Raw genomic sequence first — 111179 nt, 5'->3', positions numbered from 1 at the left:
GCGATTTCCCAGTCCTTTCACTCCTTCGAAATGACGGGTTGCCCAAATGAATCTAAAGGTCATTCCGAACGAGCCATGCGAGGAGGAATCGCATCCTGTACTTAAAATCCTAGGTTCAAACTCGGCTTTATGTCATTTCCCAATCGTTTTACTTTTTCAAAATGACCCTGCTACCATCAATACCCAAACCGTATGGTCATATATGGCCCATAGGCGATAAGTATCACCAGCATGGTAAGCAATACGGAAACAATTGTAGCAAATAATAAAAGTACCAGACTTTTATACGTTCTGGATAAGTGTCCGGCTGGACTGTTTTGGATAATTTCTTTGATTACACCCATGATTCCCAATCTTTAAATTTAACAGCATCATCATAGTCTTTCGGATGTAGGTATTCAATTAAAATGGGGTTATTACTAAGTAAACAATTAGGTCCTGAAAAACCCTACTGCGTTTAGTGAAAAAAAATGGCATAAAAAAAGTGCCCTTTAAGGACACTTTTTCAATCGTTCTATTTTATTGGGATTTATTCGCAACCACCGGTAAATCCTTTGGCACTGAATTTGGTCTGTACCGCACCTTGTCGACTGCCATCCACAACCCGAATGGCTAAATTGTTATCGCCACTTCCGTCCCTTTTAGGGCTACAATACTCAAAAAGATAGAAGCTATTGGCCCGTTCCGAAATTTTTAAGGAAATATCATTGAACGTATTTTCCAATTCTTCCGCATTCCCTGCGAACACGCTATAGGTCTTTCCGATATCGGACAACACCTGGGTATCGATTTCCGCCCCTAGGCCAATCGTAAAAAACGATATATTCCCGTTTGCCTCGGTAACCTTCTTCAATGCTTCTTCTTCTTTATATCGCGATGCCTGATCGGTACCATCGGTAAATACAACAACAGAGGCTGCACCGATAACGTCATCCTTAATGTTGTCCTTTAAAAGATCTTCTGCAATCTTGGTGGACTTGATAACAGCACCATAAAGGTCTGTGGATGGATCATTACTGATATCATCGGTAATTGAATCAATAGCTGCAACCAACTCTTCCTTAGAACTGGTCAAATCGTTCAAAAGGTGTAATTCATCTTCTCCATCAAACCAATAAATCGCCATTTTATAAGATTCCTCAGTAGTCGCCGGCATCACATTGTTCACAAAAGTGACCGATGCTGTTTTCAATTCGTCAAGACTACTGCTCAACACACTATTACTTAAATCCAAAACCAAAAGCGTATTCGAATTGAATATCTGTGAATTGGGTGAAATACGGGCAAAGGATTCTGATGCCGAAATGGTATTGAAACATTCATCATTACGCCCTTGTTCGTAAATCGTAAATTGATTTGCCGTTAATTGGGAAATAGGGTTACCATCAGTATCGGATACCTTGAACAAGATAGAAACCTTACCCGGCAAGGTGGTGTACTGTTCCTGTATGGATAACACTAAATCACTTTCGCCTAAATTGAGACATTCATCAACAGGTTCCCCTTTGCCAAGTCCATCCCCGAAATTAAGGTCCAGATTCACATCATCATCCGAATTACCACAGGAAAAGGCTAAAAAAAGGAGCGTAAAAACACTAAAATATCTTAAATAATATTTCATTTTCATTATTTTGAGGTTCAACACACAGAACGTATAATCGAATTTAAAAGTATACCTTGTTTTAAAAAATATTGTTAAATCTTGTTAAAGAAAAATTCGGTGGTTTTTATATGGTCTATTTTAGAAGTCATAAAGGCCTGATACAAAATTAATTTCAGTAAGAATACAGGATGACCCATGAATTCAAGAACATTGTAAAAGCCTATATTTCGGCTAGAAAAAAACAGGAGAAAACCGTTTTGGCAACAGTCGTTGCCCTAGATGGCTCATCCTATAGAAGACCGGGTGTTCGCATGCTGATCCTTGAAGGTGGCAATGCCATAGGGGCAGTAAGCGGCGGATGTGTTGAAAAAGAGGTCATACGACAGGCACAAAGTGTTTTTAAGGATGGTATCCCGAAAATGATGACTTACGACGGCCGGTACCGTTTGGGATGCGAGGGCTTGCTTTATATTTTGATCGAACCTTTTCAACCCCAAGATGACTTTATCGAGGCTTTTGAAAATAATCTTAAAACGAGGAATCCGTTTCACATCAAAACATACTTTACCCACCAAGAAGGTTGCCACAAGGCCTATGGGTCCATTATCAGTATCAACCAAGGGGATTATGCCCTGTGTAAGAATTACGAACCTCGTGGGGACTTACAGTTTTTTACCCAAGAAATGAAACCGTGTTTCAAATTATTGATCATTGGGGCAGAACACGATGCGGTTCAACTAAGTACTTACGCCTCCCTTACGGGTTGGGAGGTCACCATTGTAACGGTACCTTCATCGCATAAAACGCTTAACGATTTTCCTGGGGCCCAGGAAATGATCGCTGTAGATGCGGAAAATCTAGATCTGGCTCTGATAGATGATCAGACCGCTGTGATGATAATGACACACAATTATGTAAAAGACCTGAAATACCTATTGAGAATCGTAGGAACACATCCTTCCTATATTGGCATTTTAGGTCCTGCCAAACGAAGGGAAAAACTTTTCGGGGAATTGATCGAACGCCATCCCGAGATCGCTGATTCCTTTTTTGATAGCATCTATGGACCTTCGGGTTTAAATATCGGGGCAGAAACGGCCCAAGAAATCAGTATTGCCATTTTATCGGAAATATTGGCCGTTGTACGTAACCAAAACCCGATAATGCTTAAACAAAAATCCAACCCCATACATTGCTAACGGGTAAATCAAAAAATATAGCCTTGATTATCCTGGCCGCTGGCGAATCTTCCCGTATGCAACAGCCAAAACAACTGCTGCCATGGGGAAAAACAACCCTCCTGGGCCATGCCATAAATGTTGCCCGAAGAAGTGATGCAAAACATGTTTACACCGTATTGGGCGCCAATGCACTCGCCATTCAGCAAAAGATCGATCTCTCAAATACCCATTGTATATTCAACCCTGACTGGAAAAAAGGAATAGGCGCATCCATAGCAAGTGCCGCACAATTCCTTTTGGAATCAGAAACAGATTATGATGCGCTTTTATTTACGCTCTGTGACCAACCATTGATCAATGCCGAATACCTTAATGGCATGATCAAGGCTTATCGGAATGGGGATAAAAACATCATTGCAACGGCATATGAACATGGGAATGGGGTACCCGTTCTTTTTCATAAAAAATTTATTGGCGAACTACTAACCTTGGACGGTGATTCGGGAGCTAAGGATATCATAGCCAAAAACAGTGAGGAAGTACGCACTATTGCTCCCCATGGAAAGCAGATAGACCTCGACACCTATGGGGAGTACCAACATTTAAAAAACCAAACAAACCTATGAAATTAAAAAGCCTGTATGTTGTATTGATGGTCATGGTAATACCCATCTCCAATATGACTGCCCAAGAAATGGATTTTGAGAACTATAATCCCAAATCAACCTTGGTGGTTCCCGTAAATGATGTAAAAAAGGCCAAATTTCCTTTTATAGATGTCCATAGCCACCAAAGGGACATGTCCCCAGAAGCCCTGTCCGCATTGGTCAAGGATATGGATGCCCTGAATGAGGGTGTTATGGTCAATTTAAGCGGAGGTTCCGGAGAACGCCTACATACCATGATAAAAAACATAGCGGCTAATTACCCGAATCGCTTCGCTGTTTTTGCCAATGTCGATTTTGAGGGTGTAGGGACCGCTGGGTGGTCAGAAAAGGCAGCCAAACAATTGGAAACCGATATCAAGAATGGGGCAAAAGGACTTAAAATATTCAAGAGTCTGGGATTGCGCTATACCGATAGTGACGGAAAACGTTTGGCTATAGATGACCCAAGGTTAGATCCCATTTGGGCCAAGTGCGGAGAACTGGGTGTACCTGTATTGATCCATGCTGCCGACCCCAAATCATTCTGGGACCCGATGGATAAGGATAATGAACGTTGGTTGGAGCTAAAGACCCATCCCCGAAGAAAAAGATCGGATACCGATCCCGCTCCTTGGGAACAAATAATCGAAGAACAGCATCATGTATTCAAAAAACATCCAAATACCAAGTTTATCAATGCCCATATGGGGTGGTATGCGAATGACCTTAAAAAATTAGGGGAATTATTGGATGCCATACCCAATATGTACGTTGGAATAGCCGCAGTCATTGCTGAATTGGGAAGGCAACCTAAAAATGCCCATGCATTTTTCATAAAATACCAAGATCGAATCCTATTTGGAAAGGATAGTTGGAAGCCAGAGGAGTTCCCCACCTATTTCAGGGTTTTGGAAACTGGTGACGAATATTTCCCGTACTATAAGAAATACCATGCATTTTGGGCCATGTACGGACTACAACTTCCTGATGAAGTATTAAGAAAAGTATATTACAAAAATGCATTGAAACTTATCCCTGGACTGGATCCAGGATTATTCGAAAAATAAAAAGCGTATTTCTAGAAGTGCTTTTTAGTCCCCACTTGGGAATCATTATCATATTCTTGGAAAATGCCACAGGAATATACTTTTTTAACCAAAGGGGCTTCTTGCTTTATTTTCTTTTTGGATAAAGCTTCAATCTGTGGAGACAAATAGTTCATGGTATAATGATTTGTGTTTAATACTATAACAAAGAACGAAGAAAAAGTGAAATTAATATAGGTGTTGACACATTCATAATATTTTTTTAACAATTGATATGATTTTTTTGCCATGTAAGGTGGAAGACCAGCAAGACCTATACCAGGATATCGTTAATCAACTCTGGAAATCCTTTGATTCATTCAGGGGGAGGCAAATTCAGTACCTGGATGTACCGTATTGCCTTGAATACCGCTTTGACCCATATAAAAAAAAACAAACACAAAGGACATTCCGTAGCCATTGACAGGGTGGTTTTGCGCCAAACGGAATTATATGATACCGTTTTTGAGGAACGTGTTAAAATACTTTATGGATACATACATCAATTGAATGTGCTTGAAAAAGGGCTGATGTTGTTATTGTTGGAAGGTAAAAGCTACACAGAAATTTCGGATATAACGGGATTGACACCTTCCAATGTGGGTACACGCATCTCCCGGATCAAAACAAAATTGAAATCAAAGATCATTAAAAAATAAGTCATGGAAATGGAAGAATTACAGGCTACCTGGACGCAAATGAGTGAGGAACTCGATAAGCAAAAACGATTAACCGATAAAATAATATTGGAAATGACACAACAGAAATATAAAAACAAATTCCACGGGATAACCTTTTACGAAACAATAGGTGCGATCATTTGTTTTGCCATCGCACTATATTTGATATTCAATTTCCATAGGTTGGACACTTGGTATTTAATGCTTTGTGGCAGTATCACTCTCGTTTTTATCCTTATACTTCCAATCCTTACATTAAGGTTTCTTAAAAAAATAAAGGATGTGGATATTTCCGAAAGCAATTACAAAGAGACGCTCTTTCAATATACAAAAGCCAAGAACAGGCTATTATTCATTCAACAATTTGCATTTTATGCCAGTTTTGCCGTGATGTTCACAACCTTACCGGTAGCATCGAAATTATTGTCGAACAAGGATTTTTTTCTTATGGAAAAAGGTTTAGGGTTATATGCTTTTATTGGGGTGGTACTCGTTTTTCTGTTTTTCTTTGCCCGATGGGGCTATGGTTGTTATAAGGGGGTCACGAGTTCTGCCGAGGATATTCTAAGGGAACTGGAGTAGGGGGGTAATCAATCCTTCCTTTACCCAATTAAATAAACCTGAGCTGTTTTTGGATATAGTCCAAAATCAACATCCAATTCATTTTTAAGACTAGGGCTGCCGTAGGCACATTGTCATCCTCGATGGCTGAAATGATTCCATCATGCTGATTGTCAGATTTGGCATAAATGGAATCATCGGACATAAATGCCCTTTCATAAAAGATGATCCGTGTTTTAAGGTCGGTCAAAATCTGATGCGCAAGAGCGTTCTTATAGTGCTGGGTGAGTATGTTATGGAATTCGAGCTTTGCGTGTATACGGGACAAGGTATCCTTGGCATTTTTAAATTTGATCTGGGTTTGTTTTAGGGCTTCGATCGATGAGGCTTCGAAAACGGAATTCTCCAGGGCCAAAACTTCTAGATCGGCCACCAATTCATACAGGTCCTTGGCTTCCGAATAATTCAATTCGGCAATTATAAACCCTCTGTTGGGGATGGCTTTGATCAACATCGATTGTTGCAATTGGGTCAGCGCCTCCCGGATCGGGGTCACACTAACATCCAGTTTACGTGCCAAAGCAGCCAAATTTATGGTCTTTCCTGGTTCCAATTTGCCATAGGTCATTTCATCTAGAAGATGCTCCCGAACTTGATCGCGTAAGATTATTTTGGATTTCATGCCGCTAAGATACTATATCGTATACGATTTAACGTTATTCTTTAGGGCTTGGTATACTACCATATAAAAAAAATATAAACCCTTAACCTCAGATATTGACAATTTTGAGCCAATATTAGTACAATATATACAATTGAATCTCTAGGGAAATACCTATCTTGTTTTTGATTATGGGAAAACAAATCACACTATTTTTTGTGCTCTTTACAAGCTTTCTTAGCATGGCACAAAAAAAGAATGAGTCTTTTCGGTTACATATCAAAAAGACAACCTCACCCATTGTAATTGATGGTGTGGCCGATGATGCCGCTTGGAAAGACACAGAAAAAGCCGATGATTTTTTCATGGTCCTGCCCATGGATAATCGTAAGGCCACCGAGATGTCCGAAATACGGATGGCCTATGACGATAAGCATATTTATCTTATCGCTACTTTTTTCAACACAACCAAGGGTCAGAATATCGTTGAATCCCTACGTCGTGATTTCAATTTCGGTAAAAACGATAATTTCTTGCTGTTTCTAGATCCTTTCAATAACCAAACCACAGGGTTCTCCTTTGGTTCCAATGCTGCAGGCGCGCAATGGGACGGTACCATGTTCGGGGGCAGTAGCATAGACCTCAATTGGGACAGTAAATGGATATCCAAAGTCGTAAGCGACGAAGATAAATGGGTTTTTGAAATGGCGGTGCCCTTCAAATCGATACGCTATAAAGACGGGGTAAAGGAATGGGGTATCAATTTTAGCCGTTTAGACCTTAAAGCCAGTGAAAAATCGAGCTGGACACCCATTCCAAGGCAGTTCCCTACCGCATCATTGGCGTATACCGGGGTATTGGTCTGGGATCAACCACCACCTTCACAAGGCTCAAATATTTCCGTTATACCTTACGTGTTAAGTAGTGTAAGCAATGATCTTGAGGGGGAAAGCTCTTTTGATAAAAAAGTAGGTGGCGATGTAAAGATAGGCCTAACCTCTTCCTTAAACCTTGACTTGACCGTCAATCCTGATTTTTCACAGGTGGAAGTTGACCGACAAGTCACCAATTTAGATCGTTTTGAACTGTTTTTTCCAGAAAAACGACAGTTTTTCCTTGAAAACGGTGACCTTTTTGCCAATTTTGGGTATTCGAGCATTCGTCCCTTCTTTTCAAGACGTATCGGTTTGGGCGTACCTATACGGGCAGGGGCCAGGGTCAGTGGCAACCTGAATGAAAAATGGCGTTTGGGGGTTATGGATATGCAAACGGCCGCGGTGGATGCAACGGGGCTACCCAGTCAAAATTTCGGCGTACTGACCTTACAACGAAAAGTCTTTGGTCGATCCAGTATCGGACTAATGGTGGTAAACAAGGAATCAATCAATTATCCCCAAGAAAATGATTCCATAACTGCCTTATATCCTAAATTCAATCGCAACGTTGGATTGGAATATAATTTGGCATCATCGAACAATATGTGGGATGGCAAGGCATTCCTTCTCAAATCGTTCTCCCCGGACGACGAAGGCAATGGTATTACGCAAGCTGCCCATTTGGAATACAAAAGCAGAAAATGGAACTGGCGGATACAGGAAGAGTCCGTAAGCGAGAATTACAGGGCCGAGGTGGGTTATGTCCCTAGAAACGGTTATATAAAGACCCAATCATTCTTAGGATATCTTTTCTTTCCAAAATCCGGACAAATCCTAAGCCATGGACCAACTTTGAATACCAGTTATTATTTTAATGAGGATTTTGAACGTACCGACAATACCAGTTATTTACTATACTCCTTTGCTTTTCGCAATCGAAGCAGCCTTGATTTTTTTATATCGGATGATTTTGTTGAATTATTATCCCCTTTCGACCCCACCCGTTTGGGTAAACAAGAATTGGCGGTAGGTACCAAACACCGCTGGAACGCCTTTGGTTGGATGTACGCCTCGAAACCCCAAAGCCTATTCACCTATACCTTTGATGGTCGTTTAGGAGGGTATTATGAAGACGGAAACAGAACAAGCCTTACCACAGAACTCGGATATAGGTTTCAACCCTTCGTGAGCCTCAGTGCAAATTTAAATTACAATCGGATAAAAATGCCTGCCCCATGGAACACAAACGAGTTCTGGCTCATTGGATCTGAAGTGGACATAACGTTTACGAACAAATTGTTCTTTTCCAATCTCTTTCAATACAATGAGCAATCCAAAAACTTCAATCTGAACTCACGCTTCCAATGGCGCTATAAACCCGCTTCCGATCTGTTTATCGTGTATACCAACAACCATTTATTAGACCCTTATAACGGCCGGACTTGGTCGCTTACCCTTAAGCTCAATTATTGGTTTAATCCGTAGGGGATACCTTGGATTAAAAACGGTTAGGAACGCCCACAATTTAAATTAAAAAATTATGCTTATCTACTTAATTCGATATACCCAGTGTATTAATTAATTGATTTTCAGCTTGTTACTATATCATATAACGGTTATGAAAGCATTTTTGTATTTTTAAATGAATTTGTCCCATTCACAATAATGAAGTGCATTTTTGGGGGCCAAACATTAAGAATACAATAATTTTCGGAGATAAAAACTAACAAATATCATGTTATTCCCTTTAATGTAATTTTAGATTTGTAAGACATCAATATAAATCGCTACTCCATGAAGATATACGACGATAAACACATTAAGAATGTTGTTCTAGTTGGGGCTCATAACTCTGGTAAAACGACACTGGCCGAGACGATGCTTTTTGAGGCCGGATTGATCAATAGGAGAGGTACCGTAGAAAACTTGAATACGGTCTCTGATTACCACGATATTGAGCATGAGCGGGGAAACTCGGTTTTTGCCACCCCGCTACATACCGAATGGCGGCAGTATAAGATCAATATCATGGATACGCCTGGTTTGGACGATTTTATTGGGGAGATAATTTCCTCGATACGTGTGGCAGATACCATTGTGACGGTCATTAACGGACAATATGGCGTAGAGGTAGGTACCGAGATCATTTGGAATTATATTGATAAATACCAAAAGCCGACAGTTTTCGTAATCAATCAAATAGACCATGTGGGCCTTAAATTTGATGAAAGTTACAACAGCCTTAAAAATTTGGTCGGAAACAACCTGGTCAAAATCCAATATCCCATAAAAGTGGATGGCGCGCAGTGCATCATCGATGTATTGAAAATGAAAATGTACAAGTTCGGACCTAATGGAGGGAAACCGGAAAAGCTGCCCATTCCCAAAGATCAAAAGGAACTGGCGGATGAATTGCACAATGAGTTGGTTGAGAAGGCTGCGGAAAATGATGAGGAGTTAATGGAACTCTATTTTGAGAAAGGAAGCTTGAACGAAGATGAAATGCGACAAGGCATCAAGGCCGGTATGCTAAACCAAGAGGTGTTTCCCGTATTCTGCACTTCGGCCCTTAACGATATGGGTAGCGGTCGTTTAATGGGATTCATAGACAATGTAGCCCCTTCTGCCTCGGATTTAAAACCACAACAAAGTGTTGAAGGCAAAGTTATTGAGCCCAAAAAAGAGGCTCCGACATCACTTTTTGTATTCAAGACCATCCATCAACCCAATTTGGGACAAATTACATTCTTCAAGGTTAAATCGGGAGAAGTAAAACAGAACGATAAATTGGTGAACTCGAGAAATGGGGAAACGGAAATTTTGAACCAACTGTTCATTATGGACGGTAAAAAACGTGAACCCGTACCAAAATTGACCGTAGGGGATATCGGAGCAACCCTAAAATTAAAGTATACGGAAACAAACGACACCCTACACGAGGCGGGCAATCCTATTACGATCAAACCCATCCAATTTCCCGAACCAAGGACTAAAAAATCAATTTCAGCCTCGAATAAAAAAGAAGAGGAAAAATTAAGTGACGCCTTAAAGAAAATACACAGTCAGGATCCAACGGTCGTGGTTTCGTATTCAAAGGAATTGAAGCAAATGATTTTAGGTTGCCAAGGTGAATTGCATTTGGCAACGATCGATTGGACCTTAAAGAATGGTTATGGGATTGAAGCATCATTCGAAAAGCCCAAAATAGCTTATCGTGAAACCATTCAGCGATCTGCGAATGCTAGCTACAGACACAAAAAGCAATCCGGTGGGGCAGGACAATTTGCCCAGGTACATTTAAAAATAGAACCTTGGTATGAGGGCATACCCGAACCTGAAGGATTCAATATTCGGGGTAAGGAAGAAGTTGATCTGCCATGGGGCGGTAAACTCGTCTTTTATAATTGCATCGTGGGCGGGGTAATTGACCTTCGATACTTGCCTTCGATAATGAAGGGCATTTTGGAAGTCATGGAAACCGGTCCGTTGACAGGCTCATATATCCGTGATGTACGGGTCATGGTTTATGATGGTAAAATGCACTCCGTCGATTCCAATGATATTTCCTTTAAAATTGCCGGAGCCCATGCCTTTAAGGAAGCTTTCCTGAATGCCAATCCCAACTTGCTGGAACCCGTCAACGAATTAACGGTCAAGGTCCCTGAAGAAATGGTCGGGAATGTGATGACCGACCTGCAATCGCGACGTTCCATTATACAGGGAATCAATACAATGGATAATTACCAGGTACTAAAATGTATGGTGCCCGCTGCCGAATTATATGGTTACTCTACCAATTTACGGTCTATGACCCAAGGTAGGGCCACTTTTAAATCCGTTTTTTCATCCTTTCAAGCCGTTCCTTCGAATGTGCAAAAAGGATTGGTGAAACAGAATGAACAATAAATTACTAACCAACCTTTATTAGTAGAGGGTGCACTTTTAAAAAGTGCACCCTCTTGTTTTTCCTTAAGGATGGTCTTTATAGCCTATTCCTATTTAAAGTGACGGTAGTTCGCCCATTGCACCCTTTTACTATTCTTGAAATTGGAAAAATAAGAATTTTTCCGGGCCTCTGTAGGGGTTTGTAAAGTGATTGTTGTTCTCATGATGATTGTTTTTTTTAGATCCTGAATAAAGTCCAGGAAGTGATTGATGATTGTTTTGTTATTGTTGGGGCTACCTGTTGTAACTTCTATAGGCTGCCCAACGTACACGTTTACTGTTCTTAAAACTTGAAAAATAAGCGTATGTTCTTGATTCTGTAGGTGATTTACTTAATGTTGCTCTCATGATTTCTGTTTTTTATGATCTGTATGTCAATACCGATCTGATTGTTTTTTGATTATGATGAAGGATTGTATTAGCGATTATATTTTCTATAACCTGCCCATTGAACCCGTTTGCTGTCTTTTAAGGTTGAAAAGAATGAATTTACCCTTGTTTCTGTTGCTGTTCTTCTTAGTGATGCTCTCATGATATTCGTTTTTAATTGTTATTGGTTTTGTTGCTGATTGTTAGATCATAGAATCTATCGGTATGCCAACCGCTACCTAAATCAAAATATATTCTAGGTCTTACTTGATGTGGATATAATGTTTCCATTGTGTTGTTTTTAATTGACTTACACTAAACAGACGAGATGGGTGTAGTTTTGTTACAGTACTATGTATAAAAAGGTACTATTTTATATAATATTTAACAATCGAAGGTATTAGATAGGGGAGAATAAAAAATACTATATATTTGATTTACAGGTTTTTACACTTATTTACAAGTAAGAATATAAAAATAAATAAAATGCAAAAGAAATGACTTGGGTCATTGTTTTAAGGGTACCATTCATCTTCATTTGCATAAAAATAGGTTATGACATTGCTTATTGTCCTAATACTCCTAACTGTATTCATACTGTTCCTATTATTTATGAAAGTGGTTCTTTTCATTGATACGGGTACCCATGAATATTTTATACAAGCCAAAGGATTGGTTAAAGCCAATATAGAACCTGATAGGGAGCAGTTGATTCGGATTCACATTAAGGCCTTGTTTATGGATTTCTATTTCCATCCTTTAGACCGAATAAGTTCCCAGAAAAAGGAAAAAACCTTAAAAAAACAACAGGTTTCAAAAAAGAGGCATCCCAAGATGAATCGTATTCTTAAGGCTTTACGGACCTTTAAAGTCAAGCAACTAGTATTGAATATTGATACAGGGAATTGTATCACAAATGCCAAATTATATCCTGTATTTGCTTTTTTAAACCTTAGCCAGGGACAATTCAATATCAATTTTATAGGACAAAACCAATTCATACTTCATATACAGAATAGACCAATACACGTAATTAGAGCACTTATTAACACTTAAAACTCAATACTATGGAATTACATTTTGAAGAATTATTGGGAAAGATCACAGACTTTATGAAGGCTGAGGCCAATACAGAAACTGTAGTTGGCAAACAATTTGAACTGGGTGAATTTAAATGCGTACCTGTTATAAAGGTAGGCATGGGGTTTGGCTCTGGTGGGGGCGAAGGTACCGAGGCTAAATCAAAAAAAGGCCAGGGCATGGGCGCTGGTGCGGGTGTCGGCATTGAACCTATCGGTTTTCTAGTGACCAAAGGTGATCAAATTTCATTTTTGGAAGCAGGCAAAACACACGGATTGGCTGCAGCATTTGAAAAGGTTCCTGACCTTATTGAAAAAATAACCAGAAATAGGAAAGCCGAAGAAACCGTCGCTTAAATCTTCCTTAAAGGCGAAGGATCTATAATCAAAGGGTGGTTTAACTTAAGGGTAAACCATCCTTTTTTATGGGAACGTTTGTAATTCTCGAAGGACTACTTAAGCAACAAAAGCTTTTACTGCTATTAAATTAATTAGCAAAACCTTATATTTGCATAAGTTTTTGAATTAGGGACCATTTTTCAATGAAATGGTCGTATGTTTTCTCCGAGATTGTTTTTTTTCATAGCACGATTTGTTTAAGCCCTTTTTCTTAAATTTAAAACAAAAATTTATTGTAATAAAATATGGCCAAGTCGCAACAGACATTTAACAAAAGTGAAAAAGAAAAGAAGCGTTTGAAAAAACGTGAGGAAAAGAAAAAGAAAAAAGTAGCTCGAAAAGCTGCAGCTAAAGAAAGTGGCGGCGGCATTCAGTTTGCTTACGTTGATTACAACGGCAATTTAACCGATACCCCTCCAGATCCATCCCAAAAGATAGAAATCGAGGCAGAGGACATTGTCTTGGGAATTCCTAAGAAAGAGGAAAGTGATGAGGAGAAATTCGATCCAGTAAGAACAGGTAAGGTTTCTTTCTATGATTCTTCCAAAGGATTTGGTTTTATCATAGACGCGGTTGACCAAGAAAAGTATTTTACCCATGTCAGTGGTTTGATTGATGAAATCGAGGAAAACGATAAGGTATCCTTCGAGCTTGAAAAAGGACAACGTGGTATGAACGCAGTTAGGGTCAAGAAAATCTAACAACATACCATTTCATAACAAATTTGATTTATAAAGACCGCATAGTTTGCGGTCTTTTTCTTTCTTCCTAAGGGTCTTCCTATAAAAATATGGTTTAGGATTAGAAGCCAAAGTGGGACAATCCTGATGGAAATTTACATTGACGGGGAAATCCGATGGAAAAAAATCGTTATTCCTGCCATGTATATCCATGGTTGTAATGAAGAAGGTACAAAAGTGAATTCCAGTGCCTCTACGGGCACAAAATCTTGGGTGCATAATAAAATAAGGTTCCATGGGAAGTAAAAGAGGGCTATTTGCCCTTTTTATTATGTTTCCTTCGTTCCTGCTGGCGCGTATCCTAAATCTATTATGCTATTTTTGTCCCTTTGTTTGAAAAATTTTAAATGATCAGGAAAATTTTAATAATAATAAAACGAATGTTGATAGGTATTGGTGTTCTATTGGGAGTGGTATTGATAACCACAACGATTTTTATATACAGTAGCCCGGAATTTGGGGGTAAGGCCTCCAAGGAAGAAAAGGAACTTTACTCAAATTCGAATAATTATAAAGAGGGTAAATTCATCAATCGGGGGAACGTTGAGATGTCTATGGACTTTAATAAGTTCGTAAAAAGCCTGGTGGGCTATTTTAAACCTTCCCCAAAAACAAGGCCGAGTGAAGACATAACGGTTGAGAAAATAGATTCCCTCAGTATCGTGAACTATAACGATAGTACTCGACTGGTATGGTTTGGCCATTCGACCTTTTTACTTCAAATGAATGGAAAGAACATCTTGATCGACCCTATGTTCGGGGATGTTCCGGCCCCCAATCCCATATTGGGCAGCAATAGGTTTAGTCGTGAATTGCCGATACAAATTGAAAAATTACCCATCATCGATGCCGTTATACTATCCCATGACCATTATGACCATTTGGATTATGGTTCAATCCTGAAATTAAAGGACAAAGTAGGTCATTTTTATACTCCTTTGGGCGTTGGTGTCCATTTACAGGAATGGGGCGTTTCACCAGAGCGAATTACGGAGTTGGACTGGTGGCAAGAAAGTAATTTTGATGATTTGATCTTTAGATGTACCCCTGCGCAACATTTTTCAGGAAGGGGAATCAATGATCGGGGCAATACCCTCTGGGCTTCTTGGATCATACAATCCACAACCGAGAATATATTCTTCAGTGGCGATAGTGGGTATGGTTCCCATTTTAAGGAAATTGGCAATAAATATGGACCTTTTGATTTTGCCATGATGGAATGTGGTCAATACAACGAAATGTGGAAGGAAATACATATGATGCCGGAAGAAACGGCACAAGCGGCAATCGACATCAAGGCAAACAGAATAATGCCCATTCATTGGGGGGCCTTTAAATTGGCCATGCATTCCTGGACCGATCCTGTTGAGCGAATCCTAAAAAAGGCCAATGAATTGAACGTTTCAGTAATTGTCCCTAGAATAGGGGAGTCCATTAGCCTTGAACAACAGGACTATACCACTACGGATTGGTGGGACAAATTCAATTGACACAAATTTTCACATAACCATTTATTTCAAGACAACATACACCATCAGAATACCTATGGATCTCATGGCTATTTTCTTTGGTGTAAAATCACCAATTTAAGAACAACCTTGGTCACATCCTTTTTATACTTAGTTGAGAATCCGAAGTATATGATTAATATTGACCCTCATATATAATTCATGGAAAAGAACCAAAAACCATTATTGATTATCCTTGCATTTTTCTCCATATATGTTATTTGGGGTTCTACCTACCTTTTAAATAAAATCGCCGTAAATGAATTACCCCCTTTTATGCTTGCGGCCACACGTTTTACTGTTGCTGGGATATTGATATTCATTATCGCCATGATGATGGGAAAAAGTATTGCCATAAGCTGGCGCCAATTGAAGAATACCATTATTGCCGGTTTCTTGTTCCTATCCTTTGGAAATGGGGTAGTGGTTTGGGCCCTTAGGTTTGTTGATAGTGGTTTCGCAGCTTTGGAAGTTTCTGCACAGCCATTGATCGTTCTTGTACTTATGCGTATCCTCCAAGGTAAAAAAATACAGTTGATGTCCATTGTTGGGGTAATCCTTGGTTTGATCGGAATTTATTTACTGGTAAGCCAAAAGCAAATCCTCAGTCAAGAGAATTCCATTTTAGGAATGTCCATGATATTTCTATGTATGTTGAGTTGGGCCTATGGAAGTATTTTTGTCGGAAAGGCAGATCTACCAAGAAACCACTTTGTGAATACGGGTTATCAAATGCTGATGGCGGGTATCATGCTTGCTATTTCGAGTCTACTTTTTAATGAGACATGGAGCTCTCCTTGGGTATGGAGCAGCCCCGTGCAATTATCGGTGTTATTGCTTATCGTTTTTGGTAGTATCGTGGCCTTTACATCGTTCAATTATTTATTAAAGGTCGTTTCACCAGAAAAAGTAGCCACCTCTACGTATGTAAATCCCATAATCGCACTGGTTTTGGGCTGGTATTTTTTGGAAGAGGAGGTGACCCTACAGTCTATTATGGCTGCCGTTGTACTGCTTACAGGGGTTTATTTCATCAACACCAAACGAAAATTTATGGTTTTTACCCGTTTTTTTCGATCTTGATTATTTCCCTTGTTGGAATATCACGGAATTTAAATCTGAGGCATATGGATTTTTGTATAATACGACTTTCCTTTTGATGGTTTTTCAAAATCAGCAACCTCCCTCTGGTTTTCGTTTCTTCTTTTTCTTCACCGCGATGACCTTTTTAGGGGTTACCGGAGCCAATACCTGCGTGTCTTCCGAATTTTCAGGATTACCATTGTTGAAGATCTCCAAATAGTTGGCTATCGGTTTTTCCAAATCATAATTCGTTACTTCAAACCGATTATCCACCAATTGGGTGGCGCTGTTGAGTATTTTTATATTTTCATAACCCAGTTGGTACAAGATCATCCAAGCACTGTTCGCCTCATTGGGTGTTTTGCCGTAAAAGACTATTGTCTTGCCTGCATCCCTTAATCCATCGAACATTGAAATACTTTGTTCTTCCAAAATATCCGCTGTGGGCATATTCAAGGCTTCACCGATATGGCCCTTGGAATACTCGAACCTTTCCCGAATATCTATGAATACCGAATTTGATTGGTCAACGTCCGTATAGTCTACCAAATAATCCTGTGTGTTGACCATGGCTAGGGTCTCACTGTTCGTTTTCTTATAAACGTTGGTCGGTTTTTTGAAAGTCAATACCCCGATGAGGATGACCAGAATAAAAATTACGGTTGATATTGAGATACGTTTGGTTTTTTCCAATTCTTTCATGTCGATATAGTTTTAGCAACCCCCCTCTGGTTTTCTTTTTTTCTTTTTCATAACAGGAACGACAACTTTTTTCGGAGTCCTATTTAGCTGCTGTTCATTGTCCTGCGCCTTTATACCCACACCAAAATACATCGCTGCTGCCTTTCTGAAATCATAGCGTTCAAAGGCTTCCTTTGCCATATTTTCTGTCGGTTCTGGTGGATTGAGGATCGTGTTATACCATCCATTGATACCTCCTTTTAGCACATGCAGGTTTTTATAATCCAATCTGGTCAATATCAACCATGCTTGGTCCGCTTTGAAATCGTCATTGGAAAACAATACAACATCATATTGACCTTGATTCAAATAGGCTTCATAATCAGCATTTAAGATCGCATCGAAAGGTATATTGAGGGCTCCTGCCAAGGTATATTCCGCATATTCTTCTTCGTCCCGCAGATCGATCAACAGGATCGACGGGTCTTTGGCAATGATCTTATGGGCCAAATCATCTGAGGTAACATAACGTTCAGGGTTTACAACTTTTGCTAAAAGATCTTCCGCGGTTACATGTTCGTTTTTTTGATATGCCGGCAATAATACCAGACCTAAAGCTGCAATAAGGAGCAACGAGGCTAATATGATATACCGTTTAGCAAGAATTTTGGCCAGATTCCTATTGATCATAATGCTTTATTTTAGTAAAATACTTTTTTAATACGCTTCCGTACAATATCAGAGACAAAGAAGGCCACCAAGGCAATTATTGTGACCCCGAAGATTATGTAATTTGCTGGAATGTCGAAACTATCCACCAAAGTGATATTCCCTAAGAAAGAACCATTGTACAGTCCTTCCAATACACTATAGGCTTCTGAAAAAATGAATACCCCCAGCATAATGCCAAAAACATAGACCCAAGCATCCAGTTTGCCAATGGCAACGGCACAAAGACTGGTGCCGGGACAAAATCCGCCTGCGACGAAACCTACCCCCATAATGGCCCCACCGATAATCGCAGCCCATAAATAGGTAGGATGCACATATAACATGCCCATATCGATCCATCCTAGATAATCCATATAATACAAGCCGATCACCGAGACAACGGCAGCTGTGAAAAACACTTTCAGTACGGCAAAGTCATAGCCATAAAAAACACCCGCCAATTTTCGGGAGGAAGAGAATCCCGAGGCTTCCAAAATAAAGCCAAAGGCCAAGCCTATCAGTACGGCGATAATGATGTTCCATTCATTTGTTAATATTCCATTTGGTATCAGAGGTCCCATATGCCTTATATTTTACTATTAATCTATATCCAATTTTTTCTAAAAAAGTATGCGAAAAGGTACGCCGTCCCGAAGATGGCCAGCATCGTGATAAACCCACCGGTCGACAATACGGCCATACCACTCAAGGCCGCCCCACTGGTACAGCCTCTGGCAATCTGTGCCCCAAGTCCAAAGAGGATCCCACCGAACAAGGCAAAGACCAAACGTCTTCGTGAAGTGATCTTTGGGGAATGTTGTACCCTAAAACCTATACGACCCGATAAGGACCCCGAAATAAAGGCTCCGGCAAGAACGCCAAGGCTTTCAAATACCAACCAGGTATTCATGGGTGATTCATCATCCTTAACGAATTTACTGTAATAGGCATTATTGATGGTGTGCTCATGGGAAACCTTGTCGACCAACGTAACAACACTACTTTTCATAGCACCGCTAGCCCCAAGGCCACGCCCCGTCATATAAAAAGTAAAGATGATCAAAAGTCCCAATAGGAAACCTCCAAAATAAGGATTCCAATATACGTGTCTGTTATTTTCACTTGATTTATCCATTGCATGCAATTATTAATATTAATATAGATAGCGTGTTAATTGTCCCGCTTCCACCATAACAAATCGGAATACCAGACCTCCAATAAGGATGAGAATGGCGGGGACCACAACGGGAACCTTATAGCCTTTCAACTCCAAAATTTCCAAAAGTCCGGGCAACAGCAAACCGAGAATGACCACAAAAACAAAGAACATTACGGTAAATTCGCCATTGGTCAAGAGTTGCATCGCTTCCAATTGTACTTCGGAACCTGCCCAGTACCCCATGATCATATGTACGATAAGGGCCAATTCAATAACAATAAGGGCTATATCGATCTTACTGAAAAGGCTTCTTTCACTTTTCGATTTTGAAAAAAGAATAATGGTGGCTGCCGCCGTAGAAAGTCCTGATACCAAGAACAGGGGTCCTAAAATGGCATTGTTCCATAGTGGACGTGCATTAAAGGCCGATAGCAGTATCCCGGTATATATCCCTAGGACTACGGAAAGGGGGATCAATACATAAGCCATGTTCATTCGATTTTTGACCACAAAGGCTTGGAATTTTTTCAAAAACCCGAATTTCAAATCCATTTTAGGGAAAACCTCCTTCCAATAACTAAAAACCCAAAGCATGGATAAAGGGGTAATAATAAGCAATACCCAAGCACCCCAGGACATGGGGGATTCAATCCTAACGGTTGTATACAATTGCCAAAAATATATTTTATGGGTAAGGTCATAAAACAAGGCCAATAACCCAAGTACCAAGGCTATAGGTGCTATCATAACGGCATACTTTACCGTAGCCGGGGTTTCTTCTTCTTTTTTAATAACGGTAAATACCGCTGCAAAAAATAAGAGTCCGGCTGCCAAGCCCCCTAAAAACAGATAAACTGAAATCGGCCAGTGCCATATTTGCAAGGATGGGTCGATGTTCGGTAGGTTTCTACCACTTGTGAATAGTTCTTCTTCCATTGTTAAGGTTTATATTAAATAATAAACATGGGGTTTTGTTCCCGCCTCTGGCGCCAAGGTTTTATGCTTTCTGGCTTTGAGTAATTGCGACACTTCACTGTTAGGGTTATCCAAATCGCCAAAATACATGCATTTGGTAGGACAAACCGAAACACAGGCTGGGAGTTGGCCTTTCTCGAGCCTATGATGGCAAAAAGTACACTTATCCACATAGCCTTCCGGATGTTGGTATCTCGCATCATAAGGACAAGATTCTATACATGCTCCACAACCGATACATTCATCGGGGGTCACCAAGACGATTCCTCCTTCAATAATATGACTTGCACCCGTAGGGCAGCAGCGTACACAGGGTGCATTCTCACAATGATTGCACCGCTCGGATCGCAATTCCAATTCAAGATTGGGATAGGCTCCTTCAACCCGTTCAGTAATCCAGTCCCTGCAATACCCAATAGGAACATTGTTCTCGGTTTGACACGCAACTACGCAGTCACTGCAACCTACACACTTTTTGGTGTCGATGACCATGGCATATCTCATACTTCTACGGTTTTAGATGGATTTTCAGTAAGTATCTTAACAAAGTTTCCGCGCATTCCTGTTCCTCCCATAATGGGATCAATGGCCACTTGACTGATCAGTTGTGTATCACTGGCGCCCTTGCCATGTGCACGGCCCAATTTTTTGTTGTTATGCCCAAACCCATGGACCATATATACGGAATCCCATCGGATCCTCTCGGTAACACGTACCCGAATGGGGAATGAGGATTGGACCCCATCCTGATTCTCTAGCCAAACGTACTGTCCTTTTTTCAAACCAAGTATTCGAGCCACCTTTGGATTGACCCACAGGTCGTTCTCACTCTTTAAATCGTTGAGATTGGGATTGTTTACCGTTCTACTAAAGGTATGCATGGGTGATCTACCATAATTCAATCGATAGTATCCCGGTGCAGGCTCTGGGTGTTTCGTATACGTGGGCATAGGGTCAAATCCCTCTCTTTCCAAAGCTCCTGAGTAAAACTCTATTTTACCACTATCGGTATAGAATTCATAATCCTGTCCTTCTTCCAAATACATAGGGCCAGACTTTCTAGGGAATTTTTTCACCCCTATTTTTTCCATTTCCTCCAAGGAGGTTCCCATTTGTTTCAATTGCCAGGCAATGACTTCCTTAAAATCATCATATTTAAAATAGTCGTGCAGTCCAAGTTTTTCCCCCAATTGTTTGGCAATCCACCAGGCCGGTTTCGAATCAAACCTTGGGGCTACGGCCGGCATGCGTAAGGCTATCGATGGTTCCCTATTCGTAGCGGATCGAATGCCATCATAACGTTCCAAATAGGTACATTCGGGCAAAACAACATCGGCATACCCAGTGATTTCCATGGGCATGGTATCTACAACCACCATAAAATCCAAGGCATTAATGGCTTCTTCCAATAACTTTTTGTTCGGAATGGAATTGTTCAAATTGGTGCCGGCCACGAACCATGCCTTTATAGGATATTCATTATCCTCTGAAGGTAAAGAGGCCTTAATAAGTTCATTGGTAATGCCCATTTCTGCAAAAGGATATTTTTCACCAATTTCTTGCCAACCCCATTTTGGGGTAGGATAGGGGGGATGGGGGAACTTCGGAATACTTATTTTCTCCTTGAAATAGAATCCACCCCTGCGGCCCCAGGAACCTAATAGTCCATTCAAGATGGCCATAGCCCTTGCCCTTTGGGTATCGTCCCCATACCAAGTCACATGTCGTCCCGGATGTATTATGGTTGCAGGGGCGGCAGCGGCCATTATCCGTGCCGTTTTTCTGATTTCCTCAGGTTTTATTGTGGTAACACCATAGGCCCATTCCGGAGTGTACTCCTGTACATGCTCTTTTAACTCCTCAAATCCTAGGGTATACCTATCCACATATTCCTTATCATATAAATTCTCGTTTATAATGACATTCATCCAGGCGAGCAATAGGGCAATATCGGTCGAAGGCTTGATGGCCAACCAATGTTGCGACTTACTTGCTGCCGTTGAAAGTCGGGGATCCACCGTGATAATGGTAGCACCACGATCAATGGCATCCGACATTTCCTGTACTTGGGTATTATGCATGTTCTCACCAATATGTGATCCTATCAAGACCAGACATTTGGTGTCCCGGATATCGGTTGGTTCCGGTGAACCCACCCATGACCCGAAAGTTAGGCTAAAGCCTGCTTCCCTTGGTCCGCGACACTGTGCATATGCCGGCTCCGCTATACTTTCAGAACCGAAAGCCTTGAATAAATGTTCAAAATGGGAGCCTGGTGAGCCATGTTTCAGTAATCCTAAACTCTCAGCACCGTATTCTTTCTTTATCCCCTTCATTTTTGTTGCGATCAAGGTCAATGCCTCATCCCAATCCGTTTCCACAAAAGTTTCCTCCCCATCGATAACCTTTCGTACCAAGGGTTTCTTTAAACGATCGTTGTCGGTATACATACCAACACCACCAGTTCCACGGGGACATAGCCTACCATTGCAATGGGGGTCAATATCGTTACCTATGATTTTATGAATGGTACCCTTACTGTCAGTATGTACCCATCCGGCACATTTCCAAAAGCACACCTCACAATAGGTTGCAGTCTGTCTTAATTTTACAAGGGAATCCTCCAATGCAAATCCCTCTAAATAAGAATTTACACCCATGGATTCCAATGATGTAGCGGCAACAGCTACACCCCCAAAACCTAATGCGGAAATCTTAATGAATTTTCTTCTTGACGTACCCATAAACTTTTCAATCAAATTCTAAAGTGCAATATTGCATGCGTATGAATGTAAATTTACACACCATCATGACCTCAAATAATGATAATTGTCATGTTTTCAACAAGTTAAGTGTAACAAATGTTACATAAGAAACCTCTTTAGAACTGATTTAAATTGTAATTTTGATAAAGAAAACCAAAGGTTTATGAAGAAGAATGCATTAGGGAATATAAAAAAAGTTGCCATTGCATTATTGATCTTGATGGTGTTGGGTACCCTAATATTCATAAAATATTGGGACTTTGGTAAAATAGGGAGTACTGCATCCCCAGAGTATGTTGATATTTCACCTACTTCGGAAAGTTGTATTCAATGCCACTCGACTACGAGTGGTTTTTCTGATTATCACAATCCTGATTTCATAGGTTGCATGAGTTGCCATCTGGGTAATGGGAAGGAATCGGACAAGAACAAATCACATGAGGGAATGGTGCTTATCCCGGGTAATCTCAGTAACGCCTCCGAAACCTGTGGAAAATGCCACCCGAATGAATTGTCGAAAATAAAGGTCTCCCTAATGACGACGAACAGTGGTATTGTGGCCGTGGATAAATATATTTTTGGCGAAGCTGAAACCCCTAATGACCATTACCATATAAAGGATATACAACATACTGCCTCTGAAAAACACCTGCGGGACCTCTGTGCCAATTGTCATTTGGGGGCTGACAAAACGGAGTTTGGAAAAATCACCCAATTGAGTCGCGGTGGTGGGTGTATCGCGTGTCATTTGAACTATACCAAGCAGGCCCATAACGAATTGACACAATATCTCGATTCCAATAAAAAAACGATTCCCAAAACCCATCCCTCTGCCGACATATTCGTTAATGACCTTCATTGCTTTGGATGCCATAGTCGATCCAGTCGTATATCAACCAATTATGAAGGTTGGCAAGAAACCTTATTGGATGAAGAGCAAGTTCAAAATAAACCGAATTATCGGGTTATGGAAGATTTGAGGGTGTATGCCAAAAAGGAGGCCGATGTACACCATACCAACAATATGCTATGTGTTGATTGTCATTCCAGCCATGAAGTAATGGGTAATGGCATATCCTATGCCCATGAAGAGCAAGCGGTTACCTTGAAGTGTTCCGATTGTCACTATAAGGAAAAACCACAAACGATCCCCTATGACTCCCTTGATCAAGAATCCTTACTGGTTTTTATGCACAGAAAATACACCCATACCGATAAACCCATACTGGTAGCCGAAAATGACGGTCACCCCTTGGTAAATTTGTATATGGAGGGTGACCAAGCCTATTTGGTCGGCAAAAAAGATGGTAAGCTACATAAGATAAAGCCGCAATCTGAAAGCTGTTCGCGGGATAGTGCCCACAAGAATGTCAGTTGCGCCACATGTCATTCGTCCTGGACCAACAAATGTATTGGTTGTCATAATGTATTTGATAAAAAAGACCCTAACGGATTTGACTTACTCGATAAAACCAATGTTACCGGACAATGGGTAGAGCATGTCGCGGAATTTTTGACTTCATACCCCACATTGGGGGTTCGGGAATCCGAAGACGGTAAAAAGTACGAGCCCGCCATCCCTGGAATGATCATGACCCTTGACAAGGGTAGTTTCGAATCGGGTCGGGCAGGGGAGGATATTTCCTTTCATCGCCTATACGCCCCAAATTCGCCCCATACAACCACAAAGTCCGTCAGGAACTGTACATCGTGCCATTCAAATCCCACAGCCTTGGGCTATGGCAATGGGAAATTGATATATAACACATCGACAGGAACGGGTCAATGGGATTTTACGCCGGAATATGCCATGAATCCCAATGATAATTTACCCGAAGATGCTTGGATTGGTTTTATGAATTCACAGAATCAAGATAAGGTCAATACCACCCGGACCGATTTTAGACCCTTGTCCATCAAGGAGCAAAAACGAATGCTATTGGTCGGGGCATGTTTACAATGCCACTCCGATAATTCCAAGGTAATGCGGCAAAGTCTGGGGAATTTCCAGTATCTCCTCGATAATTTGGATGCGCGTTGCATACTACCAAGCAATCCTTAATAATGTAAAAAACACTTCGGGGTCCTCTTTTCGCTTAAATATATGATTGCAATATTCATCATCTAACGGTGGTCTTCAAAGTATTCATACTGATAACCGTATGGTTATGCCCTATTTTTTAGATTAGACTAAAAATATTTTATATTTTTGCTAAAAATTATTGCCATGTTATCCCAGGCCGAAGAAAATTATTTGAAGGAAATCTATGCGTTGGGTGAAGAAACCCAGAAATTGGTAAGTACCAATTCGATCGCAAAAAAAATGAAGACCAAGGCATCTTCCGCTACCGATATGCTTCAGAAACTTGCCAATAAAGGATTGGTGGACTACACAAAATACAAAGGGGCCAGACTCTCTAAAAAAGGGGAAACCAGGGCGATGGTGATTGTCCGAAAACATCGTTTATGGGAGACCTTCTTGGTGGACAAGCTTGGCTTTAGTTGGGATGAGGTACATGACATCGCAGAACAATTGGAACATATTCAATCGAAAACATTGACCAATAGACTCGATGCTTTCCTGGAATACCCTTCCCATGATCCCCATGGGCATCCCATACCCAATACAAATGGAAAAATCGTTGCCTCGGAAAGCATTATACTCGCGGAGTTGAAGGTAGACGAAGAAGGGATTGTAGTTGGGGTAAAGGATGCCTCGGATAGTTTTTTGAAATATTTGAACAAGATCAATATTACCATTGGGGATACCATTAAAATAGTGGAAATAGAACCCTTTGATAATTCTGTGACCATCGATAACAATACACAACAAATCACAATCTCCGGAAATGTGGCTAAAAACCTCTATATAAAAAGCGAATGAACACATACGATCCACTTTTGGCACTTTTGGTATTCTTGGGTATTTGCCTATTGGGCTTTCTGTTTTTTAGGCCTAATAACGGCTGGTTCTGGTTGATCAACAAAGGATCCCAGTCCACCGATAAAATAATTGTCGAGGATATCCTTAAACGATTATACCACAACGAAAATGCGGGCAAATACCTGAATATCAATGATATTGTACGCACACTGAAGCAAAATGACAAAATGGTCATTGATAGTATCGATAATATGGCCACCTTGGGATTGGTACGCATTTCAGGCGATATTGTAAAATTGACGAAATCGGGCAGCGATTATGCCCTTCGGATTATAAGGGCACATAGATTGTGGGAAAGGTACTTGGCCGACAAAACCGGTTTTAACAAGACCGAATGGCATCAACGGGCCGAAAGAAAAGAGCATGAGTTATCTATGGATGAAACCAACCTCTTGGCCCATAAACTGGGTAATCCACAATTTGACCCGCATGGGGATCCCATACCTACCATAACCGGTAAAATGGCTGAATTAAAAGGGGTTCCCGTATCCGAATTAAAGACGCATACTATTGGAAGGATAATCCATATTAAAGACAAACCCGATATCATTTACAAACAGATAATGGCCGAAAACATCCATATAGGATCTATTATACGAGTCGTTGAAAAATCCCCGGAACGGATTGTTTTCCATTCCGAAGGGGAAGCTTTTAAGTTGGCACCGATTATGGCGGGTAATATTACGGTTTCCATTTTGGAAAAAAATATTTCCTATGAGGAAGATATATTAAGACTCAATATCCTTAAGGAAAATGAAAAAGCAAAAATCATCGGTATTTCAAAGGAGATAAGGGGAGAAAGTAGAAGACGGTTATTGGATCTCGGATTTGTAAAGGGAGCCAGTGTTAGTATTGATCTTTTAAACCCATTGGGTGAACCCAAAGCTTATTTGATAAAAGGAACCAGTATTGCCTTGAGAAACGATCAGGCATCTAAAATTTTAATTAAAAAATAGGTCATGGAAGTTAAACCTAAAAGTGCATGTGATACCTGTGCGCATTTCAATGCGGCCGGATTAAAAAAATTAGGGGTGGACACCTCCTCTTTTGACCACGTTATTGCGTTGGCCGGAAATCCGAATACAGGTAAAAGTACCGTTTTCAATGCCCTTACCGGTTTGCGCCAACATACAGGCAACTGGCCCGGTAAAACGGTAACCAGGGCAGAAGGTGGTTTTGAATACAATAATGAAAAATACAAACTGGTGGATTTGCCGGGCACCTATTCCTTATTATCGACTTCCGAAGATGAGGAAGTAGCCCGAAACTTCATTCTTTTTGGGAAACCCACCGTTACCGTAATCGTCGTGGATGCCAGTAGATTGGAAAGAAACCTGAACTTGGTTTTACAGATACTGGAAATTACCGATCGGGCGGTACTATGCCTAAACCTTATGGATGAGGCCAAACGTAACGATATAGAGATAAACACCCGTACCTTAGCGCGCGACCTCGGTATTCCTGTGGTTCCCGCAAGTGCACGATACAATGAGGGTATCCCTGAATTGATACAGACCATCAGCGAGGTTGCCAATGGCTCTATCGTTTGCAAACCCCATCGTATTAAGAATATCCCCAAGAATATTGAAAAAGCTGTTGAGGATTTAAGTGTGGAGATCCTTAAGGAATATCCCGATATGCCCAACAGTCGATGGATTGCTTTTCGACTTTTGGAAGGTGACCAACACATCATTAATTTACTCCGAACCGGGGAATTTGAAGAATATATCTCATGAAGCAAAAGAATATAGACAATATCATTGCCCTCTCCAATGACCTTCGTTGGCAAATCGGTGACGAATTCCATGATAACCTTGCTGAGGGTATATACGCCGATGCGGCCGAAATCGTAAAGGTTTCCGTTCACAAGCCAAATGGTGACAATAGATTGCGGTTAGATGCCAAAATCGATAAGATCATCACCAGTAAAACATGGGGGTTCCCCTTAATGTTCCTTATTTTGGCGGTCGTACTTTGGTTGACCATTGTTGGTGCCAATTACCCTTCCTCAATGTTGGCGGAATTGCTTTTAAATACCATTCATCCGGCATTGAAGGGATATGCATCGGCCCTAGGTTTACCTTGGTGGCTCGATGGCTTTTTAATTGATGGTGTTTATATGGCCGTGGCTTGGGTCATTGCTGTGATGTTACCCCCAATGGCCATATTTTTCCCATTGTTTACGCTTCTGGAGGATTTTGGTTACCTCCCACGGGTCGCTTTCAATTTAGACCATTTATTCAAATTATCGGGAGCCCATGGCAAACAGGCCCTTACCATGAGTATGGGTTTTGGTTGTAATGCCGCTGGTGTCGTCGCAACGCGGATTATCGATAGTCCAAGGGAACGTTTAATTGCCATTATCACGAACAATTTTTCGCTCTGTAACGGGCGTTGGCCTACCCAAATCTTGATCGCCACCATATTTATAGGTGCTACCGTACCAGCTTCCTTTGCTGGTATTGCTTCCTTGGGGGCCGTTATTGGTGTCGCTATACTGGGTATTTGTTTTATGTTCCTGACCTCATGGGCGTTATCAAAAACCGTGTTAAAGGGGGAGGTCTCTACATTCAACCTTGAATTGCCCCCATATCGCCCACCAAGGTTCTGGAAAACGATTTACACCTCGATCATTGATAGAACGCTTATCGTTCTTTGGCGTGCCATCGTTTTTGCTGCACCCGCAGGTGCCGTAATTTGGCTGATTTCCAATATCCATATCGGGGATTTAAGTATTGCAGCTTGGATGATTGATTCCTTTGACGGATTTGGATTCCTTTTTGGTTTGAATGGGGTGATTCTAGTGGCTTATATTGTCGCGATTCCTGCCAATGAAATCGTAATACCCACCATCTTGATGCTTACGGTCTTGGTTACCGGAATCTCCGGTGGGGCAGGGGCTGGCGTGATGTTCGAATTGGACTCGGCCAATGCGACCGGTGAAATCCTTAGGGCTGGGGGTTGGACGTTGTTGACAGCCGTCAACCTCATGTTGTTCAGCTTGTTGCACAATCCTTGCAGTACAACGATCTATACCATTTATAAGGAAACCAAAAGTGTTCGATGGACGGTTGTCGCTTCTATTTTACCTGTAATCATGGGGTTTGTGGTAACATTTCTTGTAGCCCAAGTATGGAGGTTGTTCGCGTAGTATTTTCCTGAAATAAAGAATAAAATGGTCTTTGTCATTAAAAACCTTAGCTTCCAAGTAATGGAACTATATGTGGATTGAATGTTAAATAAAAGAAATCAAAGTGTGGATCAATGATGAATTGGTCAATCATGGCTATAAGGCAACGGCCAGTAAGGGTAAAATAGCCTTACTGGCAGAAGGCTGAGAAGTGGAATTCCGTACCGTAGATTGGGCCCCGATTACAACATTAAGCAAATAAGTCCTTATGGTATTATGCCAAGATACTCTCATGACCCGAGTCCTTTACGAAAAGGCAGGAACTTCCTGTTTTTGCACTTATTTCCTTGACAAATTCAAATTGCAGATTGCCTTCCATCCCAAAGATATTAAGGTCTGCTGCCGGCGATTTCTCCACTATTTCCTTAAAATTACCGACATAAACCTCGGTCAAGGTCTCTGGTAATCGGGCAAGGTTTATCAGCGTCAATAAAAATTGTTGGGCATTTTCCTTTTCCCCTTCATCATCGATCACTATGATCAATCTAATACTGGCATCCCAATTCTTTTTCAATTTATACGCCACTAAAATAGACAGGTCCAAGTTTCCAATATCCCAACCCAAATCCCAATTATCCTTCCTGTCCCTTACCCAAACATTGATCATATTCCGTTGACCCAATTGGGCCATAGGATGCGACAGATATAGCAATACCCCAATCTCCAGCCGTATACACTCCTTGATCACAGGGCGTAATTCCGTTTCGTAATCGTCGTGCTCCTGCAGATTAAGAAATACGATATTGGGTTTGAAAAATGCGCCTTGCAACGCTTGGTTACCGTAATTTACACCCTGTGCAAAATCATCGCTATGAATAACCGTCCATGAAGAAAACACCCCTTTCTTCCGAAATGACTCCGATAGATTGGCCAACTCATCCCTAAACCCGGTTTTTTCCGAAAAGGGTTCAATACCAAGAAGTTTAATGGAACCTTTCGGCTTGGCAATATTCCTTAAAAATTGAAAATTGCCCTTTGCACCATGGATATCGCGAATGGGAACCATAAGATTCGGTTTCCACGCCCGTTGCTGCATACTTTTCATGCCCCAAGTATGCTTTGCCGCCCATTCCGCAAAAGAAACGAACAACCCTGACCGGACATCCTCAAAAGGGGTTTCCAAATTCTGTCGGGCCAAAAACCAATACACCACAAACACGATACTTATGGAAACGAGGCTGATTGTTGGATTAATTATGAACATGGCCAAGACAGAGGATGAAAGCCCCAACCAGGGTATCCATTTATAGACTTTGAATATCGGTCTATAACTGATGAGACCAAGGCGCTGTTCTATGATTACAACAATATTGATCATGGCATACGTAATCAGAAAGAATAAGGTTACCAATGGGGCTATAGCATTAAGGTCCCGTAAAAGCATGGTCGCAAAAATGATGACCCCCGTAACGACCATTGCATTTCTTGGTTGGCCATTAGTGCTTTTACCCGAAAGGAATTCGCCATAAGGCAATACCCGGTGTTCACCCATTGCAAAAAGTATTCGTGAAGAACCTACCAGGGACGCCAATGCCGAGGAAAAAGTGGCACCAAGAATACCCGCTACTATCAATGGCCCCACAAAGGATTTCTCCACTATGATGTTATAATTTGAGATCAATTCTTGTTCTGTAGCCGTACGGGCCAACCAATAGGCTAACAGCATATATATCAGAAAACTGACCCCAATGGCCCAAAGGGTGCCTTGCGGAATACTCTTCTTGGGGTTTGCCAGTTCCCCAGACATATTCGCTCCTGCCATTATACCTGTGGCAGCAGGAAAGAACACGGCAAAAACCAGCCAAAAATCACTACCTGTGAAGCCGTTTTCGATTGACCCCTTGAAGGTCCCCCAACGTATGGCATCCTCAACTGGAATATGCATGGAACCATAATACGCGGCCAATACTATGGAAAATAAGGACAGAATTATAATGACCATGATAAAAAACTGAGTTTTTATAGCAAGGTCGGCACTTATATAGGCAATAGTCAATAGCACCCCAAAAACAAGAATATCCACTAAAAAAGGTTCATGTCCCGGGAAGATTGTCAACCACCCCTCCCTAAAACCAAAAATGTACATGGTAACCGCCAACCCTTGGGATATATATCTGGGTATACCAAGGCTACCACCCACCTCGAGACCTAGCGATTGGGAGATAATCGCATAGGCGCCCCCAGCACCAATGCGAATGTTTGTTGTAATTGCAGACATGGATAAGGCCGTGCAAAGGGTAATAAGGAATGAAACGATAATAATCAGCCAAGCCCCCAGTAATCCGGCATTACCAACCACCCAACCCAAACGAAGGTACATGATAACCCCCAGGATAGTAAGAAGGGTAGGAGTAAAAACCCCGCCGAAGGTATTGAACTTTTTAGTATTTTTTTCTTGTTGACCCAATGCTGTTCGTAAACTTGTTTTTAAAAACGGTTATCCTTTATCAAAATTCGTAGGTTTCTTAAATATAGGTTAAAAATCCCTACTTCCATGAAATATTTATGCCCCGTCTGGGTTGCGTTGATTGCAGTTATATCCGCTTCTTCCAAACAATACAAAAAGCTAAGATCCATACCAAGGCCCATCCTATTGACACCCATACAAACCCATATTTACACTTCGGGAAATCGGGGTTGGCAATAATTTTACCGCCTAACGTTTAAACCACTTCATCGAGATTAAACATACCTTGATAAATAATCAAGACCTTTCGGGTATTAAATAGGGCTCTTCGTCCTTACATCCACTTAGGATTGGATAAACCAAGTTAATTTAATCATCCAAATTAAGAATGATAGATCCATTCAACTAAAACCAATACTATGTCGACAACAACGGATTTAAAGTTTCAAGTAAAAAGTAGTGGACAATATCTGAATATATTATACGGGGGCAATGCCAACGGTACCAGCGCCTGTCAAGGCAACACCCCTACGACGGATAATTTTATATGGCAAATACTTGATGCCCCGAATAACCCAGGATGGCACTTGATCCAGGTAAAGAGTAGCGGACAATATTTGAATATTTTTAATGGTGGAAACGCCAATGGCACAAGGGCCTGTCAGGGCAATACGCCTACGACCGATAATTTCCTATGGAAGTTCATAAATGCTCCCAACAATCCCGGGTGGTGCCTTTTACAGGTAAAAAGCAGCGGACAATATTTGAATATTTTAAATGGAGGCAACGCCAATGGTACACTAGCGTGTCAGGGCAATACGCCTACCACCGATAACTTTCTGTGGAAATTGGATTTTATAGGGGCTTCACCGAATATACACACCGTTACCGTTAGTGCAACTATTGCCAATCCAATTCCACCAAGTTTATCCGATGATGAAGGGCACCAAGCCAATACGGGACCGGGTGACGCGGCCATGACTACCGAAGTAGGCGCAGGGGATACGGTAAAATGGGTAAAAGGTGGGAATATCTCAAGTTTGGATAATGTGTTTGAGACCGCAGGAACCGATTTATTCATTGTTGACCCTTCACAGGAAAACAATGGGACCTGGGTAGGAATTGTGGGGACAATGCCTCCAGGTTCAGAAGAAGAATATAATATAACCTATAAGGTGGGCGGAAAAACGTATACCCAAGATCCAAGAATTAGAGTAAAACCTCAAGCATAATAATGTCTTTAAAAAGAAAAGCCTATTATTTTTTGATAGGCGTTTTTTGTTTTAATTATCAAGTTACAACTTCCCAAGACCAGCGAATTGCTGATAGCTTAACGGTAATCTATCAGTTAGATACATTGGCGGTTGAAGCAAAATTAGAGTTGCTATATAGTCTGTCTTTTAATGAAATAAATGACTTTGAATTATCTTTAAAATATTCCGAGGAATTGATATACTTATCACAGCTAAATGGTAATTATGAATACCTCTCTTATGGGTATTTTCAAAAGGGAAATGCAAAACAGTTTGTCGGAGACTTAGAGGATGCATTGGCTGCATATTTCGAGAGTGCAGAAGTAGCAAAAAGAGAAAATTTAATTCCCGTTGAAGGTAGTGCCTATGGTGCGATAGCCGATGTATATGCAGTTTCCGATAATTATAAAAATGCAATGCTGTATTACAATAAAGCAATTGCTACACTACGAAAAACTAAAGACACTCTCGCTTTGGCTTCGTATATATTAAACGCGGGAGATGCATTGCTTACCAATAAAAAATACGATTCAGCACTTGTATACTTCAACGAATCCGGGGCACTTTTTGAAGAAGTAGATTATGTGGCTGGAAAGGCCTATAACCTAGGAAACATAGGCATGGTGTATGCGAATACCGGAAAAAATGACCTTGCCGAAAAAAACATCAATGAAGCTATTGGTATTTTAGAAGAATCTGGTGATTATTACCCCATCAGCGTTTTTCTTATATCAATGTCCGATATCTATTTGGAAAAAGAGGAGCACCAAACTGCAATCGATTATGCGCAAAAAAGTCTCACGATTGCCGAACAGTATGGTTTAAAAGAACAGATTGGTGATGCTAATCTAAAACTTTCAGAATTGTATGAAGAAATAGGTGAGCTAGTAATTTCTTATAGGTATTATAAAAATCATATCGCCTATCGGGATAGTGTAAATAATATCGCAACGGTGCAGCAATTGGCCGATCAGCGTACCAACTTTGAGGTTTCGCAAAAACAAATAGAAGTAGACCTTCTCGATCAGCGCCGAAAGAACCAACGCAACATAGCGATTGCCACAGCCCTTGCCTTGTTTTTGATCGGAATCTTGGCCATCGGATTATTTCGCCGTAATAAATTCATACGTAAAACGAAAAGGATCATTGAAGAAGAACGGGACCGTTCCGATAATTTGTTGCTCAATATTTTACCAGAGGAAACCGCAGACGAATTAAAGGCCAATGGCACCGTAAAAGCCAAAAAATACGAAGCTGTGACAGTTTTGTTCACCGATTTTAAGGGTTTTACCAGTTATTCAGAAAAACTATCGCCAGAGGCCTTGGTAGAAACCGTAGGTTTTTATTTTTCAAAGTTCGATGCCATTATGGACAAATATGGCTTGGAAAAAATCAAAACGATTGGCGATGCCTATATGTGCGCTGGGGGCTTGCATGACAAGACCAAAGATCATGCCCATAGAATGGTCAGGGCGGCTTTCGAAATCATTGAATTTGTCGAAGCAACAAAAAAAGATGATGCTGCCAGCGAATTGACCTTTGACATTCGTATCGGGATCAACACAGGACCCGTGGTGGCCGGGGTAGTGGGTACCAAGAAATTCGCCTATGACATCTGGGGCGATACCGTGAATGTAGCCTCCCGTATGGAATCGATGTCAGAACCCGGGAAGATCAATATCTCCCATAGTACCTATGAATTGATAAAATCCGATTTCGAATGCGAGTATCGTGGGGAAATAGAAGCGAAGAATAAGGGTAAGGTAAAGATGTACTTTGTAAATGGCGGGAAAGAAAATACCTCTGAACCTAAAATGAAAATAGTCAAAGATCAATATGGGAAATAGGGGTGACCTGTCCTACGGTGGCATCATCCAAAAGCATCTTCCCAATGCGTACCCGTACCAATCGCAGCGTTGGATAGCCCACGGCAGCCGTCATTTTTCGAACCTGCCGGAATTTACCTTCGGTCAACGTGATGCTGATCCAAGAATTGGGGCGATGGGTGCCTATACGAAGTTTTTTATCCGGTTCAGGCAGGGTAGGCGCCTCAAGCAATTTTATGACCTTGCAGGGTTTTGTGGTGTATCGTTTACCCCATAGGCCTATCTCGACGCCCTTACCCATTGCTTTTAGGGCTTCAATGGTGATTTCCCCATCCAACTGCGCATAATATTCCTTTTCGATTCCAGAACGGTTGATCGTATCGCTCAGTTTTCCATCAGTGGTCATCAGCAACAATCCCTCAGACTTCTCATCAAGCCTTCCAACAGGCATTGTTCCTTCAGGAAAATCATACAGTTCACTTAAAAATCGCTTCTTCCGCATCTGCCGCTCCTCATTGGAGGATAATTGACTGAGCATCCCGAAGGGTTTATAAAGCTTCAAATGTTGGTGTTGTTTTAAGGGCATGTAATTACAAAAATAACAAAGGTTGTTATATCATGACTTTATAAGTTAAATCTTAGGTAATTTATTTGGAAAACTGAGGTTTCATATTGTAATTTCAACCTTTATTTCCTCAGTGGTCAAGTCGCAAGTACCAGCAAGGAAAGTAATCTCCTTAAAACCAATTTATTGACGCAAAAGTGACAGCGAAAAACGCTAATTTCCCATTATATACTAAGATTTGCTTCCGAACAGAACAAAAACAGATACACTTGAATACATGAAACTAACATTCAAAACAATTCACCTAAAAAAAAGATTTCCCCTCCGAATAAGCCGGGGATTGGTTACGGGATCGGATAACCTTTTTGTGGGAGTGACCAAGAACGGTGTTACCGGTTGGGGCGAGATGGCACCTTCATCGACCCTAGGGAATGAATCGGCGGAAGAAGGCCAGCGGTTACTTGAGCAGTTTTCCAATACCGGAATTGAAAAGCTCTCCATAACCGAAATTTATAATAAAGGTAGGGAATTCGATCTGCCTTTATGTGTTTTGGCTGCTTTGGATATTGCGTTATGGGACCAACTGGCCAAAACGGCACAACTCCCATTGTACCAACTATTCGGTATTCCCTTGCCCAAAGTCGCCACTTCGGTGACCATAGGTATTAATCCGCCAGAAGTGGTCAAAGAACGAATGCCTTTGCTCCTGGAAGGTACCGGGGTTAAATTTCTAAAAGTAAAACTGGGATCCAAGGAAGGTATCGAAGCCGATAAGGCCATGTTTGCCCAGGTTATCGAAAGTACCAAGAAATATAACGTTGGTCTACGGGTCGATGCCAATGGGGGTTGGGATGTGGATCAAGCCATCCATATGATGAAATGGTTGGCCGATTTAGGGACCGATTATGTGGAACAACCTTTGATTCACGGGAGGGAAGAGGACCTTCCTTTTATTTTCAAAAACAGACCACTTCCTATTTTTGTGGATGAGTCCTGCTATTTTTCAACCGACATTCCCCAATGGGCCAATTCGGTCGATGGGGTAAATTTAAAGCTGATGAAATGCGGTGGTCTAACAGAAGCCCTGAGAATTATAGCTACCGCCAAGGCCTTTAAGCTAAAAACCATGATCGGTTGCATGGGGGAATCCTCACTATCGATATCGGCTGGGGCTGCATTGACCGGACTTTTGGATCATGTGGATTTGGATTCCCACCTTAATTTGGATCCCGATCCTTTTTCGGGAGCCCAATTGATAAATGGGGTGATTACACCAACGGAACGCTTTGGACATGGAGCTATTTTAAAAGAAGAAGTTTAGAATATGATAGGAAAAGAAAAGAAATTGGCCATTTATATGGAAGGTAATCTGGATTCCATTTATGCCAAAATGGGGTATGGGGTTATGCGTTATTCGGAAAACCCGATTGTCTGTGTCATCGATTCTGATTATTCGGGCAAAACAGTGAATGAGGTCATAGACCAACCCTTCGCAATCCCCATAGTTGCCTCGGTGGAGAAAGCTATTGAAATGGGGGCTGAAGTCATGGTTTTAGGATTGGCCCCAACAGGAGGGAAGCTACCCGTTACTTGGGTGCAGGATGTTGAAAAGGCCTTGACAATGGGAATGTCATTGGTTAATGGTTTGCACGACCTTCTTGCAGAGCGTTTTGCGCATCTCTTACATGCCGATAAGCCCGAACAGGTGATTTGGGATGTACGCAAGCCGGTCACCGATTACGCCATCGCCAGGGCCAGGGCAAGTGCTTTGACCAATAAACGGGTACTTATGATAGGTACCGATATGGCCGTTGGAAAAATGACCGCGGGTTTGGAAGTTTATAAATGGATAAAGGAACAAGGCATATCCACTGATTTTATCGCTACAGGGCAAATAGGAATAACCGTTACTGGAAAAGGAATCCCTTTGGATGCCATAAAAGTTGATCAAGCCTGCGGTGCTGTTGAACATCTAGTCCTAGGGGCCAAGGATAAGGATATTGTTTTTATTGAAGGCCAAGGTTCATTACTGCACCCCGGAAGTACGGCAACCCTGCCCTTAATGCGCGGTTGTTGCCCTACACATCTTATTTTATGCCATAGAGGGGAAATGACAACCTTACGGGATGTTACCGACATAACGATCCCCCCATTGAATGAAGTTATCAAATTGAATGAAGCCGTAGCCAATGCCTGTGGATCCTTTCCAAAGGCAAAAACGGTCGGAATTGCAGTAAACACAAGTAAACTCAGTGAAAGTGAAGCGCTTCAGCTTATTGAAGAGATAGAGAAAGAAACCGGTTTACCGGTAACCGATGTTGTCCGTTTCGGAGCAGAAAAGATAGGACGTACACTAATTTAATCTGAATTAAAAAAAAGGAAGCACAAAAGTTGAATCTATATCATAAAGGTGTTAAGCGTACAAAATCAAGAAGCCAAACCCTTTTGGATTATATATAGGTGCCCCAAACCAAGACTTATATGTAACTTCGATATTCGTTCCGATAAATAGCTATGAACATAAGAATCAAAAGAAGGTGGATTATCATAAGGAATTACATGATCAGCTGGACTTTGGCCTTTATTTTCCTGGCTATAATTCGAGGTATGGGCACGATTGAATTAGGTTCCATTAATTTCAAATTGAGGGAAGCATTGATTATTGCCTTCACTTTTGGCCCATTTTTCGGTGCAATTTCGGGTTTAGTCCAAAATCTGACCGAAAAGCGATATAATCAAAGAGTCTCTATTTATAGATTGATAGGTTTACGGTTAGTCTATGCCATCCTTTTTCTATTTTTCCTGGTGTTCATGGCGTATATCATGGTTACCCAATTTTTTGGTGAGGCCAAGGGATTTGTGGCCTTTGCGTTTGAACCAGGGAACATACCCATATACTTCTATATTCTCACCGTTGATAGCTTAATGCTCCTTTTAAGACAAATTAATTTGATGTTAGGGGAGAACAACCTTTGGAAATTACTACAAGGCAAATTCTATACCCCAAGGGAAGAAGAACGTATTTTCATGTTCTTGGACCTACAATCCTCAACGGAGCATGCAGAAAACCTCGGACATATTGCCTACAGTCGTATGATCCAGGATTGTTTTAACGATTTGGGAGTCGTCATTGAGAATGAGGCTGAGATTTATCAATATGTAGGTGACGAGGTGGTGCTCTCTTGGGTTTTAAACAAGGGACTACGCCATCAAAATTGCCTTAATGCCTTCTTTACCTTTAAAAACAAACTCCACATGAAGAAGGATTATTATCAAACCAATTACAACAGCCTTCCTTTCTTTAAAGCCGGTCTCCATTCCGGTAAGATCACGGTAACCGAGGTGGGTAAATACAAAAAGGAAATTGCCTACCATGGGGACACGATCAACACCACCTCCCGTATCCAAGGCCAATGCAATGCATTGAATCAAGACCTGTTGGTATCCCAACAATTAAAAGACCAATTGGACACGACCGGTTTTAACTTTGAAAATATGGGAAGCATCCCCCTAAAGGGAAAAGAAAAGGAAGTCGTAGTCTTTGGGGTAACCCAAGCTATCCCTAAATGAAAAAAGCCCAGGTAAAACCCGGGCTTTCCATCAACCAATCACTAAACTTAATACAATTTATTGAATCATTTCTTTCTCATAGCAAATTGTATATGTCCTAAGTCGTGAACAAAACAGATTCCTTACAACCAATAATCCAACAAGGAAGGAAAAAGTAGCAATCTTATTGGAGGTAAAACAATGGAAGGGCACTCTCCTTCGAAGACGGTTGAATCCCAATACCCCTTGATACATCCCCATCGATTTTCCCCATCGAAGAATTAACAGATTTTTGAGAGAATAAATATGGAAAATACCGTAAATTAAGGGTAGTAAAGGTCTATAAGACAAAGCTCCCCATATATGGGAATAATAGTGGGAATTACACTTAGGAAATTGGTAAAAAAAGTTGATCGATTAAAAAAACAGGACCTGTGAAAAAAATTAAACATTTAGTGGTTTTAGGTTTAACAGTAGTAGTGTTCTGGGCGTGTAACAGTACCCAAAGTGCCGGTGCTATTGCCCTAAAAACCGAACAGTTCGAGGCCTTGAAGGAACTTGTGGCCACAAAATCATTTACCATTGATGTAAAAACCGCCCATCCTATGCAGACCCAAGCGGTAACCCAAGTTACCATGGCCTTATTGCGAAACACCGGAAATACGGCTGGCCGCATAGATGTTACCGGTGACTACATAAAAGTAATGCAGGATAGCGTAAAGGGCTCACTATCTTATTTTGGGGAAGTACAGGTCGTCAGCACCATGAACCCACAGGATGCCGGTATTCATTTCGAAGGTGAACCTACAACTTATGAGGTTACCGAGAACAGCAAAAAACAATACCTCAAAATTGAATTCGATGTCAAGGGAAAAGCTGAATCCTATGAGGTCATTATGACCTTATACCCTAACAAGAAAGCCACTGTTTTTGTTAACAGCGCCTATCGAAACTCCATTCGGTATGACGGCGATATAATTGCCAATGAAGACCAAGAAAAGACAAAAAGTTGAACTTTGTGAAATTAATATTGGGGGACATAAGAATGACCTTCGCGGTTAAACCTAGGACCAATGACGCCCGTCTTTAAGCAACACAGGAATTCCGTTTTAAGAGCATATACTCTCCCTTGTTCTTAAAATCACGGATAGAGGTCCCTACATACCGCTTAAAGGTCTTTGATAAATGACTCACATCGGTAAAACCCAAATCATCGGCAATCTCGGTAAGGGTATAGTCTGAATTCAACAAACGTATTTCGACCAATTTGAGTTTAGCCTTGATGATATACTCCCGAAGTGACATATGAACCTGTTTTCTAAAGTACTCGCTGACATAAGTAGGCGACATTAAAAAGGTATTTGCCAAATTTTCCACTTTTAGTAGTTCGGGTTTATCGATATGCTCATTGATATAGGTCAACATTCGGGTTATTCTGTCATCTGTATTCCGCTGGGTACCCTCAAAATAGTGGCTCTTTTTAATATTCCGTATCAGAATCTCCAAAATACTGGTCATTAGACTTGTGACGAGACTTACGGAATCTTCCCCATAATTCCTGGATTCCTGCAATATCATGTCAATGAGGTTCTCCAAATACCGTCTATCCATTTCATTTTTAATGATATCACCGGGCAATTGATTGTAATTGGATAGAATATAAGAGGCTTCCTTAAACCATTCATCCCTATCTATCGACCTTCTGCCCACATTCTTAAAAAAAGAATCCGTAAACTTCAGAAAGACGAATTTTGTGGGATCATCAATGGTGAAGGAATGACATTTCAGTGGGGGCAGCAAAAATATGCTTCCTTTCCCATAGGTGTATTCATTGTAATTTATGCATTGCGAACCCCTTCCTTCCTTTATCAAAACCAATTCGAAAAAGTTCTTCTTAACGGCCCGTTGTTTCCATTCCGTCAATTCCAATTCTTGTATTTCAAAGGGTTTATAAGCTTCCAATACTTGCATAATTCCGGTGTTATTATCATTTTGAACCGCTAAACTATAAAAATCATTCCAATATCATTGATAATTCCTTCCAGAAACCTTTAAATATACATCATTACCCTTTTTATATACATCCCTTATCGATATCCCTAGGCGTAACTTTGTATTGTGAAATCTAGATAAATAAGAACGGGAGTCGCAATACAATTTGCGATATATGGTATTTGAATCCTACTTTTACAGGGAACATTGGTCTTATATGATAGTAAATAACATAATCGAAACAGCAACAAAACAATTGGAAACCGCAAACCTATAAAAACGACATATTGACATGAAAAAACAGCACCTAACCATCGTAGCACGAATTTTGGTAAAAGAAGAACACAGGGAATCCGTAAAGGCTGAATTGATGAAATTACTGGACGTAACCAGGGCAGAAGAGGGTAATATCAGTTATGATTTACACCAGGACAATGAAAATCCAAATCTCTTCTTGTTTCATGAACGATGGGTAAATCAGGAATACCTGCAAAAACATTCCCAAAGTGCCCATTTTGTGCAATTTCAAAAAGCTACGGAAGGTAAATTAGAGGATTTTACAGTTCATAAAATGACAGAAATCGAAAACTAGTCGGTAATAGCGTAACCCTATCAACAGGGTACGGCTTTACCTTTTTGGATTAAAATAATAGTAACAATGAAAACGAATATTGGAATTTCAGATGAAAATCGTCAGGCTATCGCCGATGCTTTAGCCAAGATTTTAGCGGATGAGTATGTACTCTACACCAAAACCAGAAATGCACATTGGAATGTAGAGGGTCCTGATTTTTATGACAAGCACAAATTTTTTGAAGGACAATATGAACAATTGGCTACGATTGTCGATAGTGTTGCGGAACGTATCCGTACTTTAGGACACTATGCACCGGCTACCCTAAAGGAATTTTTGGAACTGACCCACCTCACGGAGCGGGAACAGAACGACAATAGCGCCCAAGGCTTTATCAAAGAACTTTTACAAGACCATGAAACAATTTGCATACACCTAAGGGAAGTCATCACTCCGTTTGCAGAAACTTATCAAGACCTTGGAACCAGTGATTTTGTAACAGGTTTATTGGAAGAACATGAAAAAACCGCATGGTTCCTACGCGCTCATTTAAAATAAATTGGAAAATGGAAAAAGTAACCATAGGAAATACAGATTTAGAAGTATCCCGCATTAATTTTGGAGGAAATGTTTTTGGCTGGACATTGGATGAAAAACAGTCTTTTGAAATATTGGACGCTTTTGTGGAGGCAGGATTCAATTTTATCGACACGGCGGACACCTACAGTTGGTGGGTAAATGGAGTTGGTGGACAATCGGAAACCATTATTGGCAAATGGATGAAAGCCCGTAACAACAGAGACAAATTGGTCATTGCGACCAAAGTCGGTTCCGAGACGAAAGAACATCCTATAGACATTAGCAAAAAACACATTCTAAAGTCGGTTGACGAATCCTTAAATCGTCTTCAAACAGATTATATTGACTTATATTATACGCATTTTGACGATGAGGTTACCCCCGTGGAGGAGACTTTATCCACTTATGATCAGATCATAAAGGCGGGTAAAGTACGGCATATTGCCGCATCAAACTTATCCCCGGAACGATTGGAGGCTTCCTTTAGGGCATCAGAAGAAAACAACCTTCCAAAATATGTGGCCTTGCAACCCCATTACAATTTGGTTGAGCGCACAAATTACGAGACCCAATATGCCGGCTTAGTAGAAAAGTACGGACTCAGCGTTATGCCCTATTATTCCTTGGCAAGTGGATTCCTAACAGGGAAGTACCGTTCCGAGGATGATTTAGGAAAAAGTGTACGTGGTGGGGGTGCAAGAAAATATTTAAACGATAAAGGCCTAGGCATTTTAAAGGCCTTGGATACCGTTTCAGAAAAACACAACAGCAAACCCGCTACAGTAGCTTTGGCTTGGTTGTTGTCCAAACCACATATTGCCGCGCCGATTGTAAGTGCAACAAGTAAGCACCAATTACAAACTTTGTTTGATGCCCCTAAACTACATTTGGATGCAGAAGACCTAGAGGTATTGGAAATTGCCAGTAATTAAAATAGAAAAATATGTCTTTAGCTTTATCGAACATGATGGAATTAGGTACCAAGGCACCCGATTTCACTTTGTTGAATACCATAACGGGAGAACATGTTTCCCTTTCAGCATTAAAATCGGACAAAGCAACCGTGGTTGTTTTTATCTGCAACCATTGTCCGTTTGTACATCACATAAATCCAAAATTGGTGGAAGTTGCAAATAACTACCAGGCAAAAGGGGTACAATTTATTGCCATTAGCAGTAATGATGTGGATAATTATCCACAGGATGCTCCGGAATATATGACGCAGGTGGCAAAAAAGGAAGGGTATCCCTTTCCGTATTTGTATGATGAGACACAGGAAGTTGCCAAAGCCTACCAAGCAGAATGTACTCCAGACTTTTTTGTTTTTGACAGCAATATGGAATGTGCCTATAGGGGCCGTTTTGATGAAACCAGACCCGAAATGGGACAACCTTCCGGCAAAGACCTATCCAATGCCCTAGATGCTTTATTGGCAGGGAATACGGTAAATACAGAACAGAAACCAAGTATGGGTTGCAATATCAAATGGAAGCAATAACATAGGGGCACAGCTTATTGTTCATTACACTTTGGAGACAATACCCAATTGTTTACTGCATACGGGTATTGTCTCCAAAGCTATTCCGTTAGGTCGATATAAAGTTTATCCGGTAATAATAAAGGATTATAGTCTACCGTATTGTATTTAAAACGGTACGTAAACGTGATAACTTCCTGTTTTTGGCAAAAACGTAATAAAATAACCTCCAAAAACCTCTTTTTGTACATATATCACCTCTATTTATACTCTAATAGAGGTATAAAGAGGTTCTACATTTGTATCAAATTAAAAACAACTTATTAAAAATATAATAATGAACACACCAAACATCGCAAAGGAAGAGATCATCAACGCGTTTAACTTCAGACACGCAACTAAGGAATTTGATGCCACTAAAACTATCTCAGATGACGATATGAAATTCATCTTGGAAGCGGCACATTTATCACCGAGTTCATTTGGTTTTGAACCTTGGCATTTTATCGTTGTCCAAGATAAGGAATTACGTGAATTGTTAAAACCTGTAGCCTGGGGAGCCCCCTTAAAGTTGGATACGGCCAGTCACTTTGTGTTGGGGTTGAGTATGAAGGCTCCTATGGTAAAGCACGATTCGGAATACATCATGCACATGATGAAGGATGTAAAACAATTGCCTGAAGATGTCATTGAAATGTACTCTAAATTTTATAGGGAATTCCAAGAGCGTGATTTCGATTTGGATACCGATAAGAAATTGTTCGATTGGTCTTCAAAACAGACATATATCGCTTTGGGAAATATGATGACCGCCGCCGCTTTAACCGGCATTGATTCCTGTCCTATTGAAGGATTCCATCAAGAAAAAGCAGAAGCCCTTTTAAGGAATAAATTCGGTGTGGATACAGATAAGTACGGTTTGTCATTTATGGTGGCTTTCGGTTACAGAAAAGCAGATCCTGAATTTGGGAAATCTAGAAGAAACTTTGATGACATCATTACTTGGAAGTAATCCTATCACCCAAAAGAAAATATAAAATGAAAGCAATAGGATACAAAGAGAACCTCCCCATTGAGGATGTAAAATCATTACAAGACGTAGAATTGGCCATGCCAAAAGCAATTGGCAAGGACATTCTAGTAGAGATAAAAGCAATATCTGTAAACCCAGCCGATTATAAAGTACGGGCCGGAATGCCTGTACAAGGTGATGATTGGAAAGTTATCGGTTGGGATGCCACCGGTGTTGTTAAAGAAGTAGGAGAGGATGTTACCCTCTTTAAGGTCGGTGATGAAGTTTGGTATGCCGGCGATTTTACAAGACAAGGAAGCTATGCACAGTTTCAAGTTGTAGATGAGCGTATCGTGGGCAAAAAACCAGCGAGCTTGTCTTATGCGGAAGCAGCTGCCTTACCCTTGACTTCGCTTACAGCTTGGGAGATGTTGTTCGATAGATTGGAAGTAGCCAAAAACGATGCTAGTAAGTCCATTCTAGTCATTGGTGCTGCCGGTGGGGTGGGTTCCATTTTGGTGCAATTGGCCAAAAAACTGACCAAACTGAATATCATTGCTACGGCTTCCCGTGAAGAAACCACGGCTTGGTTAAAGGAATTGGGTGCCGACTCGGTTATTAACCACAGGAATAAACTAAGTGAAGAGTTCGAGAAATACAGTCTTTCTGCGCCAGAATATGTAGTAAGCCTAAATGCAACGGAACAACATGTAGATGAAATTGCCAAGTTGATCAAACCCCAAGGTAAATTTGGATTTATTGACGACCCGAAATCATTGAACGTAATGCCTTTTAAAGGTAAGGCCGTGTCTACTCACATTGAGTTAATGTTTACCCGTTCTATGTTCCAGACAGAGGATATGATCGAGCAGCACCACATTCTCAACAAGGTTTCCGAGTTGATCGATAGCAAAACGATTAAAACCACTTTAGGGGAGAATTTCGGGACCATAAATGCCGAAAACCTTCGTAAGGCCCACGCTTTCCTGGAAACAGGAAAGGCAAAAGGGAAGATTGTTTTAGAAGGATTTTAGACGCCATGAGTCAACATAATTAAAATAGAAAATGAAAACTACACTTAAAATATTGGTTATAGCAGCAATATATGCTAGTACTACGGCTAATGCACAAGTAACAACAATAGACGCTGTAGCCACTTCCAAAGTGCAGCATTTCAATTTTGATGAAATGGCATCGGAAACTATTGGCGAAGGCATTCAGCGTAAATGGTTTCACGGACAGAAAGGGCAAATGACCATTTTCGATTTGGAAAAAGGGGCGCATATTCCTTGGCACCAACATCCCAATGAGCAGATTACCTATATCCTGTCAGGCAAGGTCAAGATCAAAACGATTATTGACGGTAAGGAAACCTATGTTGTTGTTTCCGGGGGAGAAGTCATTGTATTCCCTGAAAACGTACCGCACGAATTTTGGGCCTTGGAGAAAACGATGGACTTAGATGTTCATGTTCCGGTTCGTGAAGATTGGCTGTCCAATGAACTTCCTGATTATTTAAAGAAGAGCGAATAACATGAAAAAGCAAATAATCACACTAAGTATAATTCTATCGGCCATGACTATAAATGCCCAAAAACCATTGGCCAAGTCGGAAGTTTTTGCAACCGTAAATCAAGCTGTTGGGAATATTGCCTTTACCAACGAGGGGGATTTGGTATACAGTCATCATCCATTTTTTGGTCCGGAAATTCGAGTGGTCAAGTTAGATAAAGAAGCAAATACGACCACACCCTTCCCCAATTTGGAATGGAACACCCCAAGAGGCACGGATGATAATTATTTGAGCAATGTTTTGGGTATCCGTAATGATGAAAACGGGATTATCTGGATGCTCGATATGGCCCAACGTGACCATGTAACGCCAAAAATTGTGGGTTGGAACACCCATAGCAATACCTTGGAACGTATCTACTACTTGCCAAAATCGGTAGTGCCAGCAATATCACAGCCCAACGATATGGTGGTGGATACCAAACACGGGTATTTTATCATTGCCGATGAAGGTATCGGTAACGGGGGCGATGGGAGCAAAGCGGCCTTTATTATTGTAGATATGAAAACAGGAAAGACACGTCGTGTTCTCGAAGGCACACGTACTACCTTACCCGAAAATACACCAACGGTGATTAACGGAAAGCATTTGGCAGTAAATGGAAAAGATTTGTTGATCGGTAATGACGGAATTACTGCCGATGCTAATTTTGAATGGATTTATTACGGTCCCTTAAACGGCACCAAGATCTACAGGGTTAAAACCATGGACCTCGTGAACGAAACCCTAACAGCGGACGAGTTGGACCACAAAATTGAAACCTATTCCGAAAAACCCAACAATGGCGGAATGTCTATAGATAAAGAGGGCAATCTCTATTTGACGGCTTTGGAAACCAAGAGTGTTGCTGTGGTTCTGGCTAAAGACCGAAGTGTTCATACGATGATAAAGGACGATAATTTGGTATGGCCCGATGGTGTAAGTTACAACCATGCAGATGGATTTATGTATGTATCCGCAGCACAGGTGAACAGAGGTGCCGCTTTTAATAAGGGTACAAGCATTGCGACCCAACCATTTTATATATTCAGGTTTAAACCTTTAGCAGAAGGCGTTTCTTTTCGATAAAGCCTAGTATTTAGCAGGGCTAACTTCCGAAATTGCATTGAGGATTTCCAGTATTGCTTTGCCTGAGTATCATTGGGTGCAATTGACCAACTATCGGGAAAACGCATATTTTTGTAAGTAACTTCCTGAGATCGCTACTAAAAACACCCCGCAATGGATAGCATTTATCAAAATCGGGGGGAATTATTTCGGAAAGCCTTTGAATACATTAGTAATAACTTATTGAAGGTATTACCTTTGCAGGCTCCAAAAAAATGATATCATGCCAGAGACCCTATTTGAACTACAGGAAAAGAAGACGGACAAAGAACTTTACAGCTATCAACAAGGTGCCATTCATCAGATATTTGAAAAGTTCGATAATGAAAGAGATGACTACCACCTGCTATATCAATTACCTACTGGTGGTGGAAAGACCGTAATTTTTTCTGAAATGGTCCGGCAATACCTTAAAAACCACTCGAAAAAGGTCTTGGTCATGACACACCGCGTAGAGCTGTGTAACCAGACTTCTAAAATGCTCACCAGTTTTGGAGTGGTCAATAAAGTAGTCGATAGCAAAGCCAATTTAGATGATCATGAACGCTACAGTTGCTATGTGGCCATGGTAGAAACACTGAACAATAGGCTTAACGACGGTATATTGGATATCTCGGACGTTGGTTTGGTCATTATAGATGAGGCCCATTACAATTCCTTTACAAAACTGTTCAAGTTTTTCGAAAACTCCTTTATTCTTGGGGTTACCGCTACACCCTTAAGTTCCAATAAGGAGTTGCCCATGAACCGCAACTATGATGAGTTGATTCCTGGCGAATCCATAGAAAATTTAATTGAAAACGACTTTCTGGCCAGGGCCGAAACCTACCAATACGATATGGGGCTGACTTCTTTGGAGGTAGGTTCCAATGGGGATTATACGGTTAAATCTTCTTCGGACCTTTATACGAGTCCGTCCATGTTAAATAAATTACTGGAAGCCTATACGAAACATTCCAAGGGAAAAAAAACATTGATATTCAACAATGGTATAGAAACCTCAATTCAGGTATACCATACCTTTAACAATGCGGGGTTGCCCATTATGCATCTGGACAATACCGCTACCAAAAAACAACGAAAACATATTTTAAAGTGGTTTCATGAAACTCCGGACGCCATACTAACATCGGTAAGTATTCTGACGACTGGTTTTGATGAACCCACTATAGACACCATTATCCTAAACAGGGCCACAAAGTCCTTGACCTTGTACTACCAAATGATCGGTAGGGGTTCAAGGGTGTTGAACAACAAATCTAAATTTACCGTTATAGATCTTGGGAATAACATCTATCGTTTTGGCCCTTGGGGAGCGGATCTAGACTGGGAGGCCATTTTTAAATCCCCGAATTTCTACATAGACCGTATTAAGGACGATGAAGCTATTGAAAGTACCTTTAAACATGAGCTGGCCGAAGACATTCGGGAGGAATTTTCAAAATCCAAGGATACTTACTTGGATATTAATGCTATATACAAGGAAGCCACCTTTTCCGGAGAATCCTCTAAAGTGGTATTGGAAAAATCCATTGAACAACATGCCCATATCTGTATAGAAAACAGTGAAGATGTATATGATGCCCTTGCGCTGGCAAAATTACTTAAAGAAGACATTGATAATAGGATACAGGTTTATGGCAAGTGCATAAGTAAAAGCACCTATAATTTTATAAGTTGGCTAAAACTGGATTATCAAAAAAAGCTTAACGCCTATCTTCGTGAAAATTTTGATGCCGTTTTTGAACAAATTCATGGTCATCCACCAGAAGATTAATCAAGTCTTATCATCCTGAAGATCTTTCAGATTGTAGAAGGCGTTCCTTTTAAATAATGATTGTCATTTTATTGATGGTAACGATTGGTGAAATTTTGGGAAAACGCCTCATTTTTATGGGGATTTTTCGCTTTTATCGCCTTAAAGACCTCCTCATTTAACTAAATACAAAAGAGCCTGCAAACTTATTTTAGTTTGCAGGCTCTTTGCTCAATAAACAACCAACACTTCCTATTTCAAGGAAGCCAATAATTTTTCCGCAACCAATTCGGACGAAGCAGGATTCTGACCAGTGATCAAGTTTCCATCCTGAATGGCAAATGGGGCCCAATCATCTGCATTAGAATAAAAAGCTCCATTTTCCACAAGCATATTTTCAAGCAAAAAAGGAACAACTTCCCTTAATCCTACAGCTGATTCTTCAGAATTTGAAAATCCGGTTACTTTTTTACCTTTTACCAATCGGGTACCATCTGCGTTTTTAACGTCTTTAAGTACCGCTGGGGCATGACATACAAAGGCAATCGGTTTTCCTTGACTATTGAATTTCTCAATCAAGGCAATGGAATTCCCATCTTTGGTCAAATCCCACAATGGTCCATGTCCGCCAGGATAAAAGACAGCATCAAAGTCATCTGGATCCATATCGGCCAAAACTTTTGTATTTGCTATTTTTTCCTTTGCCACAGCGTCATTATTGAATCTGTCCGTAGCAGCAGTCGCGGCATCAGGAGCGTCGCTACTTGGGTCAATTGGTGCTGCACCCCCTTTTGGGGTAGCAATCGTAATATCGGCACCTTTATCCAATAAAATGTAATATGGACTTGCAAATTCTTCGACCCAAAAGCCTGTTTTTTTTCCTGTATCCCCTAATTTGTCATGGGATGTCAATACAAACAATATTTTCATTTCTTTTTCTTTTTTAATTTTTTTCCCACCTATAATTCCACACGTAAATCGTGTGCTATCAATAAGCCATTTTTACGATTTTCTCAACTTTGTCCGGACTTAAGGATTGATGTTCCCCTAAGCCCAACCAACCACGTTTTGTAAAGCGTTCCGCGATTTTTTCGGCAGTCCCTTCATAATCCTTGGTGTAATCAGAAAGTTTGGTGTCAATTCCCAATTCCTTGAAAAAGGCTTCCGTCCTCTCAATGGCGGCATAAGCCTTATCATCGGTACTACCTTCGTTAATGTTCCATACCCTTTCGGCGTATTGTGCCAATTTCTCTTTTTTGTCCTCAAAATTGAATTTGTAATGGCTTGGCGCTATTACGGCCAAAGTACGGGCATGGTCAATACCGAACAAAGCGGTTAGTTCATGTCCCATGGCATGTACCGCCCAATCTGAAGGCACTCCTTTTTGAATCAATCCGTTTAAGGCCATGGTACAGCTCCACATAAAATTGGCAGCAGCGTTATAATCGGTGGGGTCTTTCAAAACCTTAGGTGCTACCTCGATCAACGTCTGTAAAATGCTTTCGGCAAAACGATCCTGCAACAAAGCACCCACAGGATAGGTCATATACTGTTCCAACACGTGTGTAAACGCATCGGTAATGCCATTCACCAATTGCCGTTCTGGAATGGAAGTGATGACCTGGGGATCCAAAATGGAGAATACCGGAAACAATCCTGGTCCGCCCATAGCCAATTTCTCTTTGGTTTCAGCCCTCGTGATTACGGCTCCTGAATTCATTTCCGAACCTGTTGCCGGCAATGTCAATACCGTACCAAATGGCATTCCCTTTTCTGTTTTTACATTTTTGGTTAAAATCTCCCATGGGGTATCCCCGTCATAAACCGCAGCTGCGGATAGAAACTTGGTACCATCAATTACAGAGCCTCCACCTACCGCTAGGAGATAGGTGATTTTTTCATCTTTGATCACCTTTAGGGCGTTCATTAAAACAGAGTATTCAGGATTTGCGGGTATTCCTCCGAACTCAACGGTATCGATTTTGGCCAAAGCTGTTTTAACCTGGTCATAAATTCCATTCTTCTTGATACTACCTCCTCCATAGAGTAATAACACCTTGGCATCTGCAGGAATTTCTTCGGTTAGTTTTTTTATAGTGTCCTTTCCAAAAATAATTTTGGTAGGGTTTTTAAATTCAAAATTGTTCATTTTCTTTTCTTTTTTTGTTTTAAAACTTAAATCTTAACAATCATCTTTCCTTTGTTTTTCCCATCAAACAAATCGATAAAAGCATTCGGTATTTGATCAAAACCAGTAACGATAGTTTCTGAATAGGTCAATTTTCCTTCAGCCAACCAAGTTGATAAATGTTTCATTGCCTCGGGAAACTTTTCAGCATAATTGGAAACGATAAACCCTTGCATTAAAGCGCTGTTTTTTACCAAGAAAGGTTGCACGCTAATACTTTTAGGTAATTCGGTGTTGTTATAGACCGAGATGGCCCCGCAAACAATAATCCTAGCAAATCGGTTGATATTGAATAATACGGCATCGGATATGGGTCCGCCAACGTTATCAAAATAGATGTCCACACCATGGGGTGCCGCTTTCGCGATATCGGCTTTGATATCCTTACTTGTATTGTAATTTATACCGGCATCAAAACCGAATTTACTTTTCAGCATTTCAATTTTCTCATCCGTACCGGCGATTCCAATGACCGTTAGGCCCAGGATTTTCCCTATTTGGCCCACGACACTACCCACGGCACCGGCCGCCCCGGAAACAACAAGTGTTTCCCCTGCCACGGGTTTGCCAATTTCGTTTAAACCTAGGTAAGCCGTTAAACCCGTCATTCCCAAAATCCCTAAATACGCACTTAGAGGGGCTTTCGAAGCATCAACTTTTAAAAGTCCTTCCCCTGTGGATTTTTGTTTGGTTTTCCATGATAACATTCCGGAAACAAAATCGCCTACCGCAAAGTTTTCATTTTTGGATTCGATTACTTTGGCAACAACCCCCGATTGTATGGGTTTATTAAGCTCAAAGGGGGGGACATACGATTTAGCATCGCTCATTCTGCCCCTTAAATATGGGTCCACGGAAACATAGGTTGTTTCCAGCAGTATTTCCCCCTCACTGATTTTTAAATCAGGATCTTCGGTAACAAATTCAAAATCAGAAATTGAGGGTTTACCTTTAGGTCTGTTCTTTAGTAAAATTGTCTTTTCCATAATTAATCTAATCTTTTATTCTATGACAGTCACCAAATCCTCAGTAGGCTTTCTCACCTTAACCAGGTTGACCAACCAATCCTGATCTTCTTGTCTGTAGCCCAAGGGCAACAATACCGCACTACGTAGTCCTTTTTCCCTTAATCCAAGTATTTTATCGACTGCGTCAGGGTCAAACCCTTCAATAGGGGTGGCGTCGACACCTTCAAAAGCGGCAGCGGCAATAGCTTGGGAAAAAGCGATATACGCTTGTTTTGCAGCATGGTTAAAGTTTTCTTCCGGATCTTTTTGGGGATAAGAGCTTAATAGCATCTGACGGTAATTTTCCCACCCTTCGTTTTTGAATCCACGAATTTCATTGGTCAAATCGAACATATAATTAATACGTTCCTCGGTGTAGGTATCCCAAGCTGCGAACACCAAAAGGTGCGAACAGTCGGTGATAACGGACTGGTTCCATGCCACAGGCTTGATTTTCTCTTTGATTTCTTGATTGGTGATCACAAAAATCTCAAAGGGCTGCAAACCACTGGAGGTAGGTGCCAAACGAGCCGCCTCTAGAATGCGGTCTACTTTTTCCTGGGGTATTTTTTTACCGTTCATCGCTTTGGCAGCGTATCTCCATTTCAATTTATCTAATAATTCCATTCTTTATATTTATCGTTTTAATTATACTTGGTACTGTGTATTTGCTATTAGGTTAATTGGATACTGTCCCATGCCGCCTGATAGGCGTCTTCAATATGGGCGTTATCGATGGCACAGGCCCCACGTTCCTGATTGATCATCAAAAATGATAGCGGATTGATCGTATAGGCATATAGCAGGTAATCTGAAATGGGTTTAATGATCCCTTCCGCTTTTCCCCTTTGCCATAAATCGAGTAGGGGCTGTAGGTGTTTTATCCCTTCCTTCCTACTGGACTCATCGATCATGGGCGTATTATCACATTGGGCGAGGAACAAAGCTTCCTCACATTTATTCAATTTAAAATCCGCAATGCGTTTCCATATTATTTCAAATCCTTCCTTGACCGGCATATCCTCGGTATAGGTCGCAAAGGCATATGCGGTAAAAGCCGCTTTTACTTCGATATACGCCTTGTTCACCAAATCTTGCTTATTCTCAAAATACAAATAGATGGTGGCCGGCGATACATTCGCCATTTTTGCGATTTTTGACATGGGTGTCGCATGAAACCCATTGTTGTTCACAAGGGTTATCGTTGCCTTGATCAGGGCATTACGCTTGTCTATGCTTTTCTGGAGTTTAGCCATTTTCTCTTTAAATTCAGGGCAAAGCTACGAATAAATGAACGTTCATTCTTTTTTTTTAACAAAGATTTATAGCCTTCGTCCTGACTTCGCTATTCAAGGGAGCTTCTTACCATCCATAACCTATGTCATTAGCAGTACTTTACACTAAAGATTATATACTACACATACGATCGTTGATAATTTCATGGTATTTGTTTTATTGATATACCAGTAAACCCCTTACTTTTACGGGCTTTTTATACCTATGGAAAAACTTAAGATCGGCGACAAACTATACAACACCAAACAAGACGGATTTACCGATTTTGTACGGTATTCCTTTTCAGAGGTCGTAGAACTTACCAAGACCTTGGCCGTTTTGAAAAATGGGGTGAAATTGATAAACGAGCCCAAGGAATCGTACATCACGGAAGATATTGGTTACTCCGTTAACCGCAAAAAAGGGGTGCACTGGCATTTGGTCTCCTTGGAAGCGATACGAAAGGCCCAAATGGAAAATGAGAAGATAGCGGCCCATGACTGGTTTGAAAACAAAGAATTCTCCCTTAAGGAAAAAGTATGGATCTATAGGCAGTTTAAAGCTTTTGACAAAAAGGAATAAGTCACTGTTCCATCAACATTTGTCCATTATTACCATTTTTCAGTCCATGTGGCCCTAAGTCGGCAAAACCTTATTTTGATAGTCATGAAATGGAATATAAATTTACCTTTGTACTTCATTTCGTGGTATTTATATTTTTTAAGATATGCGTTTAGTTCTATTGTTTATCGGTTTTCTTTTCTTGAGTGGCTGCAAGGAGGAAAAAAAATCAAATGAGGGTGCCAAAAAATCGATACCTGAACGTGCCGCATTGAGTAGGGATTCCCAAATTTTCTTGGGCAACAGGTTGTTTTCCGAAAAAACCTGTATTACCTGCCATGATATCAATAAGAAAAAAATAGGTCCATCCATCAAGGAAATCATGAAGGTTTACAAATCCAAAAATGGTGACATCTTCGCTTTCCTTAAGGGTAATGCCCAACCCATTGTTGACACCACAGCAAGCCAAGTAGCCATTATGCAGGCCAACATCAATGGTTTCCTCAAAGGAATATCCGACGAGGAATTAAAAACCATAAGTACCTATATGTTGCATGTTGATGAATTAAACCCTGACCAATAAATTCCAAACCGGAATTACCAATACTCCCTAACATTTCCTTTACGGCTTTGAAAACTATAGGGATAGGCTCCATATTAGGCTATCAATTCTATTTTTGAACCATTTTTCTTTCCTATCTTTGATTAGCCTTATTTCATAAGGTATTTTCCTTTAACCAATACATTCCAACATGTCAAAACCAACCCTAATTGCACTATTGTTTTTGTGTTTGGGCCTTCAATTTGGTCATTCCCAAAAATCAAAAAAAATCACCCAACAACCGCTTGATGAAATTTCGCTTAGCGGACTAAAATGGCGGAGTATAGGTCCGGCAATAACCTCAGGAAGAATTTCCGATATTGCCGTAAACCCAAACAATCCGTTTGAATATTATGTAGCGACCTCTTCAGGGGGCGTATGGAAAACCAATAATTCCGGGGTTTCGTACACTTCATTATTTGACAATGAAGGTTCCTACTCCATAGGCTGTGTGACCATAGATCCTACGAATCCGAATGTTATCTGGATTGGAAGTGGGGAAAACAACAACCAACGTTCCGTTTCTTATGGTGATGGTGTCTATAAATCCATTGACGGCGGTAAAAGCTGGAAAAATATGGGTTTACAAACCTCCGAACATATCGGGAAGATCATTGTGCATCCTGAAAACCCAAATATTGTCTATGTGGCTGCCATTGGCCCGTTATGGAGTAAAGGCGGTGAACGGGGATTGTACAAAACCAGCGATGGTGGCACAACCTGGGAGGCGATACTAACCGTAGACGAACACACGGGTGTCAACGACATTGTTATGGATCCCAGAAATCCGGATATCCTATACGCATCCACATTACAGCGCAGAAGACATGTTTATACTTATGTGGGGGGTGGTCCTGGTTCGGGAATGCATAAAAGTACCGATGGTGGTGCAACTTGGATGGAAATCAATAACGGACTCCCTACCGTGGAATTGGGAAGAATAGGTTTGGCCATTTCCCCCACCAATCCGGAAATCCTTTATGCCATTGTTGAAGCTGCGGATGGTAAAGGCGGATTTTATGCCTCAACCGATAGGGGAGCGAGTTGGGAAAAACGGGGCGACCATAAAACCAGCGGGAATTACTATCAGGAAATCATAGCAGACCCTATTGATGGGAACACCATCTATTCCATGGATACCTGGATGACCGTTAGCCACGATGGGGGTAAGTCCTTCAAAAATGTCGGGGAGGATTTTAAACATGTAGACAACCACTCCATGTGGATAGACCCCAACAACAATAACCATTGGTTGGTCGGTTGCGACGGTGGTATTTACGAAACCTTTGATGCCGCCAAAAACTGGGATTTCAAAGAAAACCTTCCTGTGACTCAGTTCTATAAGGTAGCCTTGGACAATGATGCACCCTTTTACAATGTATATGGGGGTACCCAGGATAATTTTAGCCTTGGCGGACCTTCCAGGGTGCTTACAAACCATGGTATTCGCAATAGTGATTGGTTTATTACCAATGGAGGTGATGGATTTGAGTCCCAAGTGGATCCGTATAATCCGGATATCGTTTATGCACAATCCCAATACGGATTTTTAGTACGTTATGATAGAAAGAGTGGTGAAAAAATCGGTATCCAACCCAAGGAGCGAAAAGGGGAGGATGCCTATCGGTTTAATTGGGATGCACCATTGGCTGTTAGCAAACATGCCAAAGGTCGTTTGTATTTTGCGGCCAACAAATTATTCCGTTCCAACGATTATGGGAATAGTTGGGAAGTGATCAGCGATGATCTTTCGCAACAAATAGACCGAAATAAATTAAAGGTTTATGATCGAGTGGTCAGCATCGATGCCGTGGCAAAAAATGGTTCCACTTCACTTTATGGCAGTATCGTAGCCTTATCGGAATCCCCTATAGATGAAAACCTCATCGCCGTTGGTACTGATGACGGATTGGTTCAAATTACGGAGGATGGTGGAAATTCTTGGCGAAAAATTGAAAATATAGCTGGAGCCCCAAAACAGTCCTACGTTAATAATGTGTACTTGTCCCGCCATAACGCCAATGTGATGTATGTTGCCTTCAACCATCATAAATATGGCGATTTCAAGCCCTATATCTTTACCTCTTTGGATAAGGGTGAAACTTGGAAAAGTATTGCTTCGAACCTACCGGAAAGGGGTAGTGTTTATGCCATCGAAGAAGACCCCATCGATACCGATCTCATTTTTTGTGGAACGGAATTCGGTGTTTTCTTTTCCCCGGATAAAGGACAACATTGGAAAAAACTTTCTTCTGGATTACCGACCATTGCGGTTCGTGATATTGCCATCCAAGAACGTGAGAACGATTTGGTTTTGGCCACCTTTGGTAGGGGCTTTTATGTAATGGACGATTATTCTGCCTTACGCACCATCGATAATACGGTTCCGTCAGAAACCGCCATCCTATATCCGGTTCGGGATGCCTTATCATGGGAAGAAAGTAGTCCGTTAGGGTTACCCGGTAAATCATTTCAAGGTGATAACCTGTATACCGCCCCCAACCTTGGGCCAGAGGCGATGATCACCTATTATTACAATGAAGATTATGAAACGTTGACCGAGAAAAGGACCAAGCGTGAAAGTGAACTTATCAAGGGTAAAAAAGATACATATTACCCCAACTATGATGCCCTGAAAGCTGAAAAAGAAGAGGAAGCCGCCCAACTGCTCTTTACGATCACCAATGCTGATGGACTTGTAGTTAAAAAGGAATTTGTAAAACCCTCGAAAGGATTACAACGATTCCATTGGAACCTACGATTTACCCCCCAAGACCCGATAGACTTAAGTGGACCCGGTTTCTATAATCCTTTTGGAGGTGTAGACGAAGGTACATTGGTGGCCCCAGGAACCTATACCGTTACCATGCAACGCTATGAAAATGGTACTTTGAGCGATTTGGCCAACCCTGTCGAATTTCAGGTTAAGGCTTTAAAGAATACCACCTTACCAGCTGAAGACAGGGAAGCAAAAGTGGCTTTTCAACGGGAAGTTTCCAAGCTAGAGGCCGATTTGCAAATCTGCCAGAACATCATCAAGGAAAGTAACCACAAGCTTAAGTATATCAAGGCCGCCATAAAACGTTCTGAGCAACCTTACGGACCTTTGGCCAAATCGGTTACCTCCATAGAAAACAACTTAAAGGAAATTGATATCGCCCTATATGGTGACCCCATTAAGTATAAATTGGACATTAACCAACCCCAGACAACCGCGAACAGAATAGGGATTATGGGCTATGAACAAAAATACTCTACGTCGACGCCGACCAAAACGCATAAAGACAACTATGCTATTGCCAAAACAGAATTGGCCATCATCAAGAAAAAGGTGGAAACTATTTTCAATAACGATATAAAACAGTTGGAGGATCGCTTAATAAAGTCCGGCGCGCCGTATACACCAGGTCGTGGGTATGAGCCCAAGGAATAAAAGGAAGAAACAGCTATCCATATCGATATCTAAGAAAGAAAGGCCCATGTGGGCCTTTCTTTGTTTAAAAATATTTTGTTTTGAAATTATGTGCTGAATAACCCGATAAAGAATAGTTGCAATGGTTAGAAACGTGCCCTAAAGGAAAAGGCGCTTTGTACGTTTCGAACGGAATAGAATTCTTCCTGTTGATCACTCATATTTCGATGATATCCCAATTCCAGTAATAAATTGGGGTTTATCTTATAGCCCATCCCTATATTCAGGTTCGTTTGTATAAGCTCCCCTTCACCAGTAACTTGATTGATATCATATTCGACTTCGGGACCAGCAAAGAGGTATAATTTCCTGTTTAAATGGTATTTGATCAAAAACGAAGAATTAGTACGCTCGTGCGTACCAAATTTATCATAGAAATGTTGCAACTGAAGATGTAATCTCCTTGAGATTTGATAGTTTACATAAAAGTTTTTGGATACTTCCCCATTTACACCCACTGGATACCGTGCCCCATAAACCGACATACCGGTTTCCATTTCAAAATCGGTATTTACAGGCGGTTTTTCAATAAGTTCCTGTGCGGTTATAGATAAGGGTAGGGTAGTGAGTAATAAAAAAAACCATGAATATCGCATACTTAAAAATATAAAATAATCATTCTTACAACACTGTTTCATAACGTATTATAGAATATTTAACAATCCAACCCTTCATTCAGGAAACTTTTACCAAGGCTACATTCCGGTATGGACTTATCTCCCTATTCCCGTTAGGCAAAAAAAAGCACCCCGTTTTTAGGGTGCTTCAACTATATGATGAATGATTTCCATTAAGTATGCATGGGGCAATTATCACATTCACATTTTTCACCTTCACAGATGCAATTCCCGTCCTTATGAACCGTGCAGGTCACTGCATCACCTTGCTTTACTTCCTGTAAGTCCATTTTACAAACTGGGCAGGTACCTGGTTCTTCATACGTTTTGCCATCCTCACAATCCATAGGACACTGGAAGGTGGCCGAAGCATGCAGTTCTTCATGGGTTTCTGTCTTGGGTTCGGCTTTTTTGTCCTTACACGAGGTAAGTGCCATCATGGTGAATGCCAATAATAAAAGTGATAAGGCGGTTGACTTGATTTTCATAGTATTTGTTTTTTAGGATATGTGTTCATAAGTGGAACATCCTTTGTATTGGTCCCAAATATATTAAAATAATAGGCAGTTGTAATTTGTTCACCCTCGTCCGTTTGATGGTTTTTGATAAAAGGGGTGATTTTCGGATTTTGATACATTCTAAATAATATCAGGATTTGACGCTATTCGGGTATTCGGAATAAATTTAACTTCCTACCTTAAATCCCTTAAAACAAAACCAACCGAATGTCGAAAAAGCAACAAACCGATCAAGAAGGGATTTTGGCCCCTATTGCGCTAAAGGAAAAAATAGGGTATGGACTGGGCGATTTGGGCTTCAATTTCTATTGGGCCAATATTTCCGCCTTTCTCTTGATCTTTTATACCGATGTCTTCGGCATTTCCGCCGCCGCCGCCGGTACCATGATGTTGGTGACGAAAATTGTCGATGCATTTACCGACCCCATAATGGGAGCCATTGCCGACCGCACAAAAACACGTTTTGGTAAATTTAGACCCTACTTATTGTGGGGAGGCTTACCTATGGCCGCTGCCGGGGTCCTTACTTATACTACCCCCGATTTGGCAGAAGGGGGCAAGGTTATCTGGGCCTATGGTACCTACACCCTAATGATGATGATGTATACGGTACTTAGTGTCCCTTATTCCGCACTATCGGGGGTCATCACAGGAAGAAGTCAGGATAGGACCGAATTGGTCAGTTTTCGTTTCATCGCGGCATTTACCGGCACCACTTTGGTCAACTTTTTCACGTTAGACCTCGTGACCTTCCTTGGCAACGGGAACGAAACCCTAGGATGGCAATTGACCATGGGGGTTTATGGTATTCTTGCTGCCCTTTTATTCGCCCTAGTATTTTACACTACCAAAGAGCGGATTTCACCCCCGGAACACCAAAAAACAAATGCCTTTGGCGACATTAAGGATTTATTGAAAAACAAACCATGGTTAGTATTGTTCAGCATCGCATTGATCATTATGATTACCATTACCATGCGTGCGGGAGCTTCTATCTATTATATCAAATATTTTGTGAAACGGCCGGACTTGATCAAGTACTTCCTTACGGCCTACGGACTCGCTTTGGCGGCTGGGGCTGCATTGACCCCGGTATTGACAAGATTCTTGGATAAAAAGAACCTCCTCATGTTACTTATGGCTATTACCGGTGTTTTATCCATTCTTTTTTACTTTATTCCCAGTGATGCCATTTGGTTGATGTTTACCGTTCATATATTAATTGGTTTGGCATTGGGACCCAAATCCCCTTTGGCATTCTCAATGTATGCCGATACAGCCGACTATACCGAATGGAAAACGGGTAGAAGAGCGACCGCTATGACCTTTTCCGCGGCCATTTTTTCCCAGAAATTAGGTGGGGCCTTGGCCTCGTTCGCTATCGGAACGGTATTGGCTACCATGGGATATGTTGCCAATGAGGCACAGTCCAACGCCTCCCAAACGGGAATTATATTGACCATTAGTATAATGCCAGGCATTGTGGCCCTATTCGCCGCTTTTGTAATGCGCTATTACAACTTGGACAATACCTTGCTCAAAAAAGTACAAAGTGAATTGAAAGAACGAAAGTCAGCAGAACAACAATGATCCAACCTGTAGAAAACGGAGCTCGTCTTGAACTCCATAGCCCAGTTAAATTGCCCAATGCATCCGCTTTTCTATGGAATAAGAAGATGATGGTTCATATGAATTGCCGTGGGTATGCCGTAGCCCAGTTTATGCAGCCCGAACCTACAAAATATGCACATGCGCCCAATCTGGAGGCCAAAACCTTTATGCAACCGGAACAACCCTATTATGCGCATCATCCCGGTCGCTTTTTTTATATTAAGGACGAAGAAACCAATAGCCTGTTTTCAACTCCCTACGCTCCGGTTAAAACCCCCTTGGACAATTTTGTTTTTTCCGCTGGAAAAAGTGACATCCTATGGAAGATCGAACATGACGGACTCTCTATTGAAATGCGTTTAAGCCTTCCTACCAACGAAGCCCTGGAGCAGTGGAGCTTTACGGTTAAAAACATCACTTCTAAATCCCGAAAAATAAGTATATATCCTTATTTTCCTGTGGGTTATATGTCGTGGATGAACCAATCCGGGGAATACGATGCCAATCTTAATGCCATAGTATGTTCATCGATTACACCCTATCAAAAATATAAGGAATATGATAGGATAAAGACGCTTAAAGACAAGACGTATCTTCTTGCAGACACCATCCCTACTTCTTGGGAAGTGAACCAAGCGGCTTTTGAAGGGGAAGGCGGACTCCATAATCCAACAGGTATCGTAGGGGAGGAACTACTTAAAGGGGATGCCCGATATGAAACCCCGGCATGTGTATTCCAATACCGATTAAAATTACAGCCCGAACAGGAAAGAACCTATCGTTTTCTATTTGGCCCCGCCAAGGACGAAAAGGAAATTGAGGATATTGGAAAACGATACTTTAGCGATACCTCAGAAAATAAGGTTACGGGATTTGATGCCACCAAACGGGAATACGACGATTATATAGCAAAGGGGAAGGGATGTTTACAGATCAAAACCCCGGATGCCGCCTTGGATAATTTCGTGAACAACTGGCTCCCACGACAGATATATTACCACGGTGAAACCAATCGCTTAAGTACCGATCCACAAACCCGGAATTTTCTTCAGGATAATATGGGAACAGGATACATACAAAAAGAGGTGGCACGACAAGCCTACATTACCGCCTTAAGCCAACAAGCTGAAAGTGGCGCCATGCCCGATGGAATTTTAATCCATGAAGACGCAGAGCTCAAGTACATTAATCAAGTACCCCATACAGACCATTGTGTATGGTTACCCATTTGTCTAAAAGCCTATTTGGATGAAACCAATGACTATGCCCTATTGCAAGAAAAGGTTCCCTTTTCGGACAACGAAAAAACAGCAACGGTCACAGAACATATGAATCGCGCCATGCTGTGGTTATACAAAAACAGGGATGAAAGAGGATTGAATTATATTGAACAAGGGGATTGGTGCGACCCTATGAATATGGTCGGCCCAAAAGGCAAGGGTGTTTCGGGCTGGTTGTCCATGGCCACGGGATACGCCTTAAAAACCTGGGCTGGAATATGTAGAAACAATACTACTATTGGACTTGCCGATGATTTTTCACGCAAAGCCGATGAATTGAATAGAGCGATCAATACCCACTTATGGGATGGTGATTGGTATGCTCGGGGAATTACCGATGACAATGTGGTTTTTGGGGTAAGGAAAGACCTTGAGGGGCGCATTTTCCTGAATACCCAAGGTTGGGCCTTATTATCGGGTTGTGCCGATGCTGATAAAAGCGACAAAATCATTGCTTCGGTTCAAAAAGAATTGGAAACGCCCTATGGTGTGGAGATGTTGGCACCATCATATACCAAAATGCGTGAGGATGTGGGGCGCGTGACCCAAAAATTCCCGGGTTCTGCCGAAAATGGAGCGGTTTACAACCATGCTGCGGCTTTTTATATTTTTGGTCTTTATACGACGGACCATAGCGAAAAGGCCTATGAAGTACTTCGCAAAATGATTCCCGGTCCCGATGAGGCTGATTTGGTCCAAAGAGGACAATTACCGGTTTTTATCCCCAATTATTACCGGGGAGCTTTTCGGCAATTCCCACGTACCGCAGGCCGATCTAGCCAATTGTTCAATACAGGGGCCGCTCCTTGGTTGTATCGCTGCCTTATCGATGGCTTATTTGGATTAAAGGGTGATGTAGACGGACTCCACATAGCCCCAAAATTACCCAAAGCATGGAATAGGGCAGAAGTCGTTCGGCAGTTCAGGGGGGCAACCTTTAAGGTTGATATACAACGGGAATCCGGTATTTCGAAAACAAAGATCTCCGTAAATGGCCAAATTTTAAAAACGTCGGTTATCACAAACATTGAACCCCGTGTTTATGAAGTAGATGTCCGTATTTCCGAAATGTAAAAGTGTATCTCTATAAGATACCCCGATAAATTATCCCATAAGTGCTGCTGTCCTTTTTTCTTCAAAAAGAGAAGGCCTATACAATTGTATTCGTTTTTTTGGTCATGTGTGGGGAGTATTTGGAGAAAGCAAAATAATCATCCGCGTAATACTATTTTGTATACTTCCGTAGGTTTATACCCATCATTGATATTATCCTATCCAATTTTCAATTAAGTTCGTAAAATGAAAAAAATACTGATCCTGTTTTCACATCCTAAATTTGAAAGCTCCAGGGCCAATGCTGTTTTGGTCGACCATATCAAGGATATAGAGGGGGTAACCTTTCATGACCTATATGAACGCTACCCTGATTTTCATATTGATGTGCCAGTGGAAAAAGCATTATTGGATCAGCACGATGTCATTATATGGCATCATCCTTTGTATTGGTATAGTTGTCCTCCTTTAATGAAACAGTGGATGGATATGGTTTTGGAGTTTAATTGGGCATATGGACCCAAGGGTACTGCCTTAGATTCCAAAATATGCTTTAATGCCATTACCGCTGGTGGTTCACGGGATCTTTACTGTTCGGCGGGCACCAACACTTTTTCGGTAAATGAATTCTTAAGACCGTTTGAACAAACCGCAAATTTATGTGGAATGACCTATCTCCCTCCCTTTGCCGTTATGGGAACACATCAATTGACAAATGATGAATTAATACAATATGCCCATCAATATGGGGCCTTGATCAATTTATTGCAGCAAGATGAATCCGTTGGTGATTTTAAAGACTGTGCATTTCTAAACGATATTCTCCAACTAAATACTGATTAATTCATGACAGGAAGTATACTTTTTCAAGCCATAGTATTTTTAGCGGGAGCCATTATCTGTGTATCCGTCGCCAAACGATTAGGCCTCAGCTCTGTTTTGGGATATTTATTGGCTGGTGTTTTAATAGGTCCGTACGTGTTAGGTTATATCGGGGAAGACGGTCAGGACATTCTTCATTTTGCAGAATTCGGGGTAGTTGTTATGTTGTTTTTGATCGGACTTGAAATTGAACCCAAAAACTTCTGGAAAATGCGGAAAACCATTCTCGGTATGGGAGGTATTCAAGTCGCGGGGACCATGCTATTATCGTATGTTCTCTTTATGTTTTTGGGGTTTGAATGGAAAGTATCCCTGGTCATATCAATGGCCGTCGCCCTATCGTCTACGGCAATCGCATTGCAGACGATTAAGGAAAAGGGGTTGATGGATACCACCTTTGGTTCTTCTTCCTTTTCTATTTTACTGTTTCAAGATATCATTGTGATCCTGATGCTGGGTGCTATACCCTTATTATCCAATTCAGAAGGAGGCACTACAGGGGAAAATCATGGAGAGCATGCCAATCTACTGGATACCTTACCGTTAGGATTTCAAACACTGGCTATTATTTTATCGGTCGTACTGATTATCGTCGCGGGTAAATATTTAATCGTTCCCATGTTACGTAAAGTAGCAAATACGGGGGTAAGGGAGTTATTGATCGCTTCTGCCTTATTGATTGTTTTCGGTATTTCGTACTTAATGGAGTATGTTGGACTAAGTCCCGCTTTAGGTGCTTTTTTAGGAGGGGTAGTACTCTCTAACAGTGAATTTAAACACGAACTCGAAAGCACATTGGAACCCTTCAAGAACTTATTGTTGGGATTGTTCTTTATGGCAGTAGGCGCATCCATAAATTTTGTGGTCATCGCTAAAAGTCCCTTGACCATTGGGGGAATATTGTTCGCCATTATTGTTTTAAAAGCCATTGTTTTATTTATTACGGGACATATTTTTAAATTAAAACTAGATCAAAAATTACTACTCACCTTCAGTTTGGCACAAATTGGTGAATTTGCCTTTGTATTGCTCTCCTTTGCCTTTAACCTCAATATCCTAAATAGTGGTCAAATGGATATGATGCTGGTCATAACGGCATTGACCATGACCTTGACACCGATTATCGGCATGGTGAATGAACGTTTGATCCTCCCTAAAATCGGGACTAAGGAGTCGATAAAAAGACCTATGGACCATATTGCGAAATCCCAAAAGATAATCCTCGTTGGGTTTGGCCATTTTGGCAACACCGTTGGGCGGTTCTTACGGTCACATGGGGTAGAGGCCACGATTTTGGACCAAGACTCCAATCGCGTCGATTTTCTACGTAAAATGGGATTTGAAGTTTATTATGGGGATGCCACACGTTTAGACCTCTTGGAAGCAGCAGGAATCGCCGAAGCGAAAATTTTGATCTGCGCCGTAGACAACCCCGATGTTACCCGACGGATAACCAAACTGGTAAAATCCAAATATCCCCATGTAGAACTAATGATCCGGGCAAAAAACAGATATGACGCTTATGGGTTATTAAATCTGGGCATGGAAAACATTTATCGCGAATCGTTGGAAACTTCCTTAACATTGGCCAAGGACGTACTCAGTAAAATGGGTTTCAGAAAATACACCCTAAACAGACAGGTCCATAAATTTATTCAATATGATGAAGGCATCCTTAGACGTTTGGCCAAAGAACCTAAAGACGAAAAGAACTATATTTTTAAGGCAAGACAGGAGCTAGAGCAACAAGAAAAATACCTAAACGAGGATTTTAAAAGAGGTATCGTCGAGTACGATCAACATTGGGATAGTGAGGCCATACGAAAGACCTTGTTGAAAACCGAAGACAATACCTAGAGCAAAAATACCATTCATCGATAAATTTTACGTGTTTGCCAAAACGCTCTCTATAGTGGTATATAACCATGCAGCGGCTTTTTATATTTATGGACTTTACATGAAGGGCCAAATCGAAAAGGCCTATAAAGTAATTTGGGAAATGATTCATGATCCAGATAAAGCCGATTTAATCCAAAGAGGACAATTATCGGTTTTTATCCCCAATTATTACCGGGGAGCTTTTCGGCAATCCCCACGTACCACGGGCCGATCTAGCCAATTGTTCAATACAGGGGCCACTCCGTGGTTATATCAATGTCATTTCGATGGCTTATTTGGATTAAAGGGTGATATAGACGGACTCCACATAGCCCTTAAATTACTCCATAGTTTGGTTAATTCTTTCAAATGAATGTTTCTGAAAGCGTTAAATAGGAGTAGTTCATCGAAGAAATGAAAAATGAAGTAGGGTTAAATCGTTATATGTTGTTAATTGTATAATCCCCTGCAGTAGGGGTTAAACCTCCAACATTAATTATAAATTTTGAATTTATGAAAGTTACAAAGTTTTCAATTGTGCTTTTTGCATTTTGCACCTTGCTCATGTCATGTTCCGATAATGATGATAACAATAATGACTATGGTCGCCTATCGGTAAAATTGACTGATGCGCCTTTTCCACATGATCTTGTCGCCGAAGCAAATGTGACCGTTTTCAAAGTGGATGCCCGTTATAAGGGTAACATGGAATTCGATGGCCAAGCTATCGATAGTACATCAACTAATATGACTACCGAAAATGGAAAATCCTTTGTGGTACTTATGGAAGAGGAAGTACAGGTAAACCTCTTAGAGCTCACCAATGGTGTTACCCAGGAATTGGTCGACTTGAGTGTTCCTGTAGGGACCTATGATTTAATCCGTGTCTACGTTAAAGGTGTCAATGTGATACTTACAGATGGAACTACCTTTGATTTAAAGGTGCCAAGTGGGTCGCAATCAGGAATCAAAGTCTTTATTAAACCTGGCCTTGCTGTGAATGGTGGACTAAGCTCTGACCTTTTGCTTGATTTTGATATTAGTAGATCCTTTGTGGCAAAAGGAAACAGTAAGGATTTAAATTCAATCACTGGATTCAATTTCAAACCAGTCATTAAGGCCTGTAATATGTCAACGGCAGGTACCCTCATGGGGCTTATCACAGAAAGCCGCGAAGAAGTTCCCGTAGGTATCGAAGGTGCCCAAGTCGGTGTTTACATTGCAGACACCTTAAATACCAGTGCTTTTACCGATATCAATGGCGCGTATATGATTATGGGCCTTGAAGCCGGCACCTATACGGTAGTCACTGAAAAAGAAGGGTATATTATGCAGACCTCTGAAGACGTTAAAATACAAGCTGCCAATAAGACGGTTCTAGATTTTGAGTTGTTACCAGAAGAATAATATAACATTACATATAGTTAAAAGCGGGATTTTATTATTCCGCTTTTTTTGTTTTACCCCGTCAAATGCAATGTATGGCTCACGGATAATCGTTCTAGTCGTAACCTTACTGAATTGGAAGGAATACTTGCCCTATTGAAATAGCTTTAATGCACAACACCCCTATAAAACAACCTATTGTACTATTCTGGAATGCTCCATAAAATACGATTCAAAACGTTTTATTTTGGGGTGTAATTCCTCAGTGTATAGCACATACTGGCATTTTTGAATGCTCTGTGTAATGGAAATAATGGCACTGGAGTCTGATTTTTGAATCAAAAATTCCGCATCATCAATACTGAATATCTTCAATTGTGAGGTACTCACCCCATTCAATAGGAATAACTTATTCATTGTCTTAGGCGTCGAAATAAGAATATCCACACCCTCAAAAATCTCAGATTTCTGTATATCGATATGCAATTCTTCATACCCTACATAAACCCGGAGTGAATTGTATTTGGTATACCGTAGGAACTCTTGGTATAATTCCATTGCCTTTTCCTTATTCTCCACCAAAACCACGGCCCTTGGGGCATTCCCCACCGCTTCACATTTTAATTTTTGCAAAGTGGTAAGTATAAGCGTGGTTGTTTTTCCACTGTCTTTCGGTGCGGTACAAAATACATTGGCACCACTTTTTATAACCGGTATACTACGGCGCTGAAAAGGGGTTGGTGTTGCAATATCCATACGCTCTAGGCGCTCTAGTATATTGGCGTGTAATTTTTTAAAAGGCATAGGCTTAAAAGGATAACGGTTTGGTATACTGTTCCATTTGAACAGGGCAAATATAACACCTTGAAATGGAAAGAAATCCTCTTCGCAAAATAGTTGCTTTTGTACGTTTTGGACCCTTCCCGTTTTCATGGCTGTTCCAGCCAAAATAAAAAAGCCTGTTTTTACGCTAAGTGGTTCAGAATAAAGGTGTAGTTTCGCGCCTCGTAAAAAAAGACTATGAAACGTATAAATCAATATAAGAAGCTATTTGGTGTTGAAAAGGATATCGATCTTAAGACATTAAAGACCACATACCGTAATTTAGTAAAGGAATGGCATCCTGATAAGTTTCAAGAAGGTGATGTCCAACGGGAAGAGGCTGAAGTAAATAGTCGTTCTATTATTGATGGATACCATTTTTTGGTAAGTATCGCCCCAGAAACCCTGGCTGCGAATCGAGACGCCTATACTGAGACCATCTCCAATTCAGGGATTGCTGAGTTTATCCATAACGGCTTGGTTTTGGAAATCACTTTTTCTGATGGAACGACGTACGAATACTTTGGGGTTACCAAACCTATTTATATAAAGATGGTAAATGCCAACAAATTGAATCGATTTGCAAAACGCTCCATCTATCCCAAATACACGTACAGAAAATCAAAACGAACCCTTCAGGAAGCTTAAACTGCGGAATAAGCATTTTCTGTTAAGGCGTATTTACGGCCTTTAAAAAGAATTAGTACAGCACTTTACACGATTGCCCATTTCGTGTAGTTATCTTTGTGCAAATCCATTTCATTATATGTCAAATCAATTTTCCGCTTTAGGAATCAAGGAACAACTTCTAGAAAGTCTAACCGAATTAAAGATTTCCGTTCCTACGGATATCCAGAAAAAGACCATTCCCATACTCTTGAACCAAAAAGAGGATGTCGTCGCTTTGGCAAAAACGGGAACCGGTAAAACGGCTGCGTTCGGTCTGCCTTTGTTGCAATTGATAAACCCGGAAAAAACGGATGTCCAGGCGCTTATATTGGCTCCCACACGGGAATTGGGGCAACAGATTTACACGAACCTCGTTTCGTATGCCTCCCACAGTCCGGCCATTTCCATTGCCTCCGTTTGTGGTGGTATTCCCATAAAACCCCAAATAGAACGCTTAAAAGAAACGACCCATATTATTGTGGCGACGCCCGGACGATTGATCGATTTGATCCAGCGTGAGGCCGTCAGCATTAAAAAATTGAACTATTTGGTCTTGGACGAGGCCGATGAGATGGTCACGGCCTTAAAGTCCGACTTGGATACCCTAGATGCAGAGATGCCCAAATCGAGAAGGACATTGTTGTTTACCGCCACCATGCCTGGAACCGTAAAGCAATTGGTTCAGAATTACATGTCGAAACACGTAGTACACCTAGAGGCCGATATGGCCCAAATGGGACACCAAGGAATCGATCATAGATATATTGTGGTAGCACCTATTGAAAAGTTGGAGGTTCTACTCCATTTTCTGAATGGCAAAGAAGGGCAACGGGGTATTATTTTCTGTAAAACCAAAGCGGCCGTTAACAAATTGGCGAAGAAATTGGCCATTCATAAATTCTCCTCCGGGGCCATCCATGGTAGTCTTACCCAAGGCATCCGAGATCGGATCATGGGACAATTCAGGGAAGGATACATCGATATTCTCGTGGCTACCGATTTAGCGGCCCGTGGTATCGACGTAAAGGAAATTTCCTATGTGGTCAATTACCACCTACCAGATACTTATGAAGCCTATGTACACCGAAGTGGCCGTACGGCTAGGGCAGGGGCAAAGGGACTTTCGTTAAGCATCATACAAGCAGAGGAACTTCCTGATATTCCCGAATTCGAAAAGGAATTGGGACTGGTTTTTTCCGAGTTGAAGAAAGAAAATGAAGCAGATCGGGAAGAAATAAATTTAGTGCTTTGGGCCAAGAAAATATTCAAAACCAAGCCCAACCGTACGGTTTCTGGGGAAACCAAAGAAAAAATAAAGACCATTTTCCATCATTTGACCAAAGAGGAATTGATAGAAAAAGTATTGGCCGACCATTTGATGCACGGTACGCCCCATACTAAAACCGAGGGCCCCCAAAAGAAGTAACACCTATGGCCAATACGATACGAAATCAACAGGATATTTTAGATAAGTTACGAATTCCCGCATTGAACCCGATGCAGGAGGAAGCGATCGAGGTTATCGAAAAAACGGCAAATACCGTATTGCTGTCCCCCACGGGTACCGGAAAAACCCTTGCCTTTTTATTACCACTTATCGAGACCCTGGATCCCGAATGCACCGAGGTACAGGCCCTGATATTAGTACCTTCACGGGAGCTGGCCATACAGATAGAACAAGTGGTGCGTGATATGGGTTCGGGTTTTAAGGTGAATGCGGTGTATGGGGGTAGGCCCATCTCCAAGGATAAGATCGAACTGAAACACACTCCGGCCCTCTTAATCGGAACCCCTGGTAGGATCGCGGACCATTTTGGTAGTGGCCGTTTTTCAAAAACGGATATCAAGACCTTGGTATTGGATGAGTTTGACAAATCGTTGGAAACCGGTTTTGAGGGAGAAATGAGTACCATCATCAATCAATTGCCAAATCTTGAAAAACGTATTCTGACTTCAGCCACAAAGGGTGTTGAAATTCCAGATTTTGTGCAATGTGTAGGGCCTACTTTCATTAATTACCTGAATACAAAAAAGGAATCCAGACTGACCATTAAAACGGTGGTGTCCCCCGACAAGGACAAATTACAAACCTTGGTGGATTTGCTGCACCACATTGGCAATGAACCCGGGATCATTTTTTGCAACTTTAAGGACAGTATTGAACGCGTAAGTACCTTTTTGGACAAAAACCATATTCATCACACCTGTTTTTCTGGGGGAATGGAGCAACGGGATAGGGAACGCTCGCTGATCAAGTTCAGGAACGGTACCTGTCAAGTTTTGATCGCTACCGATTTGGCGGCTAGGGGAATTGATATTCCAGAAATGAAATACATCATTCATTATGAGCTTCCTAGGGCTGTAGAAGAGTTTACCCACAGAAATGGCAGAACGGCCCGTGTAAACGAAAAAGGAACCGCATATGTATTGCAGTGGGAAAAAGAATATGTACCCGGATTTATCAAAGATGTGGAAACGGTGGATATTTCCAACAACACCCCCCATAAATCCCTACCAACCCCCCGGCATTGGGAAACCCTCTTTGTTTCAGGAGGCAGAAAAGACAAGATTTCGAAAGGTGATATTGCCGGACTCTTCTTCAAACAAGGCGGTATCAAAAAAGACCAATTGGGTATAATTGAGTTAAAACAGGACTGTGCCTTTGTAGCCGTTCCCTTATCCATCGCCAATCAATTGGTTCAAAAACTGAATAATTCCCGCTTAAAGAATAAAAAAGTGCGCGTGACGGTACTGTAGGAAGTAAGGGGAATTTTGTAGGAAACAGCACTTTTAACAACTCCTTGGTAATGTTTCTGGTAGCGTATCTTATTTTTGCAAAAATTATAGCAGGAGTAATACAGCCGTTTTAACAAAAAAATCCATGTCGATTATACTCCTTTTTAAAATTGAAAAACTTTTAAGATAACTATGGAACGAAGTCCTAAACTAAATGCCAAAAAGTCTAGAATAAGATTGCTCCACCAATACTATTCCTATACTGGTTTTTACGCATTTATTAAATCCAGTTTAGGTAAGGTCATTGTACCTATATCCCTATTTATCATAGGGTTATGGCTTGTTCATTTGTATGTAATCGATTTTCACGATCTATTCACCTCGATTACTACTACGTATAGTCCTTTGATTATTTTAAGTGTTTTCCTAGCCACAGAATCGCTTTTGGGCTTGGTTCCCCCGGAAATCTTTATAGCATGGGCCGGTAAGACCGACACCCCCATCTTATATTTGTCGGTACTTGCGCTAATATCCTATCTTGGGGGCATAATTTCCTTTTTTGAGGGCAAGGCCATTTCGAAAGTTCCTTCGATGAAGGCTTATTTTGAGGTGAAAATGGCAAAACATATGAAAATGATCCGAAAATGGGGGGGATTCCTCATTATTGTGGGAGCCTTATTACCCATTCCTTTTGCCATGACCAGTATTGCGGCCGGACTCATACATTACCGATTTAGGAATTATCTACTCTTCGGATTATTGCGGTTTGTACGTTTTTACCTGTATGCCATCGTCATATTCAACATTTTTTAGGATAGCGTTCTTTTAATTTCCGGTGAAATACACCCTATAATTTATTCTGCTTCGTATAAATGGGAGCACAGTAGTCGTTTATGGGGAATTAACTTTAAGCTAGCGTTGCACCTCTTTATACCAAGCAAAACTAACCAAATTTTAAACAGGACCTTTTAGTCCGTTTTAAAAATATCATTATATTTGCACCCGAAATTTGGGATATTTAGTTTTCAAAATATCGCGAATGGAGTTAAAGGGAAGTGCCTTTTGACCAACAGATTGGAAGGGAATTCACCACCAACCTCTTAATATATTGGGCAATGGACCTACAAAACTTAAAAAGAATGGAAAATGATATTTATTAAAAGGACAAAAAGGTCTTTTACTCCTTTATTAAAGTGACCAACACCAAAACCTCCTTGAGGTAGGAGTGTATTGAACAGATACAATGACTTTGAATTTTTAATGCCAATACATATGAAAACAACATTAACAACCAAAAACCAACAACTGTAGCAATGGGCAACAACCCTTTACCATGTCGTTAAAAAAACAACTATAAAAAATCAACGAAACCAAAGTAAAAGCTCACAAAGCATGAGCACTGTAGCTTGAATTATTTATTGAAAAGAAAAACAACAACAACCATGAAAAAAGTTTGGATAGGATTTTCCAGCGTAGTAATACTCTCCTTTATTGCCTTGATATGGGTGGGTACCGAAGTTTATCAAACACAACCGCCGATACCGGAAACAGTAGTTATTGCCGAAACCGGTGAAACGGTCTTAACAAAAAGTGACATACAAATAGGGCAGAATGTATGGGAATCGATAGGGGGCATGGAAGTAGGTTCCATTTGGGGCCACGGAAGTTATGTAGCACCTGACTGGACAGCCGATTGGATTCATAAGGAAGCGGTTTTTATGCTCAACGCCTGGGCAAAGAAGGACTATAATTCCACCTACGACGATTTGGACGTGGAGCGTAAGGCGGCATTAAAAGCCCGTTTGATCAAAGATATAAAGACCAACACCTATAACCCTGATAATAAAGGCATAACAATTTCCCAAGCCCGTTTTGACGCTATTGCGAATAATTCAAAACACTATGCGGATATCTTTTCGAACGGACACGAAAAATATGCGATTCCAGAAGGTGCCTTGGTAGACACCGAAAAGCTGGCACAGCTAAATGCCTTTTTATTCTGGACGTCATGGGCAGCAAGTACCAATAGACCCAATAAGGAGTATACCTACACCTCCAATTGGCCGCACGAACCCCTGATCGACAATACCATTACACCCGATTCACAAATATGGTCAGGATTTTCGATCGTACTTCTATTATTGTTCATTGGGGCATTGAGCTATTATTATATTCGAAACCATGAAAAGGGCGATGCGCTATTGCATCCAGAAAATGATCCCTTGGACAAGCTTGTACTGACAAAATCACAGAAATCCGTTTTAAAATACTTTATCGTTATCTCCTTATTGATTGCCCTTCAGGTGGTTTTGGGGGCTTTAACCGTGCACTATACCGTTGAGGGGCAGGCTTTCTTCGGGTTCGATTTATCAAGTTTTTTACCCTATTCCATCACAAGGACATGGCACACGCAATTGGCCGTCTTTTGGATTGCTGCCACATGGTTGGCCACAGGATTGTTCCTGGCCCCTATGATCAGTGGTAAGGAAATGAAATTTCAGGTTTTCGGAATCAATTTCCTATTCATAGCCCTATTGGTCATCGTACTCGGATCACTACTGGGGGAGTGGTTGGGCGTACATCAATTCCTTGATCTAACCACCAACTTCTTTTTTGGTCACCAAGGATATGAATACATGGATCTTGGAAGATTCTGGCAGATTTTCCTAGGCATCGGTTTGGTACTTTGGGTACTTATGGTGGGTAGACACGTATTGTTTGCCATTCGCAAGAATGACGATTCAAAACATTTGTTGATCATCCTTTTGATCTCTGTGATCGCTATCGGCATGTTCTTCTTCTCCGGATTAATGTATGGTGAAAACAGTAGTTTACCTGTCATCAATTATTGGAGATGGTGGTTGGTACACCTTTGGGTAGAAGGGTTCTTCGAGGTTTTTGCCACGGTGATCATTGCTTTTATCTTCTTGAGGATGAAAATCCTTTCGGCAAAAACTGCAGGAAGGGCCTCTATTGCCTCGGCAACTATATTCTTGGCAGGAGGAATCATCGGAACACTGCACCATTTGTACTATTCAGGAACACCCGTACAGGCCATCGCTTTGGGGGCGACATTCAGTGCGTTGGAGGTAGTACCCCTTACCCTCATGGGCTTTGAAATACGTGAAAACTGGAATTTGTTGAAGTCCAAGGAATGGATTCAAAAATATAAATGGCCCATATTTTTCTTTATCGCGGTTGCTTTCTGGAATATGGTGGGCGCCGGCGTGTTTGGCTTCCTGATCAATCCCCCGATTGCCTTGTACTACATACAGGGATTGAATACCACCGCGGTACACGCACATACGGCTTTATTCGGTGTTTATGGTCTGTTGGGGATGGGATTCATCATCATTTGTCTGCGATTCTATTCCGATAGGGTATGGGATTCCATAAAACTAAAAAGAGCCTTCTGGTGGTTGAATATCGGATTGGTTGCTATGGTCGTTTTAAGTTTGTTACCGGTAGGGATCATACAAGCCTACACTTCGATTACCAAAGGATATTCTTTTGCCAGGGACGCGGAATTATTGTATTCACCAACGGTACAGACCTTAAAGTGGTTACGTATGATCGGTGATGTGATCTTTTCTGTCGGAATTTTCTATTTCTGCTGGTTTACCATACAGGAAACGATCTACTGTCTCAAAAAAAGGAATTAAAACGAATCGGTACAGACCATTTCGTCTGTGCTGAAGGTTATTGCTTGTTATTGGTTGTAAATAGAAAAAGGGACGTAGGTTTTTATACGCTCCCTTTTTTTTATGCCCTTTGGCGGTTTCAAAGGAAGCCAAACGCCCCTTGGAGGGAACACACAAGGAGAGCCTCCACACTAGGGTTTTAAGCCCTATGAAAATCCGGGATTGTTGCATTTCAACCTTTTTTTCTACTGCCCGTGGGAGATCCTAAAAAAATTAGCAACTAAATCTGTACTATCGTATATATTTATAAATATCTTTAAGTGGAATCTCTTAATAATCCATCGCATATGCATGCATATCTATTCCCTGGGCAAGGGACCCAATTTCCCGGTATGGGAAAAACGTTATATGAATCATCCGAATTGGCACAGGACTATTTTAAAAAAGCCAACGCTATTTTAGGGTTTTCAATTACCGATGTCATGTTCGAGGGGACTGATGAGGATTTAAAACAAACACAGTTTTCCCAACCGGCCATTTTTCTACATTCCTATATTTTAACCAAAACCCTTGGGAGTGCCTTTAAGCCCGATATGGTCGCCGGACATTCCTTGGGTGAGATATCCGCTTTGGCCGCCATTGGTTCCTTGGATTTTGAATCGGCATTGAAACTCATCGCCAAGCGGGCCTCACTTATGCAAAAAGTATGTGATGACAAGAATACGGGCATGGCAGTGGTGGAAGGATTATACGATGTAATCGTATCGGATATCTGTAAGCATGTCGACGGTATCGTGGTACCCGCCAATTATAATGCCCTTAAACAAGTTGTTATTTCCGGCGAAAAGAAAGCACTAAAAGATGCGTGTGACAAACTACGCCCTGCAGCTCTTGCAATCATAGATCTACCCGTTAGTGGTGCCTTTCATTCCCCCTTTATGGAACCTATCGTTGAAGAGTTTAGTTTGGCCGTGGCGGAAACGGAATTCAAAAAACCAACATGCCCCATTTATCAAAATGTCAAAGGGCGACCGTGTGATGATGTGGGGCAAATCAAAAAAAACCTGATCGACCAATTGACGCATCCGGTAATGTGGCGGCATACGATGCTTCATATGGAAGAGGATGGGGCCACTGAATTCACGGAAATCGGTCCGGGTAACTTTTTAAGGGGACTTGTTCGTCAAATCCATAAAAATATAACTACAAACGGAATTTCGTAATCGGAAAAAACACTTTTCTAACCATTTGAATTACAATCATTAAGGGACTGCCTAGGTCTTATGCGGTTTTCAAGTCAAACCACCACAGAACAATCCGGCTTTTCTTATTCCCTTGATCCATAGGGGTGATGTGGTAGTGCGCTTTGGCCTTTTTTAGTTGTTTTTCAATCTTAAGGAGGTTTTCCGCCTTGGCGACCAGACTGGAAAATACGCGTACCTGTTCTTTGAACGCCAAACTTTCCTTGATCAATCGCTTTATGAAGAGCGCCTCCCCACCATTACACCAGAGTTCATTCGCTTGTCCCTCGAAATTAAGCTTGAGTTCCCGTTTGTTGATACCTCCTTCCAAATTCCTAAGTTTTCTAAACGAAGCTCTTTGGGCTTCTTCCTTAGTGCTGTGGAAAGGTGGATTGCACAGGGTAAAATCAAATTGTTCCCCGGGTTGTATAATATCCTTAAAAAGAAAACCCTTATTCCCTTGGTGACGCACCTCAACACGGTCTTGCAAGGTTTTGGTGGATTGTATGTTCGCTTTCGCTATGGCTATGGCGTTGGCATCACTCTCCGAACCCACCATGTTCCAATTGAAATGTTGGCCCCCCAAAATACAATAGATCCCGTTCGCTCCCGTGCCAATATCCAGTCCCCGTAATTCAGCACCTACATCCATGCCGAATTTCTCCACAAGAAAATCCCGTATATGCAACAGATAATCCAATCGCCCGGGAATAGGAGGGATGAGATACCCTTTTGGCAGTTCGTAATCGGTGAGTTTAAAATCGGCCAGGAGTATCGCTTTGTTCAAGGTATATACGGCCTGGGAAACACTAAAATCAATGGTCTCCTCCCCTGAGGGATTCAAAACGATATACCGCTGCAATTCGGAATGATGCCCGGTCAATCTTTTTAGGTCATACCGATTGCCATATGGATTTTGTGGATGCATAATGGCAAAGGTATGTGATTTAAAAGGGGCAATCCCAAAAGTTTTTGGTGAATTGTTTCCCCACCAATCCTCCAATAATCAGTCCGATAGTATCCAAAAAACCTTATTCACAACTTCATTATGGTCATGAATAAGTACAAAAGCTTTATAAAATACCCATAAAACCGCTCTTTTTTGAAGATTTTACGCAAATTATTCTTTGAGCCATTATATAGCCTTTAATTTTGCGGACAATAAAGAAATAAGTTAAATTTTTGAAAATTCAGTTTATGAGTAAAGTTAAGGCCAACGATACGGTCAAAGTACACTACACAGGAAAATTAGGTGACGGTCAGGTTTTTGACAGTTCGGTGGATAGAGACCCTTTAGAGGTGACCTTGGGCCAAGGCGCCTTGATACCAGGTTTTGAAAAAGGCCTTATCGAAATGGAAATCAATGAAAAAAAGACCATTACCATTCCAAAGGAAGAGGCTTATGGTGAGGTACAAAAGGAACTTTTTCAACGGGTAAAGAAAGAAGAGCTTCCCGAAGGTATGGTTCCGGAAGTAGGTATGGCGCTAATGGCCAAAAATCCTGATGGAACAGAGCAGCCATTACGTGTGGCCGAAGTGAACGAGGCCGATATAATCATCGATGCCAACCATCCCTTGGCCGGTCAAGATCTGACCTTTGAACTTCAATTGGTTGAAATCAAATAAATAAGTTCGGAATAAACAACTTTAATAAAAAAGGAAGGTCAACACACCTTCCTTTTTTTTGCCATAAATTAGCGTAGTATAGCGATATCCAACATAGATTATCACAAATCATTACTACCGGTTTCCACTGTAGGGAATCCTTGTTTTTGACCAATAAAACCCTTTTCCCGACTAACTATTTTTGGTTGGAATGTATTAATTTTGTTTGTTCTACAATCAATATAATCCATGAGTATCCTAGTTGCCACGAATTTTTCCAAATTATCCGATAACGCAGTTCGCTATGCTGCTTCCCTAGCGAAACACCTTAATACCAAACTTATTCTTTTCAATGCTTTCAGACTCCCTATCCATGCTTCAAATGCCAGGGTATCTGCAACAAACGTAGAGATCTTAATGGATAAGAATAGGGAGAAATTAAAGGAAACGGCCCAAGATATAATTCAAAAATTCGGTATTGACGTAACCTACAAGACCAGTTTTACTAGTTTGGACCAGGAAGTGGACCACCTAATGAAAGTCCATGACTGCAGATTTTTGGTTATCGGGATGTCCCCGAAATCCATAGAACAGAATTTACTGGGGAACCCGGCAACGGCTTTGATCAGTATGAAACGGTTTCCTGTTTTGGCCATTCCGATACATGCAAAATTCACTGCCTTGAAAAAAATCCTCTTTGCTTGTGATTTGTTGGAAGACATACCGTTGAAAACATTGGCCAAATTACGGCAGATAGCGGTGCAACTAAAATCGGAAGTCACTGTCTTTTATGTGGAACAGGAGCTTGACCAGTTAAGAAACCTTAGCAATGACTCGATTGACAAAGGACTAAAGGATGTGACACTCTTTTATAAGAATGTTAAGTCGAATTCGGTTATTGATGTTTTAGAAAAGGAAATCACCAAATCGAAGGCTGAATTATTGGTAATGATGCCAAAAAAATATGGTTTTTGGGAATCAATAATGCATAAGAGCAAAACAAGGGTAATGGCCTCGGGATTGAATATCCCATTATTGTCAATACCCCTCGAATAGCAATCCAATTCCATAAAGACACGGGAATTCCGTGGCGCACCCGTATTCCTAACAATTTCCTTTCAGGGGTAACATAGGCTTATACTAAGTCTTTTGGGTATTTGACATCCCGTACTACCAACCATCCAATACACATTGCATGGTATAGGGCTCGTTTTCCGATAGGGGCAATTCCTCAAGTTGATCACCTAGATAATTGCCACTAGCGAAGCCTGTGGTATTTTTAAAACGGTACGACCAACAATATCTAAGATTCGTATATTCCTCGGAATAGGTAACCAGGTTATCGACCAACACGGCATTATCAAAATCTGAGAATGCCAAAAAGTACCCTAGGAATTGGTTGCGTCGCACATCGGCATCAGCACTTTTATACATGTACATTCCACAATTATTCATGATATTGTCATGCACATACGTCGCTCTATGATGTCCCTTGTCACCACCGTGGGAGTATTGTATATACCCCAACCGACCGTTGGCAGAGCCACTGATCATGGTAACCGTGTTTCGGGCAATAATATTATGTGTTTTATGCCAGCTAACTATAGGTCCGTCAGTATATTCACTGCCATCACCTTGTTCCATCACATTATCTAGAATATAGACATTCCCACCCGTGGCATTTACAATATCACCACCGGAATTGTGATGAAAATAATTGTCCTGTATCAAAATATCCTCGTCAACACGACCAGGGCCTTCAATATCGATTCCAAACTGAGGGGAGGTTCCCTTTATATGATGAATTTCATTGTCCTTTATTTCAATCCGTACACCACCCACTATTGAAATACCCTGACGTCTGTTGTTATAGATGTTGTTATCGACAAAAGTAACATCGTTGGAATCGAGCACCAAAGAACCATCACCGGTTAAACTGTGTATTTCCATGTTTTGGATCAAGACATTGTTATTGCCCCAAACGCAGATACCGTGTCCTTCATCATGGGCGGTCTTACCATCCTCACGCGGGGTAAAAACATGGGTATCGCGTTCCCCTTTGATGACACCATCACGAACGATGATATTATCGCCGTTTAAGCGCAATACGCAGTAATTCCATTTATCATTGGTATCGATGGCCAAAACGGCACCTTCACTGAAAACGAATTCGGTATTACCGAAAATATCAATGCCCCCATAATAAATATCATTGATATCCTCACCTACCAAATATTCACCGGCAGGCAAAACTACGCGGGTGTAACCTTCATCATGGGCCCAATCAATAGCCGCCTGTAGATTGGCAGTGGTCTTGGCAGCGTCGGTATTCGTATTCGGAATATCCCAACGCTCCAATTCGATCGTATATTCATTGGCTGTCGGAATTTGCGGCAATTGTGCACTAAAAAGTCGAATCGGCAAACCTTCTGCATCCAAATCCTCCTGATCGGGAGTACTTGTTCCGTTTGCATCGGAATCATCATGGCTGCAAGACGTATTAAAGATAAGGACAAACATCAGTAGGTAGTAAGATAGGTGCTTCATGGGAATACTATAATCAAGGTTAACCGGAAACAACAACCATAAATCAAATTGTAACAGGTATGGATAATGGTTGTAGCCGTTATTGCAGAAACGTTTGCCTTATAAGTATAGTGTAAAAGATGGGGATTTTTCGATTAGATGCATCCGCAGGAAGACCCCACATTTCATTTCAGTCGATCATTTACCGCTAAAAACGATGTGAATCCGGTTTTTGACACCCGTTATGCCAATAATAATCGAAGTAAGTTTTGGATGCGGTAAAACGCTGTAACCATCAAGTGATAAAGGGAATAGCTTAAAAACAATAGTAGATAACCCTAGCGGCTAGACATAATTAATTGAAAAGAAACCAATTAAAATGTTGTCCGTCGAAAAAATGGCACCATCTTTGCAAACAATAAATTATAATAAATTAAATTACATTACAATGAGTAAAGGAACAGTAAAATTTTTCAACGACACAAAAGGTTTTGGATTCATAACTGAAGAAGGAGTTGAAAAAGACCACTTTGTACACGTTTCAGGATTAGTAGACGAGATTCGTGAAGGCGACGAAGTTGAATTTGACCTTCAAGAAGGAAACAAAGGATTAAATGCAGTGAACGTAAAAGTTATCTAACATATACTTCAAGTTTCAAAAAGCCCTGACGGTAACCGTTAGGGCTTTTTTTATACCCCATTCCCAAAAGTCATGGCACAGGAACACTTATGATATTCCCTAGGTTCGAAAAGGGGCCAATGTGTATGGAATAATCATTTATCTTTATTCCATAATAGGTTATCATGACAATCACAGATTTCACCACACGCCTTATTGTTGCTTTATTGGCCGGATTGGCCATTGGATTTGAACGACAGTGGCATCATAAAACCGCAGGTTTAAAAACAAATATGCTCGTTGCTACCGGAGCTGCCATCTTTGTTTTATTATCCTTTTTAATGAAAGCGGATGAATCAACTATCGATGTGTCAAGAATTATTGCACAAGTCGTGACAGGGGTAGGCTTTTTGGGGGCAGGCATAATCTTTAGGGAAGGAACGGATGTTCATGGATTGGGTTCCGCTGCGACCATTTGGTGTAGTGCCGCCATAGGCTGTATCGCTGCTTCTGGTTTTTTTATGGAAACCTTGATCTGTACGGCACTTATCGTTCTTATCAATTCCTTTTTGCAACCGTTGGACAATTGGCTGAAAAAACGAAAGTGAAAAACATTTAAGCTACGGATATAGTTTCTTTTGGTTGGTTGTTTTCACTCCTAAAACTTAGTAAATCCATTGCCACGAATTGAGCCCTACTTAACATCAATTTCTTCATTATTTAGCATTTTATGATTATTCTATTATTTGTTTTACTTCACCACAGGTAAGCATCGCATCCCCAAAATAGGGGTTGACTACTTCTTTATTCTTACTCAACCAATACGCTCCTTTATTCGTATCTGCCATGGGACAGAATTCCACGTATACTTTTTCATTGACACCAAATAACTGGAGTGCATTGATCAAGTGGGACGAAAGATGTTTAAAATGATTTCTTTGTTCCGAAATGTCCGTTGAATTTAGAATTGAAGTAGCAGATGTCCTTATTTCATTTGCCAACGACATCCAATGATTATGTGCCTCTTTAACCGTAACTAGTTTCATATCTACCAGAGATAGCGTATACAATACCCTTTTTGATTCTGACTGTACTATTTTGGAATCCTCTTTGGCCAAAGCATTCGCCATTTTTAAATAAGCTCCATAAACCGCTTTCAATTGATTTTGAAAGTCCTTTGATACACTTACCCTTTCATTCTTATTGAAATGTCCGCCCGTCTTGTTTACCACAGCGGTACCTCCCATACCAAGATGTTCCCCATGGCCCGTCTTGACTTTACCCCCTTCTTTGTTCATCATGGATTTTTTGCCTTGTAATTGTGCTGCCGCATCAACGGTAAATGCTCCATGGGTTACTATTTCATCGCCATTGTCCAACCCTTCCAAAACTTCTTGATTATCCCCGATTTGTTTGCCCAATGAAATTTCACGCATCTCAAAAACAGGTTGGGTGGCATTTTTCTTTAAATATACCACAGAACGTTCCCCTGTCCATAAAACGGCCGAGGACGGAATTATCATTGACTGTCCTATGCTTGGGGTAACACCCTTGATTTTTCCCTGAACGAACATTCCTGGTTTTAATACTCCGTTTTTGTTGTGAAGTACCACCCGTAAATTCAAGGTTCTTGTACTATTATCCAAGACGGGATCGATAAAATCCACTTTCCCTTTAAATGATGTATTGCCGTACGCATTTGTCGTTATGGAAATTTCCTGTCCTTTTTTAAATTGGTCGATTTGATTTTCATAAACATCAAAATATGCCCAAACGGTGTTTAGGTTTGCGATTTTAAGCAAAGGTTGACCTTGCTTTATATAATCACCTTGTTCCACTAATTTTTCCGTAACTGTTCCTGAAACCGTTGCATATACAGGAAAGTTTTCTTTTACTTTTCCCGTTTCCTCAATTTGATTGATTTGATTATCAGAGAGCTTCCATAATTTCAATTTATTACGAACTGCTTTATATAATGCAGGTTGCGATTCTTTTAAAGACGCCGCTGTAATCAATTCTTGTTGGGCGGCATACAATTCTGGGGAATAGATCGTTGCCAGTAATTGTCCTTTACGAACTTCCTCACCTGTAAAATTCACATTAAGGCGTTCTATCCTTCCTGAAAAATAACTGACTTGAACAGCATTAGCCTCCTCATTTTCAACAATCTTTCCGGACAGTTTGATTGTATTGTCCATTGCGTTACCATTCCCGACAATTGACGTTTGAATGTTTGCCAATGCCATGGCATTCTCAGTTAACCTGAATTGATCTGCCAATAATCCTTCTGAGACACCCGATGCTGGAATCAGATCCATGCCACAAATAGGACATTCCCCGGGTTCTGGTTGCATAATCTGAGGATGCATGGAGCACGTCCACATTTGATCGGTTTCGGTTACCCTATCGTGATCATGCTTTATTTCATTCGTTGATGAACTGCTAAAGAGCAACCATCCTAAAAAGAATCCTGCACCCAATATCCCAATATATATGATATATTTTTTCATGTTTAATTACTTAAATAATTTATGATAGTTGTTTGAACATAATAATTCTTAATAGATTCAATTTGGTTCATTTGAAACTTCAATTGCAATTCCTGGATATCCAATACATCATTGAAATCTATCGTACCCGTTTCATAGTTCTTGATTAAAATAGATTCCGCATTTTTGGCTTGCTTTAAGTTCTTGGCTTGTGTCACATAACTTATCCGTGCTGAAATTCTTTCATTTAGCGCTTTATCCAATAGCGTTTGCAGCATATTTAAGCGTTCTTGCTTTTGCGCTACGATTTCCTGTTTTTGCCACTCGTTTTGTTTGGTTTTGGATTTAAATTTTTTATTGAAAATCGGTATTGACAAGGAAACCATTGGCATAATGATATCCTTTCCGTTATCACTGAAATCCATATCCGGTCGCTCGTTTACATTAATATAATCCAATCCAAAACCGAACATTGGACTGCTTTCCTTTTGATTTAATAATTCTGATTGTGTTACGGATTGATAGAGTTTATCGTATTTCAACAATTCAGGGTGCAATGCCAAATTTTCGATAGCGGATTCAAAATCCTCCGAAGGGATATCCAATTCATCGACCACATGAACAACCATAGCTTTTTCCCGATTTAAAAGATTGTTGAAAGCGGTTTGTTCGGCAAGAAATTGTTGGCCCAGAACATCCGATAATTGTTGCATTTCATTTTGGCGCATTTGCAAACGCAAGACATCGACGGCCGAAGCCTTACCAACTTCGACCGATGTTAATGCCAATGTTTCGTAAGTTCCAAGTAGTTTGATGTTTTCGGTCAAAACGGCTTGTTTTGCCTTATTTGCATATAGATTATAGTACGATTGTGAAACCGAGGCTATTAATTTTCTTTTCGCTATAACGATTTCCTCATATTGCACGTCGGCCAAAGAAGCAACATAATTTTCCCTTGCGGTAATATTGCCGAACCAGGGCAACATTTGTTTCGCCGATACTTTAAAGCGTTGTGCTCCTGTTCGTGTTTCTGGTTCACTTACAAAGTAACCCACACTAAATTCGGTATTTGGCAGGGTGTTCACTTCGTTCTTTTTTTCGGTGGCAATCTTATATTGCAATTCAAACTTTTGGATCTGCGGACTATTGGCCAACGCCTCTTCTATAAGTGTTTCCAATTGCTGTGCACTTATAAAACCATAGGACAAGAGTCCAATACCCAATAAAATAATTCTTCTCATTATATTGTTTTTTTAAGTTGCAACTCTTGTTTCCAGCTATATAAAACCGGTACGACAAACAAGGTGATCAATGCGATCAACATTCCGCCAAAACTTGGAATTGCCATAGGAATCATAATATCACTTCCACGCCCTGTTGAGGTCAATACAGGCAACAATGCCAAAATCGTGGTTGCCGTAGTCATAAGACAAGGACGAATACGTTTTTCGCCCGCCTCTACGATCGAATCCTTAATTTCCTTTATGTTTTCAGGGGTGTTTCTATCAAAAGTCTGGGTTAAATAAGTGGCCATTATAACGCCGTCATCAGTTGCAATACCAAATAGGGCAATAAACCCGACCCAAACCGCAACACTTAAATTAATGGGATGTATTTGGAATAGATTGCGCAGGTTATCCCCAAATAAATTGAAATTTAAAAACCAACCCTGACCATAGCACCAAATCATTATAAAGCCACCGGCAAAGGCTACGGCAATCCCGGTAAACACCATAAGTGATGTGGCTATGGAACGGAATTGGAAATAGAGGATCAAAAATATGATGGCTAAAGCCAAAGGTACGACCACCGATAATGTCTTTTCTGCCCGTAATTGACTCTCATAGGTACCCGTAAACTTATAACTGACACCTTTGGGCACTATTAATTCCCCGGAATCGATTTTCTGTTGAATCAAGATTTGTGCATTCTCAACTACATTCACTTCTGCAAAACCTTTCAACTTATCGAATAGGACGTAACCTACCAAAAAAGTATCTTCACTTTTGATTACCTGTGGACCTTTTTCATATCTTATGGTTGCCAATTCACTTAATGGTACCGGACTGCCTTTCCCATCGGGAATATAGATTTGCTTTAAATCTGTTGGGTTGGTCCTTAATTCCCTTGGATAACGTACCCGCACCCCATAGCGTTCCCTACCTTCGACAGTTTGGGTCAATACCATTCCGCCAACAGCTACTTTCAATACATCCTGCACATCCTGTACCGTAATACCATAGCGGGCCAATCTATCCCTATCAATGTCAATCAATACATACGGTTTACCAACAATACGGTCAGCAAATACAGCTTCTTGTTTTACACCCTCGACCTGTTTTAGGATATTTTCCAATTGAACACCAAAAGCTTCTATTTGATTTAAATCTTGACCTTTTACCTTTATTCCCATTGGTGCGCGCATTCCTGTTTGAAGCATCACCAGTCTGGTTTCTATGGGCTGCAACTTGGGAGCAGAGGTCACGCCTGGTAATTTGGTGACACGTACGATTTCTTCCCAAATATCATCCGGTGATTTAATTTCCGGTCGCCAATTGCGGTAGAATTCCCCATCATTGTCAGGGATCAGTTGTTTATTTGTAACATTGAGCGTCATCGAATTAATTACCGTTTTGTTCTCGACAGAGCCTGTACTGAGCGTAGTCGAAGTGCTCGAACCGACAGCTATATTTTCGTTTTGGATCAATCGACCGTCTTTCATTACGAATAAACCATCATCGATTTTATACCGTTGGCGTTCCCCATTTTCATTCAGCATATATTCAGGTTTATACTGAATAATATTCTCATACATCGAAAGAGGTGCGGGATCCAAAGCCGATTCTGTTCTTCCCGCTTTGCCCACAACGGTTTCAATCTCCGGAATGCTTGCTACGGCCATATCCAATTGCTGTAAAACACGTTTATTTTCTTCAACCCCGGCATGGGGCATAGAGGTCGGCATCAATAAAAATGAGCCTTCATTCAACGAGGGCATAAACTCTTTACCCATATTCCCCATTATGAAAAACCCGGCAGTAACGATAGCTATCGGTAAGGACAAGAACAAGGCTTTATGATCTAAACACCATCTTAAAATGCGTGTGTAATACCTTCGGAACAACGTAAATACGCCCAATAACCCAAAACAGACAATACTCACGAAAATGAGATTCCAAAAAAATACTTTTATCAACTCCTAACGGTCTCCAATATTCCGCTAACAAGAAGACGATAGCTGATACCGAAATAATTATATTGATTAGGTTAGCTTGTTTATCCGATACTATTTCCTGTTGCTTTATAAGTGCAACAATTCCAAAACCAACCAATATTAACCCTAACCAATAACCGTAAAGTATGGCGACAATACCTAATACTATTAAAATGCCATTTAAAACATATTTAAAATTCGTTTTAATGCTTTTCTTTCTGAATAAAAATGCTGCAAATGGTGGAATTAAAAACAAGGCCACAATAATGGATGCTGTTAAGGCAAAGGTTTTTGTAAAGGCCAGAGGTCTAAACAATTTTCCCTCCGAACCAATCATCGTAAAAACCGGAATGAAGCTAATTATAGTTGTCATTACCGCTGTAACTATGGCACTAGACACTTCCGCGGTTGCGTTGTAGACAATTTCGTTAATTGAAAGTTTGTTCTTCGGAGTAGTATGAAGCCCCCCCTGTACGGATTCTACTTCGTTGGTTCCTTGCCCTGATGGATCCATGTGCTCATTTTCATCGAGATGTCGAACAATATTTTCGGAAAGAATAACCCCTACATCGACCATTGTACCAATGGCAATCGCAATTCCGGAAAGGGCCACGATATTGGCATCAACGCCAAAGAACTTCATAGCTATAAACACCATTAAAACGGCAACCGGCAACAAGCCCGATATTAATATGGAGGCCCGAAGATTGAACACCATAATGATGATCACGAGGATGGTTATTAAAATCTCCAATGTTAATGCTTCATTCAGTGTTCCCAACGTTTCCTGAATGAGTTCGGTTCTGTCATAAAAAGGAACAATCGTAACTTGTGAAGTCCTACCATCTGCAAGGACTTTTGAAGGCAAACCCGCACTTAATTCCTTAATTTTATCTTTTACATTGGTAATGACTTCCATAGGATTGGCACCATATCGGGCAACCACAACAGCCCCAACAACCTCCGCACCTTCCTTATCCAATACTCCCCTTCGTACTGCAGGTCCCAAGGATACTTTCCCTAAATCCTTTATGCGTATTGAGGTATGGTCCTCAGAAGTGACCACTGCATTCTCGATATCCGATATCGATTTTACATAGCCCAGACCACGCACTAAATATTCCACTTGATTGATTTCCAACGTTTGTGCCCCAATATCCTTATTACTTTCCTTAACGGCTTTTACCACCTGGTTTAAGCCTATGTTGTATTGTCGCATCAATTCCGGATTGACATCGACTTGATATTCCTTAACATAACCACCGATAGATGCCACCTCGGACACCCCGCCCGCAGCCGATAAGGCATATTTTACATAGTAATCCTGAATACTGCGCAATTCGTGCAAATCCCATCCACCAGTAACATTTCCGTTTTCATCACGACCTTCAAGGGTGTACCAAAATATTTGCCCTAAACCTGTGGCATCTGGTCCCAATGCAGGATTAACCCCTTCGGGTAGTAATCCACTTGGTAAGGAGTTCAGTTTTTCGAGAATACGACTACGACTCCAGTAAAATTCTATATCCTCTTCAAAAATGACGTAGATACTTGAAAAACCGAACATAGAGGAGCTACGAATGGTCTTTACCCCAGGAATACCCAATAGGGAAGTAGTTAAGGGATATGTAATCTGGTCTTCAATATCCTGCGGGGAACGACCGTCCCATTTGGTAAAAACGATTTGTTGGTTTTCGCCTATATCCGGTATGGCATCTACGGCTACTGGATTCCTTGGCAAAATTCCCGTGTCCCAATTGAAAGGGGAATTAACAGTTCCCCACCCCAAAAACAGGAGAAGTAGCAGCACGGCTACCAGTTTGTTCTCTATTAGAAATTTGATGCTTTTATTTAGCATTGGTCTTGATTGTTAAACAGTTGGACATTGGTGTTTGAAAAACACCGAATACAGCAAATCATCCTTTTGGCCATAAGCCATAGGACAACACGGGTCTATTGTTTAAAAATCAGATTAAATAAGTCTCGTCAAGCTTGAAGATTTGCCTAAAGACGAGTGGTGGTTCGTATTCCTCGTAAGAGGATACGTTATTATCCAAACCTTCGAAAAGGTTCAAATAGGTATAAACAAATGAGGCTATAAAAACTTGCTGATCGAAAGAAATATGATCAACCTGTTGTTGTAATTCGTTTTGACCATCAACAACTAGTTTTTCGTTGTCACAGCAATTCTTTTTTGTAAGGGTACAACCTTCGGTAGAAGGCTTTTGCATTTCCATACCACATCCCTTCGCTTTATGGAAGATAGCGGCTTCCACTAAAATATCACCACAAAAATGCATATCCACGGTAAACGACATTGTAGAAAACAACACTACAACAGCCATTGCAAAAGACATTATTTTATGCAATACTTTTTTCATAATACCGGTCAAAGGTAGAAAATTCATGGGCATTCTATTGAATATTGTGCTAATTTTAAGATATCCGGGTTTAATTTAGCTATTTAATTTGGGGGTAGTGACAATACGAATTTTGGGTGCGGTATTTGGTAATCGCCCAATTGTTGGTTTAAGTTACCCAAATAAAGTAATGCCAACATTGGACTTATAAAAAACAATGGTAAACCACATAAAAAGAGTTAATAACAACCTTTTCCATTTTATAAGAAATTCATAATAAATCTTTTAGTTTTACGGCATGGTAAGAAATGTGCAAATTAGATTGTCCTTAAAAGAGGAAGGTGATCCCAACGGACTTCAAAAAAGGGTGGCAAAATATCTGGGCCTACCCGAAAAGGAGCTAACCATACATGTATTGCGAAAATCGATAGACGCCCGTAAACCAAAAATCCAATTCAACTACAAACTGGCGGTTTACATCAACGAAGCACCCGACGATACGAAAAACACCTATCATTTCGATTATAAGGATGTTTCCAAGGCCAAGGAAATCCATATCATCGGCTTTGGTCCTGCAGGAATGTGGGCAGCGCTACGGTGCCTGGAACTTGGGTATAAACCCATCGTATTTGAGCGGGGTAAAAACGTAAAAGACCGACGGCGCGATTTAAGGGCCATAAACATCAATCACATTGTAAACAGCGAAAGTAATTATTGCTTTGGCGAAGGGGGAGCAGGAACGTATTCCGATGGAAAATTATATACCCGAAGTTTAAAACGTGGCGACGTCCAACGCATTTTCAAAAGTTTGGTCCATCACGGGGCAACCCCACAAATCTTAATTGATGCACACCCCCACATTGGCACGAATAAGCTGCCCAAAGTAGTGAAAAACATTCGGGAAACCATCTTGAAATATGGTGGCGAGATACATTTCAACACTAAAGTAACGGATTTTATCATCAATGATAACCAGTTGAATTCCATTGTGTTGAACAATGAAACCGAAACCAAGGTCAAACGGGTCATTTTGGCGACAGGACATTCGGCCCGTGACATTTTTGAACTCCTCCATAAAAAAGAAATTTTACTCAAGGCCAAGTCCTTTGCGATGGGCGTACGGGTTGAACACCCCCAACATATCATAGATTCCATACAGTATCATTGCAAAGGGGAGCGCAATGAATTACTGCCTGCCGCAGCATACAGTTTGGTGGAGCAGGTTAAGGGTAGGGGCGTATATTCGTTTTGTATGTGTCCGGGTGGATTTATAGTGCCCGCGGCAACAGCGCCCGGTGAAATTGTGGTGAATGGCATGTCCCCCTCAAAAAGGAATAACCTATATGCCAATTCCGGTATTGTAGTCGAAATCAATGTGGATGAGGATATTCCCAAATACGATCATCTTGGGCCATTAAAAGGATTGGCCTACCAAAAGGATTTGGAGCGATTGGCATTTACCTCAGGGGGAAGGACGCAAACAGCACCTGCCCAACGCTTAACGGATTTTGTTGAAGGTAAACTTTCCCCAGACCTTAACCCAACGTCATACCGACCGGGTTTAAAATCGGTACCCTTACATTCCTTATTGCCCAAATTCATTGGAAGTAGATTACGCGGTGGCTTTGCGGCTTTCGGCAAAAAAATGAACGGTTTTTACACGGCCGAGGCCAATATCATCGGGGTTGAATCACGGACCTCATCACCTGTCAACATTCCCCGGAATGATGCTTTGGAACATCCGGAAGTCAAGGGGCTTTTTCCTTGTGGCGAGGGGGGCGGTTATGCCGGTGGCATTGTTTCTGCCGCTATGGATGGGGAACGCTGTGCCGAGGCAGCCATTGTTGGTTTGTAGGTTGTCCCGGATTTTCGGAACCCCTTAAATATAAAAGTCCGTCTAAAACTATTCAGACGGACTTTTATCGTAAGGATGCTTGATCCCAATGGGTAAATCATTACAGGGACTACTCTTCTTCACCCGATAGCACATCGGCCATCTCCAAGTCCTCATCCATTTCGTTCTTTACGGGTACGGCATCTTTTAGCGCTGTGAATTTCTCCAAACGTTCCAATTCGTCCTCTTCTCCCGAAAAATAAGGGAATACATCCATAATAGGGGATTCAGAGATGGCAGGAATGGTATAATCACCCATGGTATCCTTCATCACGACAAGGGTATTCTCATAGGCTTCCTTTACATCGTTGGCCTGTACCAACAGATACATATTCGTTTTACGTTCCTTACCGCTTTCCTCATCAAAGGCGATTAAGGACACGCGGGATTTAAACCATCGATCCGAATTCTCAAAGGGATGTATTTCGGCATAGTTGGCCACTTTGATATTCGTGATCTTAATTTCCTCACTATCGCTCAAATAGGCCGACATTTCTTCGGTAATCCTACTTTCGGCCTCGGTATAGGAAACGGCATCAACCAAGAAAGGCTCGGTCTTTACCTTTAGCATACCCGATGCTTCATCCAATTTTCTATATTTTACTTTACATTCATACCACGTTGCACTCATATCTTTTTGTTTTAGGGGTGCCAAATATAGGGTTTCGCTTGAGGTATAAAAGTCAAAAAGGTGAATAGATATCCACAATTTTAAGCGGGTCGTCATACCGCTTTTAGCATGAGGCAGTTAGCATTCCTGACAGCCTGTTCCAAAAAAGCAACAGCATATTTTTTACCAAAAAAGGTATTGGGTTATGTACCTTTGTCAGGTTAGATCAAACACAATTATGAAAACGCAACAAACGGCTTATTCCATCTTAGACCTAGCTTTGGTTTCCCAAGGCCACACCCTAAAACAAACCTTTGATAACGTCCTTGGATTGGCCCAACAGGCCGAAGCACTTGGGTATACCCGCTATTGGTTGGCAGAGCACCATAATGCATCCAATATTGGGAGTAGTGCCACCTCGGTATTGATTGGCTATGTCGCACAAGGTACCAACACGATTCGTATCGGGTCTGGGGGAATCATGTTGCCCAACCACTCCCCATTGATCATTGCCGAACAATTTGGGACTTTGGCCACTTTGTATCCCGATAGGATCGATTTGGGTCTGGGCAGGGCACCGGGAACCGATAGGGAAACAGCACAGGCTATCCGCTCTGATTTTATGGAGGCTGCACATTCTTTTCCCAAGGAATTGGAAATGTTGGAAATGTACTTTTCCAAGGATAATGCAAGATCCAAGGTACGCGCTACCGTAGCCGAAGGCGTTGAGGTCCCCTTCTATATTTTGGGTTCCAGTACCGATAGTGCCCATTTGGCCGCAAAAAAAGGATTGCCCTATGCCTTTGCCAGCCACTTTGCAACGACGTATTTATCGCAAGCGCTGGATATTTACCGGAAAGAGTTTCAACCTTCGAAAGACTTACAGAAACCATATGTGATGACCGGGGTCAATATCATTGTTGCCGATACCGACGAGGAAGCCGAACGTTTGTCTACCTCCTTGATTCGTCTGATCATTGGGATATTCACGGGCAAACGCGAATATGTTCAACCGCCGACCGCCATGACGAACGACCTGAAGGAGGTGATGCAAAATCCTCAAATACATCAAATGCTAAAGTATTCCTTTATCGGCAGTAAAGCCACTGTCAAGACGCAGGTAAAAGCGTTTTTGGAACAAACCAAAGCCGATGAATTGATTGCCGTAACCCATATTTATGGCGCAAAGGAAAGGATCCGATCTTATGAATTATTTGCGGAGATCATGAAGGAGTTGGATGGTATACCGAAGGCTACACCTTGAATCCATTCGTTGAATACAAGGCACTTAACCAACTCACAGTCCAATGATTAGTAATTAATTCCTGAAAATCTGAACAGGATTATGAAAACCTAAAAAGGTTAAATCTATCTTAATTGATATTGGTCAGCACATTATCATTTATCGGTAGTGTAATTTTGTTTATCAAATAAGCATAAAGGATCGTACGCTATGAGCAATCAATATGTATTACAGCCCTATAAAAAGAACAACCTTAACCTAAAAAACAGGGTGGTTATGGCGCCCATGACACGAAGTCGAGCCAATAACGAAGGTAAAGTCGCCACAGACGGGTTGCAAGGTTTGTATTATGGGCAGCGTGCTTCGGCAGGTCTGATCATCACCGAAGGGTCCCAGGTTTCGGAGCAGGCGGTGGGTTATATCAATACCCCGGGAATCCATACCGATGCACAGGTGGAAGGTTGGAAAAAAGTCACGAAACGCGTGCATGATAAAGACGGGAAAATATTCATTCAACTATGGCATGTCGGTAGAATATCGCATCCGGATTTTCATAATGGCGAATTGCCGGTTTCGGCCTCAGCGATTAATCCAAACGCAAAATCATTTACACCGGAAGGCTTTAAGGATACGGTTACGCCAAGGGAAATGACCATTGAAGATATCAAAACCACCGTCAACGATTTTAAAAAGGCCGCTGCAAATGCTATGGAAGCAGGTTTTGATGGTGTCGAGCTCCATTCCTCCAACGGCTATTTATTCCAGCAATTCTTTAATGGATGCTCCAATAAAAGAACCGATGATTACGGAGGAAGTATTGAGAATAGAACCCGTTTCTTTTTCGAGGTTTTGGATGCCATGAAAGATGTGATTCCCCAAGAAAAAATAGGGGTTCGTTTCAATCCCTCATTAAATGGATTATTTGGTATTACCATCGATGGGGAAACGATTCCGACTTTTGAATACATCATCAAAAAATTAAACGATTACAATCTAGCCTACGTACATCTTTCTGAACCGTTTACAGACGTTTCCGAAGTACCTTTTGCCGTTACGGAAATCGCTAAACATTTCCGACCTTTATACAAAGGCACCTTAATGATCAATGGAGGATTTGATCAAGACAAAGGAAACAAAGTGATACAAGAGGGTTATGCCGACTTGGTCGCCTATGGTAAACCCTTTATCTCCAATCCGGATTTGGTAGCACGTTTTGAGCAAAATCTGGACTTGGTGGCATGGGATCAAGAGACCTTCTACACCCCTGGGGCGAAAGGGTATACCGATTATCCAAAAGCATCTGAATAGTAACTGATTATTGAATTTAAAATATACACATTATGAAATTTACAAGAAAAGCAAACGCAGTATGGGAAGGTAGTGGAAAAACAGGTCAAGGGAATCTATCCACCGCCAGTAAAGTTTTGGACAAAACAGCCTATTCCTTCCATACCCGATTTGAAGATGGCGAAAAAGGCACCAATCCTGAAGAGTTGATAGGCGCTGCGCATGCGGGATGTTTTGCCATGCAGTTAAGCTTCTTATTGAACGAATCGAATTTTACGGCAACCACTTTGGATGTAGATGCCACAGTTACTTTTGAAGATGGCGCCATTACAAAAATCACCTTGGATCTAGAAGGCGATGTTCCGGAAATCGATGCGGAAAAATTCCAAGAAATAGCACAAAAGGCAAAAGAAGTCTGTCCTGTTTCCAAGTTATTGAATACGGAAATCGAATTAAAAGTGACCTTAAAAACAGCATAATAACGGTCTTATTTCGGAAAATCCAATTCGTACTCACCGGCCCTATGAAATTCGGGGAAGACCTTGTTGTCGTCAATGACCAAATCACCCTATTGTTCGTGAATATGCCCGACGGGTGGAAAATGGTCCACGAGCATCATTCCCCTTTGAAGCTGGAAGAAAATTGAGAACGTACGGCATCAGGCCGTGAACACCTCCATATTGGGTTCGTGTCAGGGGAAAGTCCACCAAATTTTCCCTTGACACGTTCCTTTTTGCTGTTTGTGGTGTAGAGTCCACGACCAAACGTACACTATTTCCTACAGAATATACACTACTCGGGCTAACCGATCCATACTCTTTGTAATTTAAAGGATAGGTAATGTCCTAATACCGATTCAGAGGTATTTTCCAATGTTCTCCCAAAACATGCTATAGAAAACCTGCTGTTTATTCAGATACGCAGCACAAAAACCACCATTATGAAATTCAAGAACTACCTAATACCCCTTGTATTATTGGCATTTCTGGTGCTACTCTTATTTCAATCCTGTTATTCGGTACGCTTAGCAAGCGTTGAAGGGACACCAAATCCTGCGGCCCCCATGGTTAGGGATGATTATTACAGGGCTATGGAAGTTACCGAATTGGATACCGTAATTACCATTGGTGTAGAGAATAAGGATTTTACTTATCTCATTAAAGTAACTGATTTATGTCCCACCGGAAAACTGCACACCGTGGAATACACCAATACATTCGGTGCGGTAGTATTGAGTGCGATTACTTTTGGCCGAAAGCGAAAAGTGAAAATCAAATATGTCTGTATGAAACCATAAAACCTTTGCAATGGCCACAACAACAAAACTTACATTGACCGAATGGGATACCTTGCATAATAATGGCCCCTTTCCGTTAAAAATATTATACAAAACCAAGTTGGAGTCACCGGCCTTGATGACCTCCGATTTGGATCGCTACAATGATGCGGCACAGGAAATACAGACGCTGATTACCGAAGCAAGGAACAAGAACGAAGGTTTTAGGGCCTATGGTTCTGCTTGGTCCATGTCTAAAATAGCACATCAAAAAGACCGTATGCACTTTAATGCGCATATGAATACCTATTTCTCATTCAGAAACCAAGATTTACATGCGCTATCGGGCTATCAGGCGGAAAACCTTTTTCTTTTCCAATGTGGCAATGTGGTCAAAGAGATCTCGGAGAAATTGGCCGGACATGGAAAATCGTTAAAAGCCTCAGGTGCGAGTAACGGACAGACCATTGCCGGTTGCATCTCCACCGGTGTACATGGTTCGGGAATCAATGTAGGTTCCGTTCAAGATTATGTTGTCGGACTCAACCTTATCATTGGTCCCAACCCAGGTGATATCGTATATTTGGAACGCCATTCCAAACCGGCCCTCAATGACGTGTATGTGCAAAAACTTCGGTCACGGGTAATCCGTAATGACGGACTCTTCAATGCGGCCCTGGTCGGTTTAGGCTCTTTCGGATTCATCCATGGTGTGGTCATCGAAGTCCAGAATCTGTTTCTATTAAAACGGTATGTCAAAGAACTGAAAAAGGACAAAGCCATTGAACTCGCCCAAAAGCAGAATTTCAAGGAATTTGATGGTATTCCCGAAGAAATAAAAAGTAATGGGGATGCCAATACTCCGTATCACTTTAAGGTCTTTGTAAATCAATATAAGGATAACGGAAAGTATGTGGTGGAATTCATGTATAAGAAACCCTATAAATTAAACTATCCCGATCCATTTCCGGTCATCAAAAAATCGCTATATCGGGATTTGATCAATCTCGTGGTTCAGATAGGGTCAAGTGTGCCAGCAAGCTTTCCCGTGTTCATCAATATGCTTAAAAACTCCATTCTTCCCACGGTCAATGAAGTTTCCATAGGAACCTTGGCCGAAACGTTTTGGGATGCACCCTACCAAGGTCCCGCTTTCGCTATATCGTTCGGCGTGAGTCACACCAATGCGGAAAAAGCACTGAAAGTACTTACCAAAGTAAGTATTGATGAAGGTCCTGTTCCCGGGATTTTCGCAATGCGTTTTATTAAAAAGTCCGACGCCACCTTATCCTTCGCACGTTTTCCCACTACCTGTATGATAGAAATCGATGGTGTTCTATGGAATGAAAAAAAGAAATTGGGAACGCTCGAAGGCCTTTCAAAAAAGATGATAGAGGCCCTACAGCAAGAAAATATCCCGTTTACAATGCATTGGGGGAAAAATGCCGATTGGAAGTTCACGGGGTTGGTTGACCATATGTATGGCACAGATGCGGTAACCTGGCGAAAATACCGCTGTTCCCTGCTGTCTGACGATATGCAGACCCTTTTTTCCAACGCATTTTTGAAGGAAGTGAAACTGGACAGAAAAGAACCCAGCGACCCGTTATTGGTCCAGTCACTATTATAATACCCCTTATTAATTGGTAAAACGAAAATCATGGAGGAGAAAAAGACAAGACTACAACTAGAATATGAGCTAAAACTGACCAAGAAAATCTTGGAACGGCTTATTGAACTGAATGAAGATAAAAATCTAGTGATGCCGGAAGATGCAGAATTGGACAATATTGAAGCTGCATTGAAAAAGGATATGGAACAACGATATCCGAAGTACAAAATCCAAAAAAGATAAAATCATGGGAAAGGACATCATCTCTGATATTGGACAGCGTATTGGCAATATCGTAATAAAACAAAGTGCACACGAAAAAAGGGAAAAGGATAGGGGAGTCCTAGCGATGGTCTTTGTCATCCTATTTTTCTGTGTCATTTTTGTAACTTTTTTTATCGGCTACTTTTCAGAAGGTTTTGAAACCAATGACTATAAAGACCTTTTGACAACCGTATCCTCCATACTTTCAGGGCCTTTGGGCTTCATCATCGGATTTTATTTTAAGGAGCGACAAGTTTCAGGACAATCACAAAAAGAGGAGACTTCCTAATCACAACATCAAATAAGGATAATGATCTAATATTTTGAACACCAAATTATAGATCTTTCCAACTTAACCTTGTATTGTTTTATTCTGGGTGTACACGTTAACTATGAATGGCAATCATTCTCATTTGCAAGTTATACATATCGGGAAAGTCCACCAAATTTCCCCTTGGCACGTTCCTTTTCCTGTTTGTGGTGCATTGCAATAGACAACATTCTGTCCGCCTTTGCGTTATTTTATTGATTCCAGGTTGGAGCCCATTGTACAAAAACCACAAAAGATGAAGAAAGCATATTTTTTATGGATGCTTCTGGTAGCATCTACCTATCCGATGTGTGGACAAAGTTTGGAAGAACTTCCCCTTTTCGATATATCACAATTGACCTATGAGGGGGCCTTCCGTATACAAGCAAGTGAAAATGGCATATCGGACCTCAACTATGCCCAAGGACCCATCGCCTATAATTACGAAAACCATTCCCTCTTTATCGTTGGCCATGCCCACCAGCAGGCCATAGCGGAATATGCGATTCCCGAAATCGTAAAAAGTGAGACATTATCGGAACTGAACATGGTAGAGACCCCTATTCAGGTTTTCAGTGACGTGTTGTCCCAAACTGCCGACGGCAACCCCGAAGGCATCGATAGGGTAGGTGGACTTTATTATGTGAACCATGGCGGGCAGGCCAAACTGATCGTCAATGCTTATGAATATTACGATGCACCTGCGGACAATACCGTAAGTACCCTGATCGTAAACGATGCCAATGCATTGGAAACCACATCGGTAAGCGGTTATTACAATTTTGAGGGTAGCCCCCCTGCACATAGTTCTGGTTGGATATCCGCGATTCCCGAAGCTTGGCAAGAAGAATTGGACGGTACGCACATTACCGGACATTCAAGCGGTATCCCAATCATATCGAGGGCCAGTGTGGGTCCCTCCGCCTTTGCCTTCGATATCAACGATGCCCTGAATACGACCCAATCCATCAAAACAAACACCTTGCTGGATTTCAAACTGTCGAACCCCTTGCACAGCGACCTGAGCAATGAATCGAAGACCAATGATATATGGACCCATCTGTCAAGGGCAACCTATGGCTTTATCGTACCCGGTACACGAACCTATTTGACCATAGGCAGTAGTGGGGGCCACGAAAGCGGCATCTGTTATAAATGTACCCAGGACAACGGCAACCTATGCGGCGGATATTGTACCCCCGAAGCCGATGACAATTACCAATACTATTGGCTTTGGGATATGAACGATCTGGTAGCCGTTAAAAATGGCACCCTAAACCCCTATGATGTGAGACCGTATGACCACGGCTATTTCAATACCCCGTTTCAGGCCAATGGCTCAAAAAAAATCGGTGGGGGTACCTTTGACCCCAGTACCGGAAACCTATACCTGTCCGTTCAAAGCGGGGATACCGAACAAGGCACCTACGCCAGACCCCCTGTTATCGTAGTGTACAACACCAATGGGGAAGTACTGATCGAAAACCAGCCGATCAACCAAGTTGAAATCATTATGTATCCCAACCCCACTTCAGGGATTCTTTATATAGAGGGACTCGTATCGAAATCGATCGTTCAGGTAAACGATATGAGTGGCAAACGCGTAAAGACCATAACCACCGACGAAGCCACTTTGGAAGTCGAAATGGGTGACCTTTCTTCAGGCGTATATGTGGTCTCCGTTAGTAACATGGCCACGAATCAGGTTTATGCACAACAGATCATCAAGGCCGATTAAGGCTTTATACGACCCTAATGAATACTAAAAAGAGGGGAAGGCATGCAACCCAATTGGTTGTGTAATCGTCAAGGATGGAAAGATCAGATATTGATCAGATAATTTTTCTGGAACATCTTTTCGTAAACATCCTTACTGAACATATACAGTTTTGCGGGTTTTTTGGAAACCCCGAATTGTTTCTCATCCAAAGGGATGATGTATTTTTTATTAATGAGCTTTCTTCTAAAATTACGATTGTCGATTTCTATTCCCAAAATGGATTGATAAGCATCCTGTACTTCATTAATGGTGAATTTATCGGGCAATAATTCAAAAATAATGGGCTCTACCAAACACTTTATCTTTAGATCCCCGTAGGCCTCATTTATAATCTGCCTGTGATCAAAACCCAATTCCGGTAGGTCCTTAACCGGAAACCACTTGGCGTCATATTTGTTGTTTTCAATATCCACATCCTCGGTTTTCAGTAAAAAGTAATAGGCAATCGTCACCGTTCTTATATCAAATTTGGCATTCTCGATCCATAACAAATCCTTGGCATTGGTCAAACGATCCGGGTCGCCGAAAGCCTTAAATTGTTTTTTATACTGCTGTGTTAAACCCGTGAGTTCCTTTAGGACACGGGTAGCCGCATTGTCCAGTGTTTCATCTTCATATACATGATATCCGGTAAGCACATGATCATCGACAAGTATTTCGCTCTTATCTTCAGATTCCAAGTAGCGTTTAATCAATAAAGCATTAAGGGACTTTGTATTGGTATCATAACCAAATACCACACAATCCACTGATAAATTCAGGATCACTTTAGATTCCATAGACCATCAAATTCGTTTAAAAACAATTCATTAAATTCATTAAACGTCATTATAACATTTTATATCTTCCTTTTAAAACCCCTTATCCATGGGGCTTAAATATCAATACAACACATTTTAAAGCTAAAATAGCACATATTTATGACTAAAATCATAAAAGAATCTAAAAATAATTTATACATTTGAATAACAAACGTTTAAATGACGTTTATTATAATCAGTTGATAAAAAATAAAAATGAACCTATCCGAAGCACACCATTATGTAGTCTTGGGTTTGCCAAGGACGAACTTAGAACATCACACTATTTTAAAACCAAATTTCAATGGATACACCGGATAGAACAAAAATCGCAAAACTGTCTTTCAAAATGTCGGGCCATCCCTGTATTTGTATAAAGCAGCAATCCTTAAAGCATATCATTTAAGCTAATTCCAAAATTACAAATCATGGATACGACCAATGAATTCCAGCAATTCGAAAAATTAGAAGTAGATCAATTACCGATTGCAAAAAACAAATTGCACAATTGGACCCACTTTGCCGGTTTATATGCCGCTGAACATGTTGCCGCCACCGAATTTGTTATTGGAGCAACGTTCGTGGCCTTGGGCGCAACGACCAAGGATATATTATTGGGTTTGCTGATCGGTAATATTCTGGCCGTTTTAAGCTGGACATTGATTACCGCCCCCATTGCCGTAGAAACCCGATTAAGCTTATATACCTATCTTAATAAGATAGCGGGTGACTCCATGACCAAGCTCTATAATTGGGCCAACGTCTTAATTTTTACCGTAATATCCGCGGCCATGATCACCGTATCCGCTACAGCTGTTCGTTTTGCGTTCAATATCCCCCCTCAATTGAACTGGTATCCGACCAATATGTGGTTTGTGGCCATTGTTTTGGTGGTTGGTCTTGTTGTGGTCGCTATTGCCATCTATGGCTTTAATGCTGTTTCGGAATTTTCGAGTATTTGCGCCCCTTGGTTATTCGTTATGTTCACTAGTGGGGCATTTGTTCTCTTACCCGCTTTATCATTGGAAGTATTAGGTAAAACCATACCTGATGGCTGGACTGACTTTATAACGCTCGGCGACCAATCCATTTGGACCGGTATCAACAGTGATGGAGAACCGGGTATTGGTCTTACCGAAGTGATCGGTTTTGCCTGGGCAGCGAATACGATAACACATTTTGGCCTTATCGATATGGCTTTGTTCCGTTTTGCCAAAAAGAAATCCTACGGATTGGCCACCAGTACAGGAATGATGTTCGGACATTACGTTGCATGGATTTCTGCGGGTATCATGGGGGCCGGGGCTGCTGTAATTCTCGGAAAATCCATTGTGGAACTTGATCCGGGCGATGTTGCCTACTACGCCCTTGGTTGGTCCGGTTTTGTGATCGTTATTGTGGCCGGTTGGACCACCGCCGTGGCCAATCTATACCGTGCCGGTTTGGCCGCACAGGCCATATTTCACAATACATCCAGAAGAAAAACAACCCTGATCGTAGGTTTGGCAACGTGTATCGTGGCCTGTTTCCCCTTTGTGTTTACACAGATCCTTCCGCTATTGACCTATGCCGGTTTAATCGTAGTGCCCGTTGGGGGAATCGTATTTGCCGAGCATCAAATATTTCCCCGAATCGGATATTCAAGATATTGGTTGCATTACAAAGAACTAAAAACCAGTACCCCCGCAATAGCCTCATGGCTTTTAGGTCTCGCATTCGGTTTTGGCCTGAATGCGCTTAACGTCATGTCTTTCTTTTACTTATTTATACCCACTTGGATCTTTACTATAGCCATCTATACGTTTTTGGCCGGAAAATACGGTGCCAAAAACAAATACCCTGAGGCCGAGGAAAAAGAAAGAACACGGAATGAGAACATTGAAAGATTCCAAGAACAACAGGCAAAAGAAGAGAAAACACCCATAAAGGATACCACACTTTTTTCAAAGGTACTAAAGGGCATTTCGATGCTAACATTGCTGATCAGCTTGGTATTGGCCTGTATAGTCTTATTCGGTAGTTCCAATGAAACGATATACCTGGAAAATCGCGAGATTTTTTATCGGTATACCTTTATCTGTACTTTAATTTATTTTGCCACTGCATATTGGGCACTTAAACGGGGAAAATCCCAAAAAAATTAAATATCATGAATAATAGTATTAAACTCAATCAAAAGAATTTGGTGGAAATCGCCCATAAAATACCTTGCCCAACCTATGACAGAAGTAAACTCAAAACGGGCATTGTACATGTAGGTATCGGTGGTTTCCATAGGGCACACGAAGCTTTTTACACCGATCGATTATTAGAGGATGGATCCATCACGGATTGGGGCATCTGCGGTATTGCCTTACTCGAATTCGATACGAAGATCTACAATTCCCTGAAAGAGCAGGATGGCCTATATACCCTAATCATCAAAGAACTGGATGGCTCACATACCAAACGTGTCATCGGTTCCATTGTCGAATATTTATATGCACCCGAAAATCCAACAACGGTGATCGAAAAAATGGCAAGTAGCGAGGTTAAGATCATTACCTTGACCATAACCGAAGGGGGGTATAACTACAGTGAGGCTACCCAAAGTTTTGATTTCACCAATCCCAATATCCAATATGATTTAAAGCATCCGGAAGCCCCAAAAACCATTTTCGGTTATTTGACACAGGCTTTTAAACTTAGAAAAGAACGGGGATTGGAGGGCTGTACCCTACAATCGTGTGATAACATCCAAGGAAACGGCCATATGGCCAAAAGGATGCTATTGAGCTATGTACAAAAAGCGGAACCGGAATTGGTATCGTGGATAGAAACCCATGTTGCGTTTCCAAATAGTATGGTCGACCGAATTACACCGGCCACAAGTGCAGCCGATATTGAAAACCTAAAAGCATCCTCGGGCATTGATGATGCCTGGCCCGTGGTTTGCGAGCCCTTTAAACAATGGGTCATAGAAGATGATTTTACAGCGGGAAGACCTGCTTGGGAAACCGTAGGTGCCCAATTTGTGGAAGATGTGGTTCCTTATGAAAAAATGAAATTAAGCCTCTTGAATGCAGGCCATACGGTTTTAGGAATCATAGGTGCCTTAATGGGTTATGACACCATCGATGAATCGGTGCACAATCCGCAAATAAGTGCCTTCTTAAAGAATTACATGGACATAGAGGTAACACCGACGTTAGGGGCCTTGGAAGGCGTTGATTTAGACGGTTACAAAAAATCCTTATTGGAACGGTTCGGAAATATCAACATCAAAGACCAGATCGATAGGATCTGCTCTGAAAGCTCCGCCAAGTTCCCAATTTTCGTTTTACCCACCGTAAACACCAATTTGGAAAAAAAGGGTTCCATTGCATTTGCATCCTTGGTGATTGCCGCTTGGGCAATGTACAGCATAGGAAAGGACGAAAATGGTAAGGCATTGAACATTAAGGATGCCATGAAGTCCATCTTGAACGAAAAAGGTCTTGCCGCCTCAACAGGCGACCCTAAAGCCTTTTTGGAAATTGAAACCGTATTTGGCAAACTCAAGGATTCGCCAACTTTTGTAGCGGCATTTACAAAGGCCTATAAAAACATAGCGGAAAAAGGTATCGCAACATGTGTTGTCGAACAAAACAATAAGGCACTGAATAATTAGCGAAATGAAAAATATTGTCTGTTTTGGCGAGGTGTTGTGGGACGTGTTCCCCACACATAGAAAGATAGGGGGAGCCCCTTTAAACGTAGCCCTAAGGTTGCAATCATTGGGCAATACCGTTTCCATAATCACAAGAATAGGTGATGATGCCCCCGGTAAGGAAATAGTGGACTTCGCAGCCAAACACGGGGTCAATGTCGATGAGATCCAGGTAGATCAAACGCTACAAACGGGAGCGGTAAAAGTAACGTTGAACGAAAAAGGTTCCGCCTCCTATGACATTAACTTCCCTAGGGCTTGGGACAATATACAGTTGACCGAACAGGCCAAGGAAAAAGTCCAGGGTTCGGATGCCTTCATATTTGGGAGTTTGGTGGCTAGGAATGACACCTCCAGGGATACGTTATACGGACTTTTGAAACTGGCAAACTATAAAATCCTTGATATCAACTTAAGAAAACCACATTACACCCTTGAGGTTCTATCATACCTTATGCAGCAGGCTGATTTTCTTAAATTCAATGACGATGAGATTTTCGAAATTGCGTCAGCATTGGGGGCTACTTCAAAATCCATGGAAGATATCGTGCTGTTTATGGCCGAACACACCCATTCAAAATCCATTTGTGTAACCAAAGGACGCCATGGGGCGCTGCTCTACCACAACAACACCTTTTATTACAATAATGGATTCAAAATAATCGTTGCCGATACGGTTGGTGCCGGGGATTCCTTCTTGGCCGCCTTGACCGATAAATTGTTAAAAGGAACCCCTCCCCAAAAGGCCATCGATTTTGCCAGTGCCGTAGGTGCTATCGTGGCCAGTAAGGCGGGTGCCAATCCTGATATTGAACAACGGGAAATTGATGGTTTTATAAATTCCTGAGCATAATAGGAAAGGGGCAAGGGAAGCCCATAATGTCACAAGCTTTAAACGGTAATTAAAGATCAAAAAGTGGGTCTAAATTAAATGTATGCCTTAATTTTATAAAAAGTTTTAAAAGAGCCCATCGGTAACGATGAGCTTTTTTTATGAAATCGCAAAGGTGCTTTTTATTCTACTAAAAGAGATTTAATATGTGCAAGGAAAAGTTTATGCAAGAGGCCGTAAATGCGGCACTAAAAGGAATGCAGAACAATGAAGGCGGACCCTTTGGCTGTGTGGTCGTCAAAGACGGAAAAATTATCGGTAGAGGTAACAACAGGGTAACATCGACCAACGACCCGACGGCACATGCTGAGGTTATGGCTATTCGGGATGCCTGCAAAAACCTGGATTCATTTCAGTTGGAAGGTTGTGAGATCTATACCTCCTGCGAACCATGTCCCATGTGTTTGGGCGCTATATACTGGGCGCGACCCGATAAGGTCTATTACGGAAGCAATCAGGCCGATGCCGCCAATATTGGCTTTGATGATGCCTTTATCTACAAAGAGATTCCTTTACCCTATACTGAACGAAGTATTCCCTTTGAGCAATTGGTTCCGGAAATAGCGATAACACCTTTTCAGGAATGGGAGAAAAAAGAGGATAAAACGGAATATTAGATTCCAAAACACCCCAAGACCGAAAGTAGCCTAACTGCTATAAACTACCCTTTTGACACGATCGCTTTCTACGTGGTGCCCGTCCCAGGCTTATAGCGGGAAATCCTGGGCTTAGGGTACGGCATCAAAACAAATGTTCGTGCAACCCTTTTTATTGGGTGAGTTGGTCTGCTGGACTCCTGGTTTGGGGGCTCCTTACAGGCCGATACTAGTAGGGCAGGGGTTACAACGCCAAATGTCCAACCCTGCATCCCATTCCCGGGATTCCATAAAAACGATGGCCGACAATACCTCCCAGGGGAGTCCTCGTCCCATTTTTTACCGTTTGTAGAAAGAACAGAAATGTAGTAACTTGTTGGGGTAATCTATTGATAACCTATTCCTTAAACGGAACGAACCACTACTAAACGAACACTAGATCATGAAAATCCGTCTACTCATCACTTCCCTTGTCCTTTCATTCCTTACGGCTTCCCACGCCCAAACCGCACATCCCGAAACCGAGATCGCTTGGGATACTTGGGGCGTGCCCCATATTACATCGGATAATATCGAAGATTTGTTTTATGCCCAGGGTTGGGCACAGATGCACAATCATGCCAATTTGATCTTGGAACTCTATGGTAGTTCCAGGGGTAAGGGTTCCGAATATTGGGGGAATACAAAACTCAAGAACGACATACTCATCCATACGCTGGGGTTTGGGGATTTGGCCGATCAGTGGGAAAAGGAACAAGATCCAGAAACCAAAAGAATTTACAAATCCTTTGTTGCCGGCCTAAATGCCTATGCACAAGCCCATCCGGAAGCCGTGGATGAAAAAAACAAGATGGTTTTGCCCTTAACGACTAAGGATATCAACATGCACCTGATGTATGTGGTTTTTACCCGCTTTATCGGAGGGGACGATTTAGGGCGTATTCAACGATGGCCAGACCTAGGGAGCAATGCCTATGCCGTCTCCCCAAAACGATCGGCCTCCGGAAATGCCATGTTGGTGCAGAATCCGCACTTACCTTGGTGGCGGGAATTTCTTTTTTTTGAATCCCACCTTACCTTGGAGGGCAAAAACATGTACGGAAGTACCTTAGTGGGCTTCCCCGGGATCGTCATTGGGTTCAATGAGCATTTAGGCTGGAGCCATACCAACAACACCATCGATAATGCGGACACCTATGAACTGGTGGTAAAGGATCATGGCTACGTACTGGATGGGGAAGTCAAAGCCTTTGAAAGCACTAAAAAATCCATTAAGGTAAAACAAGAGGATGGATCCCTGGTCGAACAGGAAATAAAATTGTTAAGAACGGTACATGGTCCTGTTGTAAACCAAAAAGAAGGTAAGGTCCTGGCGTTGCGCATGGTTGGACTAGACCGGCCCGATATGGTTTTGCAATGGTGGAAAATGATCAATAGCACCAGTTTTGAGGCGTTTGAATCCGCCTTGAAAATGGCGCAGATCCCATTTTGGAATGTGATGTATGCCGATAAGGCAGGAAGCATTTTCTATCTCTTCAATGGACTCGTGCCCAAACGGACGGAAGATGCCTGGAAGTATTGGAACCGTATAATTCCCGGTGGAAAATCCGCGGATATATGGACGGAGGTACACGATTATGCCGATCTGCCCAAAATTAAGAACCCTTCGGTCGGATGGCTTCAAAACGCCAACGACCCACCATGGACCAGTACCATCCCCATGACCTTGGATCCTGATGACTTCCCCGGTTATATGGCCCCACGAAGTATGGCCTTTAGACCCCAACGTGCGGCACGGATGATGTTGGAGGATGAATCGATCACCTTTGAGGAGTTGGTGGACTACAAGCTCTCTACACGCCTGGAATTCGCCGATAGGATCTTGGACGATTTATTTGCCGCGGTGGATGCCTCGGATTCGGAAAAGGCAAAAGCGGCCAAAGTGGTCTTGGAAAAATGGGACCGTGAAGCGAACGCCGATAGTAAGGGAATGCTCTTGTTTTATAATTGGGCCAATAAATTCAATGTCCGGAAAAAATCGAATTACGCCGAGCCATGGAGTATTGATAAGCCCAATACAACGCCGGATGGTTTTGCGGACCAAACGACGGCCGTTCAACTCTTGGAACAAGCCGCCCAGGAGATGGAGACCCAATTTGGCGGGTTGGATATCCCTTGGGGCGAGTATTACAGGATACACTATAACGGAAAGGACCTGCCAGCCAATGGCATCGATGGCTCAATGGGCGTTTTTCGTGTCGCATGGCCCGGTGACAAGGATGAAAACCATATGTTTGTCGGTGGTGGCGATTCTTGGGTAGGGGTCATAGAATTTGGTGATGCGGTAAAAGCCAAAGTGTTGTTGTCCTATGGCAATGCCACCCAAAAAGACTCGCCCCATAATGGGGACCAGTTGACCTTGTTCTCCAAAAAGGAATTGCGCGATGCCTGGTTTACCAAAGCGGAGGTTAAGGCCCATACGGCGAAAACGGAAGTGCTTACAGCCAGTGGGTTTGTCACAAAAACCGACAAGGACTAGCAGTACTACCCGGGGGTTGGTGCCACGGATACAGCTGAAACCATTGACCTGTAATGAATAAATACTGGTTAACCCACTGACGGTAGGAGGGGAGGAGTGAAAACGAGTTTACGGTTTGCATGAATGCCTATTATTGAATAACCTGCAATGAAAAAATGGCTATGGAATGGAGCAATCTCACTAACTTAAATGAATGTTGAAAAATTTTGTATTGAATATTGGTGAAAATGCCGTAATTAAATTTGAAAACTGATATTTTAGGGCTTTAAAGATTTTAATAATAAGATTTATAAAATATGCCAATTAAAGTTGTGGAGCTCTTTGCCGGAGTTGGAGGTTTTAGAATAGGACTTGAAGGTTATCCAAAAAGAGAAGATTCTAAGTTCGATGTTGTTTGGAGCAATCAATGGGAACCAAGCACCAAAACTCAACATGCTAATATGGTATACAATAAACGCTGGCCAAACGCTAATCATTGTGGAGAAAACATTGAAGATGTGATTGAAAACAACTTTGACATAATACCAGATCACGATTTATTAGTTGGGGGATTTCCTTGTCAAGATTATTCCGTTGCTACCACTTTAAAAAACTCAAAAGGCCTTATCGGGAAAAAGGGTGTTCTCTGGTGGAGTATTGAAGCCATTCTTAGAAGAAAAGAAAACAAGCCTAAATATTTATTACTTGAAAATGTGGATAGATTACTGAAGTCTCCTTCAAATCAAAGAGGAAGAGACTTCGCAGTAATGCTTGCATCTTTAAATAATCTTGGGTACGCAGTAGAATGGCGAGTAATCAATGCAGCAGAATACGGTATGCCACAAAGAAGGAGAAGAATCTATTTTACTGCATATCATAAAAGCACGGATATTTATAGAAGATTAAAGCAAACTAATTCAAAAGCTGATTGGTTAGAATCTAATGGGGTTTTTGCTAAATCATTTCCTATTAGTGAAATGACAGAAAAAATTATAACAGGGGAAATAGAAAAGGATTTAATTAAGGTTTCAAATAAATTCAATTTGAATGAAAAGCTGAGTCCTTTTCAGAATTGTGGATTAATGATTGATGGTAGCTATCATACGGTAAAAGTATATCCATCTTATAATGGTCCTTTTAAAACCTTAGGAGACGTATTAGTAGATATTGAAGACGTTCCAAATGAGTTTTTTATTTCTAAAGAGGATGTGGAAAAGGAAAAAGGTTGGAAATATCTTAAAGGGTCTAAAAATGAGCCACGATATAATAAGGCATTAGATTATTATTATAATTATACTGAGGGTAGCATGATTTTCCCAGATGCCTTAAATAATGCATCCCGTACCATTATTACGGGTGAAGGAGGTAAATCGCCCTCAAGATTTAAACATGTTGTGGAACAAAAAGGAAGATTAAGAAGATTAACCCCGTTAGAATTAGAAAGACTGAATACATTTCCTGATAATCATACAAAACATCCGGAAATAACCGATACGAAAAGGGCATTCTTCATGGGAAATGCATTAGTGGTAGAGGTGATTGATAGAATTGGAAAACAGTTATATAGTGAAATTAATTTACCCTTAGAAGAGCTTGTCTAATAAACCTCCATATGATATTAAAGACCCGGTTGCTATAAAAGCTTATGCAAAGCGTCTAGAGAATAAAACGCTACGACAACTTTTTGGAAACGATCTTCAAAACAGCTATTCTGGTAAAGGAAAACTTGGTCAACTTCTAGAAGAACTATATTTTAATTATAAACCAAATTCTAATTCAGAGCCGGACTTCCTCGAAGCCGGCCTTGAATTAAAGACTACACCATTAAAGAAAATTTCTAAAGGCCTTGTTTCAAAAGAGAGGCTGGTTTTCAATATTATCAATTTCGAAGAGGAATATAAGTTGTCTTTTGAAAATAGTAGTTTCTGGAAGAAGAACAAACTTCTCCTTTTGATATTTTATCTGCACGAAAAAGAGAAATTGGATATTGATTATGTATTTAAAATAGTGCGTCTATGGCGTTTCCCTTTAACCGATTTAAAAATAATTATTGATGATTGGAAAACTATAGTTGCCAAAATCAAAGCGGGGAAAGCTCACGAAATATCAGAAGGTGATACTTTATATCTTGGAGCCTGTACTAAAGGATCCACAGCCGAAAAATCGAAAAGAAAACAACCATTTTCTGATATTTTGGCTCCCCAAAGAGCATTTTCTCTAAAGTCTAAGTATCTCAATTTTATAATAGAACGCAGTTTTAAAGGTGACTTTGAACTACCTGCTGTGAACGAAGCCTATACTAAGGTTTTACAAAGTCAAAATGATTTTACAAAAAGTGGTTACGATGACCTGGTAATTCCCTCAGATAGTCATGAAGCAGTAATCAAAGATGTTTCGGATTATCGTGAGGGTCAAACATTCGAGGATTTGATCGTTGAAAAATTTGAAAAATATTATGGGTGGTCAGAGAAAGAAATAGTCGATTCATTTAATCTTAATGTGAATCTAAAAGCGAAAAACAAAAACTATGTTTTGGCACGGGCGATTTTAGGAGTTACGAAACAAAAGATTGAAGAATTTGAAAAGGCCGAAATTGAATTAAAAACAATAAAGTTAGCCGAAAATGGTGTTCTTAAAGAGAGTATGTCTTTTGCTCAAATCAAGTTTCTTGAAATAGTCAATGAAGAATGGGAGGAATCATACTTGTACACTACATTGACAAAGAGATTTTTCTTTGTGATTTTCAAGAAAGATAAGCATCAAGTATCTCGATTATATAAAGTCAAATTTTGGACGATGCCTTATTCTGACCTAATTGTGGCTGAAGATTTTTGGAATGACACAAAGAAAAAGATTAAAAAGGGGGTCTATAATCAGTTTTGGAAATTAAAAGATCATAAGATTTTTCACGTTAGGCCTAAGGGTGTAAATTCTAAAGATTTGATGGAAACTCCTCAAGGAACCATGGAGAAAAAAAAATCATATTGGCTTAATAGTAGATATATTTTAAATCAAATTACTAATTAAGAATAAATAGATTTATAATGATAACTCCATTAACTAAAACAATCGATAATTGGACAATTAGTGTCAGAGATATTGGATTTGGTGGTAGAAATCAGCTTAATCCAAATAAATATAACTATCAAGCAAATGATAGAACTTGTAAAATTATAGGTTGCAATAACAGGTTTTATATAACAAGAACTTCAGGTCTTTGCAATAATCATTTGAACCATCAGCACGATTTATTATTGGAATTAACCAATCCGAATGGGCAATTAATTAATGTTCCTGCTCATAAAGAAATCATTGATGCTTTAATTGGGTCTGTAAATTAAACTCTGTCCGTTGTTCCAATTCCTTTGGGGCTAGCCCCAAAGGAATTGGCGTTTAAGACCAGTGGTATCCTCTCCCCAAATTTAATATAAAGTTGTTGAACGGTAAGACTCCAATTATGTAATGGGCTTGTCCACTTTTTTTCGATGTTCTTTGTGGCCAGGTATACCAGTTTCAACAAGGCCATGTCGTTGGTAAATGCCCCCTTGGTCTTGGTTACCTTACGAACTTGGCGATGAAAACCTTCCACGGCGTTGGTCGTATAGATGATCTTCCTGATGGGTTCGGTGTACTGGAAGTACTGCGAT

97 protein-coding genes and 2 pseudogenes are annotated in these 111179 nt (G+C 41.1%); 68 read left to right on the top strand and 31 right to left on the bottom strand.

Going from position 1 to position 111179, the window contains the following annotated elements:
• Positions 1–176: 176 nt before the first annotated feature.
• Positions 177–344: a hypothetical protein gene (locus LX92_RS22540; RefSeq protein WP_170117911.1), complete on the bottom strand. Its 168-nt coding sequence runs from the start codon at positions 342–344 to the stop codon at positions 177–179.
• Between the two features lie 185 nt (positions 345–529).
• Positions 530–1621, bottom strand: coding sequence for a vWA domain-containing protein (locus LX92_RS20565; protein WP_394340356.1), 1092 nt, complete (start codon positions 1619–1621; stop codon positions 530–532).
• Positions 1622–1791: 170 nt separating this feature from the next.
• On the opposite strand from LX92_RS20565, the gene LX92_RS20560 reads away from it, so the two are divergent.
• The 3 genes from LX92_RS20560 to LX92_RS20550 are packed head-to-tail and all read left to right on the top strand — an operon-like array spanning position 1792 to position 4498.
• A complete protein-coding gene (locus tag LX92_RS20560; protein ID WP_109654642.1) occupies positions 1792–2802 on the top strand; it encodes an XdhC family protein in 1011 nt (336 codons plus the stop codon).
• The gene (locus tag LX92_RS20555; protein ID WP_109654640.1) at positions 2796–3410 is read left to right on the top strand and encodes a nucleotidyltransferase family protein; all 615 of its coding nucleotides are present in this window, start codon (positions 2796–2798) and stop codon (positions 3408–3410) included. Before LX92_RS20560 ends, LX92_RS20555 begins: the two co-directional genes overlap by 7 nt.
• On the top strand, positions 3407–4498 hold the full coding sequence (locus LX92_RS20550) for an amidohydrolase family protein (RefSeq protein WP_109654638.1): 1092 nt from the start codon (positions 3407–3409) through the stop codon (positions 4496–4498). The genes LX92_RS20555 and LX92_RS20550 overlap by 4 nt, the downstream gene beginning before the upstream one ends.
• Positions 4499–4509: 11 nt before the next feature.
• On the opposite strand, the gene LX92_RS22535 is transcribed toward LX92_RS20550, so the two are convergent.
• Positions 4510–4653: a hypothetical protein gene (locus LX92_RS22535; protein WP_170117910.1), complete on the bottom strand. Its 144-nt coding sequence runs from the start codon at positions 4651–4653 to the stop codon at positions 4510–4512.
• Positions 4654–4827: 174 nt separating this feature from the next.
• Between LX92_RS22535 and LX92_RS20540 the strand changes: the two genes are divergently transcribed.
• Both LX92_RS20540 and LX92_RS20535 read left to right on the top strand, forming a co-directional pair.
• Positions 4828–5175, top strand: coding sequence for an RNA polymerase sigma factor (locus LX92_RS20540; RefSeq protein ID WP_223308438.1), 348 nt, complete (start codon positions 4828–4830; stop codon positions 5173–5175).
• 3 nt (positions 5176–5178) lie between these two features.
• On the top strand, positions 5179–5778 hold the full coding sequence (locus LX92_RS20535) for a hypothetical protein (RefSeq protein WP_109654634.1): 600 nt from the start codon (positions 5179–5181) through the stop codon (positions 5776–5778).
• A gap of 28 nt (positions 5779–5806) precedes the next feature.
• Here LX92_RS20535 and LX92_RS20530 read toward each other — a convergent pair whose 3' ends face one another.
• Positions 5807–6439 carry a GntR family transcriptional regulator gene (locus LX92_RS20530; RefSeq protein WP_109654632.1) on the bottom strand — a complete coding sequence of 211 codons (633 nt, stop codon included), beginning with the start codon at positions 6437–6439 and terminating at the stop codon, positions 5807–5809.
• A gap of 221 nt (positions 6440–6660) precedes the next feature.
• Here LX92_RS20530 and LX92_RS20525 point away from each other — a divergent pair, with 221 nt between their 5' ends.
• The 8 genes from LX92_RS20525 to LX92_RS20495 all read left to right on the top strand — a co-directional run bounded on the left by LX92_RS20525 (position 6661) and on the right by LX92_RS20495 (position 16416).
• Positions 6661–8778 (top strand): DUF5916 domain-containing protein, encoded by a 2118-nt coding sequence (locus tag LX92_RS20525; protein ID WP_223308437.1) that lies wholly within the window; start codon positions 6661–6663, stop codon positions 8776–8778.
• Positions 8779–9087: 309 nt separating this feature from the next.
• Positions 9088–11199, top strand: coding sequence for an elongation factor G (locus LX92_RS20520; RefSeq protein WP_109654628.1), 2112 nt, complete (start codon positions 9088–9090; stop codon positions 11197–11199).
• A 963-nt stretch (positions 11200–12162) separates the two neighbouring features.
• Positions 12163–12663: a hypothetical protein gene (locus tag LX92_RS20515; RefSeq protein WP_146197888.1), complete on the top strand. Its 501-nt coding sequence runs from the start codon at positions 12163–12165 to the stop codon at positions 12661–12663.
• Positions 12664–12674: 11 nt separating this feature from the next.
• Positions 12675–13043, top strand: coding sequence for a GerW family sporulation protein (locus LX92_RS20510; protein ID WP_109654624.1), 369 nt, complete (start codon positions 12675–12677; stop codon positions 13041–13043).
• Positions 13044–13330: 287 nt separating this feature from the next.
• On the top strand, positions 13331–13786 hold the full coding sequence (locus LX92_RS20505) for a cold-shock protein (RefSeq protein ID WP_109654622.1): 456 nt from the start codon (positions 13331–13333) through the stop codon (positions 13784–13786).
• A 126-nt stretch (positions 13787–13912) separates the two neighbouring features.
• Entirely contained in the window at positions 13913–14071 is a 159-nt protein-coding gene (locus tag LX92_RS22530; protein ID WP_170117909.1) for a hypothetical protein, read from the top strand.
• A 134-nt stretch (positions 14072–14205) separates the two neighbouring features.
• Complete coding sequence (locus LX92_RS20500) at positions 14206–15315, top strand: MBL fold metallo-hydrolase (protein WP_223308436.1); 1110 nt, start codon at positions 14206–14208, stop codon at positions 15313–15315.
• A 180-nt stretch (positions 15316–15495) separates the two neighbouring features.
• Positions 15496–16416: an EamA family transporter gene (locus tag LX92_RS20495; RefSeq protein ID WP_109654619.1), complete on the top strand. Its 921-nt coding sequence runs from the start codon at positions 15496–15498 to the stop codon at positions 16414–16416.
• A gap of 90 nt (positions 16417–16506) precedes the next feature.
• On the opposite strand, the gene LX92_RS20490 is transcribed toward LX92_RS20495, so the two are convergent.
• The 7 genes from LX92_RS20490 to LX92_RS20460 are packed head-to-tail and all read right to left on the bottom strand — an operon-like array spanning position 16507 to position 22686.
• Positions 16507–17118, bottom strand: coding sequence for a rhodanese-like domain-containing protein (locus LX92_RS20490; RefSeq protein WP_109654617.1), 612 nt, complete (start codon positions 17116–17118; stop codon positions 16507–16509).
• A gap of 12 nt (positions 17119–17130) precedes the next feature.
• Positions 17131–17787, bottom strand: a complete 657-nt coding sequence (locus LX92_RS20485) for a rhodanese-like domain-containing protein (protein ID WP_109654614.1) — start codon at positions 17785–17787, stop codon at positions 17131–17133.
• An 11-nt stretch (positions 17788–17798) separates the two neighbouring features.
• Positions 17799–18389: a YeeE/YedE thiosulfate transporter family protein gene (locus LX92_RS20480; protein WP_109654612.1), complete on the bottom strand. Its 591-nt coding sequence runs from the start codon at positions 18387–18389 to the stop codon at positions 17799–17801.
• 23 nt (positions 18390–18412) lie between these two features.
• Positions 18413–18943 carry a YeeE/YedE thiosulfate transporter family protein gene (locus LX92_RS20475; protein ID WP_109654610.1) on the bottom strand — a complete coding sequence of 177 codons (531 nt, stop codon included), beginning with the start codon at positions 18941–18943 and terminating at the stop codon, positions 18413–18415.
• Positions 18944–18961: 18 nt separating this feature from the next.
• Positions 18962–19903: an NrfD/PsrC family molybdoenzyme membrane anchor subunit gene (nrfD, locus tag LX92_RS20470; protein WP_109654608.1), complete on the bottom strand. Its 942-nt coding sequence runs from the start codon at positions 19901–19903 to the stop codon at positions 18962–18964.
• A gap of 9 nt (positions 19904–19912) precedes the next feature.
• Positions 19913–20446, bottom strand: a complete 534-nt coding sequence (locus tag LX92_RS20465) for a 4Fe-4S dicluster domain-containing protein (RefSeq protein WP_109654606.1) — start codon at positions 20444–20446, stop codon at positions 19913–19915.
• Complete coding sequence (locus LX92_RS20460) at positions 20443–22686, bottom strand: molybdopterin-containing oxidoreductase family protein (RefSeq protein ID WP_109654604.1); 2244 nt, start codon at positions 22684–22686, stop codon at positions 20443–20445. The genes LX92_RS20465 and LX92_RS20460 overlap by 4 nt, the downstream gene beginning before the upstream one ends.
• Before the next feature lie 184 nt (positions 22687–22870).
• Between LX92_RS20460 and LX92_RS20455 the strand changes: the two genes are divergently transcribed.
• The 4 genes and pseudogenes from LX92_RS20455 (at position 22871) to feoB (ending at position 28802) form a co-directional block, all read left to right on the top strand.
• Positions 22871–24769: a hypothetical protein gene (locus tag LX92_RS20455; protein ID WP_109654602.1), complete on the top strand. Its 1899-nt coding sequence runs from the start codon at positions 22871–22873 to the stop codon at positions 24767–24769.
• 165 nt (positions 24770–24934) lie between these two features.
• Positions 24935–25591: a metal-dependent transcriptional regulator gene (locus LX92_RS20450; RefSeq protein WP_109654599.1), complete on the top strand. Its 657-nt coding sequence runs from the start codon at positions 24935–24937 to the stop codon at positions 25589–25591.
• Positions 25588–26607, top strand: coding sequence for a metal-dependent transcriptional regulator (locus LX92_RS20445; protein WP_109654597.1), 1020 nt, complete (start codon positions 25588–25590; stop codon positions 26605–26607). Before LX92_RS20450 ends, LX92_RS20445 begins: the two co-directional genes overlap by 4 nt.
• A gap of 3 nt (positions 26608–26610) precedes the next feature.
• A pseudogene (gene feoB / locus LX92_RS23090) lies at positions 26611–28802 on the top strand (ferrous iron transport protein B).
• A gap of 253 nt (positions 28803–29055) precedes the next feature.
• Here feoB and LX92_RS20435 read toward each other — a convergent pair.
• A complete protein-coding gene (locus LX92_RS20435) occupies positions 29056–31248 on the bottom strand; it encodes an amino acid permease (RefSeq protein ID WP_109654595.1) in 2193 nt (730 codons plus the stop codon).
• Between the two features lie 419 nt (positions 31249–31667).
• Between LX92_RS20435 and LX92_RS20430 the strand changes: the two genes are divergently transcribed.
• Positions 31668–32480 carry an RICIN domain-containing protein gene (locus tag LX92_RS20430; protein WP_109654593.1) on the top strand — a complete coding sequence of 271 codons (813 nt, stop codon included), beginning with the start codon at positions 31668–31670 and terminating at the stop codon, positions 32478–32480.
• Between the two features lie 2 nt (positions 32481–32482).
• Complete coding sequence (locus LX92_RS20425; RefSeq protein ID WP_109654591.1) at positions 32483–34348, top strand: adenylate/guanylate cyclase domain-containing protein; 1866 nt, start codon at positions 32483–32485, stop codon at positions 34346–34348.
• Here LX92_RS20425 and LX92_RS20420 read toward each other — a convergent pair.
• On the bottom strand, positions 34326–34913 hold the full coding sequence (locus LX92_RS20420) for a pseudouridine synthase (RefSeq protein ID WP_109654589.1): 588 nt from the start codon (positions 34911–34913) through the stop codon (positions 34326–34328). The two genes, LX92_RS20425 and LX92_RS20420, sit on opposite strands and share 23 nt — an antisense overlap.
• A 256-nt stretch (positions 34914–35169) precedes the next feature.
• Here LX92_RS20420 and LX92_RS20415 point away from each other — a divergent pair, with 256 nt between their 5' ends.
• The 4 genes from LX92_RS20415 to LX92_RS20400 all read left to right on the top strand — a co-directional run bounded on the left by LX92_RS20415 (position 35170) and on the right by LX92_RS20400 (position 39454).
• Positions 35170–36213 carry a dipeptide epimerase gene (locus tag LX92_RS20415; RefSeq protein ID WP_109654587.1) on the top strand — a complete coding sequence of 348 codons (1044 nt, stop codon included), beginning with the start codon at positions 35170–35172 and terminating at the stop codon, positions 36211–36213.
• A gap of 3 nt (positions 36214–36216) precedes the next feature.
• Positions 36217–37254: a DUF1611 domain-containing protein gene (locus LX92_RS20410; protein WP_109654585.1), complete on the top strand. Its 1038-nt coding sequence runs from the start codon at positions 36217–36219 to the stop codon at positions 37252–37254.
• 152 nt (positions 37255–37406) lie between these two features.
• Positions 37407–38462 (top strand): adenylate/guanylate cyclase domain-containing protein, encoded by a 1056-nt coding sequence (locus tag LX92_RS20405; protein ID WP_109654583.1) that lies wholly within the window; start codon positions 37407–37409, stop codon positions 38460–38462.
• A gap of 413 nt (positions 38463–38875) precedes the next feature.
• Positions 38876–39454, top strand: a complete 579-nt coding sequence (locus LX92_RS20400; protein ID WP_170117908.1) for a DUF4251 domain-containing protein — start codon at positions 38876–38878, stop codon at positions 39452–39454.
• Positions 39455–39527: 73 nt separating this feature from the next.
• Here LX92_RS20400 and LX92_RS20395 read toward each other — a convergent pair whose 3' ends face one another.
• Entirely contained in the window at positions 39528–40412 is an 885-nt protein-coding gene (locus LX92_RS20395; RefSeq protein WP_109654579.1) for an AraC family transcriptional regulator, read from the bottom strand.
• Between the two features lie 313 nt (positions 40413–40725).
• On the opposite strand from LX92_RS20395, the gene LX92_RS20390 reads away from it, so the two are divergent.
• The 9 genes from LX92_RS20390 to LX92_RS20350 all read left to right on the top strand — a co-directional run bounded on the left by LX92_RS20390 (position 40726) and on the right by LX92_RS20350 (position 48532).
• Positions 40726–41025, top strand: coding sequence for a putative quinol monooxygenase (locus LX92_RS20390; protein ID WP_109654577.1), 300 nt, complete (start codon positions 40726–40728; stop codon positions 41023–41025).
• Between the two features lie 66 nt (positions 41026–41091).
• A complete protein-coding gene (locus LX92_RS20385) occupies positions 41092–41565 on the top strand; it encodes a Dps family protein (RefSeq protein ID WP_109654575.1) in 474 nt (157 codons plus the stop codon).
• Between the two features lie 8 nt (positions 41566–41573).
• Positions 41574–42518: an aldo/keto reductase gene (locus LX92_RS20380; protein WP_109654574.1), complete on the top strand. Its 945-nt coding sequence runs from the start codon at positions 41574–41576 to the stop codon at positions 42516–42518.
• Between the two features lie 11 nt (positions 42519–42529).
• The gene (locus LX92_RS20375) at positions 42530–43084 is read left to right on the top strand and encodes a thioredoxin family protein (RefSeq protein ID WP_109654572.1); all 555 of its coding nucleotides are present in this window, start codon (positions 42530–42532) and stop codon (positions 43082–43084) included.
• A 316-nt stretch (positions 43085–43400) separates the two neighbouring features.
• Positions 43401–44075, top strand: coding sequence for an NAD(P)H-dependent oxidoreductase (locus LX92_RS20370; RefSeq protein WP_109654570.1), 675 nt, complete (start codon positions 43401–43403; stop codon positions 44073–44075).
• Between the two features lie 26 nt (positions 44076–44101).
• Positions 44102–45109, top strand: a complete 1008-nt coding sequence (locus LX92_RS20365; RefSeq protein WP_109654650.1) for a zinc-binding alcohol dehydrogenase family protein — start codon at positions 44102–44104, stop codon at positions 45107–45109.
• Between the two features lie 31 nt (positions 45110–45140).
• Complete coding sequence (locus LX92_RS20360; protein ID WP_109654568.1) at positions 45141–45608, top strand: cupin domain-containing protein; 468 nt, start codon at positions 45141–45143, stop codon at positions 45606–45608.
• Position 45609: 1 nt separating this feature from the next.
• Positions 45610–46716, top strand: coding sequence for an L-dopachrome tautomerase-related protein (locus tag LX92_RS20355; RefSeq protein WP_109654566.1), 1107 nt, complete (start codon positions 45610–45612; stop codon positions 46714–46716).
• 262 nt (positions 46717–46978) lie between these two features.
• Positions 46979–48532, top strand: coding sequence for a DEAD/DEAH box helicase (locus tag LX92_RS20350; protein WP_109654564.1), 1554 nt, complete (start codon positions 46979–46981; stop codon positions 48530–48532).
• 231 nt (positions 48533–48763) lie between these two features.
• Here LX92_RS20350 and LX92_RS20345 read toward each other — a convergent pair whose 3' ends face one another.
• From LX92_RS20345 to LX92_RS20325, 5 genes are read right to left on the bottom strand one after another with little or no spacing between them, the layout of a single operon-like run.
• Positions 48764–49504: a type 1 glutamine amidotransferase domain-containing protein gene (locus LX92_RS20345; protein WP_394340357.1), complete on the bottom strand. Its 741-nt coding sequence runs from the start codon at positions 49502–49504 to the stop codon at positions 48764–48766.
• Positions 49500–50660, bottom strand: a complete 1161-nt coding sequence (locus LX92_RS20340) for an iron-containing alcohol dehydrogenase (protein ID WP_109654560.1) — start codon at positions 50658–50660, stop codon at positions 49500–49502. Before LX92_RS20340 ends, LX92_RS20345 begins: the two co-directional genes overlap by 5 nt.
• Positions 50661–50686: 26 nt before the next feature.
• Entirely contained in the window at positions 50687–51685 is a 999-nt protein-coding gene (locus LX92_RS20335) for an NADP-dependent oxidoreductase (RefSeq protein WP_109654558.1), read from the bottom strand.
• Between the two features lie 15 nt (positions 51686–51700).
• Positions 51701–52333 (bottom strand): nitroreductase family protein, encoded by a 633-nt coding sequence (locus LX92_RS20330; RefSeq protein WP_109654556.1) that lies wholly within the window; start codon positions 52331–52333, stop codon positions 51701–51703.
• 47 nt (positions 52334–52380) lie between these two features.
• A complete protein-coding gene (locus LX92_RS20325; protein WP_109654554.1) occupies positions 52381–52962 on the bottom strand; it encodes a TetR/AcrR family transcriptional regulator in 582 nt (193 codons plus the stop codon).
• A 244-nt stretch (positions 52963–53206) separates the two neighbouring features.
• On the opposite strand from LX92_RS20325, the gene LX92_RS20320 reads away from it, so the two are divergent.
• From LX92_RS20320 to LX92_RS20310, 3 genes are all read left to right on the top strand, one after another.
• Positions 53207–53563 carry a pyruvate kinase gene (locus LX92_RS20320; protein ID WP_109654551.1) on the top strand — a complete coding sequence of 119 codons (357 nt, stop codon included), beginning with the start codon at positions 53207–53209 and terminating at the stop codon, positions 53561–53563.
• 145 nt (positions 53564–53708) lie between these two features.
• Positions 53709–54125 carry a c-type cytochrome gene (locus LX92_RS20315; RefSeq protein WP_109654549.1) on the top strand — a complete coding sequence of 139 codons (417 nt, stop codon included), beginning with the start codon at positions 53709–53711 and terminating at the stop codon, positions 54123–54125.
• A gap of 169 nt (positions 54126–54294) precedes the next feature.
• Complete coding sequence (locus tag LX92_RS20310; RefSeq protein ID WP_109654547.1) at positions 54295–57576, top strand: VPS10 domain-containing protein; 3282 nt, start codon at positions 54295–54297, stop codon at positions 57574–57576.
• Between the two features lie 125 nt (positions 57577–57701).
• On the opposite strand, the gene LX92_RS20305 is transcribed toward LX92_RS20310, so the two are convergent.
• Both LX92_RS20305 and LX92_RS23085 read right to left on the bottom strand, forming a co-directional pair.
• On the bottom strand, positions 57702–58211 hold the full coding sequence (locus LX92_RS20305; RefSeq protein WP_109654545.1) for a hypothetical protein: 510 nt from the start codon (positions 58209–58211) through the stop codon (positions 57702–57704).
• 194 nt (positions 58212–58405) lie between these two features.
• Positions 58406–58720 (bottom strand): heavy metal-binding domain-containing protein, encoded by a 315-nt coding sequence (locus tag LX92_RS23085; protein WP_109654543.1) that lies wholly within the window; start codon positions 58718–58720, stop codon positions 58406–58408.
• A gap of 237 nt (positions 58721–58957) precedes the next feature.
• Between LX92_RS23085 and LX92_RS20295 the strand changes: the two genes are divergently transcribed.
• From LX92_RS20295 to LX92_RS20270, 6 genes are all read left to right on the top strand, one after another.
• Positions 58958–60340 carry an MFS transporter gene (locus tag LX92_RS20295; protein ID WP_109654541.1) on the top strand — a complete coding sequence of 461 codons (1383 nt, stop codon included), beginning with the start codon at positions 58958–58960 and terminating at the stop codon, positions 60338–60340.
• Positions 60337–62715 (top strand): GH36-type glycosyl hydrolase domain-containing protein, encoded by a 2379-nt coding sequence (locus LX92_RS20290; RefSeq protein WP_109654539.1) that lies wholly within the window; start codon positions 60337–60339, stop codon positions 62713–62715. Before LX92_RS20295 ends, LX92_RS20290 begins: the two co-directional genes overlap by 4 nt.
• Positions 62716–62940: 225 nt before the next feature.
• On the top strand, positions 62941–63537 hold the full coding sequence (locus tag LX92_RS20285) for an NAD(P)H-dependent oxidoreductase (RefSeq protein ID WP_109654537.1): 597 nt from the start codon (positions 62941–62943) through the stop codon (positions 63535–63537).
• 3 nt (positions 63538–63540) lie between these two features.
• Entirely contained in the window at positions 63541–65433 is a 1893-nt protein-coding gene (locus LX92_RS20280) for a monovalent cation:proton antiporter-2 (CPA2) family protein (RefSeq protein ID WP_109654535.1), read from the top strand.
• 55 nt (positions 65434–65488) lie between these two features.
• Positions 65489–65827, top strand: a complete 339-nt coding sequence (locus LX92_RS20275) for a hypothetical protein (protein ID WP_146197887.1) — start codon at positions 65489–65491, stop codon at positions 65825–65827.
• A 140-nt stretch (positions 65828–65967) separates the two neighbouring features.
• A complete protein-coding gene (locus tag LX92_RS20270) occupies positions 65968–66861 on the top strand; it encodes a DUF4382 domain-containing protein (protein ID WP_109654531.1) in 894 nt (297 codons plus the stop codon).
• A gap of 174 nt (positions 66862–67035) precedes the next feature.
• Here LX92_RS20270 and LX92_RS20265 read toward each other — a convergent pair whose 3' ends face one another.
• Positions 67036–67788 carry a DEAD/DEAH box helicase gene (locus tag LX92_RS20265; protein ID WP_223308433.1) on the bottom strand — a complete coding sequence of 251 codons (753 nt, stop codon included), beginning with the start codon at positions 67786–67788 and terminating at the stop codon, positions 67036–67038.
• A 72-nt stretch (positions 67789–67860) separates the two neighbouring features.
• Here LX92_RS20265 and LX92_RS20260 point away from each other — a divergent pair, with 72 nt between their 5' ends.
• The 6 genes from LX92_RS20260 to fabD all read left to right on the top strand — a co-directional run bounded on the left by LX92_RS20260 (position 67861) and on the right by fabD (position 75931).
• Positions 67861–68310, top strand: a complete 450-nt coding sequence (locus LX92_RS20260) for a KTSC domain-containing protein (protein ID WP_109654529.1) — start codon at positions 67861–67863, stop codon at positions 68308–68310.
• Between the two features lie 118 nt (positions 68311–68428).
• Complete coding sequence (locus LX92_RS20255) at positions 68429–69757, top strand: DEAD/DEAH box helicase (RefSeq protein ID WP_109654526.1); 1329 nt, start codon at positions 68429–68431, stop codon at positions 69755–69757.
• A gap of 5 nt (positions 69758–69762) precedes the next feature.
• Positions 69763–71088: a DEAD/DEAH box helicase gene (locus LX92_RS20250; protein WP_109654524.1), complete on the top strand. Its 1326-nt coding sequence runs from the start codon at positions 69763–69765 to the stop codon at positions 71086–71088.
• 171 nt (positions 71089–71259) lie between these two features.
• On the top strand, positions 71260–71880 hold the full coding sequence (locus LX92_RS20245) for a YqaA family protein (RefSeq protein WP_109654522.1): 621 nt from the start codon (positions 71260–71262) through the stop codon (positions 71878–71880).
• Positions 71881–72509: 629 nt separating this feature from the next.
• The gene (locus LX92_RS20240) at positions 72510–74729 is read left to right on the top strand and encodes a nitric-oxide reductase large subunit (RefSeq protein WP_109654520.1); all 2220 of its coding nucleotides are present in this window, start codon (positions 72510–72512) and stop codon (positions 74727–74729) included.
• A 326-nt stretch (positions 74730–75055) separates the two neighbouring features.
• The gene (gene fabD / locus LX92_RS20235; protein ID WP_109654518.1) at positions 75056–75931 is read left to right on the top strand and encodes an ACP S-malonyltransferase; all 876 of its coding nucleotides are present in this window, start codon (positions 75056–75058) and stop codon (positions 75929–75931) included.
• A 58-nt stretch (positions 75932–75989) separates the two neighbouring features.
• Here the strand turns inward: fabD and rlmF are convergent, their stop codons facing one another.
• Complete coding sequence (rlmF, locus tag LX92_RS20230) at positions 75990–76877, bottom strand: 23S rRNA (adenine(1618)-N(6))-methyltransferase RlmF (protein ID WP_109654646.1); 888 nt, start codon at positions 76875–76877, stop codon at positions 75990–75992.
• A gap of 269 nt (positions 76878–77146) precedes the next feature.
• On the opposite strand from rlmF, the gene LX92_RS20225 reads away from it, so the two are divergent.
• Positions 77147–77575: an FKBP-type peptidyl-prolyl cis-trans isomerase gene (locus LX92_RS20225; RefSeq protein WP_109654516.1), complete on the top strand. Its 429-nt coding sequence runs from the start codon at positions 77147–77149 to the stop codon at positions 77573–77575.
• 228 nt (positions 77576–77803) lie between these two features.
• Positions 77804–78610 carry a universal stress protein gene (locus LX92_RS20220; RefSeq protein ID WP_109654515.1) on the top strand — a complete coding sequence of 269 codons (807 nt, stop codon included), beginning with the start codon at positions 77804–77806 and terminating at the stop codon, positions 78608–78610.
• A gap of 114 nt (positions 78611–78724) precedes the next feature.
• Here the strand turns inward: LX92_RS20220 and LX92_RS20215 are convergent, their stop codons facing one another.
• Complete coding sequence (locus tag LX92_RS20215; protein ID WP_146197886.1) at positions 78725–80101, bottom strand: right-handed parallel beta-helix repeat-containing protein; 1377 nt, start codon at positions 80099–80101, stop codon at positions 78725–78727.
• A 427-nt stretch (positions 80102–80528) separates the two neighbouring features.
• On the opposite strand from LX92_RS20215, the gene LX92_RS20210 reads away from it, so the two are divergent.
• On the top strand, positions 80529–80720 hold the full coding sequence (locus tag LX92_RS20210; RefSeq protein WP_013995610.1) for a cold-shock protein: 192 nt from the start codon (positions 80529–80531) through the stop codon (positions 80718–80720).
• A 164-nt stretch (positions 80721–80884) separates the two neighbouring features.
• Positions 80885–81307: an MgtC/SapB family protein gene (locus LX92_RS20205; RefSeq protein ID WP_109654511.1), complete on the top strand. Its 423-nt coding sequence runs from the start codon at positions 80885–80887 to the stop codon at positions 81305–81307.
• A gap of 126 nt (positions 81308–81433) precedes the next feature.
• On the opposite strand, the gene LX92_RS20200 is transcribed toward LX92_RS20205, so the two are convergent.
• The 4 genes and pseudogenes from LX92_RS20200 to LX92_RS20185 all read right to left on the bottom strand — a co-directional run bounded on the left by LX92_RS20200 (position 81434) and on the right by LX92_RS20185 (position 88783).
• A complete protein-coding gene (locus LX92_RS20200) occupies positions 81434–83209 on the bottom strand; it encodes an efflux RND transporter periplasmic adaptor subunit (RefSeq protein WP_109654509.1) in 1776 nt (591 codons plus the stop codon).
• 2 nt (positions 83210–83211) lie between these two features.
• Positions 83212–84429 carry a TolC family protein gene (locus LX92_RS20195; protein WP_109654507.1) on the bottom strand — a complete coding sequence of 406 codons (1218 nt, stop codon included), beginning with the start codon at positions 84427–84429 and terminating at the stop codon, positions 83212–83214.
• Positions 84429–88260, bottom strand: a pseudogene (locus LX92_RS20190) (efflux RND transporter permease subunit). Before LX92_RS20190 ends, LX92_RS20195 begins: the two are co-directional and overlap by 1 nt.
• A gap of 109 nt (positions 88261–88369) precedes the next feature.
• The gene (locus LX92_RS20185) at positions 88370–88783 is read right to left on the bottom strand and encodes an HYC_CC_PP family protein (RefSeq protein WP_109654644.1); all 414 of its coding nucleotides are present in this window, start codon (positions 88781–88783) and stop codon (positions 88370–88372) included.
• A gap of 277 nt (positions 88784–89060) precedes the next feature.
• On the opposite strand from LX92_RS20185, the gene LX92_RS20180 reads away from it, so the two are divergent.
• Positions 89061–90617: an NAD(P)/FAD-dependent oxidoreductase gene (locus LX92_RS20180; protein WP_109654505.1), complete on the top strand. Its 1557-nt coding sequence runs from the start codon at positions 89061–89063 to the stop codon at positions 90615–90617.
• A 109-nt stretch (positions 90618–90726) separates the two neighbouring features.
• On the opposite strand, the gene LX92_RS20175 is transcribed toward LX92_RS20180, so the two are convergent.
• Positions 90727–91287, bottom strand: coding sequence for a DUF4494 domain-containing protein (locus LX92_RS20175; RefSeq protein WP_109654503.1), 561 nt, complete (start codon positions 91285–91287; stop codon positions 90727–90729).
• 217 nt (positions 91288–91504) lie between these two features.
• Here LX92_RS20175 and LX92_RS20170 point away from each other — a divergent pair, with 217 nt between their 5' ends.
• The 8 genes from LX92_RS20170 to LX92_RS20135 all read left to right on the top strand — a co-directional run bounded on the left by LX92_RS20170 (position 91505) and on the right by LX92_RS20135 (position 98996).
• Positions 91505–92530: an LLM class flavin-dependent oxidoreductase gene (locus LX92_RS20170; protein WP_109654501.1), complete on the top strand. Its 1026-nt coding sequence runs from the start codon at positions 91505–91507 to the stop codon at positions 92528–92530.
• Positions 92531–92719: 189 nt separating this feature from the next.
• On the top strand, positions 92720–93817 hold the full coding sequence (locus LX92_RS20165) for an alkene reductase (protein ID WP_109654500.1): 1098 nt from the start codon (positions 92720–92722) through the stop codon (positions 93815–93817).
• Positions 93818–93849: 32 nt separating this feature from the next.
• Entirely contained in the window at positions 93850–94275 is a 426-nt protein-coding gene (locus tag LX92_RS20160) for an OsmC family protein (RefSeq protein WP_109654498.1), read from the top strand.
• 461 nt (positions 94276–94736) lie between these two features.
• Complete coding sequence (locus tag LX92_RS20155) at positions 94737–95093, top strand: hypothetical protein (RefSeq protein WP_109654496.1); 357 nt, start codon at positions 94737–94739, stop codon at positions 95091–95093.
• Positions 95094–95103: 10 nt separating this feature from the next.
• Positions 95104–96702, top strand: coding sequence for an FAD-binding protein (locus LX92_RS20150; protein ID WP_109654494.1), 1599 nt, complete (start codon positions 95104–95106; stop codon positions 96700–96702).
• Positions 96703–96732: 30 nt separating this feature from the next.
• A complete protein-coding gene (locus LX92_RS20145) occupies positions 96733–96927 on the top strand; it encodes a hypothetical protein (RefSeq protein WP_109654492.1) in 195 nt (64 codons plus the stop codon).
• Between the two features lie 4 nt (positions 96928–96931).
• Positions 96932–97237: a hypothetical protein gene (locus tag LX92_RS20140; RefSeq protein WP_109654490.1), complete on the top strand. Its 306-nt coding sequence runs from the start codon at positions 96932–96934 to the stop codon at positions 97235–97237.
• Positions 97238–97514: 277 nt separating this feature from the next.
• Positions 97515–98996, top strand: a complete 1482-nt coding sequence (locus tag LX92_RS20135; protein WP_146197885.1) for a T9SS type A sorting domain-containing protein — start codon at positions 97515–97517, stop codon at positions 98994–98996.
• 83 nt (positions 98997–99079) lie between these two features.
• Here LX92_RS20135 and LX92_RS20130 read toward each other — a convergent pair whose 3' ends face one another.
• Positions 99080–99817: an NUDIX hydrolase gene (locus LX92_RS20130; RefSeq protein ID WP_109654486.1), complete on the bottom strand. Its 738-nt coding sequence runs from the start codon at positions 99815–99817 to the stop codon at positions 99080–99082.
• A 449-nt stretch (positions 99818–100266) separates the two neighbouring features.
• On the opposite strand from LX92_RS20130, the gene LX92_RS20125 reads away from it, so the two are divergent.
• From LX92_RS20125 to LX92_RS20090, 8 genes are all read left to right on the top strand, one after another.
• Complete coding sequence (locus tag LX92_RS20125) at positions 100267–101982, top strand: purine-cytosine permease family protein (protein WP_109654483.1); 1716 nt, start codon at positions 100267–100269, stop codon at positions 101980–101982.
• A 5-nt stretch (positions 101983–101987) separates the two neighbouring features.
• Positions 101988–103487: a mannitol dehydrogenase family protein gene (locus LX92_RS20120; RefSeq protein WP_109654481.1), complete on the top strand. Its 1500-nt coding sequence runs from the start codon at positions 101988–101990 to the stop codon at positions 103485–103487.
• Positions 103488–103491: 4 nt separating this feature from the next.
• Positions 103492–104373, top strand: a complete 882-nt coding sequence (locus LX92_RS20115; protein ID WP_109654479.1) for a carbohydrate kinase family protein — start codon at positions 103492–103494, stop codon at positions 104371–104373.
• A gap of 191 nt (positions 104374–104564) precedes the next feature.
• Positions 104565–105035, top strand: coding sequence for a nucleoside deaminase (locus tag LX92_RS20110; RefSeq protein ID WP_109654477.1), 471 nt, complete (start codon positions 104565–104567; stop codon positions 105033–105035).
• A 421-nt stretch (positions 105036–105456) separates the two neighbouring features.
• Complete coding sequence (locus tag LX92_RS20105; RefSeq protein ID WP_109654475.1) at positions 105457–107553, top strand: acylase; 2097 nt, start codon at positions 105457–105459, stop codon at positions 107551–107553.
• Between the two features lie 296 nt (positions 107554–107849).
• On the top strand, positions 107850–109133 hold the full coding sequence (gene dcm / locus LX92_RS20100) for a DNA (cytosine-5-)-methyltransferase (RefSeq protein WP_109654473.1): 1284 nt from the start codon (positions 107850–107852) through the stop codon (positions 109131–109133).
• Positions 109126–110559, top strand: coding sequence for a MutH/Sau3AI family endonuclease (locus LX92_RS20095; RefSeq protein ID WP_109654471.1), 1434 nt, complete (start codon positions 109126–109128; stop codon positions 110557–110559). The genes dcm and LX92_RS20095 overlap by 8 nt, the downstream gene beginning before the upstream one ends.
• 17 nt (positions 110560–110576) lie before the next feature.
• On the top strand, positions 110577–110873 hold the full coding sequence (locus tag LX92_RS20090; RefSeq protein ID WP_109654469.1) for a hypothetical protein: 297 nt from the start codon (positions 110577–110579) through the stop codon (positions 110871–110873).
• Here the strand turns inward: LX92_RS20090 and LX92_RS20085 are convergent.
• On the bottom strand, positions 110870–111179 hold a 310-nt coding region (locus LX92_RS20085; protein WP_146197832.1), incomplete at its 5' end, for a transposase. The two genes, LX92_RS20090 and LX92_RS20085, sit on opposite strands and share 4 nt — an antisense overlap.

This window comes from Maribacter polysiphoniae, assembly GCF_003148665.1.
GTDB lineage: Bacteria > Bacteroidota > Bacteroidia > Flavobacteriales > Flavobacteriaceae > Maribacter_A > Maribacter_A polysiphoniae.
The sequence above is the reverse complement of the archived record's forward strand: the minus strand, read 5'-3'. Positions and strand labels throughout refer to the sequence as shown.

Coding starts and splice junctions, on each gene's coding strand:
- rlmF (WP_109654646.1), bottom strand. CDS start 76,877: ATGCATCCACAAAATCCATATGGCAATCGGTATGACCTAAAAAGATTG.
- LX92_RS20375 (WP_109654572.1), top strand. CDS start 42,530: ATGTCTTTAGCTTTATCGAACATGATGGAATTAGGTACCAAGGCACCC.
- LX92_RS20270 (WP_109654531.1), top strand. CDS start 65,968: ATGAAAGTTACAAAGTTTTCAATTGTGCTTTTTGCATTTTGCACCTTG.
- LX92_RS20390 (WP_109654577.1), top strand. CDS start 40,726: ATGAAAAAACAGCACCTAACCATCGTAGCACGAATTTTGGTAAAAGAA.
- LX92_RS20155 (WP_109654496.1), top strand. CDS start 94,737: ATGAAATTCAAGAACTACCTAATACCCCTTGTATTATTGGCATTTCTG.
- LX92_RS20550 (WP_109654638.1), top strand. CDS start 3,407: ATGAAATTAAAAAGCCTGTATGTTGTATTGATGGTCATGGTAATACCC.
- LX92_RS20410 (WP_109654585.1), top strand. CDS start 36,217: ATGATAGGAAAAGAAAAGAAATTGGCCATTTATATGGAAGGTAATCTG.
- LX92_RS20200 (WP_109654509.1), bottom strand. CDS start 83,209: ATGAAAAAATATATCATATATATTGGGATATTGGGTGCAGGATTCTTT.
- LX92_RS20525 (WP_223308437.1), top strand. CDS start 6,661: ATGGCACAAAAAAAGAATGAGTCTTTTCGGTTACATATCAAAAAGACA.
- LX92_RS20115 (WP_109654479.1), top strand. CDS start 103,492: ATGAAAAATATTGTCTGTTTTGGCGAGGTGTTGTGGGACGTGTTCCCC.
- fabD (WP_109654518.1), top strand. CDS start 75,056: ATGCATGCATATCTATTCCCTGGGCAAGGGACCCAATTTCCCGGTATG.
- LX92_RS20535 (WP_109654634.1), top strand. CDS start 5,179: ATGGAAATGGAAGAATTACAGGCTACCTGGACGCAAATGAGTGAGGAA.
- LX92_RS20520 (WP_109654628.1), top strand. CDS start 9,088: ATGAAGATATACGACGATAAACACATTAAGAATGTTGTTCTAGTTGGG.
- LX92_RS20335 (WP_109654558.1), bottom strand. CDS start 51,685: ATGGAAAAGACAATTTTACTAAAGAACAGACCTAAAGGTAAACCCTCA.
- LX92_RS22530 (WP_170117909.1), top strand. CDS start 13,913: ATGGAAATTTACATTGACGGGGAAATCCGATGGAAAAAAATCGTTATT.
- LX92_RS20455 (WP_109654602.1), top strand. CDS start 22,871: ATGAAGAAGAATGCATTAGGGAATATAAAAAAAGTTGCCATTGCATTA.
- LX92_RS20325 (WP_109654554.1), bottom strand. CDS start 52,962: ATGGCTAAACTCCAGAAAAGCATAGACAAGCGTAATGCCCTGATCAAG.
- LX92_RS20380 (WP_109654574.1), top strand. CDS start 41,574: ATGGAAAAAGTAACCATAGGAAATACAGATTTAGAAGTATCCCGCATT.
- LX92_RS20530 (WP_109654632.1), bottom strand. CDS start 6,439: ATGAAATCCAAAATAATCTTACGCGATCAAGTTCGGGAGCATCTTCTA.
- LX92_RS20280 (WP_109654535.1), top strand. CDS start 63,541: ATGACAGGAAGTATACTTTTTCAAGCCATAGTATTTTTAGCGGGAGCC.
- LX92_RS20450 (WP_109654599.1), top strand. CDS start 24,935: ATGTTATCCCAGGCCGAAGAAAATTATTTGAAGGAAATCTATGCGTTG.
- LX92_RS20485 (WP_109654614.1), bottom strand. CDS start 17,787: ATGATCAATAGGAATCTGGCCAAAATTCTTGCTAAACGGTATATCATA.
- LX92_RS20460 (WP_109654604.1), bottom strand. CDS start 22,686: ATGGGTACGTCAAGAAGAAAATTCATTAAGATTTCCGCATTAGGTTTT.
- LX92_RS20505 (WP_109654622.1), top strand. CDS start 13,331: ATGGCCAAGTCGCAACAGACATTTAACAAAAGTGAAAAAGAAAAGAAG.
- LX92_RS20385 (WP_109654575.1), top strand. CDS start 41,092: ATGAAAACGAATATTGGAATTTCAGATGAAAATCGTCAGGCTATCGCC.
- LX92_RS20160 (WP_109654498.1), top strand. CDS start 93,850: ATGAAATTTACAAGAAAAGCAAACGCAGTATGGGAAGGTAGTGGAAAA.
- LX92_RS20150 (WP_109654494.1), top strand. CDS start 95,104: ATGGCCACAACAACAAAACTTACATTGACCGAATGGGATACCTTGCAT.
- LX92_RS20220 (WP_109654515.1), top strand. CDS start 77,804: ATGAGTATCCTAGTTGCCACGAATTTTTCCAAATTATCCGATAACGCA.
- LX92_RS20360 (WP_109654568.1), top strand. CDS start 45,141: ATGAAAACTACACTTAAAATATTGGTTATAGCAGCAATATATGCTAGT.
- LX92_RS20145 (WP_109654492.1), top strand. CDS start 96,733: ATGGAGGAGAAAAAGACAAGACTACAACTAGAATATGAGCTAAAACTG.
- LX92_RS23085 (WP_109654543.1), bottom strand. CDS start 58,720: ATGAAAATCAAGTCAACCGCCTTATCACTTTTATTATTGGCATTCACC.
- LX92_RS20315 (WP_109654549.1), top strand. CDS start 53,709: ATGCGTTTAGTTCTATTGTTTATCGGTTTTCTTTTCTTGAGTGGCTGC.
- LX92_RS20465 (WP_109654606.1), bottom strand. CDS start 20,446: ATGAGATATGCCATGGTCATCGACACCAAAAAGTGTGTAGGTTGCAGT.
- LX92_RS20495 (WP_109654619.1), top strand. CDS start 15,496: ATGGAAAAGAACCAAAAACCATTATTGATTATCCTTGCATTTTTCTCC.
- LX92_RS22535 (WP_170117910.1), bottom strand. CDS start 4,653: ATGAACTATTTGTCTCCACAGATTGAAGCTTTATCCAAAAAGAAAATA.
- LX92_RS20195 (WP_109654507.1), bottom strand. CDS start 84,429: ATGAGAAGAATTATTTTATTGGGTATTGGACTCTTGTCCTATGGTTTT.
- LX92_RS20135 (WP_146197885.1), top strand. CDS start 97,515: ATGAAGAAAGCATATTTTTTATGGATGCTTCTGGTAGCATCTACCTAT.
- LX92_RS20255 (WP_109654526.1), top strand. CDS start 68,429: ATGTCAAATCAATTTTCCGCTTTAGGAATCAAGGAACAACTTCTAGAA.
- LX92_RS20295 (WP_109654541.1), top strand. CDS start 58,958: ATGTCGAAAAAGCAACAAACCGATCAAGAAGGGATTTTGGCCCCTATT.
- LX92_RS20110 (WP_109654477.1), top strand. CDS start 104,565: ATGTGCAAGGAAAAGTTTATGCAAGAGGCCGTAAATGCGGCACTAAAA.
- nrfD (WP_109654608.1), bottom strand. CDS start 19,903: ATGGAAGAAGAACTATTCACAAGTGGTAGAAACCTACCGAACATCGAC.
- LX92_RS20170 (WP_109654501.1), top strand. CDS start 91,505: ATGAAAACGCAACAAACGGCTTATTCCATCTTAGACCTAGCTTTGGTT.
- LX92_RS20185 (WP_109654644.1), bottom strand. CDS start 88,783: ATGAAAAAAGTATTGCATAAAATAATGTCTTTTGCAATGGCTGTTGTA.
- LX92_RS20225 (WP_109654516.1), top strand. CDS start 77,147: ATGAGTAAAGTTAAGGCCAACGATACGGTCAAAGTACACTACACAGGA.
- LX92_RS20285 (WP_109654537.1), top strand. CDS start 62,941: ATGAAAAAAATACTGATCCTGTTTTCACATCCTAAATTTGAAAGCTCC.
- LX92_RS20130 (WP_109654486.1), bottom strand. CDS start 99,817: ATGGAATCTAAAGTGATCCTGAATTTATCAGTGGATTGTGTGGTATTT.
- LX92_RS20395 (WP_109654579.1), bottom strand. CDS start 40,412: ATGCAAGTATTGGAAGCTTATAAACCCTTTGAAATACAAGAATTGGAA.
- LX92_RS20560 (WP_109654642.1), top strand. CDS start 1,792: ATGACCCATGAATTCAAGAACATTGTAAAAGCCTATATTTCGGCTAGA.
- dcm (WP_109654473.1), top strand. CDS start 107,850: ATGCCAATTAAAGTTGTGGAGCTCTTTGCCGGAGTTGGAGGTTTTAGA.
- LX92_RS20240 (WP_109654520.1), top strand. CDS start 72,510: ATGAAAAAAGTTTGGATAGGATTTTCCAGCGTAGTAATACTCTCCTTT.
- LX92_RS20125 (WP_109654483.1), top strand. CDS start 100,267: ATGGATACGACCAATGAATTCCAGCAATTCGAAAAATTAGAAGTAGAT.
- LX92_RS20420 (WP_109654589.1), bottom strand. CDS start 34,913: ATGCCCTTAAAACAACACCAACATTTGAAGCTTTATAAACCCTTCGGG.
- LX92_RS20140 (WP_109654490.1), top strand. CDS start 96,932: ATGGGAAAGGACATCATCTCTGATATTGGACAGCGTATTGGCAATATC.
- LX92_RS20365 (WP_109654650.1), top strand. CDS start 44,102: ATGAAAGCAATAGGATACAAAGAGAACCTCCCCATTGAGGATGTAAAA.
- LX92_RS20120 (WP_109654481.1), top strand. CDS start 101,988: ATGAATAATAGTATTAAACTCAATCAAAAGAATTTGGTGGAAATCGCC.
- LX92_RS20175 (WP_109654503.1), bottom strand. CDS start 91,287: ATGAGTGCAACGTGGTATGAATGTAAAGTAAAATATAGAAAATTGGAT.
- LX92_RS20565 (WP_394340356.1), bottom strand. CDS start 1,621: ATGAAATATTATTTAAGATATTTTAGTGTTTTTACGCTCCTTTTTTTA.
- LX92_RS20260 (WP_109654529.1), top strand. CDS start 67,861: ATGAAACGTATAAATCAATATAAGAAGCTATTTGGTGTTGAAAAGGAT.
- LX92_RS20445 (WP_109654597.1), top strand. CDS start 25,588: ATGAACACATACGATCCACTTTTGGCACTTTTGGTATTCTTGGGTATT.
- LX92_RS20180 (WP_109654505.1), top strand. CDS start 89,061: ATGGTAAGAAATGTGCAAATTAGATTGTCCTTAAAAGAGGAAGGTGAT.
- LX92_RS20355 (WP_109654566.1), top strand. CDS start 45,610: ATGAAAAAGCAAATAATCACACTAAGTATAATTCTATCGGCCATGACT.
- LX92_RS20305 (WP_109654545.1), bottom strand. CDS start 58,211: ATGCGATATTCATGGTTTTTTTTATTACTCACTACCCTACCCTTATCT.
- LX92_RS22540 (WP_170117911.1), bottom strand. CDS start 344: ATGGGTGTAATCAAAGAAATTATCCAAAACAGTCCAGCCGGACACTTA.
- LX92_RS20350 (WP_109654564.1), top strand. CDS start 46,979: ATGCCAGAGACCCTATTTGAACTACAGGAAAAGAAGACGGACAAAGAA.
- LX92_RS20425 (WP_109654591.1), top strand. CDS start 32,483: ATGTCTTTAAAAAGAAAAGCCTATTATTTTTTGATAGGCGTTTTTTGT.
- LX92_RS20210 (WP_013995610.1), top strand. CDS start 80,529: ATGAGTAAAGGAACAGTAAAATTTTTCAACGACACAAAAGGTTTTGGA.
- LX92_RS20515 (WP_146197888.1), top strand. CDS start 12,163: ATGACATTGCTTATTGTCCTAATACTCCTAACTGTATTCATACTGTTC.
- LX92_RS20165 (WP_109654500.1), top strand. CDS start 92,720: ATGAGCAATCAATATGTATTACAGCCCTATAAAAAGAACAACCTTAAC.
- LX92_RS20490 (WP_109654617.1), bottom strand. CDS start 17,118: ATGAAAGAATTGGAAAAAACCAAACGTATCTCAATATCAACCGTAATT.
- LX92_RS20370 (WP_109654570.1), top strand. CDS start 43,401: ATGAACACACCAAACATCGCAAAGGAAGAGATCATCAACGCGTTTAAC.
- LX92_RS20510 (WP_109654624.1), top strand. CDS start 12,675: ATGGAATTACATTTTGAAGAATTATTGGGAAAGATCACAGACTTTATG.
- LX92_RS20480 (WP_109654612.1), bottom strand. CDS start 18,389: ATGGGACCTCTGATACCAAATGGAATATTAACAAATGAATGGAACATC.
- LX92_RS20105 (WP_109654475.1), top strand. CDS start 105,457: ATGAAAATCCGTCTACTCATCACTTCCCTTGTCCTTTCATTCCTTACG.
- LX92_RS20310 (WP_109654547.1), top strand. CDS start 54,295: ATGTCAAAACCAACCCTAATTGCACTATTGTTTTTGTGTTTGGGCCTT.
- LX92_RS20290 (WP_109654539.1), top strand. CDS start 60,337: ATGATCCAACCTGTAGAAAACGGAGCTCGTCTTGAACTCCATAGCCCA.
- LX92_RS20500 (WP_223308436.1), top strand. CDS start 14,206: ATGTTGATAGGTATTGGTGTTCTATTGGGAGTGGTATTGATAACCACA.
- LX92_RS20405 (WP_109654583.1), top strand. CDS start 37,407: ATGAACATAAGAATCAAAAGAAGGTGGATTATCATAAGGAATTACATG.
- LX92_RS20245 (WP_109654522.1), top strand. CDS start 71,260: ATGGAACGAAGTCCTAAACTAAATGCCAAAAAGTCTAGAATAAGATTG.
- LX92_RS20320 (WP_109654551.1), top strand. CDS start 53,207: ATGGAAAAACTTAAGATCGGCGACAAACTATACAACACCAAACAAGAC.
- LX92_RS20250 (WP_109654524.1), top strand. CDS start 69,763: ATGGCCAATACGATACGAAATCAACAGGATATTTTAGATAAGTTACGA.
- LX92_RS20430 (WP_109654593.1), top strand. CDS start 31,668: ATGTCGACAACAACGGATTTAAAGTTTCAAGTAAAAAGTAGTGGACAA.
- LX92_RS20090 (WP_109654469.1), top strand. CDS start 110,577: ATGATAACTCCATTAACTAAAACAATCGATAATTGGACAATTAGTGTC.
- LX92_RS20415 (WP_109654587.1), top strand. CDS start 35,170: ATGAAACTAACATTCAAAACAATTCACCTAAAAAAAAGATTTCCCCTC.
- LX92_RS20330 (WP_109654556.1), bottom strand. CDS start 52,333: ATGGAATTATTAGATAAATTGAAATGGAGATACGCTGCCAAAGCGATG.
- LX92_RS20205 (WP_109654511.1), top strand. CDS start 80,885: ATGACAATCACAGATTTCACCACACGCCTTATTGTTGCTTTATTGGCC.
- LX92_RS20475 (WP_109654610.1), bottom strand. CDS start 18,943: ATGGATAAATCAAGTGAAAATAACAGACACGTATATTGGAATCCTTAT.
- LX92_RS20215 (WP_146197886.1), bottom strand. CDS start 80,101: ATGAAGCACCTATCTTACTACCTACTGATGTTTGTCCTTATCTTTAAT.
- LX92_RS20340 (WP_109654560.1), bottom strand. CDS start 50,660: ATGAACAATTTTGAATTTAAAAACCCTACCAAAATTATTTTTGGAAAG.